Below are 113,321 nucleotides of genomic sequence, written 5' to 3'. Positions count from 1 at the left end.
TACGTTACGGCAGTGGCCAATGGGCATACTTGTCTTGTATTAAAGATGGGGCAACCAGACAAATTCTTGCTCATAATGTATCTGCTTCGCTGGAGTTACCCATCGTTGAAATTACACTAAAGAAGCTTATGGAGAACGAGCGAAGCCAAATCAACTCTGAAACTATATTCCATTCCGATCAGGGAATGCATTATACTCATCCAAGGTTTCAGAAACAAGTCAAGGAAGCCGGTTTAAAGCAATCCATGTCTCGAAAAGGTAATTGTTGGGATAATGCTTCTATGGAATCGTTCTTTGGTCATATGAAGGACGAGATTGAATATAACCATTGTAAAACCATAGAAGAACTTCGGAATTTGATTGCAGATTATATGGACAACTACAATTCATCAAGATATCAGTGGACATTAAAAAAGATGACCCCTGACCAGTTCAGGGACCATCTCCTTGCTGCTTAGTTCTTTTTATTAAAATGTCTACGAAACGGGTTACAGTTCAGTTTACGGGTCTCCTTTCTATTAGTTTCGTACCAATTATAATGATCGATTTATTGCGCAACATCATACGAAACGGGAAGTAAATCATCTTAGAGAGGTGAAAAATGAAAGGAAATTCATATTACTGGCGCAAACTCCACTCGCTACTCGGGGTAATTCCTCTCGGAGGTTTTATTCTTGTGCACGTATCGATCAACTTTCAAGCGTTTGAACGCGGACCAGAAGGGTTCGCTAACTATGTGCATTTGATCAACAGTCTGCCGCTTAAGCCGTTGCTTGAGATTTTTGGGATATACCTACCGATTTTGTTTCACGGCATTTATGGACTGTACATGGCCTATCAGTCCAATCTGAACTCCAGACAATACACGTACGGCCGTAACTGGGCGTTCACTCTGCAACGCATTACTGGGGTTCTTACGTTTATCTTCGTTTTCTGGCATTTTTTTAATACTCGTCTTCAAGTTTACTTGGGTAATATTACGCATGAGGAGCTTGGTTCGACGATGCATCAAATTGCTATAAATTCAGTGCTTTTTATCATTTACGTCATCGGCGTATTGTCGGCAGTATTCCATTTCAGCAATGGCCTCTGGGCATTCCTGATCAGTTGGGGCATTACGATTTCACCACGCTCACAAAAAATTTCTTCTTATATTTGTATGGGTGTATTTGTACTTATTTCCTTGCTGTTCTTTCTTTCGCTCGTTGCTTTTACTGGAGATGAATTCAAAATATGAGTAAGGAAGCCATCACCAGAACTTTTCAAAAAATGATGGAATTCAGCAACGCTGAGAAGTTAAGTGCAATTGAAGAGAAGAGTCTCGATCTTGTTCACATCAGGGCGTCGCAAATGAATGGGTGCGGACCTTTGACTCTACCACGGGGTAAACGAGCTCGTTTTCAGGAGGATGATTGGAAATCCCGCATCACGATAGAACATTTACTTGCAATGTCGGCCGGAATTCGGAGAGTGGAATTATTTCGCCCCTATGGTCTTTCACTGTTACGCAACCTCCCCGAACAACCTAAGCAACTGCATTACCAATCATTACGACAGTTTCGTTAGTTGCGTATTGGTAGCGCTTCTGATGGTTCTTTTGCTTTGCATGGATGTTGCAGGACTAGATTCATTTATCGAAACTAATTAATAAGAATACGGTTTGGCATGTTGAGGGTGCTTCGTAGGTTATAATAAGATTATAAGATATCAAGAGAGAAATTGAGGTGAGAAGCTTGGACCGACTTTATGATATGTTACACTTTAACTCGGAGTTTGTAGAGAAGAAGGAATTTGAAAAATATAAAGCATCTAGATTCAAAGATAGAAAGATGGTTGTTATAACTTGTATGGACTCAAGGCTTACCGACCTTCTTCCCCGAGCATTAAATATAAAAGATGGCAATTCCAAAATCATTAAAGATGCTGGAGCGATTGTTTTGCATCCATTTGGCAGTGTTATGCGTAGCGTTATTGTCGCTGTATATGAATTAAATGCCGATGAAGTGTTTGTGGTCGGACATCATGATTGCGGGATGAGCTGTATTGACCCTCGCGAAACCATTAATAAAATGAAGGAGAACGGCATATCTTCCGAAACTATCGACACCCTCGAAAGTTCCGGAATTAATTTGCAACAGTGGCTACACGGTTTTGATAGTGTTGAAGATTCCGTCAAAGGAAGCGTGCAAACTGTCAAGAAACATCCCCTCCTGCCAAAAAAAATTCCAGTTCACGGCCTTGTAATCGACCCGGAAACAGGAAAGTTGGATTTAATAGTTGACGGTTATAAACAGAAGGAATCGTAGGGAAAGCTGATTTGAATGAAGCCTTCCTGGATCACGAAACGTTATTCTGGGGAATACTGAGCTATCGAGAAACTATAGCTCACTGAAGAATACATGGACAGGCACATTAATGAAACAGGGGAACGTGAAATGATTAAAGAGTTAGTGGAAGAAAAAGAATGGCTCGAAGGCTTTCCAGTAATGTATGAATTACGAACCCATCTAAGCCAAAGTACATATCTTGATTTTCTTCGTAATATGAGGGAAGAAGGATATAGAATGTTTGCTTTATATGATAATGACCAAATAGTTGCATTAGCCGGAATAAGCATACTCACGAATTTTTATTTTGGGAAGCATGTATTCGTTTATGACATAGTCACCAAATCTTCAGAGCAATCTAAGGGTTATGGTAAAGAACTACTTGCACATATCCATTATTACGCTAAGGAAAATGGTTGTGGAATTGTGGCTTTGGGATCGGGGTTATCCAATATCGATGCCCATAGGTTCTATGAAACAAAGATGGGTTATGAAAAGCTTGCTTACTCATTTATCAAAGTTCTTTAATCACAAGTTGTATACAGGATATCACTTGGGGCAGTTAATTGACCGGATTCAAAGGTTAACAGACCAACGATTTCAGGTTGTTCATAATGAAATAAATGGGAAAAACTAGAAAGAAATTAATGTTAAAAAGTACTAATGTCATTTGAGTTAGGGGGAAACTAGTGTTATAGATAGGGGCTTGGTTTTACTGATCCAGTAAACAAGCCTCTTTTTTGTGCCATTTATATTTACAACAATATGTGAAAACGACCTTTTATAATACAGATGACGCCAAGTATGATTTACAACTAAGCGAAAGACGGCTAAAGTCGTTATATGCATAGGGATATGTCGTCAAAACGGTAGCGAAGACATCTAGGAATCCGATATGATTACGATGGCATACTAATGAATAAAGTCGGACTGCTGAGAGGATTCTTGGCAGTCCTTTTAGACTTCCAGAAGGGAGAGACATTGGATGGGACTGCGGTTTCCGCATATATCATGGAATTCCATTCGGTTCAAGCTGGTAGCCGGGCTGCTCTTTGTGACAGTTCCTCTCATCACGCTGCTGATCTACAATAATTTCTACAGCATTCATGTCGTACACAATCAGGTGGCGTCGTCAATTAAAAGTTTAATCACTTTGTATCAGGGGCAAATCGATACCCAACTGCAGGATGCGGATCGAAATTTGATCAGCATGGTGACTTCCGATTATAGTGTCCGTTCCATGAATACTCCTAATTCAGAGGACGAATATCAGCTGGCTAAACATAGCGTTTCGGATAAACTGTCTAACGATATTGTTCTGTATAAATCGGTCGATGCTTTTTTTGTGTATTCACAGTCAAGGCAGGATTTGTTGGACGTTTTTAAAGCATCAGTTACATTTCAAGAGAGGGATCATGTCGAGCAATATTTACATCGTTTGCTGAGCCAACGTCCTAATCTCGCTGAGATCCGCAGCAGCAGCTGGTTCGTTCAGAAAATCGGACAAGACTATTACATGTTGCGCGTCATTCAATCGGGTGATCTCTATATCGGGGCATGGGTCAACGCTAAGACGCTGCTCATACCGTTGAATCTAATTAATTTGGGCACCGAAGGGAGCGCTCTTTTTGTAACAAATCAAGGGGAGCTGATGGTCAGCACCAATCCATTACCAGATGAGAATATCGATTTCACGAAAAACTTTCAGCAGTTTTATATGTCGGGAAGCAAGAATAACTTGCTAATTGTCGGGGAGCCCTCGCAAAAAGGTGACTTTAACCTGGTAGCGGTTATTCCGGATAAACAAATTTTACAGAATTTGCCTAGTTTGACGCGTATCATAGAGGTAATTTCACTTGCCTCTATTGTGCTTATACCGATAAGTCTTTTTTTTCTCCGCCACATTCTGCTCGTTCCGCTTAAACGGATGATTGCAGTTATGAGAAGGATCAATGATGGAAACGTGAACGTTCGAATCGAGCCTTATCCGGCCTCTGATGAGTTTCTATTGGTCAATCAAACCTTTAACCGCATGATGTCGCAAATCGAAGAGTTGAAAATCAATGTGTACGAAGAACAGCTTAGCAAGCACCAAGCGGAGCTTCAGCACTTGCAGCTGCAGATTAACCCGCATTTTTTCATGAATTCTTTGAACATCCTGTTTAATCTGGCTCAAGTGAAAAACTACGAATTAATTCAGGAAATGACGTTATGTCTTGTCCAGTATTTCAGATTCATGTTTCGAAGTAATTTGACGTTCGTTACGTTGCGGGAAGAATTGCAGCATGTCCGAAACTATATCCGGATTCAGGAGCTCCGGTTTCCAAACAGCTTAACTTGTACGATCGATTCACCCGATTTCCTGGAAAATATCCCGATCCCCCCCTTGGTGATTCAAACCTTTTTGGAAAATTCCATCAAGCACAGTGTCACGCTGGAGGAACCCGTGGATATTTCCGTTGCCATCGATTTGATGGAAACCGGACTGGAGCCCTATATCGAAATCATCATTCGCGATACTGGCAAAGGATTTTTGGAGGATGTATTAGCCGAGATTCGTTCTGGAAACCGCGTGGTCGACGAACAAGGCGAGCATATTGGTATATGGAACGTTCGTAAGCGATTGCAACTGTTATATGGAGAGCATGCGGCCATATCCTGTTACAATGGTTTCCCTAGCGGCGCTGTTATAGAAATCAAGCTTCCATATCAATCGGAAAGATAGGAAAGGGGTTCCCTAGTATGCTTCAATTATTGATTGTAGATGATGAAATTCATGCTGTTGAAGGAGTCCGGTCGGGAGTCGAGTGGCAGAAGCTTGGTATAACCGCAGTATTCTCGGCTTTTACCGTAAAACAAGCGAAAGAGCTGTTCGAAAATGAGCGAATCGATATTATGCTCTGCGATATCGAGATGCCGCAAGTATCGGGACTGGAACTGGCGGAATGGGTTATGGAACGATATCCGAGCACGGCGATGATTTTCTTGACCTGTCATGCTGATTTCAAATATGCCCAACAAGCTCTCCAGTTAGGGAGTCTGGACTACATTCTTAAGCCGATTCCTTTCGATGAGTTGGAAAAAACGATCCTCAAAGCGGTCGAGAAAATCAATAAAGAATCGGAATTAGCCCAATTCAGCCAATATGGCCAATTCTGGTTCCAACATCAACCAATGCTGATTGAGCGGTTCTGGCTGGATATCATCAACCAGACGATACCGCCCAGAGCAGAGTCGGTAAGTCGAGCCGCGGCGGATCGCAACATTCCTTATGCCGAAAAAATGACATTTGTCCCGGTGCTAATTAGCATGCAGAGATGGCACAAGCATGTGACGATGCGCGAAGAGAAGATATTGGAATATGCTCTAACAAATACGGCTGAGGAAATCATTCTGGGGAACAAAAAAAACGGACAAATTATAACGTTAAACAGCGGAAGATTGCTAGCTATCTTATCTGCCGAAAGTTATTCCGACATCGAGCTGTTGTTGAAACAATCTTGCGAACGTTACATTGACGCCTGCAGGAAGTATTTTTACTGCGATCTTTCCTGTTATATTGGTGAAAAAGTACACGGTCACGAAATGTTTGAGGTGGTAAAACGACTTGGTGAAAATGAGAAAAACAACGTGGCCTATAACAATAAGATTTTCCTGCTTTCCGGGGATCAATTACAACCTGTTATTAGACAGCTCCCCGACATGAGCACGTGGTCTATTATGCTGAAGGAGGGGGAGTTCGCTAAAGTATTGGAAGAAGCAACCTCTTTTTTGGATCTATTGTTGCGGCAGAATGGCTTGGATGCAAACCTGCTCCGTCAATTTTACCAGGATTTTCAGCAAGCGATGTATTATATGCTCCAGATGAAAGGTATTCAAGCTCACCAATTGTTTAGCGATACCATCTCGCTGGAGTTTTCCGCAAACGCGACCCGCTCAGTAACCGATCTGATCGCATGGATGAATCACGTTGTAAGCAAAGCGATGGAGTATGTGAACACAGTTGAACAATCCTTCAGTGTTGTCCAAAGAGTTATTAGTTACATTAAGCAGCATATTGCAGAAGACTTGTCGAGGGAAGAGATTGCGAATCACGTGTTTTTGAATCCGGACTATTTGACCCGGATCTTTAAAAAGGAAACGGGCATGGCCGTATCGGATTATCTGTTTCACGAACGGCTCAAGCTTGCCCAGGAACTGCTCGCGAAAACCGATATGCCGGTCAGCGCCGTGGCATCGCATATCGGGTATGCGAATTTCTCCCATTTCTCCAGGATGTTCAAGAAGCATACCAACCTGAATCCGATTGAATACCGCCAACTGCACCAACCAGTTCAAAGTGAAAGGTAGTCGGCAAATGCACAGCGAAAAGTCGTGAGCGGAGCAGAGCCGAATCTGCAGCAAAAGTAAAATAAAGATATGCTTGCTGAAGATTTCGAGTATCGCAAACAGTTTCAGTAGGCAAACGCCAAATAGTAAATGGGGGAGTACTATGAAGAAGAGATTCATGTCGGCAAGCGCACTCATTATAGGGTCTATGCTTGTTCTATCCGCTTGCAGCAACAATAGTGGAGATACGGCGCCAGCAGCCGGGGATAAAACGGCAAAGCCGGAGGAAAAACCGACGGAACTGACTGTTGCTTACCCGATTTTCGGTGCAGTGCCTAAGGAGTTGTCCTTGGTGCAGGATTCCATTAATCAAATCGCACAGAAGAAGATCAATGCTACTGTGAAATTGACGCCGATCAGCATGGGGAACTGGGAGCAACAAGTTAACCTGATGCTGAGCAGCAGCGAAAAGCTGGATTTAATGTTTGTATCAGGCACCGGCTACAGCAGCTATGTTTCAAAAGGTCAAATTGTTGCCCTTAGCAAACTGCTCGAACAGCATGGCCAAGGGATTTCAAAAGCGATGGATTCGTCCTATCTCAATGCAGCCAAAATTGCTGGATCCATCTACGCTATTCCTACCATCCGCGACTTTGCCTCTTATAATGGTCTGACAATGCGGAAGGATTTGGTCGATAAGTATCAAATTGATGTCAGTAAAATTCGTACGCTAGACGATGTGGAGGCCACATTGAAAATGATCAAGGAGAAAGAGCCGGATGTGACGCCGCTGATTCCAGGCAGTATCGGCAGAACGATGCTCGATTCGTACCGTACGTTTGACATGCTGGGGGATTCACTTGGTGTTCTTCCGAATTTTGATAATAATCTCAAAGTAGCCAATTTGTACGAAACGGATGAATATGCTCAGTTTATTAAAAAGATGAGAAAATGGTACACATCTGGCTTGATTCTGAAAGATGCCGCAACGAATAAAACTTCTCAGTTTGATTTGATCAAGTCGAACCGCGGATTTGCCTATTTCTCCAATATGAAGCCAGGGTTTGAACAGCAAGAAACGAAGAGCAGCGGTGTGCCTATGGTTACGGCAAGCTTGCTTCAGCCTGTTTCTACAACTACGAACGTCACAGGTGTCATGTGGGGGATACCAATTAACTCCAAAACACCGGGAAAAGCGATGGATTTCCTGAACCTTATGTATGCTGACAAAGATATCGTCAACCTGTTCGATTGGGGTATAGAAGGGAAACACTATGTCAAATCGGATAACGTCATCGACTACCCTCAAGGCGTTGACGCCAAAACCTCGGGCTACAGCCTGAATATGGGATATATGTTCGGTAATCAATTCCTATCCCATGTATTTAAGGGTGACGATCCAAAAATTTGGGAGAAGATGGATCAATTCAACAAATCCGCATTAAAGTCGAAGGCGCTGGGCTTTACGTTCGATGCAAATCCGGTCAAGGCTGAATATGCCGCGGTAACCAACGTGGTTACGCAGTACAAGCTTCCTCTTGAGACTGGGAGTGTCGATCCGGACAAAATCTTGCCAGAGTTTATCTCCAAGCTGAAATCCGCCGGAATTGACAAAATAATTGCAGAGAAGCAAAAACAGCTCGACGAATGGGCGAAAAGCAGTAAATAATTCTTTTCGACTCCTATTCATTTGCCCCGGTCAACATCTCAGTTGACCGGGGAATTTTTTGACAGGGATCGAGTCATCTCAATCGACACCGAAAGGGGTAATTATATGCTAAATATCATGCCATTAAACGATCAATGGACATTCACGAAAAAGAATAATCCCACCTACGTACTTGAGTCCATACAAGACGGCGAGTCTGTCACACTGCCTCATTCCTGGAACGATACCGATGGTCAAGGCGGTAGCGAACAGTACTATCGGGGGCAGTGCTGGTATCAGCGGATTGTGGACATTTCCCAAGAGGATTTGACAAAATACATCTACTTGGAAATCGGAGCCGCTGGGAATATGGGTCATGTTTATGTAAATGGCAGCTTGGCCGGGGACAGCCGGTGCGGATATGCCATGTTTAGAGTCCCTTTAACCCCTTACTTGAAAGAGGGAGAAAATCTTATCGCCATTATGGTTGATAACAGCTACGACAATACGGTGTTCCCTCTAATGGCGGACTTCACCTTCTATGGCGGTTTGTACAGGGAAGTGAAGCTACTTATCATGGACGATATTCATTTTGACGTCATGGACAACGGACGGGATGGTGTCTATTTGACGCAGCAGAAAATTACCCCAGAAACGTTTGAATTGGCCGTCCATGGTCAAATCGTGAATGAATCCTCTGTCTCCAAAGAGGGAGTCCTTAAGATACTGCTCAAGGATGAAGCAGGAAGAACAGTCATGGAGGCAAACTCAGAGCTTGTTCTTGAAAATGAAGCAAAATTCAGTATAAGAAGCGAAATTGCAGATCCGATTCTTTGGGACGGCGTAGATCAACCCTATCTTTATACGGTAGAGGTATCCGTCGTCATTGAGGGACAAGTCTGCGATTCTCGGCATGTCGCGATAGGATTTAGGACGGTTGAAGCAACGACGGAACAAGGCTTGCTCTTGAATGGCAAACCAGTCAAGATAAACGGCGTATGCCGTCATCAGGACTTCGCCGGTGTAGGCAATGCTATTACGAAAATGCATATGGATGAAGATATGGCCTTGATCCGGGAAATCGGAGCGAACAGCCTTCGTCTTGCCCATTACCAGCATGATGACTATTTTTACAGCTTATGCGACCGTTACGGACTGTTGGTATGGGCAGAAATTCCATTTATCAGCATTCCTTCCACCAAGGACCCGGAAAATCATAATGCGGAAGAACAGCTGGAAAAGCTTATTAAGCAGGCCTATAATCATTGTTCTATCTATTGTTGGGGTGTCCAAAATGAGATTACAATTGCCGTAGAGACGGAGCAAACCTATAAGACTATCAGAAAACTGGAGGCTCTGGCCAAAAAGTTTGACCCTAGTCGCTTAACAGTTCAAGCTAATATTAACGGTGTCGAGAATGAAAGTATTATAAATAGCTTTACTGACCTGATCGGATACAATTTATACTACGGCTGGTATTATGGTGAAATCAAAGACTTGCAAGATCGCCTTGATGAGTTTCATCAAGCTCAACCTAAAATCCCTGTATTCGTATCCGAATATGGGGTAGATACGAATCCCAAGTACCATTCTTATACGCCTGGGGTCCAAGATTATACGGAGGAATACCAGCTGTTATTTCATCACAATGCCTTGGAAACCTTCGATAAGCGATCGTTTGTAGTAGGCGGTTATGTATGGAACATGTTTGATTTCGGCAGCGCAAACAGAAATGAAGGCGGTGAAACAGGAAAGAACTTGAAGGGACTTGTTACCATTGACCGGAAACTCAAGAAGGACGCCTTTTATCTTTATAAAGCTAACTGGTCTAAGGTTCCTTTCGTTCATTTAGCCGGCCGACGATTTGTGAATAGGCACCAAGAGCTCAATGATATTGTGATCCTGTCTAATTTGCACGATGTTAAAGTTTATTTAAATCATACCCTTCTTACCGAAATTAAGAGCGGCGCACCGATGAAAATCATAAAGGATGTTCCATTGATCGCAGGGGAGAATGATGTAAAAGTCGAAGCTGCGGATGAATTTGGCGTCATCCATACGGATGAGATTGTGCTTCATCATGCAGCGGAAATAGACCAAAGTTATATCCATGTTAAACCGGAAAAAGCAAAAAATGTCGTCAACTGGTTCGAAAAATTTGATCTATCCAATGCTGAGCCTATCGAATTGAAAGATGGATACTATTCTACATTTGACACGATTGAAGACCTCTATAGCAATGAAGAGGCGAAAGCGGTATATCTTAAATACTTTGGAGATATGGCCAATAATCCGTTCTTTGAGGTGATGAGAGGGGTTATGTCCATTCAGAAAATGTCCCAACTGGTGCAATTTAATATTGTCCCGGAATTGTTGGCAGTCATTAACAAAGAACTGAATGCGATAAAAAAATGATTACTGTATTGTCCCTGTCAACTTTGCCTGTTGACAGGGACAATTTTGTGAATCAAAGGTGGAAGGCTAGTCGGCAAAGTGCAAACCAGAAGTCGTAGAAACGGTAGTGGGACGAACAGGATTTCATTACTATGAGAGTACAGCAAGATACCATACACCGCGATAGAAATGGAAAGGGGAACTTTCGGAATGACAAAACGTACGCATAGCAATGCCAGGAAGAGAATTTGGAAATACAGCCCGCTCTATCTAATGATGCTTCCGGGAATTGCATACTTGATCATCAATAATTATTTACCAATGTTCGGTCTCACGATTGCTTTCAAGGACATCAATTTTGCTAAAGGAATATGGGGGTCTGATTGGGTTGGTTTTCAGAATTTCAAGTTTCTGTTCCAAACATCTGACGCTTACATGATTACCCGCAATACGATTCTTTATAACGCAGCTTTTATTGTGATCGGCCTCGTCGTTGCAGTTGGCTTCGCCATTCTGCTGAACGAAATCAAGAGCAAGTTTGCGTCCCGTCTGTATCAAAGCATTATCATTCTACCATTTCTGATTTCGATGGTATTGGTCAGTTATCTCGTATTTTCGATGCTGAGCATCGAGAGCGGATTCATGAATAAGACGCTCCTGCCGGCGCTGGGCATCGAGCCGATTTCTTGGTACAACGAGCCGAAATACTGGCCGGCTATTCTGACCTTGGTCCATACCTGGAAGGGTGCAGGGTACGCATGTATCATTTACCTGGCTGCAATCATCGGCATTGATCCGGAATATTACGAAGCGGCGAAGCTGGACGGGGCATCTAAGTGGCAGCAAATTCGTACGATTACGATACCGCTGATCACTCCCGTAATCATCATGCTGACGCTCCTGGCGATCGGGCGCATTTTCTACTCAGACTTCGGCCTGTTCTATCAAGTCCCGATGAATGCAGGAGCCCTCTTCAGTACTACGAACGTCATCGATACGTACGTGTTCCGCGGTCTATTGCAGCTTGGTAACATCGGCATGTCATCAGCCGCTGGCTTCTATCAATCGATAGTCGGATTCGTGCTCGTTATCGTTTCCAACTATGTTGTTCGAAAAGTCAACAAAGAGAACGCACTGTTCTAAGGGGGATATACATGAATAATGAAAATCGTGTTTGGCAGTGGGCCGCACATCTTGTGATGATCTTGTTTTCACTCAGTTGCCTGCTTCCGTTTGTTCTTTTGACAATGTCGTCCATAACGGACGAAAAGACAATCCTGCAGAATGGGTATTCTTTTTTTCCAAAACAGTTTAGTTTAAACGCATACGAATATTTGTGGCAGCAATCATCGCTCGTTTTTAACGCTTACGGGATTACAATTCTCATAACCATAATAGGGACAACGGTAAGTCTATTAATCACATCGCTGCTCGCTTATCCTTTATCGCGTCGCGATTTGCCGGGCGGAACATTCTTCGCCTTTCTGCTGTTTTTCACTTTGTTGTTCAATGGCGGCCTTGTTCCAACGTACTTGATTTATACACAACTATTCCATATCAAGAATACGCTGTGGGCGTTGATTGTTCCGGGACTTTTAATGAATGGCTTTAACGTGCTCCTCATGCGAACGTTCTTTATGACGACAATTCCGGTTCCGGTATTGGAATCGGCCAGCATCGACGGTGCAAGCGAATTTAAAATGTATTACAAAATTGTACTCCCCCTCTCGCTGCCGATTCTGGCCACCGTCGGCTTGTTTCAGGGATTGGCTTACTGGAATGACTGGAATAACGGATTAATTTATGTTACCAACCCCAAATTGTTCAGTCTACAGAACGTACTCAACCGGATTATGAGCGACATCCAGTTCTTGGCTAGTAACAGCGAGATCGGCTCGCAAGCTGGGGAGAGCATTGCACAGCTACCGAGCGAAACATTCCGCATGGCGATTGCTGTGATTGCCGTGATCCCGGTTCTGATCGCATATCCGTTCTTCCAGAAATACTTCGTCAAAGGCATGACCATTGGTGCTGTTAAAGGTTGATTTCATTACATTAGGAGGGTAACTATGAAAAGAAATATTCAAGAATTGATTTCACAAATGACTTTGGAAGAGAAAGCCTCTCTCTGCTCGGGGCTTGACTTTTGGCATACGAAAGGGATTGAGCGGCTCGGCATTCCGTCCGTCATGATGACGGATGGGCCTCATGGACTTCGTAAGCAGCGCGCGTCGGCAGATAATTTGGGACTGTTCGATAGCGTTCCTGCTACGTGCTTCCCATCTGCAGCGGGGCTTGCTTCTTCGTGGGATCGTGAGCTGATCGGCAAGGTCGGTGTAGCGCTAGGGGAAGAGTGTCAGGCTGAAGACGTCGCCATTTTGCTTGGCCCCGGCGCCAATATCAAGAGATCGCCGCTCTGCGGGCGCAATTTCGAATATTTTTCGGAGGATCCGTATTTGTCATCTGAAATGGCTGCTGCTCATATTCAAGGGGTACAGAGCCAAGGCGTGGGCACGTCGCTAAAGCATTTCGCGGTAAATAATCAGGAACACCGTCGGATGACGACTAATGCGGTCGTCGACGAGCGAACGCTGAGGGAGATTTATTTGGCCAGCTTCGAAGGAGCAGTTAAGAAAGGTCAGCCGTGGACGGTCATGTGCGCCTATAACCAACTTAACGGCGAGTACTGTGCGGAAAATGAGCGTCTGCTTACGGACATTTTGAAAGACGAATGGGGACATGAGGGGTTTGTCGTTTCCGACTGGGGCGCAGTGAACGAGCGTGCAGACGGTTTGGCTACAGGTCTTGAGCTGGAAATGCCATCAAGTAACGGCGCCGGTGACCGTAAAATCGTCGAAGCGGTGAAAAGCGGCAGGCTGTCAGAGAAAAAGCTTGATGCGGCTGTTGAACGGATACTGAACATCGTCTTCAAGGCGATCGACAGCAAGAAATCGGAAGCTTCCTATGATCCGGAGGCGCATCATATTCTAGCACGGGAAGTTGCGCGTGAAAGCATGGTTCTGCTGAAAAACGATGATGGCATCTTGCCATTGCCGAAGTCCGGCAAGATTGCCGTCATCGGGCAACTTGCCAAGCAGCCGAGATATCAAGGCGGAGGTAGCTCGCATATTAAGCCAACCAAGCTCGAGGATATCAGCGAGGAGCTTGCCAAATCGGCGGGAAGCGGTGCGGAGATTGCGTATTCCCAGGGCTATGAGTTGAACGGAGACCAAACGAATCCACAGCTTTTGAAGGAAGCGATCAAGCTTGCAGAAGATGCATCGGTCGTTATACTCTTCGTCGGATTGCCGGAACGTTATGAATCTGAAGGGTTCGACCGTGAACATATGAATCTACCAGTCAATCAATCGGAGCTGATCGAAGCGGTGACGGCAGTGCAGAAACGGACCGTGCTCGTGCTAAGCAATGGAGCTCCGGTGGAAATGCCTTGGATCGGCGGCGTAAAGGCTGTGCTCGAGGCTTACTTGGGAGGACAAGCGCTGGGTGGAGCGATTGCGGATCTGCTGTTCGGTGATGCCAATCCTTGCGGTAAGCTGGCCGAGACGTTCCCTGTTCAGTTGAGCGACAATTCGTCTTATTTGAATTTCCCGGGTGATGGAGACCTTGTGGAATATAAGGAAGGGATCTACGTAGGTTACCGCTATTATGACAAGAAAAAGCTTCGGCCACTGTTCCCATTTGGTCACGGGCTTAGCTATACAACTTTTGAATACAGCGGACTTGTGCTGGACAAAGATGAGATGGACGACACCGATACGGTCAACGTCTCGGTCAATATAAAAAATACCGGCAGCAGAGTTGGTAAAGAGACCGTGCAGCTTTATGTGCGGGATGTGCATAGCAGCGTGTCCCGCCCGGAGAAGGAACTGAAAGGATTCGTCAAAGTAGCGCTTAAGCCTGGAGAAGAGAAAACCGTCACCTTTAGGCTTGACAAGAGATCCTTTGCTTATTTCAACGTCGAAATGAATAATTGGCATGTTGAGACAGGCGAGTTCGAGATTCTGGTCGGAAAATCTTCAGCGGATATCGTACTTAAGAGGACAATGCGAGTGAATTCGACAATAACGATAGCGAAGACGTATACCCGAAATTCAACAGTCGGCGATCTGATGGAGAATCCGCAAGCTGCTTCAATCGTAGGGGATTTGCTGAAGCATTCGCCGTTCGGCTCTTCTAACCAAGAAGGGGAAGGGATGTCAGAACTGATGGCCGCATTCCTGAAATATTTGCCGATTCGCGGTTTAGTTGCATTTAGCGGAGGCGGACTTACGGATGAGTCTCTTGATTCATTGCTCGAGCGGCTGAATCAGGCAAACTTCATACCAAATGTGGTGAAATAGTAGGTTGTAGACAGATATTTGTAAGAAGTACTTCAAAACACATTTGTCAACCAACAGTGCAAGCATCGCGACTTTCGGATGAACAGGACAATAAAGTCTTGAAGTAAAAAGGCGTTCACTTAATGTAGTGAATGCCTCTTTTTATATGGGGGCCGGCTGGCAGCACCTTCAGCGAAGGAAGTAAAACAAGCCATGCCAACCGTTGAAAAAGACTTTCACAATTCTATGACGATATGGCGAGAGGCTTGCGTTATTTTGTCGCTTAAAGTCGGAATGAGCGATTGAAGCAGCGGTATAGGACACTCTTCTCCGGCATATATTTCAAACGACGATACCACAGGGGGGGGCTAACATGATGAGAATATACATCGCTCACGATGGAGATACGCTGCGGACAATCGCACAAAAAACAAATTCCTCGTTAGAAGCGATTGTATCTTTAAATCCGGCAATAACCGGCTCCAATGAGAATTTGGCCGGCTTGCAAGTCCGTCTCCCTTCATCCGAGGCGTCAGACAAACCGAAGATCAATTTGCCTATGTGCCCTCCATTCCCAATCCAAGCATCTCCGAATGCGGAATGGATACCGCTGACCTCGCTTGAGGACATGCAGAGAACGGAATACGATGTTCTCATCGTAGGTACGGGAGCCGGCGGCGGTGCCGCGCTCTGGAGGCTGATCCAGCAAATGGGCGCAAATGGAAAAAAGATCGGTGTCCTTGAACGCGGCGATCTTGCCGTTCCGACACATGCGAGAAATATCGCGACCATGGATGGATTACGGTTGAATCAATACAAGCAGAAATTGTCTACGTTCATACCCGGCTACGTTTCGGCGCAGGTTTATGCTTTCGGCGGCAGAACCTTGTTCTGGGGGACAACAAGCCCGCGAATGTCCGTTTCCGAGCTTGCGAAATGGCCAGTTCCAATAGAAGAAATGAACAATTACTATACCATTGCGGAGAAGGTCATGAACGTAACTGGAAATTTCACCAAAAGTGCGTTATTGACACAGATGCTATTGAACCGGCTGCAGAGCAACGGATTTTCCGATGCAATAGACGAACCGATGGCCGTCAATCTTGAGCCCGTCAATCAGAATGGAGTCATAAATTCCAACCCGTTTTTCAGCTCTATCTTATTTTTTGCTCAGGCTTTAAACGCTCCCTTTGATTTGGCGGTTAACGCCCGGGTTGTCAAGGTGCTGACGGAACAAAACCGGGCTGTTGGCGTTCAGGCGGTAACTCCGGACAAACGATCGTATGTCGTTAAGGCCAAGCATATCGTATTGGCGGCAAGCACGTTCGGCACGTCACAAATTTTATTAAATTCGGACCTTAAAGGGCACGCAATCGGCCATTATTTTACGAATCATTCCCGGGTGGATGGAATTGGAATAATAAACCGCCAGGAATTTCCGGAGGTGCTGGGACCGCTTCATATTTTGATGCCGGGTAAGAAGGAGCGTCCTTATCAAATACAAATCTTCGGACCCGGAAGCTTCTCCTGGGACCAATATCAAGTGCAGCCACTTCAGCGGGAGTGGTGGTGTATTTTTGCCGCTTCGGGCGAGGTAGAATCCAGATACGAGAATCATGTATTTCTAGACCCTGAAGATCGCGACCAAGACGGCATTCCCAAGCTCAAATTGCAGTTCTCTTACAGTGAAAGAGATGGATCCGTCATCGAACAAATGGCAGAGGGTATAAAGAGAGCGGCCTCTGCGATGCAAATACCGCTGGTTCCTGGCGGCGGCCATTCCCTTTGCCTGTCGCCTCCCGGTACAGACTCTCATGAAATGGGGACCTGCCGGATGGGGGAGAATCCTTATACATCCGGCACCAACCTTTATGGTCAAATCCACGGAATAAAGGGACTTTATGTGGCGGACGGCAGCGTCATTCCGACAAGCGGAACCGCCAATATTACACTGACAATTGTGGCGCTAGCCATCCGTACTACCGATGCGATTATTCGGCTGCTGAAGTAACGTCTGAAAGCAGTGTTCCTTTACCCTATGATAATGAGACGAAACAAATACAAGACTACTTGCCTTCTAGTGAAAGGCGGGTAGTCTTGTTTATTCTGATTTGCTTATATTGGCTAGAGAAAATAGCGATGCTTTTCAAATGTTTGTAAATTTGTAATACCACACAAATGTTCGTGTTTGAAGGGATAGAAACACAAATCGCCAGGGAGTAAGGATTCTGGTGATTTGTGGATTACCCGTGTGTACCTACAGGTTTTCGGGCTCAACGAAGTGGACAAGTGGCCGCCAAAAAGAGAATGTAGGTCGATCGCCTTTCGCCTGATTGTGAGGAAAGATGAGGGCGATCAAGCTTGGGTCAATATGGTTTGATTATGAAACAAGGCATCAAAGTAGCCATTTTGACGACCAACCGTAGATATCCGTAATAATCGGCCCCACGTCTTTTCCTTTTTCCGTCAATTCATATTCTACTCTGGGCGGAACTTCGGGATAAATCGTCCGGGTGACCATGCCAGCGGCTTCAAGCTCTTTTAACCGCTCCGAGAGTAGACGGCCGCTGACCTCTGTATCTCCTTCAAGTTGACAGAAACGTTTCGGTCCGGAAAGCAGCTGAAGCAAAATGGTAATTGTCCATTTTTTCCCTAATATATCCATTGCTTGAGTAACGATGCATTTCCTAGGTTCTTGCATAACGGATCATCCCTCTAATTTGATTAAGTTTAATATTATTATTATACCACAATTAATTACTTGTAATAACTAAGTTACTATTGTATATTTAGGTTATTAAAAGTAACTATTGGAATCGAGATCAAGTTTTTATAAAACCAGTACTTACTTTATGGAATATCATTACAAATAATTGTTAACGAAGGAGAGGACAGTATTACTATGAACAAAGGGTTAATCATTGCAGGCAGGGCAGTTCTTGTGGTCGTGGGATTGTTCTTTATGATGAACGGTTATTTCAAGGTATCGGGAGCCGAGCAGGCGGTTACCATGTTTCGAGGCTACGAATATGCCGATTGGTTCCGCGTATTCATCGGCATCATTGAGCTTGCCGGAGGACTCGCTTTGATGTTCCGGAAAACCTTCTTCTATGCCTCCGCTTTGTTGGCGGTCGTTCTGGTCGGCGCGGCAGGGACACATATCACACACGGCGAAATGGCCATGCTCCCGATGCCTCTTGTGCTGATTGTTATCCTGGCCATCGCTTTTGTAAGGAGAAGGTCGCTGCAACAGGCTTCCGCCCGGCAATAAATCAGGAGGTGTTCACTCATATGGTTCCAGCTTTATTTATCGGTCACGGTTCGCCTATGCTGGGCGTGCAAACAAATGACTATTCGCGGTTCCTTGGGGAATTGGGCCAACGCTTCAAGCCTAAGGCGATTGTGATTTTCAGCGCCCACTGGGAAAGCGAGACGCTCACGCTGACGTACACGGATGGCATTCTCGATACGATCTATGACTTTTACGGGTTTCCGGATGAGTTGTATCAGGTGAAATATCCGGCAAAGGGCTCTGTCGCAATTGCGGAAATCCTAGAGGATCGCTTCAAGCACAATGGCATTCAAACGAAAAGAGAACAAAAGAGAGGCCTGGATCATGGTTCTTGGGTAGCCTTGAAGCACATGTATCCGAACGCCGATATCCCTGTCGTTCAATTGTCCGTACACCCTTTTTTGACGCCAAAGGAACAATATCGTATTGGCAGGGTGCTGCAAGGGCTTGGAGCTGAAAATATTTTAGTCGTCGGAAGCGGGCATACGGTGCATAATCTGCGCTGGCTTTTCCTGAATGCATCGGAGCCGAAAGCCGAAGCGGTGCAATTTGACGACTGGATCATTGATAAGGTGAAAGAGCGGGATATCGATTCACTGGATCGCTATACAGAGCTCGCCCCGCACGCGCGGCTGGCGGTTCCCAGGCCGGAGCACTTTGTACCGCTCTTCCTTGCCATGGGCAGCGGAGACGAGGATAAAGCTCCGGTCGTCCTTCATCGATCGTATGAGGTTGGCACCTTTAGTAATTTGTGCTTCGAATTTTGATTGCGGGGGCTCTTGCCTCCAAACTGGTTACATGAGGAGCTGGAACTATGCTAATGACGAAAATGCTAGACCCGGGGGTCGTTTCTCTTCTGCAAGGAAAAGTACAATTAATCGAAACCGGCGAGGGAGCCATCTATCTTGCCGGACCCATTAAATTGCCGATTAACCTGATGGGGGAAACCGTTCAGTTCAACTGGTATTGCTGGCTGAATTCCCGTGAGGCGACGGACGATATTGAGCTCATGATCGCCAAGCTGTCAGAAGGCAATTTGGCGGAATTTCAACAATCGAGCGTATTAGTTTACGGGGATTTTCAAAATGCCGACAGCGCCTTGATTCGGTTTCACTCCATCTGCCATACCGGCGATATTTTCGGCAGCAAGCGTTGCGATTGCGGCTACCAGCTGGAGCAATCACTGAAGCATATTGCCGAGCACGGCTCTGGCGCGCTATTTTATTTGGCCAATCATGAAGGTAGAGGTATTGGCCTCTTCAGTAAAGCCCTCGCCTATATACTTCAGGAAAACGGGTACGATACTGTCGATGCGAACCTGAAGCTTGGATTCATGGATGACGCTAGGGATTACAGCGATGCTATTCAGGTATTGAAATCCCTTCGGTCAAAACCAGTCACGCTGATTACGAATAACCCGCGGAAACTCGAAGCACTCTCGAAAGCCGGATTGGACGTAAATGAACGGGTTCAACTTTGGGGGGACGTGTCTGAGTACAACGAAAAATATTTGAAGACGAAGATTGACCGTGCCGGTCACTTACAATGAAGGCGATTATCCGTTTTTCGGGTACTTTTATAATGGAAATGGAACGGCTTTAACAACAGTTATTTGTGAAATATTTATTGTCGATACGAAAGGAAATGAACGAATATGAAACCTGATTATCAAGCATTATTCGAGGAATTGACTTTGAGAAGCGGTGTCAAGCTAAAAAATCGTCTAACGATGGCGCCGATGACGACTATGTCCGCGAATCCGGACGATAGCGTCTCGGATGCGGAAATCCGTTACTATGCCAGAAGGTCCGGGGGAGTCGGCATGGTCATCACTGCATGCGCTTATGTCTCTTTGAACGGCAAGGGGTTTCCGGGTGAAATTTCCGTGCATGACGACACATTCATTCCAGGCTTGAAACGTCTTGCGGCGGCCATTAAGGAAAAAGGCGCGAAGGCTGTGCTGCAAATTTTTCACGGCGGCCGGATGTGCCCGGCAGAATTCGTGCCTGACGGCGAAGTTGTAAGCGCGAGCGTGGTTCCTCCCGCTGAAGGCTTAGGTCTCGGGACTATGAAAGCGCCAAGGCCGCTTTCGAATGAAGAGATCGAAGGGATCATCCGGGATTTTGGCGAAGCGACGAGAAGAGCCGTCGAAGCCGGCTTCGATGGGGTCGAGATTCACGGAGCCAACGGCTATTTGCTTCAACAATTTTTCTCGCCGTATACAAACCACCGCGAAGACCGCTGGGGAGGGAACGTGGAGAATCGATTACGTTTCCCGATGGCGATTCTGGACGAAGTCAAGCGGACGGTTCATGCGCATGCCGTGGCGCCGTTCCTTGTCGGATACCGCTTTTCCCCGGAAGAGCCGGAAACGCCGGGCATTACGATGGCGGAAACGAACGCGCTAATCGATGCGCTGGCGGATAAAGGGCTGGATTACCTTCACGTTTCCCTGAACGATTTCTGGTCGGCTCCGAGACGCGGGACGGAGGATACCCGTTCTCGAATGGAAATCATACAGGAACGAGTAGGTGCTAAAGTCCCCGTCATGGGTGTCGGCGCCATTCGAACCCCCGAAGAAGCCGCAAAGGCGTTGCAAACGGGTGTATCGCTTATTGCGATTGGCCGCGAGCTTGTCGTAGATCCGGACTGGTCGGAAAAAACGCTGGAAGGACGGGAAGCCGAAATCGCAACGACGCTGACGAGAGATGATCAACAAAAGCTGGTCGTTCCCGACCCGATGTGGCAAACGATCCTGCATGTTCCCGGCTGGTTTCCCCTCGCTGAATAAACCCGTTTCAGCTACTGCAAAGACGGCAGGTTTATAATAAAACCTACAACTTGAGGGGAGCATACCTGAAGGTGTCGCCCAAACAGAAGAAGTTTCATGAGGAAGACAGATTCGTACGATTTTCCGAAGCATTTAGTTACTGTATTTAGAGTGAAATAAGTACAAAATGAAAGAGGCTATCACGGTTCAACCCGCGGATAGCCTCTGTTTTGTTTCGCTAATTTTGATTGACGATCCTGACACCGAAGATTCTGCCGGCGGATTTACCTTGGACTGAAGCAAACTTCACTTCCACCTTCCGTTTTCCTTCCGTCAAGACGATCGGAATATCGTAGTAAACCTCGAAAAGTTGATCCGGCTTATCTGCCTGCAGCTGCTGGTTCGCGATCACCGTTTCATCGATCAGAATCGCAAATTCCCGTTCGTATTGAATTCCATTAAAGTCAAGCTCTTTATCACTGCCAAAATAAGTGATCTGCAAATACATCGGCTTATTCGGCTCCACGGCCATTTCATAGCTGAAGAAGCCCTCGCCAATACATTCGCGCCAGCCTCTGCTCGCGCCGTAGAAATATCCGGAGTTCGAATTCTCCGTTCGGAGCTTATGCTCGACCTCCGGCTGCTGTTCGTTTGGCTGAACGAAGTCGACCGTAATCGCTCTAAGTCTATCAATCTCTTCCTTTTCCTTGTCCCTGTAGGTCTTGTAGGATTCCTCATCCATCAATTTCCAATATAACGTGTAACGCTGATGGTGCAGCTCATAATACGGGATTAGGGTCACCTTGACATTGCCCGGTTGTCCCACCGCATCGGTTTCAAATGTCAACGGTGAGCCTTCCACCGGTTTGATCCATTGCTTGACGTCTTCCTTGGCAGCGACGAGGGTAGGGACCTCGATGAGCGGATGGTGATGCAGCTTCATATGGTCATCAAGAATGTCGGTTTCCGGAAAATTCTCAGTTCCGAGTGCTCCTGAGAGCGCAATGGGACCGTACCTAAACCCGACTTTGCAGGGATCGTCCTTGGAAGTATAGACGTGAAGCTCCATCGGAAGCGCAATCTCAATGACATCGCCGGCGGTCCATGCCCGTTCAATGGATAAATAGCCGCTCTCGGATCGGGAATACGTTTCCTTGCCGTTCACGACAGCCGTGACTGCTCCCGATACCCAATAAGGAATGCGGATGTGGAGCGTTACGACAGACTTGTCGGCTTCTTCAAAAATAAGCTTCGTGCGGTCCGTCCGCGGAAAATCGGTCTCCTGCCTGAGCTTGATATGCTTGTCCTCAAGCCGGATTTCAGAAGCGATGAACAGATTCACGTACAATTCGTCCTGCTCCCGGTAATAAATCTGTCTTGTATAACGAGCGGGATTCTCCATCCCAGTGCCGGTACAGCACCAGAAGGATTGATCCGGCGTGCAGTACACCTTGAAATGTCCAGGCTCCGTGGCTATAAAATAGGTTTTCATCCCGCTATCCGGATCTTGGGAGGCCAATATGTGATTGTACAGTGCATTCTCATAGAAATCCATATATTCGGCATCGTGGGACCAACGGAATAAATGCTCGCTAAGCTTTAACATGTTATAAGTGTTGCACGTTTCCAGCGTCTCGACACCGAGTTTCTCCGAATTGACCGGTCCGAAATGTTCGTTGTTGCTGTTGCCGCCAATGATGTAAGAACGGTTTCTCGTGACTTCGTTCCAGAAGAAAAGCGCCATTTTTTTATAAGTTTCATCCCCGGTAATCTCGTAAAGCTTGGCTGCCCCGATCACCTTCGGAATTTGCGTGTTGGCGTGTTTGCCCTCAAGCTCATCCACTCCTCTGGCCAGTGGCTCAAGGATAGCCTGATGGCAGAACCGGATCGCAAGCTCCAAATAGTCCTTGTTGCCTGTTATGAGATAGAGATCGGCCATCGCTTCGTTCATGCCGCCGTGCTCGCAGATGAGCATCCGTTGGAATTGCTCGTCATTCAGCTTGTCCGTGCCCTTCTTCGCCCAGTCTGACAGCTTGATCACAACCTCAAGGGCTTTCCCGTTCCCGGCCAGAAGATAAGCATCGATTAGTCCCGCATAGATCTTGTGGATACTGTACCATGGTACCCACTGACCCCCAAGACTGAAGTGTGCGACTTCAAAATCTCCCGCAAACGTCTTATCGAAGCACTCACGGGGAAAACCGCTGACATAGCCGTCCGGATCGTAGGACTGGATATGAGCAAGTTCATTTACCGCATATTCAAGCTTTTCCAGCAGCTTCCCGTCTCGAGTAACTGCATACATCGCGGAAACGGCCGACAGCCAGTGCCCAATGGAATGACCGGAAATTCCCCTGGATTCCCAACCTCCATAGCGCGGCTTCTTCGGGGTTTGGGAAACGGCTTCATAGCAAGGTGAAACAAGCCTGTCGATATCCAGATAAAGCAGATACTCGTTCCCCTTCTCCTGCGATGCTTTATATATTCCATCCAGCAGATTTACGTTTAGCATTGTTTTCATTATTTATGCCTCCTTCATATTGATTCCTGTTTCTGCAACCAGCTTGATTACGGCATCATACACTCTTCAGATTACCTTCAAACGACCGGGTTGGTAAATGGCAAAACGATCGAATTAGTGTAAAAAAGTCAGATCTATGTTAACAGTGTATTTCGTAACAACAGGCTTGTTATCGTGTAAATACCTTGTTATCATTAAAACAAGTGCACCACATTCAGGTGTCAAAAGGTAAGAAAAGCAACTATCGGGGCCTATGCGAAGAAGGGGCCCGGCTTTAGAAGTAGCTTTTCATGCCAATGGTGGTGATCAACCTTTGATGGTTCATACTTTTCAAGTAGAGAAGCCGCTGCAGCTGGTCATGACGGGTAAGTTCGTTGCTCCCTCCCCCGATTGGATGCACATGAGAAGAATGCTGATAGATTACGAGCTTTTCGTGCAGACCAAGGGGATTTTGTATATCGCGGATGAGCAGGAGATGCATGTCTTGCACGAAGGCGATTATATGCTCATGCCTCCTGGGATCAAGCAGTACGGCTATCGTGCATCGGACTGCAGTTTTTATTGGCTTCATTTTATGACAGAACAACAGGCGATCATGTCACAATTGGAAGAAGCTTATGAATGCCCCTCCGAATCCATCGCGATTCCAAGCAAGGGCACATTAAGCAACGCGGATAAGATCATTGTCATGATGAAACAACTGCAAGATTCGATTCGAAGTTATCAAGACCCGACGCTGAATAACTATTTGGTAACGAGTATTCTGTGCGAGCTAAGCAATCAAACTTTTAGAACCAGGAAAGCCTCTCAGCCAAAGTTGAAACAGCAGCAGCTATATAACGACATTGTTGACTACATCAAGTGGAACCGTGGTGAACAGCTTAAGACGTCACATATTGCGGAGCACTTCGGCTACAATGCTAAATATTTATCGCACCTTTTTTCCAAGATTGCCGGGGTACCGCTCAAACGGTATATTTTGCAGCAGAAGATTGAAGCCGCGTCCTTCCTGTTAACCGACACGAATATGACTGTCAATGAAATCGCGTTGCAGCTCGGTTTTCATGACAGCCAGCATTTCATGAAATTGTTCAAGCAGATGACGAATCTTACGCCGACCGGCTTCCGCAATGCAACTGCCAATCGATTATTGTTCTATAAGTGACCCTCCAGGGATGTAAACGGACAATAAACAAAAGCCAGTCTAACACATTAGTTTTGTGTTTTGACTGGCTTTTTATTTGATTACAGCACATAAATTATGCATAAATATGCATGCATGATTTATACGGTTGGACAAGAAAACGGCAGCGGGAATATCGCCGAGGCCGGCAACTGTTCCCTGTTTCTATAAAGTATCCGCTTGGATCTTTCCCGCCAGCAGCACTCTTGATTATTAAAAGAGTACATTAATCCAATATTTCCGGATGAGACCATTGAGAAGGTGTTAGCTTACCCGCGCTAGAACCAGCATCGACTGTGATTGCTGAACCACTAATGTAACGAGCCAAATCAGAGGCTAAAAATAATGCTAAATGTGCAACTTCCTTTGGATCGCCTAGTCTTCCATTCGGAGATAGTAACTTTGCGTATTGTTGAATAACTTCTTCAGGTGCATTCCCCCAAATTGAAGTCTTGATGGTCCCCGGACAAATTGCATTGACGGTAATGTTGTGAGGTGCATAATCGAGTGCCGCACTCTTTGTAAGACCTACAACGCCATGCTTGGCCGAAGTATAAATAGCCATAGAACTATTGCCTAACAAGCCAGCTAAAGAGGCAACATTGATTACGAATCCTGCTGATGCTTTAGACTTAAGAATCGCTTCGATTCCAAACTTCATACCCAGGAATACGCCTTTTAGGTCAATAGACGTTAACTTATCAAATTCGGATGTTGAATATTCATGAGTTGGCCTATTATCAGCGCTAATACCCGCATTATTTACAATACCGTCTAAACGGCCATAAGCTTCGACTGCAAAGTCAACCATTCCTCTTACTTCTTCTTCCTTGCTGACATCCGTCTTAAAGAAAGACGCCTCTCCACCTCTAGATTTAATTTCTTCAACTACCCTAGAGCCCTTTTCAGTATTGATATCGGACACAATGACCTTCATACCATTTTCCGCATAACACATCGCAATTGCCTTACCAAGACCATCGGAAGCGCCTGTAACAATTGCGACTTTGTCTTTTACACTAGAGAAATCTGTCATTTATAAATCCTCCTTATTAGATGTGAATGCATGAATCTGGGTATGGCTAAGGCTACTTGCTCTTATCTTAAGGTACTCCGTATTCCCTCTCTAACGTTTAAACGACTTTATTATAGTACTTGAACGACTTGAAGAGGCCTCTTCTTTGCCTCCTCGCGCATAACGGCGCAAAAAGTCGTTTGAACGTTATGGATGAGTCGTTTGATTGTTAGTTGTCCATGAGGCGTCGCTATAAAATGGAGTGGCAGCTAATAACCGAAGTTGAGGAGGAGTAGGCATGGCACATTTTCCAGAAGGTTTTTTATGGGGGGCATCCACTGCAGCGCATCAGGTGGAAGGCAATAATAGGAATTCTGATTTTTGGCTGATGGAAAACTTGGAGGGCTCGGTGTTCAAGGAACCGTCAGGCGACGCAGTAGACCATTATAACCGTTTTAAGAGTGATATTACTGAGATAGCTAATATGGGATTGAATTCCTATAGGTTCTCCATTGAATGGGCTCGAATCGAGTCGGAGGAGGGGCAATTCGAAGCGTCAGAAATTGAACATTATCGGGAAGTTCTACTTGCGTGTAGAGAAAATAATATAACTCCGATTGTGACTCTCCATCATTTCAGCTCTCCGCAATGGCTCATTCGGCTAGGAGGTTGGGAGTCGGCGGATACGCCTGCCCGATTTGCACGATATTGTACACATGTCATGCGTGAATTAGGCGAATTGATGCCATATGTATGTACGATTAATGAAGCGAATATCTCCATTGGAATCAAAAAAATCATAAAGCGTCACGAAGCCCAAGCGGGGGCACCAGGTGCACAGGTTGGCATGAATATGGACATGATGTCTCAAATGCAAAAATATTTTGGGGAGCTGAGCAAGGCTTTTGGTTTGCCTCCAACCGAGGTTCACTCGTTTCTGGCTCCACGCACGGATGAGGGCTTGGCCATCATTTTTCAAGCGCATATGGAAGCGAAAGCTGCAATTCGGCAGATTAGTCCGCATACACAAGTCGGAATCACCCTATCGCTATACGACATCCAGAGTACTCCTGGGGGAGAAGAGAAGGCGGCTTATGCAATGCAGGAGGAGTTCCTTCAATTCCTTCCTTATTTGAAGGACGATGATTTCTTCGGGTTGCAAAACTATACGCGGATGGTATATGGGCCTAATGGCATTCTGCCCGTGCCGGAAAGCGCAGAGACGACACAAATGGGGAACGAATTTTATCCGGAGGCGCTTGGAGCTGTTGTCCGATATGTTAGCGAGCATCTGAAAGTACCAATTATGATTACTGAAAATGGAATCGCAACGGATGATGATACACGTCGTGTTGCTTTTATCGATCGCGCCTTGAAAGGTGTCCATGATTGTATGGCGGACGGATTGCAGGTTTTGGGCTATATGCATTGGTCCTTGATGGATAATTTTGAGTGGCAGCTTGGGTTCTCTAAACGTTTTGGACTCATTGAGGTGGACCGTACGACTCAAGAGCGAACCGTTAAGCCTAGCGGCATTCATCTAGGAAACATCGCTAGAGAAAATGCGATCTAAGAAGAGGAGGAGGGAAAGATGGGTATGAAACTGCAAAATAAAGTAGCCATTGTAACAGGAGCTGCCTCAGGTGTTGGCAAAGCGATTGCGGAACTGTATGCGGAGGAAGGCGCCAAGGTCGTGGTAGCGGACCTGAATGAGGCCGCCATCTCAGCGGTTGTCGATGGTATTAACCAAAACGGAGGCACGGCCATCGGCGTTGCCGTAAACGTTATGAAGGAAGATGACATCCAAGTCATGGTAGACAAGGCTTCAGAAGCATTCGGAAGTGTCGATATTCTCGTGAACAATGCCGGGATCATGGACGGCTTCCGTTTGATCGAAACCATTGAAGATGATTTGTGGGAGCGGGTCCTCGCGATCAATTTGACCGGTCCCATGCGTGCCATTCGCAAGGCGCTTCCGTTCATGTTGAGGCAAGGAGCGGGCGTAATTGTAAATATTGCTTCGGCCGCTGGCATAACCGGAGGCAAAGGCGGGGTTGCTTACACCTCTTCGAAGCACGGTCTTGTGGGACTGACTAAGAATGTAGGCTATATGTACGCAAAATCCGGCATTCGTTGCAATGCGATCGCCCCAGGCGGCGTTAGAACAAGCATCATGAATTCGATGGGCAACATCGACATGGGGGGCATACAGGTGTTTCAGGAAGGAGCGGCAACGCAGCGACGCGACGCGGTCGACCCGATTGAGATTGCTGCTGTCGCTCTTTTCCTTGCATCCGAAGATTCAAGGTTTGTTAATGGGACCGTAATTGCGGCCGATGGCGGTTGGACGGCATATTAAGACAAACAAAGGACTGAGCGGGAGCGTGCCCGATCAGTCCTTTTCTTTCGTGCGAGAAGTCGTTTTAACGTTAATGGGAAGTCGTTTGATTGTTAGATAGACGAGAACATATCCATTATGATCAAGGTAAGACATTTGAGTATAAAACGGAAAGGAAGGGATTTTCAGATGGAAAAAGCCGTATCGGCGACTGTACCGCGGGTGGGAATCCAGTACAAGAAAAAGGAGAATCGGTACCGTAAATATTTGCCACTTCTGACCATGATGGCCCCAGGACTTCTTTACCTGTTGTTTAATAACTATCTCCCGATGCTCGGGATCGTAATTGCCTTCAAAAAAATAAATTTTGCTAAAGGCATTCTTGAGAGTGACTGGATTGGATTTAAAAACTTTGAGTATCTCTTTAAGACATCGGACGCTTTTATCATTACCCGAAATACGATTCTTTACAACCTATTGTTTATTGTTCTTGGAACCTTTTTGTCCTTTGCCTGTGCAATCTTGTTGAACGAGATCAAAAACAAAGTATTGCTTAAGTTTTATCAAAGCGTGATCACGTTGCCGCATCTGATTTCCATGGTCATTGTCAGCTATTTGGTATATGCCCTCCTAAGTGCGGATACGGGATTCATGAACCACACGGTACTCCCTTGGTTTGGAATAAAAGACGGCATTTCTTGGTACACTGAAGAAAAATATTGGCCTTGGATTCTAACGTTGGTTCACTTCTGGAAAAGTGTTGGTTATTCGAGCATTGTCTTCTTTGCTGCATTGCTTGGAATTGACGAAGAGTATTATGAAGCTGCGAGACTCGATGGCGCAAGCCGATTGCAGCAGATCCGCCATATTACCTTGCCGATTCTAACACCAGTCATCATCATGTTGACGCTGCTCAGTATCGGAAGAATTTTCTACTCAGATTTCGGCTTATTTTATCAGGTTCCTATGAATTCAGGAGCATTATTTAACACAACGGCTACGATCGATACGTATGTATTTAAAGGATTAACGGGCAATGGTGATATTGGCTTGTCCACAGCAGCAGGTGTATATCAATCTATCGTTGGATTTGTACTTGTTATGCTTGCCAACTATATGGTGCGACTATACAACAAAGATAACGCATTGTTCTAAGGAGGTAGACACACATGAAAAATGAAAGCAGAGGCTTGACGTGGTTCAGCCATATTATGATGTTCTTATTCACAGTCATTTGTATTCTCCCGTTCATACTGCTTGTTTCCGCTTCGTTAACGGATCAGAATGATATTATTGCACACGGTTATTCGTTCATCCCCCATACGTTTAGTACGGCTGCGTATGAATATTTGTACGAAAGAGGGGGGGATATCGCCCGTGCTTACGGAGTGACAGTCTTCGTTACGGTAGTCGGAACGGTATTAGGGGTAGCTATGACGGCGCTTCTGGCTTACCCGTTATCCAGAAGTGTGACCCCGCATCGCAATTTGATTATGTTTATCGTCTTCTTCACCATGTTATTCAATGGAGGATTGGTTCCCTCCTACTTGGTGTATACACAAATCTTCCATATTAAGAATACGATTTGGTCCTTGATTGTACCAGGGCTCCTGATGAACGGATTTTACATTATGTTGATGAGAACCTTCTTTCAGACGACGATTCCAGGTGCATTAATTGAATCCGCACAAATAGACGGAGCCGGAGAATACAGGACCTTTTGGTCAATCGTGCTTCCGCTGTCAACCCCCATATTGGCGACGATTGGTCTCTTTGAATGTATCATGTACTGGAATGATTGGCAGCTAGGCATGATCTATATTACCAACCCCAAACTTTTCAGTATACAAAATCTGCTTAATCGAATCATGCAGGATATTCAATTCATAACTACCAATATGACGAACAATACAGGCGATGCTATGCAACAAATGCCTACAGATGCTGTAAAAATGGCCATTGCAGTCATTGGGGTCCTCCCGATCTTGGTGGCGTACCCATTCTTCCAAAAATACTTTATTAAAGGAATTATGATTGGTGCTGTAAAAGGATAAAGCAAGCACTGACTGGATTTCTCCATATACGCAACGCCACAACTGACTTATTACGGTTGTGGCGTTGTCAGTTGTTATAAGCTTATGATAGATTTGAAATTTAAATTTAGATAACAAGAGGAGCCGAAACGACATGAATACTCCCGTATGGTACTGGAGACGAGCCCCATTGCGAGTCAAGTTAATCGTCAGCGTGCTTATAATGACGATGCCGCTGGTGGGGATGCTCTTATACAACAACTATTATGCGATTCATGTCGTTCGCGGTCAGGTTGCGGATTCCTATAAGAATATGTTGAACCTGTACACGAATCAAAGCGATTCCCAATTAGACGACATCGACTCTTATATGAGTACGGTGGCTGGTACCGGTTATGATTTGTTATCGCTTAGCCAGGCGGCAACGGATGGAGAGTATTACAGCTCTAAAATATATTTGTTTAACAAGTTAAGTAATGATATTAACTTATACGATCCGATAAGTTCTTTTTTTGTATATACGGCTCACAGGCAAGATTTTTTAAACATTTCTAAGAATGACCCTTCTGCCATTAAGGAAAAAGAGATTATTGAACATTATATGATTGATTATATTCATTCTGAGCAATTTTCGATGGGGAGTTCCTCTAAGGTTTGGAAATATGTCCGGATTAACCAAGATAATTACTTCATTGACATCGTGCGTTCGGGGGACACCTATCTTGGAGCTTTGATTAGTACTGATGAATTAGTAAAGCCCCTTCGTTCTCTTCAAATTGGAGAAGAGGGAGAGGTCTTATTAGCCAATATGCAAGGCGAACCTATTTCCGATTCAAAACTAGTAAGCGAATATGGGATTGACCTGCAACAGAAAGTAAACGAATATTATATTTCAGGCACTAAAAAGAAATTTCTTGTAGTTGGAGCTCCTTCTCATCGAGGGGACTTCAGTTTAATTGCATTGATACCCGATCAATATATTTTGGCCAAGCTGCCGTATCTTCAGTCCATCATTTGGTTCATCACCATCGCCGCGTTCCTCTTTATCCCCATCGGGCTCTATTCCATGAGGCAATCCATTTTGGTGCCCTTATATCGGTTGCTGCGCACCATGAAGAAGGTCCGGGAAGGAGACTGGAGCAGCAGGGTTGAGCTGAGCAATACTTCGGGGGAATTTCAACTGATGGGTGGGGCTTTTAATGCCATGATGTCCGAGGTGGAACGGCTCCGCATTAACGTCTACGAGGAGCAGCTGAATAAGCAAAAGGAGGAGTTGCAGCGGCTGCAGCTGCAGGTCAATCCTCATTTTTTCTTGAATACCCTTTATATTATTTATAATCTGGCCAAGATTAAGAATTATGAATTGATCTTGGAAATGGCGATGTCTTTAAGTGAATATTTCCGATATATGTTCAGAAGCAATACTTCTTTCGTACCGCTCAAAAATGAACTTGAACATACTCAGAATTATTTGAAGATCCAGCATATGCGATTTCCGAAAAAACTGAAGTGGACGGTCCATTCGCCGGATTATTTATCGGATGTCCCGATTCCTCCGCTAGTCATTCAATCTTTTGTCGAGAATTCAATTAAACATGCCGTCACATGGCCTCTGACCATTGACGTACAGATTGAATTTCTGATTGAAGAGCGCGGCTCCAGAATGAAAATAAGCATCAGAGATACAGGAGTTGGATTTAAGAGCGACGTGCTTGAAAAGCTGCAGGCAGGCGTAAGTGTGGAGAATGAACGGGGCGAATACACCGGGATCTGGAATGTGGAACGGCGATTACGTTTAATGTACGGTCAAGCCGCGTCCATTCAATATGATAACGATAAAGAAGCTCGCGGCGCGATAATCGATATTATTATTCCGACAAATCCGGGATTGGAGGGAAACCGATGAATTATCATCTGCTCATTGTAGACGACGAGGAACTCGCTATCGAAGGAGTGAAATCGGACATTGATGTGCAAAAGTTGGGCATCACCAAATTGCTTAATGCCATCGATATCCGAGAAGCCAAAGACTTGTTCGTAAGAGAAAAGATTGACATTCTGCTGTGCGATATTGAAATGCCTAACGGCAGCGGCTTTGATCTGCTTTCTTGGGTGAAAGAGTACTCTCCGAACACGGCGACGATCTTTTTTACCAGTCATGCCGATTTTAAATATGCCAAAGAAGCGTTGCAGTTAGGGGGTATTGATTACTTGCTCAAGCCTGTCCGAGCGGTCGATTTGGAAAACGCCATCCGCAAGGCACAGGCCGTTATAGATAGAAACAGTGAATTTAAAAGAAACAGCCAGTCCCATCAATTATGGCTCAAGCATCATTCCTTTATCATCGAACGGTTCTGGGTAGAACTGATTAACCATTCCATACCCAGCCAGCCGGCCGCGATCCGAGATCAAGTAGAACTCCATCATATTCCGATTTCCGAGGAATCGGTTTTTCTTCCCATTCTTATTTCGGTCCAGAGATGGAAAAAAGGGTTAAACCGAAGAGATGAGAAAATCCTGGAGTACGCTCTTAAAAATTCAGCTGAAGAAATCCTGATCGGCGATCGAGCTAACGGAATATGCTTTCAAGTGGATTGGGGAAAGCTTTTGATCATATTGGTCGCAAATCGAGGGACGAGTTGGGAGTATGAACCCCTTAGCAGGGCATGCCAACAATATATCGATTCTTGCAACGAATATTTTTACTGTGATCTCTCCTGTTATTTTGGACAATCCGTGGAAGCCTATCAGATGACAGAAATGGTTGCGGAATTACGGAGACGTGATCGAAACAATGTTGCCTTCGTGAATCAAGTCTTTCTTCAGCTTGATGGTGAGAACACGATTCCTCCTGCAAAGTTGCCCACATTGGGAGTAGTTGCGTCTCTTATGAAAACAGGCACTACGGATACAGTCATTCATGAAGTGGAATCGATTTTAGAGAGCCTAGTCAGTGGTCAAGGTATAGATGCCAAATTGTTGCATCAATTCAATCAAAATTTTACACAATTGGTGTTTTCATTTCTTAATTTGAGAGGCATTGAAGCCAATCAATTATTCGGAGATGAAGAGTCAAGACGCATTTCGGAGACGGCCGTGCGGTCCATAACGGACATGATGGCCTGGGTTCGTCATTCCGTGAGCAAAGCGATGAACCAAGCGGAAGAGGTTAAAGAGACAGAAAAGATTGTCCAGGTCGTCAAAATCTTTATCTCTCAAAACATAGATCAGGATATGACTCGCGAGATGATCGCGGACCAAGTTTTCCTGAATCCGGATTACTTAACGAGAATGTTCAAGAAAGAAACGGGCCATAACTTATTTGATTATATTGTTCTGGAAAAAGTCAAGGTGGCGAAGGAGTTATTGTCCCAGACGGACCGCTCGATAGGAGCCATCGCTTCTACTTTGGGCTATACCAATTTTTCGTATTTTACAAAGATGTTTAAAAAACATGTGGGGATCGGGCCATTGGAGTATAGAAGTCAATTCAGTAACATTCAATAAGTCGTTTTAACACTAATCTGAAGTCGTTTGAGTGATAGTCGGTACACGAAGAAGAACGATATGATGAAGGTGTAAATCCAAACAACTTATTGGGGGGCATACGATGAATAATAAAGCTAAACTAGCCACATTGTCGCTTGTTTCGGTTATGGTAACAGGGATGATTGCCGGGTGTTCGTCTTCGAAGAATGAAGGAGGCAATGGTTCTACTGCTGCTCCAGCTTCCAGCGCAAGCGCAAGTTCGAACAATGCAACGAAAGATCCGTATGAAATCGCAATTGCCATGCCGGCATTCGGAGCAGTTCCTAAGGATATGCAAGCCGTGCAAGATGAGATTAGCAAAATAACGAAAGCTAAAATCAACGCAACGGTAAAAATCATGCCCATCAGCATCGGGGCCTGGTCGCAACAAATGAATTTGATGACTTCTGGCCGTGAGAAGCTGGATCTGTTCTTTGAATTTGGTGCGGGGTATAGCCCGGATGTGGCGACTGGAAAAATAGTCGCGATCGACAATCTGTTGGACAAGTATGGTGAAGGCATCAAAAAACAGATCGATCCCGCCTATCTAAACAGCGTTAAAATTGAAGGGAAAACCTATGGCGTGCCTGTCTATAAGGATTACACGACTGGGGTTCCCGGGGTTCTTATGCGGAAAGATTTAGTGGAAAAGTACAAAATTAATGTAGCATCGATCAAGACGATTGATGACCTGGATCAAGTGTACAAGACAATTAAGGATAATGAGCCTACTATCGCTCCGCTCGGAGCCGGGTTATCCATGCCGTCGGATGTATATGTTTGGTATGATAAACTGGGGGACCGTTTGGGAGTTTTGCCTGGGTATGACAATGGTCTAAAGGTCGTGAACTTGTTTGAGACCAAAGAGTATGAAGATTATTTGAACAAGGTCCATAGTTGGGCTAAGGCGGGATATCTCAACAAGGATGCCGCTACAACGCAAGCTAACGGCTCGGATTTATTGAAAGCAGACAAGGCATTTTCTTATTTCATCGGCCTTAGACCTGGTAACTTGGAATCGGAAATCCGAGCGAATGGCAAAGAGCTCGTTTTTGCACCATTAATGCCTAATATTTATTCGACTACCTCCAATGCGCAAGGGGGGTTGTGGACCATATCCGCTAACACTACTAACCCTGAACGCGTCATGATGCTCATGAATCTGATGTACACGGATAAGGATCTTGCCAATTTGTTCATTTACGGCATTGAAGGGAAGCACTATGTGAAGGTGTCGGAGAATGCGATCGATTACCCGCCAGGCACCGATTCGAAGACGGTTGGATATTCGATTCAAAGTTGGATATATACGAATCCATCCCTCGCATATCTGATGAAGTCAGACTTACAGGAAATGTGGAAATTGACGGCACAAGCCAATCAAAAAGCAATCAAATCGAAAGCGCTCGGCTTCACATTCAATTCGGAGCCGGTCAAAAATGAGGTTATTGCTCTTAAAAATGTAACAGATCAGTATGCCAAGGGGTTGGAGTCAGGAACACTCGACCCGGCCGATAAGTTACCTGACTTCAGAGCCAAACTGAAAGCCGCGGGTATCGATAAGGTCATTGCGGAAAAACAGAAGCAACTTGACGCTTGGGCGGCTGCCAACAAAAAATAGGAAAGATCAAAACCGGGTTCCATTTTTTAATGGGCCTGGTTTTTTTATTCGGATATTTGATTCCAGATGGGAAGTCGTTACAACGGCATAGATAAGTCGTTTGAGTGTTAGTGTGCTCTTTAGATTGAGCTTATGATGATTGTAAATCCTTTAGTTTTTGAGAAGGGACAACTGTGCTTAGAGAAAATGGTAAACGAGCACGGGATACGGATTGATCGGAGTGCTAAACGAAAGGAAGGAAGAAAAAAATGGCTGAATCAACTATTCAATATTCAAACCCGGTAATCCCGGGCTTCCATCCCGACCCGAGTGTTTGTCGGGTAGGTTCAGATTTTTATCTGGTTACAAGTACGTTTGAATATTTTCCAGGTGTCCCGGTCTTCCATAGCCGTGATCTCGTTCACTGGAAGCAAATCGGACATTGCCTAACCCGCCAAAGCCAACTGGATCTAGAAGGCTGCAGAAGCTCAATGGGCATTTATGCGCCAACCATTCGCTTCCATAATGGCCGTTTCTATATGATTACGACGAATGTTAAAATGTTTCGCAATTTCTACGTTTGGGCGGAAAAGCCGGAGGGGCCATGGTCCGAGCCGATTTGGCCGGAATGGCCGAGTGTTGATCCATCTCTATTTTTTGATGAAGATGGGCGCGTCTATATTACAGGAACCGGCGGATTCTTTGGGGACGAGCCGAAGGGGATATATCAAGCCGAAATCGACCTGGAGTCCGGAAAACTGTTATCTGAACGACGTCTCATCTGGCAAGGCACGGGTGGTAAATCGGCGGAAGGCCCGCACCTGTATCGGATTAACGGGAAGTATTTTTTGATGATTGCAGAGGGAGGGACCGAGTACGGTCACATGGTTACGATCGCAAGGAGCGATTCGCCATACGGACCATTCGAAAGCAATCCTGACAATCCGATCCTGACTCACCGGAGTTCGGGCAGTTCCATCCAGGCAACGGGCCATGCGGATCTCGTCCAACTGGAGGATGGGAGCTGGTGGGCCGTTTTCCTGGGGATTCGTCCAGTATCCGTACCTTTCAGCGGGCGGCACCATCATTTAGGACGCGAGACGTTCCTAGCTCCGGTTACCTGGTCCGCGGACGGATGGCCGGTGATCGGGGATGGCGGCAAGATTGCGGAGAACATGGATGCAGGAACGCTTCCGCTTGTAGCCGATGAGTCACCTTCGACGGACGTTGATGATTTTAATTCGAACCGGCTGCAATTGGAGTGGAACTTCTTAAGAAATCCGCGGGACGAGGACTGGTCTCTGGAAGAAAGACCGGGCTGGTTGACCCTTCGCGGCTCAGCCGTAACCTTGAATGATACCGGTTCTCCGGCATTTGTCGGGCGGAGACAGCAGCATTTTCGATGCAGCGTTTCTACGCTAATGTCATTTGAACCCGTACATGAAGGCGAAGAAGCTGGGCTTACGGTCTATATGAATGAGCGGTTCCATTATGAAATAGCGCTTACCTGTGGAGCAGAAGGACGCCGCCAAGTGATTCTTCGCAGGCGAATCGGGTCGCTCTGGAAAGTGGAGCTGGAAGAAGAGTTTGAAGGCTCAGACATCATCTTCGGTTTGGAAGCGGAGCCAGCTAAATACTCGTTCTATTACTCTACCCCGAATGGGGAGCGTAAACCCTTTGGATCCGGCGAGTGCTCATTGCTCTCGACTGAAGTGGCCGGTGGTTTTACGGGTGTGTACTTTGGGCTGTACGCAACAGGGAACGGCAAATCGTGTACGGTTCCCGCATCGTTCGATTGGTTTCAATATACGCCTACTATGTGACGTGGCACATGAACTGCGTAAAAGATCGATTCCGGACTTTAATTATCAATCTTAGCTTTGGGAGGTTACCAAAATGTTGAAAGTAGTATCATTGCGAACGGAGTATCTGGAAAATCCCTTGGGATTGGATACGCAAAAGCCTCGTCTAGGTTGGAAACTTCGGAGTGATGGCAGAGACGTCATACAAACCGCATATCAAGTTCAAGGATCTGCAAACGAGAGCTTCACTAACATGATTTGGGACAGCGGCAAGGTTGAGATGGACAAATCGCAGGGCATTCTGTATGAGGGTCCGGAATTAAAATCGCTTGAACGGATCTATTGGCGAGTTAAAGTTTGGAGTAATCATGAAGGGGAGTCATCCTTCAGCGATCCCGTTTTCTTTGAAACTGGATTGCTGAACGCTTCGGATTGGAAGGCCCGTTGGATTGAACCGGAGAAAGAAGTGGACATTCACGCCTACAAGCCGGCTCCTTATATCCGGAAGGAATTCACCGTAAAGAAGGGCCTCAAATCGGCCAGAGCTTGCCTGACATCGAAGGGGTTGTACAGCTTTTATCTGAATGGAAGCGAGGGCACGGACCATCTGTTCACGCCCGGTTTCACTTCTTATTACAAACGCCTGCAATACCAAGTTTACGATGTAACGCCATTCTTGCAAGAAGGCTTCAATGCGCTAGGTGTCATTCTCGGGGACGGTTGGTGGAGAGGGGCTACGGGTGGAGCAAGTTTAAAGAACAATTTTGGCTATAAAGTAGCTTTTCTGGGGCAACTCGTGTTGGACTACGAAGATGGAAGCCGCGAGATCATCGGCAGTGACGACTCCTTTAAGACTTCCCGTGGGCCTTTGCTTAAATCGGACATGAAAGCTGGAGATCTTTATGATGCCAGAATCAACATAGAGGGATGGAATCAACCTTCCTATGACGATTCCTCCTGGGAGCCTGCCCAGCTCACAGCCGATGGATTCGACAACTTGATTGCTACTCGGAGTGTCGCGGTAAGAGAGAAAGAAAGATTTACGCCAAAAGTAATACGAACGCCAAATGGCGAAACGATTCTTGATTTGGGTCAAAACATCGCAGGTTGGGTAGAAATGAAGGTTCAAGGCGACGAAGGGACTGAGATTGTTCTAATCCATGGGGAAGCCTTAGATAAGCACGGAAACTTCACTCTACAAAATCTGGCGGATCATGGAACGCTGGAGGATTTCCAAGAGATCCGTTACATTACGGCTGGTAACGGTGAAGAGCGCTACCGTCCGCGGTTTTCGATCTTCGGCTTTCGCTACGTACTCGTTAAGAATTATCCAGGAGAGATTATACCCGAGAATTTTACTGCTGTGGCGGTGTATTCCGACTTGGACGAGACGGGGGATTTCACCTGTTCGAATCCATTAATTACCCAGTTGGTATCTAACTCCAAATGGAGCCAGAAGGGAAACTTTATGGAGGTGCCTACCGATTGCCCAACCCGGGAAAGAGCCGGATGGACAGGGGACGCACAAGTATTCTCTAGAACGGCGTCGGATTTCATGAACGTGTACCCTTTCTTTGAAAAGTGGATGGCCGACGTTGCGGCGGAACAATTCGCTGACGGTTCGGTCGGCAGTACAGTGCCAACCGTTATTGGGCATCACAGCATAGAGGAATGGGAAAGATTCATGGAGCAAAATAACAACCCAATGGTGGCCATGCGCAGGCCGAAACCTGGTACAGCCAGTATCCTTGACGGTTCTTCAGGCTGGGGCGATGCGGCTGTTATCATTCCATGGACGATGTATCTTTGTTATGGAGACAAGACTATTTTAGAGAAGCAGTTTGATTCAGCGAAGGCATGGGTCGATTACATGGCTGCCTGTGCGAAGAATGCGAATGAGCTATACCAAGATTCGCCTGCTTATCAACAATATACGGACGGGGAACTTGACGCTGATTACATCTGGGATACAAGGTTCCATTGGGGGGAGTGGCTTGAAACTGACACTGAGTTTGCTGATCTCATGGCAGTTTTGAGCAAAACCAAAGGAAACCATCCGGATGTATCAACCGCCTACTATGCCTATTCCACCCGATTGTTGGCTGAAATGGCATCTGTGCTGGGGAAGGCTGAGGAAGAAGCCAAGTACCAAGCACGTTATGAGAAAATTAGACGCGTATATAATCAATATTTTATTAAGGATGACGGCTATATATTGGAAGGCAGGCAGGCACCTAATGTCCGTACGTTAGCATTCGACTTGGCGTATGAAGATAAGAAACAAGCTATCGCCGACAGGCTGGCCCAGATGGTTGTAGAACAGGATTATCACTTGAATACTGGTTTCCTATCGACACCTTTCATCCTTCAGGTGTTGGCGGATTACGGACATGCGGATATCGCTTTCCGGTTGTTGGAGCAGGATACGTGTCCTTCGTGGCTGTATGCCGTTAGCAACGGTGCGACGACCATTTGGGAGAGTTGGAAAGGAATTAAGCCAGATGGCGAATTGTCAGGATCTCTGAATCACTATTCGTATGGCGCTGTTTGCGACTTCCTCTTCGCGGGTGTAACGGGAATTCGTCCCGTTTGGGAGACCCCTGGTTACAAGCACTTTATGTTGAAGCCAACAGTTGGAGGTACGCTCACGCAGGCGTCTGCAACGTATGAATCCCTCTATGGAACCATTAAATCGAGCTGGGAAAAAATGAATCAGGGCGTAACCTATCGTTTTGAGGTGCCGGTGAATACGACGGCGACGATCATGATTTCAGGCAATCAAGATGATCTTAAGGTAGTATCGGGCGAATTCCCGGATGCACGATATGAAGATGGACGAATTGTATGTAATGCGGGAAGCGGAGAATATCAATTTACAATTTTGGCAGGGAGAGTGGCTACACAATGAGAAGATGTATTGAGATAAATGATGCTTGGCGATTTATTCGGCAGAACGAAGAACAAGCTGAAAGTGAATTGTACGATGATAATCATTGGCATACTGTGAATATTCCCCATACATGGAACGCGATCGATGGAGCAAATGGCTATGAATATTATCAAGGTGCGTGTTGGTACAGAAAGGCTTTTACGGTTGAGCCATCATACGAGGGAAGTAGAGTGTTTATCGAGTTCAATGGATCTAACAGTATTACTGATGTATACGTAAATGGTCAGCATATGGGGCAGCACAAAGGCGGGTACTCCACCTTCAGGTTTGACATTACAGACGTCGTTAAACATGGAGCTGAAAATGTACTTGCGGTAAAAGTTGACAATACGGTTGTGGATGACGTTTATCCTCAGAAAGCGGACTTTACCTTCTACGGGGGGATTTACCGCGATGTGAAAATGGTTGTTACGTCATCTGTTCATTTTGATTTGATGGATTATGGTTCACAGGGCATATATATTGTTCAGGAAGAGGTATCTAAGGAAAGAGCCCAACTGAGCATTAGAACAAGACTTGTAAATGACAGTAATGAAGAGAAAAAAATTAGACTTTGGGCAGATATTTTCGATGCTGATAATCAAATTGTAACCTATGCCTCTAAGGAAGTTATACTGGCTGCAGGAGAAACCAAGACAGAAGAGCTGCCTTGCGTCATTGACAATCCAACACTATGGCATGGTAGAAAAAATCCGTATATGTACAGTGCCAACATTTCAATGATTAGCTTTAATGACACGATCGATGAATTATCGATTCCTTTTGGAGTAAGATACTTTCATGTTGATCCTGAAAAGGGTTTCTTCTTAAACGGCGAGCATCTGCCTTTGCATGGTGTATCCAGACACCAAGATAGAAAGGATATGGGCTGGGCCATTACGGAACAAGAGCAAGTCGAAGATATGGCATACATTCAAGAAATCGGAGCATCTTCCATTCGGTTAGCCCATTATCAGCACAGCCAATATTTTTATGATTTGTGTGACAAAGAAGGTATGGTGGTATGGGCTGAAATCCCCTTCATTTCGGTTATGTCGCAGAACGAATTGGAAGGGATCAATGCAAAACAGCAGATGGTAGAATTGATCAGACAGAACTATAATCATCCTTCCATCGTATTCTGGGGGATACAAAACGAAATTCAAATCGGTGGTGAACGACCGGAGGTCAGAAGACTCGTTAGAGAGTTACATGATTTGACGAAAAAAGAAGACCCGACTCGGCTAACGACGATGGCCAATGTTTTATTCGTCAATGAGGAAGATGAATATAACCGTATGACGGATGTAATTGGTTACAATAAATATTATGGTTGGTATCACGGTAAGACTGAGGATTTTGCGCCTTGGCTTGATAAGTTTCACAGCATTAACCCCGATGTGCCGTTGTGTATATCCGAATACGGGGCAGAAGGTATTGTCCAATACCACAGTACGGATCCAAAGGTAAAAGATTACACGGAAGAATATCACGCCCTGTTCCATGAGAAGGTTTGGAAGACCTTCGAGGAGAGACCTTTCCTTTGGGCTACTTATGTATGGAACATGTTTGATTTCGGAGCGAATATCAGAGATGAAGGTGGAGTCAAAGGAAGAAACAACAAGGGACTTGTCTCCTATGACAGAAAGATCAAGAAGGATGCCTTCTATATGTATAAGGCTCATTGGTCTAATGATAAATTTGTTCATATCACGAGTAAGCGCCATGTTGATAGAGCAGAGAACAGCATTCATGTTAAGGTGTATTCAAACTGCAAAGAAGTAACGCTATACGTAAATGGAAATGAATTTCAATCTAAAACAAATGATGATAAAGTCTTCATCTTCGAAAATGTATCCCTGGCTGAGGGCATGAATGAAATACGTGCAGTGGCTACTGAAGATAATGCTCAATACGTAGATATTGCAAAATTTAATAAGGTGGATGAACCGAATCCAAGTTATGAAGCCCCAGTAGAGGAAAAAGGCGGCGAAGTTACGAACTGGTTCCAAATGCCTGATTTGGATGGAGAAGAGATCGAGGAATTACAGTTTACGGACGATGTTTACTCCAGTCGTTGCACGTTTAAAGAACTTTTTGAGAATGAGGATGCGGAAGCGGTCTTAAATAAATATTTAGGAGAAAGTTTTAGAGCGCAACCAACGTATGGCATGACGCAAGGATTTAAGATCGATATGTTGGCGGAAATGGCGCCCGAGCACTTCACTGAAAAGCTGTTATATGCACTAAATAGAGAACTGACAAAAATCAAAAAAAACAAGTAATACTGATTTGCTGATTTAAACTTCCATTAAGAGTAACGAAAAAAGTCGGTAATTCCGGCTTTTTTTGCATTTTCTCCAAAGTAAGGTGCAAAGATGCTCACGATGGCTGAACCAATCGCCGAGCGGCCGGGTATCGGGATTCTATAAGCTTATCGCGCAAATTGTATTTATGAGTATAATGAGGATATATCTTTCCCAGACTTTACAGCGTATATAGTCATATATGATTTTCCATGGTTTGCGCCACTTAAATTAATCAATAATGAACGAAAGGGGCAAGAGAGATGGCAGTACAATCAAGATGGATGCCAATGATCGCATTGTTAACTGCAGGCGTACTGTTTGCCCTAACAGCGGCAGGATGTACAAGAGCTGGTTCGGGTAGTAGTGACACTGCAGCTGGAAATGCTTTTGGGAGTGAACAGAAAAAGGAAGTTAAGACCGTTAACATTCTAATGTTTAGCGATTATGGGAGAATGCCTGGGCCAGACGATAAGCAGATCAAATATGTTACTGAGAAGACAGGTATTGCAGTCAAAACAGAAACGCTGCCTTGGAATGGCGGTACTACCTTTACGAAAGGATTAAACGTTAAGATCGCAGCGAATGAACTTCCGGATTTGTTTTTGCCTTACGGGGTTGAAGATACGCTGCTAAAGCAAGGTACTTTGCTTGCCTTGGATGATCTGTTGCCAAAGTATGCGCCTACCTTGTGGAATGCAATTCCTCAGGATGTATGGGATAGCGTACGAGCCAACTCTCCAGATGGAAAAATCTATTTCATACCTAGAGTCAATTTGTTTCCAAGGTACAGTTCACTGATTCGCAAAGATTGGTTAGACAAGGTAAACATGAAGGTTCCGACAACGAAGGACGAATATGTTGCCGTCCTTAAGGCATTCCGCGATCAAGATCCCAATGGCAACGGCATCAAGGACGAGTTTCCGACAAGCGGTCGGGAACTGGGCCGTTGGATGGATGACTTGTTCTTGATGTATGGTACTGCAGTGGTAGAAGGCTACCCGGTGTGGGATTTATACAACAATGATCTTACATATTCGGCTGTAACGCCGAACATGAAAGAAGCCATTAAATTTGCCAGCGAACTTTACAAAGAAAAGTTGCTGGATAATGAAACTTTCTTGAATAAAGAACCAACATGGAAAGCAAAGATCCAGCAAGACAAGGTCGGAAACTGGTACCATGTTCCGAATGCGCTCAATCAAAACTTCTACGAGAATTTGTCTAAAGTTAATCCGAATGCCTATATTGTCGGTATGGCAGTGCCAAAGGTAGAAGGGTTTAATGGCTTTACTCCGATGCCGCGAATCAATAATTTGGAGTGGGCCATTCCCAAATCATCCAAAAACGCTGTGGAAGCAATGAAGCTTCTGGAGTTTTACGCGAAACCTGAGAATCGTGATTTTGCAACTTTTGGGATTGAAGGCGAGCATTATGAAGTGAAGGATGGCAAGAAAAAACGGTTACCATTAAGTCCGGACCAGACTTACTTATTCGATTTATTCCCGGTTACGACAACGGAGCAGATAACCAAAACGCTTAAGGATCAATATGAACCTAAGGTAGCTCAGATGATGATTGACGCGATGATGGTTGGGGAAAAAGACGGTAAGACGATCGCTGGCGATGGAATTCCTGTTTCGATCTATGACGGCTTCCCGGATATCAAATCGCACAAGCTTTATCAAGAATATATGTCGAAAATTATAGTCGGTGATTGGCCGATTGAAAAATTTGATGAATTCGTACAAAAATGGAAAAGCAGTGGCGGAGACGAAGTGACGAAGCGAGCGCGCGAGTGGTTTGCAAAGAAGAAATAAGGGGAAAGCAAAGCATGAATATATATAAGTTCAAAGCGAAATTGATTTATTCAAATATCAAGACGAGATTAATTCTCATACTTACACTCGTCATTTGCTTGGCTATCGCTATAGTAGGAATTGTAATGTATAGTCTTGCTAAATATTCGCTTCTAGAGGAGATCAAGATTCCACACCAGCAGGTGCTGACATTCGTCCGGGATGATGTTGACAGGAAAATGGCCGATATCATTACAACTTCTATTTATGCGGTCCTCGACCCGCTGACCATTGATTTTTTGCGTTATGACAATCATAGAAGTATGGATACCATACTTGGGGTCGTATCAATGCTAGATACGTTGACTCAAAATAGTTCGATAATAGACAGTATCTATATCTATGATGAGAAAAATCGGCATGTTGTTGGCAGTTCGCCTTATGGTTTTAATTCCAGTATTGAAACATTCGGTGACAAAAGCTGGCTTTCTCTATTAACTCTAGCCGAGAAAGACACAAATAATTTGACATTCGTTAAAAGAATGAAGGACCAGGGCGAAGTTATAAGATTAATTAGAAGAATATACGAAGATAATAAAATAACAGGCTATCTGGTGATAAACCTTAAATCTTCAAAGTTATTTTCCCAAATGATTCCTGCTGAATCCAATAGGAATGAAGCAATTCGGATCATTCAAGACTCGAAAGGAGAAACTTTGTTTTCGGTTGGCGAAATCAATAAAGAGATTTCGAATCCTAGCCGATATTTTATAACCAAGATGACCTCCATATCAACGCAATGGAATTACATTTATGCAGTACCCCAAGAGCAAATTTTTGGGAAATTGAAATGGATTCGAACCATGACTTTCTTGGTGTCCGCTGTTACCATGTTGATTGGAATGATAATCATCTTCCAAATTAACCGTATCACGTTTAGACCCATTGAACGAATTATCAAAATGGTTCAGAACCATCGGAATGAGGCAATGGAGGTTGACTTGGCTCAATTGGAATCCTATGTCGGCAGGCTGCTTACTCAACTTACTTTCTTGCACGGCAGCAACAAAGAATTAAAAGCCAAATTTCTTCAGGATATGGTTTACGGAAGGCTAAGCCGCAAGGAATTTGATCGGAAGTGGCGATTGTTATATTCGGAATGGCGCTCCGACCTGCCCGTTTACGCAGTTATTGTCTCAGTGGATGCTTATTACAATTGGCTGAATGCCTACAAACAAGATGACCAGCTAGTGCTTAAGTTTGCGGTGGGCAATATTTTCGAGGAAATTCTTGGCGAGAGTTATAGAGTGCAGTTTGAAGATTTGACTCAGGACCGCAGTGCTCTCATTGTACAACCCCTGTCCTCAGATATCGAATTGCAAGTGCTGTATGATAAACTTCTTTACGCGATCGAAGTCACGAACCAGCTGTTAAAAATGCCGGTATCTGTCGGTGTTGGCGAACCGCTTCATCCTATCAACAGCAATCTAAGCATTCGCTACAAGCAAGTAGAAGGTTTGCTGATGGACCGCTTGTATGCCGGCTATAAGAAACTCCATGTCCCGGAGCAAGCCTTACAATACTCAGAAACGTCGGGCATTGGCTCTAAAAACGAAACAATCCATGAGATCGTGCAAGGAATTAGAGAAGGCAAAACGGAATATGTAAGCGGCGTCTTAGAGAAAATACGAATCGATTGGGAAACGGCTATGACAAAGCCTCCATACGTTTTTCGTTGGTATTCTAATCTAATTAAGGAAATGATAACAGAATTCAGAGACCAGGAAGATGAACAATTTCAGGAAATGATGGAATCATTGGATTCTCTTCAAACATTGTCATTTGCGGATTTGCATCAAATGGCTTGGGAGGAAGCCACGAAATTGGCAGAAGAGGTGAAGAAAAGAAAGCCAACGAAACATGATAACTACTTGAGGAAAATGATTGATTATATTCAAGAGAATTACCCGGAAAATATCGGCGTAGCTCAAGTAGCTGAGGCAGGAGGCATTAGTATGTCCCAGGCGAATAGTATCTTTAAACAAGAGACCGGAAATGCTATATATGATTATATAACGCATGTACGAATTGAGAAGGCGGAAGAATTACTCAAGAATACGAATTTGAAGGTAATCGAGATTTCGGAGAAAGTCGGATACGCGAGCGAAAACAGCTTTATTCGTAATTTTAAAAAAATCAAAGGGGTTACACCTGGCAAATTTAAAGAGTAAAAAGATTCAAATAAGAAGCGGAGAAGCCGAAAAAGCTCTCCGCTTCTTATTTTTTTATACACAAATCCAACAATTCATCCCTATATCCGCCTCTTTTACGGTAGTTTGCTGGATTCAGTGGTGGAATGTACAACTTCAATGTTGAGTCAACATACAGATACCCGTATTCTTGAGTCAAATCGAAGTGGAGGAGTCAGGTGGAGCTGAAGCCAATCACATTATCTAACAATTAAGAAGCAGATACAGGAGGGGAATAAATTGAAAGTAGTTGCATCTCATCGAATGAAGGTGTTTTGGCCGCTGTATATCATGGCCATACCGGGTATAGTTTTTCTCATCATTTTTAAGTACATTCCGCTTGCGGGTTCCGTTATCGCTTTTCAAAACTATTCTGTATTTAAAGGGTTTCTTGATAGCCCTTGGGTGGGCTTCAAAAATTTCGAAACCTTGTTCCATTATCCAGATTTCATCAGGGTATTTAGTAATACGCTGGTACTTGGCTTTCTGCGAATTGTGATCGTATTTCCAATCCCCGTTCTGTTGGCGCTCATGATCAATGAAATTCGGAAATCGGCCCTGAAGAAAGGGATTCAAACGGCTCTATATGTGCCACATTTTCTATCATGGGTCATCGTATCTGGCATTGTATTTGATATGTTTTCACTAAGCGGATTGTTTAACGTCGTGATCGGGTGGTTTCACCATGATCCTACCTTGGTTATGCAGGAAAGTTCCTATTTTCGTATTGTTTATGTGTTTACTTCTATCTGGAAAGATGCGGGGTGGGGAACTGTTGTTTATATGGCAGCCATCAGTTCAATTGACCCTCAGTTGTACGAATCAGCGATGATCGACGGAGCATCTCGGTTCAAGCAAATCCGGCACATTACATTTCCGCTGCTGCTGCCTACCGTACTGGTTTTGCTATTACTCGAAATCGGTAATTTCTTGGATTTGGGCTTTGACCAAGTATTCAATCTACAGACGCCAATGACGTATAGCGTAGGGGATATCTTAGATACGTACGTATTCCGGACAGGCATTCAGCAAGCGCAGTATAGCTTCGCGACAGCCGTCGGTTTATTCCAATCGTTAATTGGATTTATTCTGGTATTCACTTTCAATAAGTTGTCAAGAAAAGTTTCAGACGGGGGGTTATGGTAAGTATGCTTGAATCCAGAGGGGAAAAATTATTCGGTTCAGTTGTTACTGTCATCCTCCTGCTTGTATCCTTTATCGCGATTATTCCGCTGCTTTCCGTACTCTCGACCTCATTCAGTTCTAAACGGATGGTGGATATGAATCTGGTCACAATTTGGCCGAAGGAATTTACGTTGGCTTCCTGGGATTTTATGATGTATCGTCCCGACCTATGGAAGTCGTTCTTCTTGACGCTGGGCTCAACGGTGATTGGTACAATTCTGGCGCTGCTTGTCACGGCCCTTCTTGCTTACCCGCTGTCGAAAACGGAGTTTCGCTGGGGCCTCGTCATTATGATCGGTGTCGTGATTGCGATGATCTTCAAGGCGCCCATTGTTCCTTATTTTCTGACAGTACGAGGTATCGGGCTTTACAATAACCCATTAGTGTTAATCGTACCTCATATTCTAAATCCATTTAATTTGATCATTATGCGCACATTCTTCAAACAGTTTTCCAAGGAGTTGGAGGAAGCCGCATTTATAGAGGGCTGCGGATATTTCCGAATGCTGTTCCAATTTGTACTTCCGCTTTCCAAGGCTGTGCTAGCCACTTTGGCCTTATTCTACGGTGTTGTGTTATGGAACCAGTTCCAGCATCCGCTGATGTTCTTGCAGGACACGAATCTATTCCCGCTGCAAATCAAGATTCGGCAATTCATCACTGATGATAACATCTTGGTTACGGGAGCCGTCTCTACAGCTAATTTAGCGTATAATGAGCGCACACTCCGGGCGACAACCGTTATTTTTGCCATGATTCCTGTTGTGGCGGTATATCCCTTCTTGCAAAAATACTTCGTTAAAGGGGCTATGCTCGGTTCTGTGAAAGGGTAATCTCACATTGGTTTTACGGCTCTTTGAGTCTTAGAACATATTTGATTTCAAAAATTAGGGGGAAACAAGGAATGGTCATCAAAAAGCTTGGGGTACTTGCAGCAGTCAGTGCTATTGCTTTTACAGTAGTGACAGGCTGTACTAGCAAAACGAATTCTTCCGAAGGTGCAAGTTCTTCATCGGCTGCGCCGAACCAAGGGGCATCTTCGAAAGCGGAAGAAAATGTTGATATTGAAGTTTGGGGAACCAACATCGGCTATAAACCGATCACCAAAGGCAGCAAACTGTATGAATTGTACAAGGAGAAGTTGGGTGTGGGCGTCATCAATCCGTATGTGGAATGGAACGGAGGCACCAACTACTTAAACCAGTTGAACCTGAAGATCGCATCCGGCGAATTACCTGATTTGTTTCTGCCTTATCAGGGCATAGAAAATAACTTGGCCAAAAACGGCGCTATCGCCGATCTGACCGACCTGCTGCCCAAATATGCGCCGAACTTATTGCAAGCTATTCCGAAGGAAGTTTGGGATATCGTCAAGGCCAACGACCCTACCGGTCAGGGGAGAATCTATTATATCCCCGGTATGGTGGACTACGGAAGATACGGCGGCATGATCCGTCAGGATTGGCTAGACAAGCTGGGTTTGCCGATGCCGAAGACGCAGGAGGATTACGTAAAAGTTCTGGAAGCATTCCGGGACAAGGATCCCAATGGCAACGGACAGAAGGATGAGCTTCCAACTGGCGGCCGTCAAGAGGCTCGCTGGATGGATCATCTGTTTGCCATGTACGGTGTAGCCATGTTCGAAGGTTATCCGGATTGGGACATATATGACGGCAAGCTAACTTATTCCGCGGTAACACCTAATATGAAAGCCTCCTTGGAGTTCATCGCCAAGCTGTATAAAGACGGATTAATAGATAAGGAAACGCTTCTGAACGACAAAGCCAAGTGGGACGGCAAGGTTGGGGCCAACAAAGCCGGTAACTACTTCCATTGGGTAGAGCAACTCCCTCTTTATTTGGATAGTTTGCAAAAGAACAGCGGTGTGAAGGGCCAATTCTCTACACTCCCTATACAGGAAGTCCCAGGCTACAAGGGCTTCTATACCTGGAAGAGGATGACGCCTCCGGCATGGGTCGTCAAGAACAACAAAGACCAGACGAAGCTGATGGCCACCTTGAAGCTGCTGAACAACATGTACGACAAGAAAAATTGGAAGGATCTGTATCTTGGCGTGGAAGGCATGCACTATACGATGAAGGACGGCAAAGCCGTCAAACTTCCGGATGACAAGAGCAGCCAGGAGAACCTAATTCTTAATCCAGCTTCAGGTCTAGCGACACTTGATTTTACAACCGATCTCCTCAAGAGTACTGCATCGGCAGACACGATGTGGGAGATTGACCAGACCGTCCGCAATATGCAGGAAGCACAAAAATATGCTAAGACCATTGCTGGAGATGGTATGCCGGCCAGCGTCTATGAAGGTTTCCCAGATATCCAAAATCGCACACTCTATATTGAGTACGCGAGTAAAATCATTACTGGCCAATACCCAATCAGCAAGTTCGATGAATTCGTAGAGAAATGGAATAAATCGGGCGGCGGAGAGGTTACGAAACGCGCGCAAGAATGGTATGCCAAAGTGAAAAAATAAATGTTGAACGTTAATATCCGCTCGGCTTCTTTCGGAAGTCGAGCGGATATTTCAATCCAAGCTTAGGTATCGAATGATCGAAACTGAGCTGAAATAGGGGGCTACAATGAGTAATCGCATTAAGGAAGTACTTGAGGGTCAAGAACAAAATTATATCCTACCTTTTCTTTGGCAGCATGGTGAGGAAGAACAGGTGATACGTGAAGAGATTGCCCGTGTTCATGAAGCTGGCATCGGAGCCGTTTGCATCGAAGCTCGTCCTCATCCTGATTTTCTAGGACCGAAATGGTGGACGGATATGGACATTATTATGGATGAAGCTCGGAATCGCGGCATGAAGGTATGGCTTCTCGATGACGATCATTTTCCGACTGGTCATGCGGCGGGGAAAGTAAAGGAGGCTCCGGAAGAGCTTCATCGCAAGTTTTTGGGTGAACGTTATATCGATACCATCGGTCCTGCTCAAGGAACGTCTCTACTTCTGGATACCTTGCTGATGCGTGGGCTTAGGCCGACCATCTCACAGCCCGAAAAAGCGAGTGGAAAGAATAAACTAATCTCCGTTGTCGCGGTCCGCCGACATCCATCTAATGGAACATTACTAAGTGATTGTATCGACATCACTGATCTTGTGAATGACGGTATTCTGTATTGGGATATCCCTGAAGGGTATTGGCGCGTATTTATTATTTCAGAAAATAAGGATGGCGGCAGCCAGCAGCAGGATGATTATTTGAACCCGCTAGATCGGGATTCCGTTCGTATTCTGCTCGATACAGTGTATGAGGCTGTGTATGAGCGCTACAAGTCCGACTTCGGAAAGACATTTGCCGGGTTCTTCTCAGATGAGCCTGGATTTTATAATGATAAGACAACTTTTGACTTCAATTCAAAACCTGGAAAACAAGGAGTGCCGCTTCCATGGAGCAGTGAAATGCTGGCCTTGCTTGAGCAGGCATTGGGTGAGGACTACCGTAAGCACCTCTATCTTCTCTGGCAGGATGGGGGAGAACAGTCCAATATCGTACGGTATGCCTATATGAATATTGTCAGCAAGCTTTACGCGGACAACTTTTGCAGTCAAATCGGAGAGTGGTGCAGAAACCGCGGGGTAGCATACATCGGACATGTCCTCGAAGACAACAACGTGCACGCAAGGCTTGGCTCTGGCGCCGGACACTTCTTCCGTTCCCTATGGGGACAAGACATGTCGGGCCTCGATGTGGTATTGTGGCAGATCGTCCCCGGTTTCGATGAGTTGTCTTATAGCAAGCCGGGAGGGGATACGGATAGCGAATTTTTCCACTATGGCCTCGGTAAGCTTGGTGTATCGCTTGGACATATCGATCCGAAGAAACAAGGCCGGACGATGTGTGAAGTGTATGGGGCTTATGGCTGGGCAGAAGGCTTGAAGCTAATGAAATGGCTCACAGACCACATGTTAGTTCGCGGCGTCAATTATTTTGTCCCGCATGCCTTTACCCAGAAAGCTTTTCCGGATCCGGATTGTCCGCCGCATATGTATGCGGGCGGGAAAAATCCGCAATACCGCTATTACAAGCATTTAAATCAATATATGAATCGGATCAGTCACCTGATTTCTGGCGGAAGACACGTGGCGTCTGCGGGCGTCGTGTATCACGCTGAGGCCGAATGGTCCGGGGAAGCGATGTATTTTCATAAGCCCGTGAAGCAATTGATGCAGCATCAGATCGACTGCGATGTGCTTCCAATCGATATTCTTCTGGATGCAGCAAGCGTGATAAACAATAAGCTGCATGTCAATAATGAAGATTTCCAGTGCCTTATCGTACCCTATACAGAAGCGATTCCGGCAGCGATGATTCGGCGTTTGGTGGCGTTTTCCGAACAAGGGCTAGCCGTTCGCTTTGTCGGAGGGCTGCCGACACGATCGAGCGAGGGCACCGAAGTTTCCGCCGAACTAGCTTGCCTTGCCGAACACCGGAATGTGAAGGTTGTTGCTTTAGACGATCTGGCGCAAGAACTGATTGCAGACGGACATTATGAGATAAGCGTTGACGCACACGAACCGTATCTTCGAAACTACCACTATGTTCATGACGGTTTGGATGTTTATATGTTCTTTAACGAACATTCGCATCAAACCATTCGTAGGAAAATTGCATTGCCTGTTCAAGGTGATGTATATGCCTATGATGCATTCTTGAATCGGTTGACTAGTTTACATGTAACTCGGGAGAACGGTGCGAATGTGGTGGAGGTTGTTCTTCATCCGTATGAGTCCATCGTATTGCTTCATGGTACTGCCCTTGAAGGTTATGATGCGTTGTCATCGTATATTGCTGGGTCGGAACTTGAACTGAAAGGCGAATGGATCGTATCCACTTCTGAGGCTGAACATTATCCACATTTTAAAGAATGGGGAGGACTGGCTAATTTAACGAATATGAGTAGGCCTGATTATTTGCCTCGATTTACAGGCACCTTCCGTTATGAGACGGAGTTTGAATGGAATGAATCTACAGACCAGGCTCTTTTAGACTTGGGTGAGGTCTATGAAACCGCACAAGTATGGATAAACGGTGAGGAAGCAGGAGTGCGCATCTGTCCGCCTTACCGCGTTGAGATCAATGGCCTGATCAATAAGGGTAAAAACAAGTTAGTTGTCGAAGTTACGAATACGCTGGTGAAAGAACAACCCGATTTCTTGTCGGCATTTGCGCAGCAAGAACCGAGTGGGCTCCTTGGACCCGTACGAGTGATCCGATTATGATACCTACAGGATTGGAGTAGAAAACGATGAAGACACGCAAAGGGCACGACTGGAGAACGGATCAATTTCGTCTTGGTGCATGCTATTATCCGGAACAATGGCCGGAGCGTTTGTGGGAGGACGATTACCGGCGGATGAAAGAGATCGGCTTTTCGATCGTACGTTTGGCGGAGTTTGCTTGGTCGATTTTTGAACCGGAGGAAGGACGGTTCGAGTTCGACTTGTTTGACCGTGCAATTGACCTCGCACATAAACAAGATATTCTCGTCATTCTGGGAACGCCGACTGCGACCCCGCCTGCTTGGCTAACAGCCAAGTATCCGGAGGTGTTGAACGCAAAGCAGGACGGCACTGTGCTCCATCATGGTCAGCGCCGGCATTACAATTATAATGCTCCGATTTATCGTCAACTTAGTGCACGGATCGTCACACAGATGGCGGAGCACTATAACGATCATCCAGCGGTGATCGGTTGGCAGATCGATAATGAACTCAACTGTGAGGTTAATTCCTTTTATGCTGAGGCTGATCACGAAGCATTCCGGACGTGGTTGCAAGAGAAATACAATAATCTCCACGCTTTGAATCAAGCATGGGGCACTGTGTTCTGGAATCAAACCTATACGGAATGGGCGCAGGTTTATTTGACCAGGCCGACACCAAGCAATTCGCCAAATCCGCATCAAGCGCTTGACGAGAAGCGCTTTTTCTCACACAGTGCTATCAGCTTTGCTAAGCTGCAAGCGGACATCCTGCGGGAGAAGGCACCTAATCAATGGGTCACTACGAACGGCATGTTCGGTCATTTGGACAGCCACAGGATGATGGACGAAACGTTGGATGTGTTCGCTTACGACTCGTATCCGAACTTCAGCACCATTTTACCGGATAAAGGTGAACGGCCGCTCTTGGACCGCAAATGGAGTCTGAACCTTAGCGCAGCACGAGACATTTCTCCGAATTTTATTGTAATGGAGCAACAAGCCGGTCCTGGTGGTTGGGTTAACCGGATCGAAATGCCTTCACCCAAACCGGGACAGATGCGCCTTTGGACGTATCAATCCATTGCGCACGGAGCCGATATGTTGCTTTATTTTCGTTGGAGGACTGCGACGAGTGGAACGGAAATTTATTGGCATGGTATTAACGATTACCATAACCGACCAAATCGTCGTGTTGAGGAAGCACGAAGTATTGGTGGAGAATTGAAAGAAATCGGCAGCCTGTTGCTGGGTTCAACGTTTAAAGCTGATATAGCGATACTGAAGGACTACGACAACGAGTGGGACGGTGAGCTGGATGTTTGGCACGGTCCGCTTTCCGGGAAAAGCATTCTCGGGTGGTACAAGGCGTTACAGCGCCACCATATCCCGGTTGACACCAAGTACGTGCGCTCTTCGACGACTGTGAACGATTTGTCTAAGTACCGAGTGTTGATTTATCCGCATCCGGCCATTATGCCGGAGTCAACAGCGGAGCTGCTGAAGCGGTACGTCGAGGGTGGGGGGAAACTTGTGTTAGGCTGTAGGAGCGGCTATAAAGATGTTACAGGGCAATGTTACATGCAGCCGTTTCCAGGACCGCTTGCCGACTTATGCGGTATCGAGGTGGAAGACTTTACGCTAATCGGTCCGATGCAGCAAGCACCGGACATATGTTGGCAGAATGGTGTCGTTCATCGGGGGGATTCTTTCGTAGATATCCTTCGTGCCACGTCGGATAACGCTGAGGTTCTCGCCTCGTATAAATCGGATTATTATGAGGGAAAGCCAGCTCTCGTAAGGTGCTCTTACAATGAAGGGTTAGTGTATTACTACGGAAGCTCCTTCACTGAAGATGCGGCAGGTGCACTTATTAACGAGTTATCGCTTCTATCTCCGGCCGAGGAATGGGCAGAGTTGCCTGAGGATGTAGAACTGGCGATTCGTACGCATGAAGGTAAACAAGAAAGTTATGCTTTTTTACTGAACTACGCTCATGAAGAAAGAAAGGTTACCTTTTTGAATCCTCAACATAATCTGCTCACAGATTCTATTATGCAAGGTTCCATCATGATGCAGCCTTACGATGTATATGTAATCAAACTCTAATGATAAAGGGGAGCAGCCTGCCAACGGCTGCTCCCGATCTTTTCCAAGTGTAATACTTAGGCGAACAGAAGAGGCTATGAATATGATAGAGATATAGGAGATTTCAGATGAATACCATTGTGAATCCAATATTACGCGGCTTTAACCCCGATCCCTCCATCATTCGTGTCGGTGATGATTATTATTTGGCGACATCCACCTTTGAGTGGTTTCCCGGCATCCAGATTCACCATTCCAGAGATTTAGTTAACTGGAGGCTCCTGACCCATCCATTAAATCGAACCTCTCAGCTAGATATGCTAGGAAATGTGAATTCGGGCGGAGTCTGGGCGCCTTGTTTAAGTTATGATAACGGAATATTTTATTTGATCTACACAGATGTGAAGTCTCGAAAAGGGGCTTTCAAGGATACCCATAATTATTTGGTAACCGCAACGAACATTCATGGGCCGTGGGCGGAACCAGTGTATTTAAACAGCAGCGGATTCGATCCTTCTTTGTTCCATGACGACAACGGTCGCAAATGGCTGCTCAACATGGTCTGGGATTTCCGCAAGGGGCGAAATAAGTTCGGCGGCATTGTGATTCAAGAATACTCGGTCGATGAAAATAAAGTAATTGGCCCTGTGTCCACTATCTTCCAAGGGACGGAACTCGGGTTCACGGAAGGTCCGCATTTATACAAACGGAATGGCTACTACTATTTGATGACAGCGGAAGGCGGGACGAAATACGAGCATGCCGTCACGATGGCACGTTCAGCCTCCATACTTGGTCCGTACGAGATAGATCCCAATAACCCGATGTTGACAAGCTATGGAGCACCGGATTTACTTCTTCAGAAGGCGGGCCACGGTTCCTTGGTCGAAACTCAAACCGGAGAATGGTATTTGGCTCATCTATGCGCGAGACCTACTGAAGAGCATTATTGTACGTTGGGGAGGGAGACGGCTCTTCAAAAATGTATCTGGGATGTTAATGGCTGGTTGCGATTGGATGGAGGAGGAAATCGTCCATTGGTGGAAGTAAAAGCTCCCCAACTTCCGGTTTACCCATTTGAAGCAGAAGCGGAGAAGGATGATTTTGATGAGCCCCAGCTAGGTTTGCAGTGGAACACCCTTCGGATTCCGCCCAACCCAAGTTGGCTCTCCTTGCAGGAACGAAAAGGGTATTTGCGCCTGCGGGGGATGGAGTCGCTGAGCTCATGGCATCGACAAAGTCTCGTGGCGCGCAGACAGCAGTCGTTTACGTTCGAGGCCGAAACCCAACTTGAATTTGAGCCGGAGCATTTTCAGCAAATGGCTGGCTTAATCCTTTATTACGATACGGACGATTATGTATATTTGCGGATTACGCGGGAGGAAAAATCGGGCAAGGTTCTTGGGATCATCCAGACAGTTCAAGGACAATATGACGAGCTGCTTGAGGACGAAGTGTCGATTCCCGAAGCTGTTCCAATAAGGCTAAAAGCGACAATTAATCGGGAAAAGCTGCAATTTGCTTACGCTATTGAGGGACCAAATTGGCATGCGGTAGGCCCTGAAATTAATATCCGCCATCTTTCGGATGATGCCGCGTTTCCACTGCGCTTTACAGGCACCTTCGTTGGCCTATGCGTTCAAGACTTGAGTGGCGCCCGATTACATGCAGATTTTGACTATTTTATTTATAGAGAATTAGATTAATCTTTATTGCAGATGGGTATAGTCAAAAGAGATTTTTGAAGTAATAGTGATGTATAGAAGTCAAACACTGAGTATTGAGGCTCAATATATGAAATAGGATCAGCTACTAAGGGAGCTGTTCATTTGTTTTATTAAACTGTAGGGCAACAGAGCTTGGTGGTAACCAGAAATGTTGTTAGATGAGAAGATAACTATATAAATGGCTGTCCTCTACACAATATGGAGGTCAATATGAGATACAGAAACTTACCAGACACGGAGTTAATGCCATCCGTCATTTGCCTCGGCACATCGAATTTCGGCGAAGCCGTGAGCAGCGAAACTTCCTTTGAACTGATGGACCGTTTTTTGGACAGGGGAGGAAATTTTCTCGATACGGCCAAAGTATACTCCGATTGGGTGCCAGGCGAGCGAAGCCGCAGCGAAAAGCTTATCGGGCAATGGTTGAGGTCGCGCAATAACCGCAGCCGTATCGTTCTCGCCACCAAAGGGGCACACCCTGAATTGGAGACGATGCATATGCCACGCTTAAGCACGGAAGACATTAATTACGACGTGGAACAGAGCCTCCGCCATTTGCAAACGGATTATATCGATCTGTACTGGCTGCATCGGGATGACCCTCAACGGCCGGTCGAAGACATTATCGATACGATGAATACGTTGGTGCAACAGGGGAAAATCCGATATTTCGGATGCTCGAATTGGCGGTCGGAACGAATGGAAGCCGCACAGCAATATTCGGTAAGCAAAGGAATGCAAGGGTTTGCCGCCAGCCAAACCAAATGGAGCCTTGCTTCGTATTCTCCCGGAAGCGATCCCACTACGGTGACGTTGGATGAAAATGAGCTTGCCTATCACGAACGTACGGGGATGCCTGCGATCCCTTATAATTCACAGGCATCCGGTTTTTTCAGCGGCCGATACAAAAGCGAAATGCTACTTGAGCCAAGTCCTGAAAATAAAAACGTATGGAAGATTTGTAATGAGAAAAATTTGCATAAACTGAAGTGTGTCGAATCGATCGCTCAACGGCTGGATCTTACGATGACCCAGGTATCTCTCGGTTACTTACTTGCGCATCCGTTTCCTGTCTTTCCGATTTCCGGCTGCAAAAATAGCAGACAACTGGAGGATTCGTGTGCCGCAGGCGACGTTCTGCTTGACGATCAGGCCTTTGCTGAGATGAGAGGTATCAATTAAAAAAAAACGAGGCAACCGTGGACTGATCGGCCGCCTCGTTTTGCTATAGGGAAGGCCATGTATTTTCATACAAAGTATCAGGAAATACGGATAACGATGCGATTCAGCACCGTCGTCATATGCTCGGTCGTGATCGACCAATGTGAGGCAGTCCAGTACTTCTCTTTATTTTTGATGCAGATGATTTGCATGCGTGCTTGACACCAAGATCTTCGGCGATTTGGTTCGATACCGGACGGGATTCGATTACCTCTTTCCAATTCATGTGGGTCACCTCCCTCCCAACGTACTCTAAAAGCGTAGGAATGCCGGTATTTTATCTAATTTGAACTTGGTGAACTTACGGACTCTTGCAATTGCCCTGACTCCCGGCGCCGCCGACTCATGAATACCAAGGACAATGCAATTACCGTGAGGATAATCCCAAGCACTCGAAATCCTTCGAAGCTGAAAGTACCTCCCATTACGATGCCTATCAACAATGATGAGAGAATGGTTCCCAGGTATCTTGATGTATTAAATATTCCGGATGCTACACCTATAATTTCTTTTGGAGAACTTTTGAACATGGCCGCTTGCATACCGACATTGTTCAACCCGTTGCTAATACCGAATGCAGCTAAAGCCAAACATACACTGATAACCGGTGAAGTTTGATTCAATGTCACGATCCACACTGACCCCAATGTCATCAGTATTCCGGACACGAGCAATGCCGGCCTGGGTCCTGATTTATCGATCCATCGGCCTGCTATTGGAGAAGTAACGAGCGAGCACAAGCCTAAGCTTAGCATGAGAATCCCTGTATGGAACTCGCTGACATGACGTACCGTTTGCAAGTAGGACGGGAGCCCGAAAAAGAGCGAGTAATAAAGTACGTTAACGAGCATGAATTCGACATTAACCCAAGTCATCGCAGGATATTTGGCGAATGTGCGCAAAGGAATAAAGGGTGACTTCGCTTTTAACTCATGTCGTACGAAAGCCACAAGTAGCACGAGGCCTATCAGCCCGACAATAACATTGCTTAATGAGATTTGCCCAGATGCTTTTGCTGATAGTAATCCAACGAGCAGGGCAACCAGACCCACTGTGAATAGCAGGATCCCTGAAACATCAATCAAATCAAACCATTTACGAAAGGACATGCCCAGTGCAACGGATGATGACGGTTCGTCCTTAGGGATATGCCTCCAAGATAATAGAAAGCTCACCACCACGAACGGAATATTGACGAAAAAGATAGCAGGCCAGCCCCACCAGTGAATGATGACCCCGCCAATAAAGGGTCCAATCGCTGCCGCTCCGGATAGGAATATGGACAAAACAGACAGCGCAGTCGCTTGTTTCTCCGTAATATGAATTCGCACAATGGCCATTCCAACTGCAACCATCATGCTTGTTCCGATGGATTGCACAATGCGGAACACGATGAGCCACCCAAAATTTGGCGATAGTGGAGCTAATAATGATGCAACGAAGGCTACAACAAGCCCGGTAAGAAATATCTTCCTGCGACCGAATAAATCGCTGGCCTTTCCCATGACGGGTTGAGCGATGCTACTTGCAATGTAGAAAGAAAAAATAATCCAGGAAACACCTGTAAAGTCAAGTTGGAACACATTTTGCAGCCTTGGAATAGCAACAGAAACCATCGAAGAATTTAATGGGTTCAATAGTATCCCAAGGCCAACGGAAATCATCAACCACCTGCTGCGAGCATTCATTTTTGGTCACCCCCAAAGTGTATTGATGTCATCGTACTTGAAATCGGTTATTTATTCCAACGCATTTTATGTTATGATTTCATTGACTTGAAGGAATGAATGGAGGGTGCGAAGTGGAACTTCTTCAACTGCAATATTTTCTCGCGGTAGCTCGATTGGAACATGTGACCGAAGCTGCACGAAGTCTGCACGTTACGCAATCGTCACTAAGCAAGACGATTCAACGCTTGGAGGAGGATTTAGGGGTCCCTCTATTCGATCGAATAGGGAGGAAGCTGCGATTGAATGAGTTCGGAAGCAGATTCCTTCGCCGTGCAGAAAGGGCCTTGTTTGAATTGGAACAGGGGAAGCAGGAGATTAGCGATTTATCCAGTCCAGAACATGGCATACTTGAATTGGCGGTGACCACCGCAAGCACGTTACCAAATATCCTTCGAGAGTTTCGGAAAAAGTGGCCCGATATCCAATTTCATGTGCAAATGCTGACCACGCAGGAAATGGTTACGCTTCTTGATAGAGGAGAGGTCGATTTCTGCTTGTCCTCACCTCCTATACAAGGGGAGGACATTGAATGTCAAATCGTGTTCATCGACTCGATCCTTGTTGCTGTTCCAAAGGGGCATCGGTTGGCTGACCGAAGTAGCGTATCCTTGACAGAACTCAGGGATGAATGGTTTGTCGGTGTAAAGAGAGGCTATGGTACTCGCGATCTAGTGGACTCTATATGCAAATCGGTTGGATTTGTACCTAAATATGTGTATGAGGGAGATGAACCTGCAAGGCTATTGACTCTTGTGGAAGCAGAAATTGGCATTGCTTTCATACCAAGTACGGCAAGGTATTCACATGAACATATCAAATATCTCCAAGTAGAAAATCGCGAATTGGTTCGGGAAATAGCTTTATTATGGCACAGGAGTCGGTACATATCGCGGGCTGCAATGGAATTCCGTGAGGTAGTTGTACGATATTTTGGGTCGATATCCAAACTGACAATTTAGTCATGCTGCACCACTAAAACAACGATTAATGCAAAAGAATCAATCCTTCGGCAGGTGCTGAAGGGCTTTTTGTTTTGTTCAATATGGCATTCCGCTATGGGAGCTAAAATTGTTCAAAGCTTCGAATGAACAAGCGCAGAAACTGCTTGATGATCGCCTTGAACATTTCCATAATCGGTACTGTTTTATGTGGCTTATAATCAAGTAGGTTTACTTTCTGAATCCGTTTGTGCAAATCATCATCTAAGCCTCTACGTCCCTCAATCCACATGGCACGTTTTCCATCCGGATGCCAGGACATCGGTGAGTGATAAAACCAATTCTCATCTGTCGAAAGTTGTATGCCTTGATATCCGGGTTCGTTCATAGAACGATCAATGTCAATTAATACAGGGCCAATGTCACCGCTTCGGAAAGTGCGTACGCCAGCTGAAAAAAATACAGAATGCCATTAATCCCTGCACCGGCATAAGCGGTTCTAGGCAGGATTCCGAATATGGCCGTGATGAGGTCGGCGGAATAATATGGTGTATCCGCTTGCAAAACTATATAATTTGGAAAAATATTACTCAATGGGACGTTTTTAAGTTCTATCAATGTCATTTTTAAGGTAAACTAGAAGCCCTTCCAGCCGCCTCTTCTTATGAATGATTTTTTGAAAATCCCCAACATTGCCCTTGTAAAAACTTAAAAATGACCCTTTGAGTTATGAGCTTCCGCCAAGTATAGTATCTTGTAATCGCATACATGTATTGCTAAAGCTACTTCGGTAGCGTTGATGCACCACGGCATGTACAATGATATGTAATGTCGTTAAACCGAGGAAGGTTGTACATGGGACACAACAAATGGATCCAAAATGCCATTACCAAGATAAAAAATATGAAGCTCCAAAGCAAATTTATGGCAGGCTACCTCATTGCGTGCGCGTTTCCGTTACTGGTGGTTAGCAGCATCATCTACAGTCAATCGGCAGCCGGATTGGAGGACTCATCACAGGAGTTCGCTGCCCTGTACACGTCTCAGATCGAGAATTCCTTAAATGAACTCATGAAAGAATATGACAAAGTAACCAAGTCCGTACTCGTCGATAATGATCTTATTTCCAAAGTTGGAGAAGGACCAAATATGTCCATGAATGAGTACATCCTTCAGAAGTTATCGGTCCAGCGAGTACTGATGCGGGTCGCTTTGCTCAAGTCTGAAATTAATAATGTCATGCTGATCAGTCGGGATAATAGCGTCTATCAATATACGAATACAAGCAGCACGGTGAATGAGAGCGCCTTGTTGTCTCAAACATGGTACAAACAAGCACGCAGCTCGGGGGATACTTTGTTCATCACGGGTTTGCATGACCGATCTTACTACGAGGATAAAGGCCAGGGGGCTTTAGTTACGGTGGGCCGGGTATTACTCAGCTCCGAAGGGGCATTTGCAGGGGTGCTTCTCATCGACCTGGATCCGTTCACACTGATGGAGTTAAACCATGAGTTTGTCTTGACGCGGGACAAATATGGCATGAGTGTAATCATCTCTAAGCTTTCAGGCGAAACCGTCTATCATTCGGATGCCGCCAGCGGTCGAGTGCCCTGGATGCAAGTGCTGGAAGCGGGAAATGATTATACCAAAGACGTGAGCAATAGTGACCGAATCGTCATTTCAGGGAGTACCCAATTGGGAAATCTGGTGATTAAAACGGAGATTCCCCGTGAGAAATTGCTGCATAAGATTACTAGGATTAAGCTCGTTACGATCATTTTAATTATTTTAGGCTTTATCATCACGACATTGATTTCCTTCGCATTAAGCTTAAGGATTACCAAGCCAATTAAAGCGCTGCGCCGCAGTATGAAGCATGCGGAAACGGGGCAATACTTGCCAATCGAAAGTATTCAGGTCAATGATGAGATCGGAAGCTTGGTTCATAGCTACAACAAAATGATTGTCGTTATTCGAACACTTATTGAAGACGTTTACATCGCGGAAATCAAACAACGGAAAGCCAAGTTCCTTGCCCTACAGAATCAGATTAACCCCCACATGCTATACAATACGTTAGAATCGATCCGGATGAAGGCGCTGGTGAAGGAGGAAGAAGAGATCGCCGGTATGATCAAGATTTTGGCGAGAATGTTCCGATTGACCTTAGGCAAAGATGGCAGACAGCATTCGATCAAGCACGAAATCGATTATACCGTTAATTATTTGCAACTTCAGAATATACGTTTTGACGATAGTTTTCGGCTCGACGTCCGAATGCCTGAAGAGATGCAGCAGTGCAGCATTATTCCTCTTGTCTTTCAACCTATTGTGGAGAACAGCATCATTCATGGCTTTAAAGGCTATGAAGGAAGCATGCATATCATAATTGAGGGCACGTGGACGGCGGACGGCGGGATTCTGATTCGAATTATGGATGATGGCATTGGTATATCTACCGACAAGCAGGAAGAACTGCGTACTGTTCTAGAGGATGCGGTGTCGGACAAATATAAACTGGAGGAGACGGACAAATCGGAAGGTGAAGGATTAGGTCTGAAAAATATTGCAGAACGCATCACCTTGCATTACGGGGACATGTATAAATTAACAGTTCGTTCGGGCGATGTTAAAGGAATGACGGTTGAGATTCTCATCCCCAAATACTAAGAGATGGTTGTAGTCAGACAGTCTGGAAGGGGAGGTGCCTGGGATGAAAGTAGTTGTGGTCGATGACGAGAAAGGGATTGTAGACGGTCTCCAAAAAATGATAGGACGCTATATCCCGGAATGTGAGATTGCCGGAGTGGCCTACAACGGCTTAGAAGGAGCTAAACTGATTCAAGAGCGTCAGCCGGATATTGTCATTACGGATATACGGATGCCTCAGGCAGACGGGCTGGATATGATCCAGATGCTGAAGGAGAACGGCTGCCAGGCCAAATTTATTATTTTGAGCGGGTATGCGGACTTCGAATATGCGCGGCGAGGCATGCAGTTGGGGGTTAAATTCTACCTCAATAAACCAGTGGAAGAAGAGGAACTTCGTGATTGTGTCTGTAAGGTCATGGACGTGATACGAGAGGAACGAGCTAAGCTCCAAGAGGTGGACGAGCTGAAACAAGAAGTGAATAGCCGTATGATGGAAAGCGCTTTACGGGACATCATTGAAGGAGGCAGTGACCAAACGGTACATGCGGAAGAGCTGCTCCAGACCGCTCGTATTCCGATGGATCGTACGCATTTTGTGTGTGCTTTACTAGAATTTGAAAGCAGTCTGGGCGAGTTGATGGAAAGTGGCCTTGATCCTGTATTTCGCCACATAGATCGCACGTTGGGGGAGTATCGAGGGGTATTTCGCTTCCGATATCTAGGCGCTCAAGTGGCGGTCGTTGCTACACATGATAGAGCGATCAAGTATGGGGATTTCGTCCGTGCCATTCAGCGGCTCAAAGATACCCTATTTCGCGAGTTGAAACTATCCGTCACAGTCGGGATCGGTACAGTGAAGGATAATGCCGCGGGAATCAGCGTTTCCTTTGAAGAAGCTCGCCACTCACTCAGCTACAAAATTATTAAAGGCGCGGGTGTCGTCATTGCATATCCGGATATCATGACCCTGTCAGGTAAGCGGCAAGCCGTTCCGGAAGAGATGATTAACAAACTGGAAGCCAGCCTTGATAACATGGATGAAGAGGCTTGTGTGGGCACGATTCGTGAGATCTTTCAGTGGCTGGAGAAGGAGAGAGAGTTGAACCCGGTTGACCTCCAACTGCAGTGCTTAAGCATTCTTTTGTCCAGTGCTCGAAAACTTTCCATGGAGCAGGTGCAGCAAAATGACTTTTTGGGACGCCATCTCCTTATCCTAGATGGGCTCTCGCGGTATCGGACATTGGAGCGTATGGAGACTTGGATGCTTCAAATGATTAAGGGGATTATCGCTTTTAAATTGGCGCATAATATCTCGAAGAAAAAGGATGTAATTGCCGAGATCAAGGACTACGTGTCGAAGCACTACGCCGAATCGATAAGCTTAGCGGAGCTGTCCGCCCGTTTCTTTATCAATCCTTATTATTTGAGCCAGCTCTTCAAACAGAAGACGGGAGATACCTATCTGACCTTTCTCGCCCAGACGCGGATCAACAAGTCCAAAGAATTGTTGGAGAAGACAGATTTAAAGGTGTATGAGATCTGCCAAATGGTTGGATATTCTGATACGCAATACTTTGCCAGGCTGTTCGAAAAACTAACGGGCTGCAAGCCTAGTGAATATCGCAAGAATCCCCCAAGTGTTTAACCGTGAGAAGTCCTTTCGCCGTTTCTAAGGTGGAAGGACTTTTGTCATATCTATAAAATGACCCTGTCGAAACTTAAAAACGTCCCTTTGAGCGACAGCCCCTCGGAGAGTACACTACTTGTAAGCGAATACAACAACTAGACGCGGGGGGAGTTAAATTGAGAGGAAGCTATGTTCAACAAATGAAGGTGTTCTGGCCGCTTTATGTGATGGCCATTCCAGGTATTATTTTTCTCATCATTTTCAAGTACATTCCGTTATTAGGCTCGGTGATCGCCTTTAAGGATTATTCGGTGTTCAAAGGGTTTATCGATAGTCCGTGGGTTGGCTTTAAGCATTTTGAGAAGCTTCTCGATTATCCGGATTTCGTCCGTGTGTTTGGAAATACGTTGATACTAGGGTTTCTGAAAATCGTACTGGTTTTTCCGATTCCGATTCTGCTGGCGCTGATGATTAACGAAATTCGAAAATCTGCGCTAAAGAAAGGTATTCAGACCGCGCTGTTCATCCCTCACTTTTTATCGTGGGTCATCGTGTCCGGCATTGTGTTTGACGTCTTCTCCTTAAGCGGATTGTTCAACGTAGTCGTGGGATGGTTCGGGCATGAGCCAATTTTGGCCATGCAAGACAGCGCTTACTTCCGACCGGTCTATGTGCTGACTGCCATTTGGCGGGATGCTGGGTGGGGAACCGTCGTGTATATGGCCGCGATCAGCGCCATCGACCCGCAGTTATATGAATCGGCCATGATGGACGGTGCATCTCGATTCAAGCAGATTCGTCATATTACGTTTCCACTGCTTCTGCCTACGGTACTGGTTCTGTTTTTACTGGAAATCGGAAACTTCTTGGACTTGGGTTTCGATCAAGTGTTCAATCTCTTGACACCAATGACATACAGCGTAGGGGATATCCTCGATACGTATGTGTTCCGAACAGGTATCCAACAGGCACAATATAGCTTTGCTACCGCAGTTGGTTTGTTCCAGTCGGTTATCGGTTTTATTCTGGTCTATATCTTTAATCGGTTGTCGAAAAAAGTTTCAGATGGGGGGGTGTGGTAGATATGTTTGAATCCAGAGGAGAAAAAGCTTTCGTAGCAGGCATCACGACCCTTCTTCTGCTGTTATCGTTCATAGCGATTGTGCCGCTGCTGTCCGTACTCTCCATTTCTTTTAGTTCAAAAAGTGCTGTTGTGCAAAACCTGGTGTCTATCTGGCCGAAGGAGTTCACATTGGATTCTTGGGGCTATATTATTGACCGTCCTGATTTGTGGAAGTCATTCTTCCTCACACTAGGTTCAACCGTGATTGGTACGGCTTTGGCTCTATTCATTACAGCCTTGCTCGCTTATCCGCTTTCGAAGCCGGAGTTCCGCTGGGGCTCCGTGATCATGGTTGGTGTGGTCATCGCGATGATTTTCAAGGCTCCGATCATTCCTTATTTCCTTACTGTACGAGGAATTGGCTTGTATGATAATCCGTTGATTTTGATCGTTCCTCATATTCTGAACCCATTTAATCTGATCATCATGAGGAGCTTTTTCAAGGAGTTCTCAAAGGAACTCGAGGAAGCGGCTTTGATCGAAGGCTGCGGTTACTTTCGAATGCTATTCCAATTCGTCCTTCCGTTGTCCAAGGCAGTTCTTGCTACACTAGCACTATTCTACGCGGTGGTCATTTGGAACCAGTTTCAGACGCCATTATTATTTCTCCAAAATACGGACTGGTTCCCGTTACAGATGAAGATCCGCCAGTTTATCACGGATGATAATATTATTATGCCGGGTACTGCTTCAATGGTTGAGTTTAATTTTAACGAACGAACGTTAAGGTCGGCAACCGTTATCTTCGCCATCATTCCGATCATTGCTGTTTATCCGTTCTTGCAAAGGTATTTCGTCAAAGGAGCCATGATCGGCTCTGTTAAAGGGTAATTTCGTTCTGGTTTTAAGGCATAATGAGCCTAAAACATATAATGTCGATTTCAAGGGGGAAACATGGCATGGCTATCAAAAAATTAGGAGTACTAGCACTAACAGGTGCACTTGCGGCAACAGTCTTCACAGGCTGCAGCAGCAATACGGACAAATCCGCTGCTTCTCCATCTCCTGCTCCAGGACAGAGCGCTGCTCCTAAGGTAGAGGAAATCGTTGATCTTGAAGTGTGGAATACCAATACGGGCTTTAAACCGATTACCAAGGGTAGCAAGTTATATGATTTTTATAAGGAAAAGCTTGGCGTTGGCGTCATTCAACCGTATGTGGAATGGAACGGAGGCACCAACTACCTGAACCAGTTGAATCTGAAGATTGCTGCAAATGAAATGCCAGACTTGTTCACACCTCTGCAGGGCATCGAAGACAGCTTAGCTAAAAACGGTGCAATCGTCGATTTGACGGACCTATTGCCGAAGTACGCACCGAATGTCATGCAGGTCATTCCGAAGGAAGTATGGGACGTGGTCAAAGCGAACGATCCTACCGGACAAGGGAAAATTTATTATATTCCTGGTGTGCTGGACTATGGCAGAGAAGCTGGTTTGATTCGTAAAGATTGGCTCGACAAGTTGGGGCTGCAAATGCCGAAGACACAAGAGGATTACGTGAAGGTTCTTGAGGCTTTCCGGGATAAGGATCCGAACGGCAACGGGCAAAAGGATGAGATCCCAACCGGCGGCCGGGAGGCAGCAGCTTGGATGGATCATTTATTCGCGATGTACGGTGTAGCCATGTTCGAAGGCAAGCCAGATTGGGATGTGTACGATGGCAAGCTGACTTACTCTGCGGTTACCCCAAATATGAAAGCTTCTTTGGAGTTCATCGCCAAGCTGTATAAAGACGGATTAATGGATAAGGAATCACTCTTGAACAATAAGGCGAAGTGGGAAGGTAAGAATGACTCTAACCTCGTCGGGAATTACTTCCACTGGGAAGAGACAGTCTTCGAGCGCTTAGAAAATATTAATAAAAATAAAGGCGTGAAAGGTGATTACTCCGTCCTTCCTATTCCAGAGGTTCCAGGCTTCAAAGGCTTCTATACCTTGAAGAAGATGCAGCCCCCGGTCTGGGTTGTGAAGAATAACAAGGATCAGAAGAAGCTCATGGCGACTTTGAAGTTGTTGAACAACATGTATGACAAGAAGAATTGGAATACACTTTTCCTTGGTGTAGAGGGCATGCACTATGCGATGAAGGACGGTAAAGCAACTAAGCTTCCGGAAGACAAAAGTACACAAGAGAATCTTGCCATTAACCCATATCTTTTTGTAGCTACCGCAGATTTCTCAGCAGAGCTATATAAAAACACGTCGTCGGAGGATAGAAAATGGGCCGTGGATCAAGGTATCCGTAATATCACGGAAGCTCAGAAATACGTCAAAACCATTGCTGGTGACGGTATGCCAACAAGTGTCTATGATGGCTTCGCCGACATCAACAATCGTACGCTATATGTGGAATATGCAACTAAGATTATTCTTGGGCAGTATCCGATCAGCAAATTCGATGAATTCGTAGACAAGTGGTATAAATCAGGCGGTGAAGAGGTCACAAAGCGTGCCAGAGATTGGTATGCGAAGGTGAAGAAATAGTCTGCCAGTAATTGCAGTGAAAAGGAAGGGAGCTGCTGGGTCAACAAGCGGCTCCCTTCTCTTATGTAGCAGAGAGATTTATCACTATTATAGAGGTGAATAAAATGATTTATGTAGGAACAAATTACCATCCCCATGATTGGCCACGCGAACGATGGCCGGTGGATATCCAATTGATGAAGGAGTCGGGATTCAATCTCGTACGTCTCGGGCATCTATGCTGGGACAGCTTCGAACCTTCGGAGGGCAACTACAATTTCGCATGGTTCGATGAGGTCATGGACCTATTCGCAGAAGCAGGGTTCAAAGTGGTTCTCGATATTGCAACTCGTCCAGCACCGACTTGGCTGCACAAAAAATATCCGGTCATCCAGCTCGCCGACCGGAATCGGAGTCCGCTCTTGGCGGTGCACCGTTATATGGAAGATGTAGGAAACCCTGTATTTCAAGAATACGCATACCGATTTGCCGAGACGTTGACCAAGCGGTATGCGGGACATTCGGCTCTACATGCTTTCGGTTTGTGCAATGAGGTAGGCAGCGGCATCCCGACATTCTCGGAAGAAGCGTGCCAGAGATATAGGCAGTGGTTGAAGGACAAGTACGGCAGCGTGGAGGAATTGAATATTGCCTGGGCTGCACAAAGATGGTCACGTAAGCTTAACAGCTTCGAGGATGCGGAGTTTCCGGTTGCTGGGGATATAAACGGAGCACCAGAAAGAATGCTGGATATGCGGAGGTTCTTTTCCGACGAGCAGTTAACCTATCTTCAAGGCTTAAGTGATATTGTTCGGAAGTATGCTCCAGATGCACGGGAAACGACGAACCACTGGGGAGAAAATCCTGTGCTCGGTTTCGACTATTTGAAAGCCTACAACCAAATCTTTGATTTGCCGGGAATCGGCTTCTATCCAGGAGTTAATCCAGAAGACCGCAATGCGTTGTTCGGCGCTTGTCTTACAATGATCCACCGAATTAGTGAAAAAGATGAGCCGATTTGGTGTCTGGAATTCCAAACGGGTTCCTTCGGTGCCTATGCGCCTCCGAAAGGTGTTCTTCGCATGTATGCGTATTTATCCTTGTTATTCCGCTCGGAAGCGATATGCGCTTGGACATGGAGATCGATGTTGGGCGGAGAAGAACAGTATCTATTTGGGCTGCTGGATCATGACGGTCTGCCTGGAAGAAAATTGGATGAATTCCGTCAATTCGCACATGAAATGGAGAAGCTGAAATCGATCGGATTGCCTTATCTGCCAAAGCCTGAAATTGCGCTTGCTTATTCCTTTGAATCGTTTAAAGTGTCCGAAAATCAAAAAGGATATTACAAAACGACGTATCTCGAGCAAATGATGCAGACGTTTCTAGCGCTTGGCGAGGATAATGTGGACTGTAACATCGTTAACCTGCGCCATATCGAGAAGGATTATAAGCTTTTGCTAGTTCCTGGCCACTGTATCATGGACGAGGCTTCTGCTCAGACGATCAGAGCATTTGTTGAAAAAGGCGGAACGGTCATTATGACAGCTTATTCAGCCAAAGTGGATGAGCACAACACGGTATTCGGCACGACGATGCCTGGCAGGCTTAGCGATGTGTTCGGTATTCGCGCTAACGCGTTCGAACGCCCAGTCTATCATTATTCCGATTCGAATGAAGGTGGACTTCAAAAGCAGAAAATGAATATTCGGCGTGAAACACCGAAAATTAAGATACATGATCGCATTTTAGATTTTCCAATGGATTACTACGAAATTATTGAGCCTTCTACGGCGGAAGTTTTAGCTACATTCACCAATCTGGAGGGTGAGTTGCCCGCGGTTAGCGTCAATACCTACGGAAAAGGGAAAGCGGTCTATGTAGCTGTGCCTGCTCAAATTGATCTTATGCAAGCATTATTGAACCAGATCTACGCAGAACTCTATATTAAAAAAGGTCCGGAAACACCGCGCGGCGTAACCGCACGGGATGTCGGCGACAGTGTCCTGTATGTAAATACGACATCTTCGGAGCAATATATATCCCTTCCCGTATCGGGAGAGAGCATGATATCGGGACGCATGTACGAGACCACTCTGCAGTTGGATCCGTATGGGGTGGAAGTCATTGTGAGGAAGGATACGAACGATGGCGCATAAAGGGCGAGACTGGAGAACGGAGCAATTTCGTCTAGGCGTATGCTACTACCCGGAGCAATGGCCGGAAAATCTATGGGAAGAAGATTACAGACGAATGAAGGAGCTCGGCTTCTCAGTCGTCCGTGTGGCCGAATTCGCTTGGTCGATCTTCGAACCGGAGGAGGGGCGTTTCGAGTTTGATCTGTTCGATAGGGCGATCGATCTCGCGCACCAATACGGCTTGCTTGTCATAATGAGCACGCCGACCGCAACCCCGCCAGCCTGGCTGACAGCCAAGTACCCGGAGGTATTAAATGCTAAACAGGACGGAACCGTGTACCAACATGGTCAACGCCGTCATTTCAACTATAATGCACCGATCTATCGCGAGCTTTGTGCGCGGATCGTAACGCAGATGGCAGAACATTACAAAGACCATCCTGCCGTCGTTGGCTGGCAGATCGATAATGAACTGAATTGTGAGGTTAACAGTTTTTATTCAAAAGCAGATCACGATGCATTCAGAGTCTGGCTGCAGGAGAAGTACGGTAATTTGCACGCCTTGAATCAGGCATGGGGCGCGGTGTTTTGGAATCAGACCTATAGCGATTGGTCACAGGTTCATTTGACCAGACCGACACCCAGCAATTCGCCGAACCCGCATCAAGCGCTCGATGAGAAGCGATTCTTCTCGGATAGTGTCATCTCCTATGCGAAGCTTCAATCGGATATTCTGCGAGAGAAAGCGCCGAACCAATGGGTCACGACGAACGGCATGTTCGGTCACTTGGACAGCCATCAAATGATGGACGATACGTTGGATGTGTTCGCTTACGACTCCTATCCGAACTTCAGCACCATCTTGCCTGATAAAGGCGACCGGCCGCTGCTGGACCGCAAGTGGAGCCTGAATCTCAGTGCGGCCCGTGATGTTTCATCCAATTTCATCGTCATGGAGCAGCAGGCTGGTCCGGGCGGTTGGGTGAACCGGATCGAGATGCCATCGCCGAAGCCAGGCCAGATGCGGCTCTGGACGTATCAATCCATTGCACACGGCGCGGACATGCTGCTCTATTTTCGCTGGCGGACGGCGACCATGGGAACGGAGATTTACTGGCATGGTCTAAACGATTACCATAACCGGCCGAATCGCCGCATCGAGGAGGCCGGCCGTATCGGCGGCGAGCTAAAGCGCATCGGAGGGCAGTTGCTAGGCTCCACGTATCAAGCAGAGGTCGCCATCCTGAAGGATTACGACAATGAATGGGACGGAGAATTGGATGTTTGGCACGGACCATTGACGGGTAAAAGCATTAGCGGATGGTTCAAGGCATTGCAGCGCCGCCATATCCCAGCGGACACGAAGTATATCCGTTCTTCTACAAAGCTGGAGGATTTGGCCAACTACCGTGTACTCATCTATCCGCATCCGGCCATTATGCCGGAGTCAACTGCTGAGCTACTGAAAAGCTACGTCGAAAGCGGAGGGACGCTCATTCTCGGTTGCAGAAGCGGCTATAAGGATGTGACGGGCCAGTGTTATATGCAGCCGTTCCCAGGACCGCTTGCCGACTTGTGCGGTATCGAGGTGGAGGACTTTACGCTGATTGGGCCGGTGCAGCAGGCACCTGATTTACATTGGGAAGGTGGCAAAATCCTTCAGGGAGATGCGTTCGTAGACATTCTGCGCGTCACGTCGGACAGCGCTGAAGTTTTGGCTTCGTATGCCTCTGATTATTATGCGGGCAAACCGGCTCTTGTACGGAACATGCGGGGTAAAGGGATCGCCTATTACTACGGCAGTGCCTTTACCGAAGAAGCGGCAGGTGCACTGATAGACGTTATGGGCTTGATATCCCCGGCAGCGAAATGGGCTGAGCTGCCTGAAGACGTAGAGCTGGCAATTCGCGCGAATGAAAGTACAGATAAACGATATGCATTTCTGCTGAATTATGCTCACGAAGAGCGGTTGGTCACCTTCCTAATCCCGCGACGTGATCTGCTCACAGACGCTGTCCTCCACGGAGTATTCGTGATGAAGCCTTTCGAGGTATGCGTTATCGAGCTCTAACGATCCTATTTTAGCGACAAGGGATGTGAAAAGATGGATAAAATCAATCGAGAAGAATTAGTGCGACGCCACAACCCCGTTGTCAGGGGTTTTGACAAATTTGCCTCACTAACGGTGGGAAACGGGAATTACGCCTTCACCGTTGATGCAACCGGTCTGCAGTCATTTCCCGAGCTCTACGAGAATGGAGGAGTTGAGCTTGGTCATCAGTCCAATTGGGGCTGGCACACGTCTCCCAATCCACTGGGCTACGATGTGGAGAATTTTCCGAAAACTTACTATAACACGTTTAATGGGAGATCAGTCGGATTTCCCTATATGCCGCGCGAAGAGACCAGCGAGGAATACAGATGGCTGCGGATGAACCCCCACCGCCTGCATTTGGGAGCGGTTCAATTTCACCTTACACTACCTTCAGGCGAACCGGTAGTGCCAGAGAACTTACAGGAGATCGAACAAACACTGGACCTGTGGACAGGTGTGATCTCCAGCAGCTTCTCTTTATCCGGCGAAACTGCCTCTGTACTGACTTGCTGCCATCCGAATGAAGATACTCTAGCGATCCGGGTAAAATCTAGTCTCTTGTCGTCAGGTCAGCTAAGACTGGCCTTGCGCTTTCCCTATGGGTCAGCATCCTTCGGCGGGTCAGGTGCAGTTTGGGACCGTCCGGAAGCACACCGGACTGAGATCGTGGCATCAACAGACCACTCTGTCCGTTTAAGACGATCGTTGGATGAGGATGGCTATTTTGTCACCGCCGGGTGGTCAAATGGCACACTCGAATGCGATTCATCGGCCCCTCATCTCTTAACGCTTACTTCAGAGATTGACGAGGTAGAGTTTGTGATTCGTTACTCTAAAGAGGAACTGGCAGCTACACTTCCTGATTTCGAGGATGTCTTATCACGTTCTAAGAATCATTGGCCTGTTTTTTGGAACATCGGTGGGGCTGTAGAACTGGCCGGGAGTCAGGACGTTCGCGCCAGTGAGCTTGAACGGCGGATTGTGCTTTCGCAATATTTGACCGCCGTGCAGTCGTCCGGATCGCTTCCGCCTCAGGAGACGGGCTTGACGATGAACAGCTGGGCCGGTAAATTCCATCTCGAGATGCATTGGTGGCATTCCGTGCATTTTGCGCTATGGAACCGTCCTGAGCTGTTGGAGAATAACTTGGGCTGGTATCATACAATTCTCCACAAAGCGCAGGAGTTGGCTCATTCTCAAGGGTATGAGGGAGCTCGCTGGCCAAAGTGCGTAACGGAGGAGGGCATCAATGCGCCCTGCTTTATCGAGCCGTTTCTCATTTGGCAGCAGCCGCACCCGATCTACTTTGCTGAATTACTTTACTCTGTACGAAACAACCGTGATACGCTGGAAAGATATCAAGATATCGTATTCCAAAGTGCGGAGTTTATGGCTTCCTTTGCAGAATGGGATGACGAGGGTAAGCGTTATGTTTTGGGACCACCGCTTGCACCAGCGCAAGAGATCTATGATCAGGCCGTTACGATGAATCCGACCTTTGAGCTTGCTTACTGGGCTTTCGGCTTATACACGGCGATCCGTTGGAGGGAAAGGCTCGGCTTAACACGTGTAGAAAAATGGGATCGCGTGCTGGAACACCTGTCTCCGCTTCCCGTATCCGACGGTCTGTATGTAGCAGCCGAAACGGCTCCCGATACGTTCAGCAGCTTGGCTGGAATCGACGACCATCCGACGATGCTTGCTCCGTTTGGCATCTTGCCCGGTTTGATGACAGATACGGAAACCATGCGGCGAACACTGAAGGAAGTCATCCGAGTCTGGCATTGGAAGGATACGTGGGGCTGGGACTATCCGATGATGGCGATGACGGCAGCAAGGCTTGGAGAAGGCGAGCTTGCCGTCGATCTTCTCCTGATCGATCAGACGAAGAATACCTATTTGCCGAACGGCCATAACTTTCAGACCAGCAGGCTGCCGATCTATCTGCCCGGCAATGGTGGCTTATTGACGGCTGTTGCCATGATGGCAGGCGGTTGGTTGGGGGAGGACGATACGGCCGCACCAGGATTTCCACAGGATGGGACATGGACGGTCCGCTGCGAGGGAATTAATAAAATGCTTTAAGTTAGAATTTCAGATCTAACAGGTTATGGTCCTTTAACCGCAATTTACGAAACTTGGTCAAGGAACTCGGTTCAATCACTGCTTCTTCAGGCGAATGTAACTAAGTAAGCTTGGTATAGGAAAACTCAAAAAACGGAGAACGCGTCGTATACGCGGCTCCGTTTTTTAGTGATTTCAGTCTTTTGTCATTTTAGGTGCTATGATCCGGCAGCAATGAGCTGACAATCAAAGATAACGTCTGCTTATATACCGTATAGGCTGCTTGTACATCTCCCAAGTGCCCACCCATGTACAGATGAATAGCGCCGTGGAGCGAGGCCCAGCATATACGCACAACAGATTCGGCATCATAATGGGCTGGAATCAGTCCTTGCTCTTGCGCTTTGCTAATCGCCATTACAAATTGCCTCATGGCTGTTAAAGTGCCATGCATGCTTTCTTCATCCGGTTTGAAATCGGCAAAGGCTCCTCCGAACATCAACTTATAATAACCGGAGTAATGCTGCCCGAATTGCCAAAAGGCTTCGCCTAAATTCAGTAAGTGCTGTACGGGATCATTCGTCTGCGGCGTCCCCTCGAACTCGTTAGCGAGAAGCTTACAACCTTCCAAGTACAACTGCTGTGCCAAACCCTCTTTATTGACAAACAAGCTATAAATAATTTTTGTAGAGCAATCCATTTCCTGGGCTACTCTACGTACCGTAACGGCTTCCGGGCCCTCTTCTTGCAAGAGCGTTGCCGCCACATCAACAACCAGCTTGCGGAGATTTTCATTATTTTGCAAGCGAGCTTCTTTGTAGGTTTTCAATATTCGTGTGTTCGTATTGGAAGGGATATTTTGGTCGCTCATACTCATCACCTTAGGTTATCGTGTTTTTGTCAGGAAACAAAGTTTCTGACTCTCTTACCAGAAATTCTAAACAGTTGTTAGAGAGATGTCAATGAGACCGAGAATGTGGGAAAAGCGCATGTTGACTTTCCCAAAAAGGCAGGTTACAATGAATCTCAAATGAAACACTGTTACCTAAAAGGTATGTCGATTCTTAACTTCCCTTGGGAATTGGGGAGTACTTCTGACTAACTGGTAACATTGTTTCTAAATTATAACGTAGTAACTAAAAGGAGAGTAGAGTTATGACAATTCAAGGGAAATGGGCGCTTGTCACGGGAGCTTCTTCCGGTATTGGAGAGCAATTCGCTAGACAACTGGCCAAACAAGGCAGCCACTTGGTACTCGTGGCTAGATCAACGAGTAAGCTTGAGAGCCTGGCAGATGAGCTTAGAAAGAAGTATGGCATCAAAGCCGAGGTTATCTCTATGGATCTGTCGAAAGAGGGCGCACCCAGCGAGTTATATCGGCAATGTGAACTTTTGAAAGTGGATATCGAACTGCTAATCAATAATGCAGGCTTTGCTACACATGGTTTGTTCGAGCAAGTGTCAGGTGAGCGTCAACATGAAGAAGTTATGCTCAATGTCGCTGCTGTTGTAGATATGACGCACTTGTTCTTGCCAAACATGTTGCGCAAAAACTCAGGAGCAGTTATTAATGTGGCTTCAACCGCCGGATTTCAACCGCTTCCCTTTATGGCAGTATATGGGGCGACGAAAGCTTTCGTCCTGTCGTTTACGCAAGCGTTATGGTGGGAAAACCGCGACCGCGGTATCAAATTCTTCGCACTTTGTCCCGGTTCGACGGACACCAGCTTCTTTAATGTTGTAGGAACGGAAGAAGCCTCTGTCGGAAAGAAAGATACGCCGGAAAGAGTCGTAGAGGTTGCACTTCGTGCGTTAAAGGAAGGGAAAATATACGTCGTTCCGGGTGTGCAGAATTATATCGGGGCGCAGTTATCGCGATTCATGACACGCAAGCAAGGTCTTCGACTTGTTGGAGGCATGCTTCGTCCACGCGGAGGATCCGGCAATAATAATAATTATAAGAATACAAGTAATCAATCTGATCTTGCAGGGAGGACAATTCGATGAAAGCAATACAACTGACAAATGGCTTCGGCTTTGAGGAACTGACCTTGGTGGAACACGACATACCAACGCCGGGTCCGCAGGAGGTGCTGATCCGCATGAGGGCAGCTTCTCTTAATTACCGGGATCTAGTGATCCTCAACGGATTAATGCCGATTGAAATCAAATTCCCCTTCATTCCATTATCAGACGGAGCGGGAGAAATTGTAGCCGTTGGCCAAGGAGTAACAAGGTTTCAGGTCGGACACCGAGTAGCGGGTAATTTGCAACAGCGATTTATTGCCGGCAACCCAAGACCGGGGGTATTAGAAGACAGTCTGGGAGGTCCGCTGAACGGAGTAGCGGCTGAGTACGTCGTTCTACATGAAGACGGAATCGTCCATATTCCCGATCACCTCTCTTATGAGGAGGCCTCCACCTTGCCGATAGCAGCATTGACCGCATGGAGCATGCTAATCGAATACGGTGGTTTGCAAGCGGGGGATACCGTGCTGCTGCAAGGAACAGGCGGGGTTTCTATCTTCGGGCTTCAATTCGCTCTTATGGCTGGAGCACGAGCCATCATCACATCGAGCAGCAACGCCAAGCTGGAACGAGCAAAAGCTCTCGGCGCATGGCAAACGATCAACTATTCGGAAGTTCCCGATTGGGATAAGGCAGCGTTAGAACTGACTGGCGGCGTCGATCACGTTCTGGATGTTGGAGGAGCGGCTACGATGGTAAAATCCATAAATGCGCTTCGCATTGGAGGGACCTTGAGTATGGTCGGGTTCTTATCGGGCTTGACCATTCCGGATTACGATGTCACCGGCATCTTGCAGAAAGCCGCAACGATTCGCGGCAGTCAAGTCGGGAACCGGGATCACTTTGAAAAGATGAATCGAGCAATTGCCCATCATCGTTTACATCCCGTCATCGACCGTGTATTCCCTTTGGAGCGAATTAGAGAAGCATACGCGCTCATAGCTGAAGGAAAGCAATATTTCGGTAAAATCGTAGTCCAAATTTAAAATCTCACTTACATGCTGTAGGAGGCGCCATAGAATGTCCAAAACACCAGTTCGCTCCGTTAAATTAATTGAAGGAGTGAATCAACCTAAAGGCTCACCACGTATATTACGCAGATTGGGGCTGTCGCTGCTTGCGGTGCTCCTCCTTGGAGTCATCGTTTTCTTGCTTATTCCTTCACCCATCGCACCAGTAAAATGGTTAGCGCCGACGGCTCCCTCTTTTCAGGAAGCGGGACCTTGGAAACAGAACAACAAACTTAGCGCTGCTCAGCTAATCACAGATGCCCCCCAATTTCCGGAATTCATTACATTCGATAAAGATGGTCAACTATATACAGGAGATTCGGACGGGAAGATTTATAAGGTTCCTTTCGATGCAGAGGGCAATCCGCAAAAGGCCCTGATGTTTGCAAATACGAAGGGAACGCCCAATGGGCTTAAATTCGACGCCAAAGGCGATTTGATCGTTACGGATATCAAGAGGGGACTGCTGTCTATAAACCCATCCGGGAGTATAGAAGTATTGGCCGATCAAGTGGACGGCAAGCCGATCTATTTAGCTAACGAGCTTGATATTGCCCGGGACGGATCCATTTATTTTTCCGATACCTCGAATTATGGACGCGTGACATTCAGAGAAATTGCCGAGAACAAACCGCATGGACGTTTGCTGAAGTACGATCCAATGACCAAACAGACAACAGTTCTGCTGGAAGGCCTCTATTTTGCGAACGGGGTTGCCTTGTCTGCGGATGAAGATTTTGTGCTTGTGGCGGAATCCTATCATTATCAGTTGACTAGGTACTGGCTTAAGGGACCAAAGAAGGGGACATCTGATATTTTCGTGGACAATCTCGCAGGCTTTCCAGACAATATTACACGTGATGAGAAAGGCCATTTCTGGGTCGGGATCTTCACGACTCGCATTTCTTTTGTAGATCAGATGCATCGCAGCCCGTGGTTGGCCGGTATTATGGCCAAATTTCCGGAGTCGCTGCTTAGCGGTGCAAGCGCACCAGCGAAGCATGGGCTTGCTGTGGAGCTCAGTTCGCAAGGGCAGCTTATTGAAAGCTGGCACGATCCGGAAGGCTCACTGTATGGTGTAACTACGGCTGCGAGCCATAACGGATATTTATATATAGGAACGGCGCCTGGAGGTAGCCGAGGTGTCCGTCGCGTGCTTCTAACCAAATGATGTTGGAATGGGAGAGTGCGAAAAATCCGCTCGACGGAGGAACGGTGAAATATTACGCTGGAGGCACCTATCAGGAGAAAACGCAGAACACGGGCTTGACGGAGACGGTTGTATTTCAGTAGTACAAATCGAAACTTTTATTTGAATCTTGAAACAATAGCCCGCATCCAATTGGATGCGGGCTGCAACGTTTGCGCTGAGGTAGTTGGAGTCGTCAAGTTCATGCGACACTTCTACCCCTTCGGTTCTTTATTCCGATAATGCTGAGGTGCGACACCTGCGATCTTTTTAAACATCCTGCTGAAGTAAAAAGGATCTGGATAGCCGACTTCATCGGCAATTTCCTGAACACTTTTAGCTGTATTGCGCAGCAAGTGTTTGGCACGTTGGGTTCTTAGCTGATGGATGTAGTTGTGGATGTTCGTTCCCGTATATTTTTTAAACACCTGACACAGATATTCGTATTTTCGATCCAGTATCCGCTCTAGCGTTTCTTTGGAAATGTCCGACTCATAAAAATTGTTCAAATGGTTGACTAGCTCGCGGAATGTGAGGTAAGAAGTGGGGAAAGCCGTGTCCAAATGGCTTTGCTTTAGAAAATTATTCGCCATAAGCCGGAGTATTTCGCCAAGCAATAGGGTGGCATGAAATCGAAAATAGCCCTGCGGTTGTTTCATAGTCTCCACTAGCTCTTCAAACAAGCCGAGAAGCTTATAACGCTCTAAGGAACGAAACTGACGTGGCACGACAAGTAAATCCTCATGAAGGATTTCTGTGGTTCTAAGCTCCGTCCGTTCGGCATGGACAATATTAAGCTCGGATGCCCGATCCAGTACGAATTCATTAAGGCTGGGATCACAGGAAAATTGCACCCAAAAAAATTGGCCCTGTCGTTCATTGAGATTCCATCCGGAATGTGTCTCCCAAGGCATCATAAGCAGTGACTCGCCAGCTTGCAAGGTCATACGCGTTTCGTCAGTCTGCAAATGCACCGTTCCGTCGGCAATGACGATTAGCTCGTAATAGGGATTGTGATGCTGGCCGAAGAAATGGCGGTTATTCGCATCAAAAAGGTCCGCCTATTTGACGTCCAGCGTGGATAATCGAGAAAGAGAGTAGTGCATGGCATGACATCCCCCGATGTTTTTTCTTTTGAAAACAAAACTATGTACATGGCACTATGAAGGAACGGCTCCTATACTAAAGTCATCACCATTATATCAAACAACGGAGGTTTTCACATTGCATACAAGTATTTTGAATGAACAAGAATACTATCGCATCGTATACGGGGGATGGCTGGGGAAAAATATCGGGGGGACGCTTGGGGCACCAGTCGAAGGTAAGAAAGAGCTGCTTGAATTGACCTTTTATCCGGAGCTGCCGGACGGTCCACTAGAGAACGATGACTTGGATCTGCAATTGGTGTGGCTGCACGCCTTAGAGCAATATGGTTCGGGATTGACTGCCCGCGAGCTTGGGCAAGAATGGTTGGAGCATATCTTTTTCCCGTTTGATGAATATGGTTATGCCCTGACGAATCTCCGTAGAGGTCTTCTCCCGCCGGTTGCCGGTTGGTTCAACAATCCATTCAATAACTGTATGGGCTCACCAATTCGTTCCGAAATTTGGGCAATGGTGGCACCTGGAGCGCCGAAAACTGCGGCTCACTATGCGTATCGTGATGCGATTGTAGACCATGCCGGAGGGGAAGGGGTCTATGGTGAGATGTTTTTTACTGCTTTGGAAAGCGCTATTTTCTTTGAGAAAGACCGGTCTCGGTTGATCGAGATTGGAATGAACTATATTCCTGAGAATTGCCGCACCGCCAAAGCGCTGAAAGATCTGCTCCGTTGGCATCAGGAAGGGAAGAGCTGGACAGAAACGCGTATGCTCATTCTGGAGCACCATGGCAGCGACAACTTTACAGATGCTCCGCAAAATATTGCATTTACGATCCTCGGATGGTTGTATGGTGAAGATTTTGAAGACGCCATATTGAAAGCCGTCAACTGCGGTTACGATACGGATTGTACCGCAGCAACGCTGGGTGCGATATTGGGAATGCTGCTTGGACCGGAAGGCTTGCCTGACAAATGGGTGAAGCCGGTTGGTGACCGAGTCGTTGTCAGTCCTCCAATCAAAGGATTCCCAGCACCTAAGAACTTGGATGAGCTGACCCGCCGCACGATCCGCATGGGCAAACAGATTCTTGCCGCTTGGGATACGGGGATTTTGGTGCATCCCGACCTTCCTACTTCTTGGAACCGATCGGTGGCTGAGGGAGAAGCGGATGAAACGATAAGGGAGCTTTGGGAGAGAAAGGTAACGTCCAATCTTTACTTGCTGCCGCAGGGAACGCAAAGCTGTCCGGAAGCCGAGTTAGAAATCGATTTCGGACTTGATGGCCCAGCCATCGGAGCGAGTCAAAGGAAGGCACTGCAGTTTACACTGACGAACCGTTCACTTACTCCATTGTATGGAAACATTGCATTGGAGCTGCCTTCAGGATGGGAGGGACCGAAAACGCTTGAGATTAGCCTGCTGCCAAACGAATCCTTCCGGTGGGATACGGAAATTCTGGCTGGAGCGGTTGAAGCTGCATGGCATGAGCTAGCTTTTCGCTGGACGCGAACTCATGACCATGCGGTATGGGCCGTTCAGAAAGTACCTTTCACATTAGTCAGCTCATCCAAATGGATCGTCTGGGGACCAGAAAGCAGCGTGGGAAAAGAGATTTATGTCCCAGGGAATCGAGTGGAATGGGAGAAGGTTCTTGGGTTAAATTCTGTTGGTTTGATGGCAGACGGTATGTACCGGGCACAAACGATACTCACCAACCCGATCGAACGCAAGCTTCGACTCATTGCAGCTGCGAATAGTCCCGTTACGCTGAAGTTGAACGGACAGATTGTGATTGCGTGCAAAGAAACGTTGGAATTCATGCCGGCGTATCATCGTGCCCCTGATCAACAATCGGTGGAGTTAACTTTATCAGCCGGAACTCATTTAATGGAAGTGGAAGCTTTCAGAGATGGCTCTCCTCTTGAGGTGTATATCTTGCCGGTTGCACTTAAAGACACAACATCACCTGGTCCTTACTATTACTACACGGATATACTGTTGGGGTGAAGTATGAGAATCGATGCGCATCAGCATTATTGGCAAACAGCGCGTGGAGACTACGGTTGGCTGACTCCGGAACAGGGAATTTTATATGCGGACTATATGCCGGAGCAGCTGCATGAAATTCTGGCAGGTTATGGCTTCGAACGTACGATTGTCGTGCAAGCTGCGCCCACGCTGGAAGAGACTGAATTCATGCTGTCACTATATGAAAAGTATGACAGCATTGCCGGGGTGGTCGGCTGGCTGGATCTGAGTTCGCCGGAGTTTGGGGAGCAATATGCCAAATTCCGCAAGCACAAAGGCTTTGTCGGTTTTCGACCGATGCTGCAGAACTTTCTTTGTAATTTATTTTCATAAGAGAAACCAGCAAACCTTTGAGCTTGAGGTTGCTGGTTTTTTGTGTGTTTTATTGCGCAAGCCATTCTTGATATCACCTAAATATGAGGAGTGAAAGCCTCTAGGATGCCTATAAAAGTTGTAAAGAAATTGAAAGTCAGTACACGAGCATTTTGAAATCTTTCTATGAATGGGATCGCTTACAATAGCCGTACCAAATATAAGGAAGATAATGGAGGGCGTATGAGGAAGAAATTTGTATTCATTTCCGCCGGATCGGCAGCAGTGGTGCTCGTTGGAGTCGGATTGGCATTCATGCTGACGAAACCGCAAGTCAAAGAAGTATCGAATTCTGGTATGACGATTAACTACAACAGTATTCCCAATTATTACACAGAAAAATTTCGTCCGCAGTATCATTTATCCCCTGTATCGGGCAACATGAGCGATCCGAATGGGATGGTCTATTTTGAGGGTGAATATCACCAGTTCTATCAAAATAGTGGTCAATGGGGGCATGCTGTAAGTAAAGATCTGATTCATTGGGAGCACCTTCCTGTTGCGATTACTCGCGACTCTCTGGGTGACATTTGGTCCGGCAGCACGGTTGTAGACGAGAAGGATACGAGTGGATTTTTTGGCGGAAAGTCAGGTTTGGTAGCGATATTCACCCATTTTAAAAACGGCCCCCTGTCGCAGTCGCAGAGCATTGCCTACAGTTCGGATAAGGGAAGGACTTGGACCAAATATGCGGGCAATCCGGTTATTCCGAATCCGGGTCTGAAGGATTTCAGAGACCCGAAAGTACGTTGGTACGAGCCGACCCACTCTTGGGTGATGATCGTTTCCGTAGATAACCGAGTACGCTTCTATACGTCACCAGATCTGAAAAGTTGGGAGATGACAGGCGAATTCGGTCAGGATCAAGGTTCTCATGCAGCAGTCTGGGAGTGTCCTGATTTATTCGAGCTGCCTGTTGAAGGTACCAACAAGAAAAAGTGGGTACTTACCGTCAGCATAGGCAGCAACGACTCGACAAAGGGTTCAACCGCTCAATATTTCGTCGGTTCCTTCGACGGAAAAACATTCAAGAACGACAATAAGCCATCAGATGCGCTGTGGACGGATTACGGTAAGGATTTCTACGCTGCGGTATCCTATTCGGATATTCCGCTTGAAGACGGACGCAGAATCTGGGTGGGGTGGATGTCCAATTGGCGCTATCCGTTCGCCATGCCTACCGGTCAATGGAAGGGCAATATGTCCATCAACCGTGAGCTGAAGCTTAGAGATATTCCAGGACAGGGCTTGCGCATGGTCCAATTGCCGGTCAAAGAACTAGATGCTTTACGAGGCAAGCCGACGATCGTATCGAAGAAGCAATTGACACCAGGAGCGGGTAATCCATTTGCGGGAATGAAGGGCACTTCCTACGAGCTGGATAGTGAAATTACCGTGCAAATGGATGCTGCTTTCAATTTGAAGCTAAGAAAGGGAAGTAAGCAGGAGACCGTTATTCACTATGATGCCAAAACCTCACAGCTTTCATTAGACCGGGCGGAATCCGGGATTACCTCGTTCGAGAAAGGATTCGCGGAGAAAATGTCGGCTCCGTTTCCGTTGAAGGACAACAAGATCAAGCTTCGTATCTATGTAGACGAATCCAGCGTTGAAGTGTTTGCTGGCGATGGCGAGGCCGTGATTTCTTCGATCATTTTCCCTGATCCTACAAGCAATGGTCTGGAACTGGAGGCGACCGACGGTACGATCATCTTGAATCATGCTGATGTGTATCCGCTGCGGACGATATGGCGCGATGAAGATCCGAACGGCCGGAAGCCGCTGCGGATTGCATTTAACAAAGGCATACTTAATCTTCCTGTTGGAGGCACAGAGCAAATCGAAGCATCAGTTATACCGTTAAGTTCCCTGCAGACATTGAAGTGGGAGTCCAGCGATACTTCAGTTGCAACAGTGAAAGCCACATCAGCTGGTGCTGAGGTAACTGGCGTGAAAGATGGGGACGCCGAGATCAAAGCAATCAGTCAGGATGGCAGCGTAGTGTCAAGCATCAATGTGTATGTCACCCATAAAGCCAAACCTTAGAATATTGCAAATGATAAACTGAGCATTTTGAAATTAGTCTAAGGCCTTTTTTGATATATTCGAAATGCAAACGCTTTCCATAAAGAAATCAAGATGTCGCATTCATGGGGGTCTACGGTGAATAGAAGATGGATTGGATTTACGGTTATTATCACAATGGCGTTGCTGCTGGTTCCAACTGCTGCGATTCTTTCCTATGCGGAGCAAGCGCCAACGTCAGCGAAAACATATGCCTACACGGATGCTCCAAGACCGGAGGGAGGGATTCTCATTTCTGCGAAGGACTATCTGAAGGACAGCGGAGCCGCAGTTCGTATTCTTCCTGAATGGAAGGGTCGCAAGGACGTACTGGAATGGAAGGAAGGCGGTGCCGCTGCATGGGAATTCTCGGTGCCTGAGGACAATACATTCGAGTTAATGGCAGGTTATTTCCCAATTGAAGGCAGTGGTCAAGACGTGGAATTTCAAATGACGCTTGATGGCAAAACGCTTACGTCGAATGATACGCCTCTGAAGCTGAGTCGTGCATGGCGTGATGAGGAGGGACCGCTGAAAACCAATAACGGCAACGACCTGCGGCCCAAGCAAACGGAAGCCGGCATTTGGCTGAATACGAAGATTGAGAATCCAGATAACCTTGCCGCAGCGCCATTGCAGCTTGATTTGAAGGCGGGGAAGCATCTACTGCGACTTGAAAGCACAAGAGAAGGCGCTGTGCTCGACTACATGGCGCTGCAAAAGGTGCAAATGCCCCAAACCTATGAACAATACCGTGCTAGTCAAGGCGCTGAGGCGGTCAACACTCAGTCTTTACATGAAATTACCGCCACCATTCAAGCGGAGCAAACCTATTTGAAATCGGAATCAAGCATATTCCCGACAACCGATCGCACGAGCCCGCTGACAACGCCTTATCATCCGACCAAACTTAAAATGAACACGGTTGGCGGAGAGGGTTGGGACATGACGGGCCAATGGGTTTCATGGAAGGTGGATGTTCCTGAAGATGGATGGTACAAAATCGGTCTGCGGTACCATCAGCAGAAGCTGAAAGGAGCGTTCGTCTCCCGGAACATTTACCTTGACGGTTCCATTCCTTTCCGTGAAATGGAGAACGTCCGGTTCCCTTATCTGTTGGATTGGGCAGTGAAGGAGTTAGGCGAAGAGACCGGTAAGCCCTACTTATTCCATCTGACGAAAGGCGTTCATGAACTCAAGATGGAAGTGACGCTCGGTGATTTGGCTCCATCGCTGACTAAGGTCCAGAACATCGTCTACGAGCTAAACAGTTTGTATCGCAAAATATTGATGATTACTGGCGGAAAGCCTGATGCTTACCGGGATTACGAGCTTCAAAAAAGCATTCCTGATTTATTGCCTACTTTGGAAGCGCTACAAAAAGAAATGAAGTTGCAGTCCGATTTGCTCGAGAAGCTAACTGGGCAGCAAAATTCGGGTTCCCGGGCATTGAAAGTGCTGCTGAGTCAAATGGCGAGCTTTCAGGATCGTCCGGATCAGATTCCGGTCCGACTTGAAAGTTTGAAGAACAATTCGACGGCGTTGGCCGACTGGATGCTGGAAGTGAGATATCAGCCGCTAGAGCTGGATTACCTCTATGCAGCCGGGGCAGACGCTGAGCGGCCTAAGGCTGAGGCTACCCTGTTGCAAAAAAGCATCCATGAAATCAGAGCATTCGCAGGATCATTCTTTGAAAATTATGACAACATCGGTCAAGACGAGAGTGGCAGCAGCGATCACACGATTAATGTATGGGTCGGTCTTGGCAGAGATCAAGCGTATGTTGTCAAGCGACTGATCGATGAATCTTTTACACCAGAAACAGGTATACACGTTAATTTGAATCTGGTCAAAAAATCGCTGGTCGTTGCGACGATGGCCAATCAAGGACCTGACATCAACTTGTTCACCAGAAGGGGCGAAGCGATGGATTTGGCCATCCGCGGGGCGTTAAGTCCGCTGGATACGCTCACTGGCTTCAATGATGTCCAAAAACAATACATGAGGGCAGCATTTGTGCCTTATGAATACCAGGGACACACCTATGCAATTCCCGATGAGCAGGATTTCTTCATGATGTTTTACCGCAAGGATATATTGAAAGATCTCGGTCTGAACCCGCCTCAAACCTGGGAGGAACTGCTAAAGATCGCTCCAAAGCTGCAAAATAACAATCTGCAGGTCGGACTTCCCTATGAGAACCTGGATGCTCAGCAGCTCAAGGACCGTGGTATTGGCATGTTGAATCTGTTCCCCAGCTTACTGATGCAAAATGGGGTTAGCGTATACAACGCAGCGCACGACGGAACCAATTTTGATCAACCTGCAGCCTACCAAGCTTTCAAGCAATGGACGGATTTCTATAAGCTTTACAATTATCCGCTCTACAAGAATGATTTCTTCCGATTCCGAACCGGAGAAATGCCGCTGCTCGTCTCTTCTTACAAGCTGTATAACCAGCTCAAGGTAGCGGCCCCGGAAATAGCGGGCCAGTGGAAAATGATGGAGATTCCAGGTATGAAGCAGCCAGATGGCACCATTAAGCATACGTCCGGAGCGACTGGAACGTCAGGTATCATACTCAAAACTGCCAAGGATCAAGAAGCGGCGTGGGCCTTCATGAAGTGGTGGAACAGAGCGGACATTCAAGGCAGCTTCTCCAGGGAACTGGAGAATGAAACCGGGATGTTCGAGCGCAGAACACCAGCCAATCAGGAAGCCTTGCGCTTAACGAACTGGAGTACGAAGGAGCAGGCTCTACTATCCGAACAATGGAAGCAAGTCGAAGAAATTCCCGAACTGCCCGGAAGTTACTTTACTTCACGCAATATTGACAACGCATTCCGAAGAGTCATTTTGGAGTGGGAGAATGAGCGGGAAAGCCTCTACTATTGGAATAAACAAATCAATGAAGAAATTAAACGTAAGCGTTTCGAGTTTGGAGTGAAATCATGAAGATGAACCTGACGACGACTTTTAAGAAACATAGAGAAAGCTATCTGCTGATGTTGCCGTATATGATCTTTTTCATCTTGTTCACGATTCTTCCTGTTATTCTGTCGATGGCTCTTGGCTTCACTTACTTCAATATGATTGAACCTCCGAGATTTATTGGATGGTACAACTACATTCGGATGTTTCTGGACGACGATGTCTTCATCATTGCTGTAAAAAATACACTCTTATTCGCTTTTGTTACCGGACCTATCGGCTATTTTCTTAGTTTCCTGGTGGCTTGGATGATCAATGACATGTCCAGAACAATGAGATCTGTTGCCACGACAATTTTCTATTTGCCAGCTATTGCTGGTGCCTCTGTGTATCCGATGTGGTTTCTGATCTTTAGTCCTGATGAGTATGGGTATGTGAACTCGTTCTTGATTAAATATGGGTTTATCAACGACCCGATCGCTTGGCTCCTGGATCCTAAGTATATGATAGCGGTGCTTATGTTTATTCAGCTGTGGATGAGTCTTGGGATCAGCTTCCTTGCTTTCATAGCTGGATTGCAGACGATCGATAGAAGCTTGTACGAAGCTGGCATGATGGACGGAATCAAGAATCGATTTCAAGAGCTTTGGTATATTACGCTTCCGTCCATGATCCCGCAGCTTGTGTTCGGTGTCGTGATGCAGATTATTACGGCATTCAGCGTCGGGGACGTGTCGATTAATTTAGCCGGGTTTCCAAGTACGGAATATAAAGCAGAGACGATGGTTACCCACCTGATGGATTACGGTTCCATCCGTTACGAAATGGGCTATGCATCGGCTATCGCTGTCGTCCTGTTCCTTATGATGGTGCTTTCAAACCGGCTTGCTACGAAATTGCTGGGTAAAGTGGGCACGTAACAACAATGATTGAAAGGAGGATCTACATTGGTGATCAATTTAAAAAGTAAAACAGGCGACAAGGCGCGCCGTTCCATGATTGGCAACATGATGGTGTATGGATTGATCGGCTTGCTTGCTTGCGTCTCGATGCTCCCATTGGTCTATGCACTGGTCAACTCGTTGAAGCCGATTGATGAGCTGCTGCAATTTCCGCCTCGATTCATCGTTGTGAGACCGACGCTCGACAGCTATAAGGATTTGTTTCAGCTCGTCTCCAGCTTATGGGTACCATTATCCCGATACATGTTTAATACATTGTTCGTGACAATGCTGGGAACATTAGGCCATGTGTTGTTCGCATCAATGGCTGCTTATCCGCTGGCTAAGCACGGTTTTCCCGGAAAAAAGCCGCTGTTTGCGGCCATTGTCATGGCGTTAATGTTCGTTCCTTCCGTTACGTTTATGCCGCTTTTTATTCTTATGACGAAGTTGAACTTGGTGAATACGTACTGGGCTTTAATCTTTCCTTGGGTGGGGTCATCACTGGGGCTCTTCCTAATGAAGCAGTTTATTGAACAGATTCCTGATCAAATCCTGGAAGCTGCGCGCATCGATGGCTCGAGCGAGTTTCGGACTTTTTTTACGATTATTCTGCCGAATGCTTTGCCGGCCATTATGACCGTGATCCTCTTCCAGTTTAACCAAATGTGGAACTACACGCAGTCTGATCTCGTTTTTAGCGAATCGCTGAAGATGGTGCGAACGGCTTTTGAACAAATTGCCCAAGAGAATTCGATTGTGAGAATGGGACCGGGTTCTGCTGCTACAGTCATGCTCATGCTGCCGCCGATTTTGTTATTCGTATTGCTCCAGCGCAAAGTTGTGGAAACCATGACGTTCGCCGGGATCAAATGACAGGAGGAGCTATGAAAATGAGGAACTTTATAGCCGCAGTTGCTGCATGTCTCTTACTAGCTCTGAATCCTGTCCGAACCTATGCGGAAGGTCCTTATCAAGCTTATGTTTACGATGAGTGGGACCATGCAAAAGCTGCGCCCAACAGCTATTTGCCTAGTGGCGTGTACTCGGGTCTTGACAGCGGCGTCGGTTCTTTCAATGATCCGCAGGATTTATTTGTAGACAGCAAAGGATTCGTCTACGTTGCTGATACAGGCAACAACAGGATTGTAAAACTGAATGATCAGTTTCAGAAGGTGGACATTATCGACAAGCTGATGTGGAACGGAAAGGAGACCGCCTTGTCTGGTCCTAGCGGTATATTCATGGGGGCAGACGGTCTCCTCGTTATTGCTGATAAAGGGAATGGGCGGGTACTTCTTGTTAATAGCAGCAAACAGGTACAGCTCGTGATTGAGAAACCAAGTCATCCGCTGATCCCCAAGGAGTTCAAGTTCAAACCTATCAAGGTTTCGGCTGATGAAGCAGGGCGCATCTATGTGTTGTCAGAGGGACAATTCTTTGGGCTCATGCAATTCGACAGCACGGGACAATTTACTGGATATTTTGGAAGTAACAAAGTGGAGGTCACACCGGCGGTTGTTCTGGAAAAGTTCTGGAAAAGCATGTTGACGAAGGACCAAAGGGACTCCATGGCCAAATTGCTGCCGATTGAATACTCGAACATGGACCTTGGACCCGATGGATTCGTTTACACGACGACGATTGTCTCTGAGAATTCAAGGGAAGAGATCAAGAAGTTAAACCCACTCGGCAACAATGTATTGGTAGGGAAAAAGGGAGCGCTGGATTTTGGAGATAAGGAAATTCCCATGAAGAAATCCGTTAAGCAGGATACAGCTTTCGTTGATCTTGCGGTCGATCGCGATGGCATCATTGCTGGTCTGGACCGGACTCGCGGTCGTGTCTTCGAATATGATCAGGATGGCAATCTCCTTGCGGTATTTGGCGCGCTCGGGAACCAGCAAGGGACGTTTCTTCAACCAAATGCCGTCGCTTTTCTGAACGATTCCATTCTGGTGCTGGATTCCGGCAAACGAAACATCACTCAATTCGCCTTGACTGAATACGGCCGTCAGGTTCGTAAGGCGGTCATTCTCTACAACCAGGGTCTGTACGAAGAAGCAGCGAGCATCTGGCGAAATGTAGCGAAGCGGAATATGCACAGCGATATAGCTAATGTTGGGATTGCCAAATCATTAGAAAAGAATGGTGATTACGAGAGCGCGCTTTATTACTATAAGCAGGGAGCCGACAGAGCGGGATTTTCCAATAACTTTTCACAAATGCGCATCGCAGCGGTACGTATGAATTTGCCGCTTGTGATGTCTCTCCTCGCTGCGTCAGTCGTTGGTTTGTATAGTTACCGAGCGTTCCGCTTGGTGTATACCCATAGAGGAAGGAGGAAGCGGATGTGAATATCGCGACCCTATATCGGCGAGGCATCAAGTTGAATCCCGCTAAGCAAGGAAGCAAATTGAATCCCTTTAACACTCTGTTTCATCCTTTCGATAGCTTCTACGCTGTCAAGGAAGAAGGAAAAGGTTCATTGTTTGCAGTCGCTGTGATCGTGCTTGTTTTCTTCCTCTCCTCCATATTTGAAAGGCAAAACACAGGTTACGCATTCAATATGAATAACCTGGATGAGCTGAATGTTTGGCTGGTTGCGTCCAAGACGATTGCGCTTTATGCACTGTGGGTGCTTAGTAACTGGGTGGTCGCAACCTGGATGGATGGAGAGGGGAAAGCCTCCCACATCATGATCGTCAGTGCTTATGCCATCATGCCTTATGTCATCTCGCTCATCGTCACTACTTTGCTTAGTAATATCATGCTGGTGGAAGAAGGCGTCTTTCTTCATTACATAACGGTTTTGGCGATTCTATGGAGCAGCGTGCTGATGTTGATTGGTCTGTTGACCGTTCATGATTACGGTTTTGTCAGAAACCTGCAATCGATTGCGCTTACGCTTGCTGCAATGGCAATCATTGTATTTTTGGTTATCTTATTCTACACCTTGTTTCAACAGGCATACGTCTTTGTGACGACAATCTATAACGAAGTCTTGTTCCGTCTTTAATCAAATGAATGAAGGCTGCTCAAAGATATTAGAGAGGAAGGGCACAGTATGAAATTAAGGTTATTGGTGACCGTCCTTACGGTTTGCGCTCTCGCCCTAACCTCTTCCCATACGCTATATGGCGAATCAAGCCTATCTAAGCAGACAGATCAGGAGTCTGCTCCGGTCGCTGAGCCATCCAGATCAGCTGTCACAGCGGGCTTCGTGCGTACAGCGCAGAATAGTAAGCTTGCACTCGACTTCAATTCGGAAACGGCTGAGGTTGCGGTAACCGATTTGTCCTCCGGCTTCGTCTGGCGAAGCAATCCGGAGGATCGGGCTAATGACACGATGGCCAAGGGTGTTAAAAAGATGGATCTCAATGCCCAGTTGCTGGTCGACTACATCGATCAGCTTAATAAACCATTTCAGCTTAACAGCTTTGTCGGGAGTGTTCAGGAGAAAACCTTCACCTGGAAGCAAATTCAGGGGGGGGTTGAAGTTATCTACGATTTTAAGAAAGCAGGACTCTCGATCCCATTACGGTATACACTGCGAGATGATGCTTTGGTAGCGACGATTGACACGGAACGAATAGAGCAGCGGGATAAGTTTCGTATTGTGAATCTCAGTTTGCTACCTTTCTTCGGTGCAGGCAGCCTAAAGGATAACGGGTATTTGTTCGTACCTGACGGCAGCGGAGCATTAATTAACTTTAATAATAACAAGACCTTATACAAGAGCTACAACGAGCGTGTATACGGTAGAGACCAGGCACTCTCCACGACCGAGCAGACGAATGTAAAAGAAGATATCCGCCTGCCCGTATTCGGTCTAAAGAATAAGGACAGCGCTTTTCTCGCCGTCATTCATCAAGGAGCTTACCAAGCCGGCATCACGGCTGAGGTCAGCGGTAAGAACAATCCATACAATTCGGTGTTCAGTTATTTAAATATGACGGAATTTGAAACCAATGTATTGATGGAAGGCAGTCCTAATGAGAAGCAGGTTGTTAGAGCTTCCGCATCGGATGCGGGACATCAGCCTTTGGAACTCAGATACTATTTCCTGAGCGGCGCCAAAGCGGATTACTCGGGCATGGCGGAACGCTATCGGAAGTATTTGGTGGAAGATCAAGGCGTGAAGCCAATGTCTTCAACAGATTTAAAGGGTATTAACCCACAGACGGATCAAATCCCATTGCTGGTGGATTTCCTGGGAGGCATCAAAAAACGCACTACCTTTCTTGGAATTCCTTACCAAACTGTAGAACCGCTTACCTCCTTTAACGACGTTCGCACCGCAGCCAATCAATTAAAGGATAACGGTATGGATAACCTGCATATCCGCTACGAAGGTTGGTTAAGCGGTGGCATGAAGGATAAAATTCCGGTGAGTGTGGACGCAGAGAGTAAGCTAGGCGGTAATCAGGGCTTCAAGTCTCTGCTAAAGGATTTGGAGCAGAAAAACATAGCTTTCTACCCTGCCATCGATCCTGTCTTTTATTACAAAGGTGGAAATGGGTTCTACAAATTCTTTGATGTTAGCAAAAGCATTACAAGGGCACCTGCGCTCATGTATAAGTACAGCACTAGCACTGGTGTGAAGAATACATCGGTGGAGCCTTGGTACCTGCTTAAGCCGGAATCCGTGAAGCAAGCGTTGGAACGATTCAGTGCTTCGGCAGCCAAAAATGGCGTGAAAAGAATTGCGATGCAAAGCATCGGTTCTACCCTATATTCAGACTTCAGACGCGACATGTTAGCCAAGAACAGCACCGGTCAACTGTGGAAGGAGGGGCTCCAAGCAGCATCTTCCCAAATAGGAGGAATTATGTTTGATCACGCGGATGCCTATGCATTCCCTTTCGCAGAAAGCGTAACCGATGTGCCACTGTCTGCAAGCGATTTTGACAGCGAAGACGGATCCATTCCTTTTTACAGCATGGCTGTCAGCGGGTTGATCCCAGCGTTCTCTGAGCCGATTAATTTGTCTAGCAATCCTGAACAATATGTACTCAAGCTGATCGAGACGGGTACCTATCCCTCGTACCGATTTATCGGCGAGGATGGCAACAAGCTGAAGGGCACAGACGATGACGACTTGTTCAGCGCAGAATTTCATCAATGGCAAGACGACGTACGCAAGCAATTCGAGCAAATCAACAAGGCACTCATGCCTGTCCGAGGGCAAGTGATTAGCCATCATGATCGAATAGCAAAAGGGGTATACCGCACGACATATGGGAACGGTAAGTCGGTTCTGATCAACTACACAGACAAATCAGTGACCGTTGGTCAGGATTATATAGAAGCGAATGGTTATTTACTGCAATAAGGAGGATACGTATGATCCGCAGTCTGAAAGCGATGCCTTATACGAGAAAAAAACAACTATACGGATTCCTATTCGTGCTCCCGTGGATCATTGGATTTATTGTCTTCTTTGCGGATCCTCTGCTGACATCTTTCAAGTATTCTTTTCAGAATCTGGAGATGACGCCAGAGGGACTGAAGGGTACCTTCATCGGACTCGACAATTTCCGGTATGCCATATTCAAGGATCCTGAATTTATCCGCAAAGCAGCAGACTCTTTTATCAATATCCTTTATGGCGTGCCGCTCATTCTCGTGTACAGCCTGTTCGTATCGGTGCTGCTGAAAAACAAATTTAGGGGAAGAGGTCTTATGCGAGCGATCTCTTTCCTCCCGGTTATTATCGCCTCCGGCGTATTGATGGAGATTCTGAAGGAAGACGTCTTCTCACAGGGAATACGGGGCAACGTACAAAGCGTCTATCTATTCGGCGGTGGAGGTATTAACGGGATACTGACAGAGCTTGGTCTAGGACCCAAGCTGATCGATGTCATTAATAACGTCATCAGCCGTATTTTCGATCTCACATGGCGTTCCGGTGTTCAGGTCCTGCTATTTCTAGCTGGTCTTCATGCGATTCCAGGACATTTGTATGAAGCATCCTCCATCGAAGGAGCGAGATCATGGGAGCAATTCTGGAAAATTACGCTGCCAATGCTGACACCCATGATGCTCCTCAATGTGGTGTATACCATCATTGATACATTCACGGATTACGGCAACGCGGTTGTGTTGATGATATACAATACCGCATTTTCTCAGGTCCGTTTTGGCTACAGCAGTGCTCTTGCCTGGTTATATTGTCTGGGAATTGCCATTTTTCTTGGTATTGTCTATACGCTGCTAAAGAAAAGAATTATTTATTTAGAGGATTAAACGGAAAGCGGTGAACGAACTTGAGTTTACGGAATTATGTACCTAGGACGAAACAATTGCGCAAGCTGACGGTTGCATTCCTGCGTTTCGCCGTCTTGGCTTTGCTTGCCTATCAGCTTCTTTACCCACTGCTTTATATGCTCAGCATGTCGCTGAGAGTGCCAGCAGAATCAATGGATCCCAGTGTCATCTGGATACCTAAGACACTTACGCTCAGCAACTTTAAAGATACGCTGCGAGTCATGGATTTCTGGGGCGCATTTAAGAACAGTTTATTCATTGGAGGCGGAAGCGGTCTGCTGGATGTGCTGGCCTGTGCATTCGTGGCGTACGGCTTCGCCCGATTTCAGTTTCCTTTCTCTAACTTCTTGTTCTCCCTAGTGCTGCTGACATTGATTGTACCGGTTCAAACCATCATTCTCCCTTTGTATGCAGATATGAAATATTTCGATGCTTTCGGAATCATGAAGCTGCTGCATGCGGTAACAGGAGGCCCTGAGCATGTTAGCTTGGTAGGCAATTATTTTGCCTTCTACTTACCTTCCATGTTCGGCATGGGGCTTCGCTCTGGCCTATACATCTTTATTTTTCGGCAGTTTTTCAAAGGGATGCCCGTTGAACTGGAAGATGCTGCTTATGTGGACGGGTATGGTCCTTTCAAAACCTTCTTCCGCATCATGCTGCCGAACGCCAAAAATGCCATTATTACGGTCTTTCTGTTCTCCTTCGTCTGGCACTGGAACGAATTTTACTTATCCAATCTTTTTCTTGGCAATTTGAAAAAGAATTTCGCGATCGCTCTATCTTCGCTACGGGTTGATCTACAATCCGTCGTTAATGTGCAGACGATCAGCGATCCGCTTGTGATTATGACCCGCATTCAAGCCGGTGCGCTGCTCTCTATTTTACCGCTGATTGTTCTGTTCTTGATCACGCAGAAGTATTTTACTGACAGTATTGAGCATGTAGGTATTAAGTAAGTCAGAGGGAAAAAGCCGTATGAAAGGTGGCGATGCTTAGCAGGCTACGACATTAATCGGTTGTGTGAAGTTGGTTGTGAATGTTTTTCAAGGGTGTCATTACATTTTATTAGGAGGTTTTTATCAATGAAGAAAACTCACAAATCTAAAGCGGTTGCATTCATGAGCGTATCCGTGCTGGCTATGATGGCAACGGGTTGCGGGGAAGCAAGCACCCCGGCAAGTAAAGAAACATCTGCTCCTGCCGCAAGCGCAGCTGCTCCTAACACACCTGCTGCAAGCAAGGCGCCTAAAGACGGCAATATTACGATCTTGTATCACACAACGAAGGAAAAATATGCAGAAGACAAGAAAAATAATCCGAATGCTTATGATGCCGTATGGGAAACTATTCCGCAATTCGAGAAAGCTTACGGTGGTAAAGTTACAGTTGTTGCCGTTCCTTGGGGTGATCAGAAATCAACATTAATCTCCATGGTTAACGCCGGCGATCGTGTGGATGTGGCGCAAGCCAATGACCAGAATTTCCCGGTATATCCGCTTAAAAAAATTGTGCAGCCGATCAATAAATATATTGATTTGAGCGGACCCACATGGAATAAGGCTGTAACTAAAACATTTACTTTCGGTGGAAATCCTTATGCGGCTGGGGCTACAGCGGCTCCAATTGTGATCTACTATAACAAGACCATGTTCAAGAACAACGGTGTAAAAACGCCGACTGAATATTTGAATGAAGGCAACTGGACATGGGAAACATTCCGTAAAGTGGCCAAAGATTTAACGGTAGATACGAACGGTGACAACAAGCCTGATCAATTTGGCTTTGGCTGGTGGGATGCTGGCTATCCTCTTTTCGTTGGCTCCAACGGCAAGACGCTGCTTAACTTTAGTGATGACGGCAAAATCTCAACCAATTACGATTCCGATAACGTAAAAGAAGCTATCCAATTCACACAAGATGCGCTTCTCAAGGATAAATTCGTCGATAAAGACAAAGAAGGCGACTATTTCATCGGTGAATTCAAGAACGGCAAACTGGCAATGACCGCAGAGTATGGTTTGTCAGGCTTCACGGCTTTCAAAAGCGACTATGAGCTTGACTTCGTTCCAGTTCCTACAGGACCAAAAGGTACGAAGGATGTAGGACCAGGCGGATTGTCCGGGTGGGCAATTCCAACGGCCTCCAAAAATCCAGAAGGCGCAGCGGCTTTCATTACGATGGCGGCAGAAAATGAACTGAAAGTAGCGACAGATGCGAATGTAAAAGCCTACGGCAAAGATAAGGTTGACCAAATCAACAAATTGGTAGACAAAATTTTGTTCACGCCGATCGGTGTGGAAAAATACTGGGACGCTAATGGAGCTGTACTGACAGGCATTAAAGATGGTTCTCCGGTAGGGACTTTCTCCGCCAATGCGAAGAACATTTTAGAAGAAGGTATTAAGATAACACTTACACAGTAATAGATTCACGATGAAGAATGGGAATGGTCTCCTTTTAGACGAAGGCAGCAGCCTGAAATGCGTTTATTTGAGGCCATTCCCTTTTAAATTAGGTAAATATATGAATTAAGGGAGAGAAATGATGTCTGAAATAACTTTCAAAAGAAAATTACGAGGAGATGAGTAGAAATGAAATTAGGGTTGAAATGGATGATGAGTATATGCTTAACGCTTATTGTTGCAACTACATCAACGCTAGGCGTTACGACAGCTTACGCTTCAAGCTTTAACTCGAATATGTCGGGCTATACGCCTATATCTGGTAACTGGTCTATTCAGTCAGGTAGTGGAATAAAGGGAGTAAGCGCAGCGAATACGAATGCATTTGCCATGTCGACGACGACAGCAGGAACTAATTTTGTTTATGAGGCTGATGTGACGGTAGACAGCGCCTCTGCATTCGGCGTAGGTTCTATTGTCTTCCGAGCCAGCGAAGACGGTACCAAAGGGTACGTGGTCAGCGTTGATCCGAATCTCGATCGTGTAAGGCTTTTCGACTATGCGACCGGCTCCGATGTGGGGACACCGTATGCGACAACCATTCAGACAGGAACTGCTTATCATCTGAAGATCATAGCTGACGGACCTCAAATCAAAGTATATCTAGGCAGCGTGCTGGCCATTTCGGTTAGTGACACGAAGTATGCCACTGGGAACCTGGGCTACCATGTGTACAACGGAACGGCTTACTTCCAGAATGCCTATCAGTATGAAACGACGACGAATGTAACAGGCTGGAATGTGGCATCAGGCACATGGTCGTCTACGACGCAAGGCTGGAGAGGGACGGGTGCCAGCGGGCAAAATGCGTATGCGGTTTCATCTACGAGCTCAGATAATTTTACGTATGAAGCGGATGTGCTTATTGAAGACACATACGCGGTGTCTACGCTGCTTTTCCGTGCGAATTCCAGTGCAACACAGGGATACGGCCTGCAGATGGATCCGAATCTGGACAGACTCCGTCTGTTCAATATCAGCGGTGATGTAACGCTCGGTACGCAACCAGTAACCCTGGATACCGGCAAAGTTTATCATATAACGGTGAAAGCTGAAGGCCCTGTGATCAAGGTTTATTTGCAAACGAATTACTTGCAGGCGGATGGCTATGATCCGATCATGACGGTTACGAATTCGGTTTATTCGTCAGGCTATGTCGGGCTGAATGTCTTTAACGGCAGCGCGAAGTTCCAGAAAATTCTGATCAGCGACATGAATACGAATTTAGCTGGATGGACGACACTTAATGGAAGCTGGACTCCGCATCTGGACGGCGTGAAAGCTGTAAGCACCGGGGCGGCTGACACGTTCCGAATTGCAGCGAACACCGCTTCCGATTTCGTGCTTGAAGGCGATTTGAAAGTGGATGCCGGTTCGCCTTTCGCAACAGCAGGGCTTCTGTTCCGCACAAATGCAAGCGCTTCCAGTGGTTATGTACTCAACATTGATCCTAACCAGGATCAAATCCGCTTATTCAAAGCGGGCAGCGGAACGACAATTGCGACATCAGCGCGTTCAATCGATACCGGTAAAACGTACCATGTTGAGATTACCGCAAGCGGTTCATCCATCAAAGTTTATGTGGACGGATATGCGACCTTGGCGATCAATGCCACTGACAGCAGCTATTCGAGCGGACAAATTGGTCTGAATACGTACAATGGAACGGCTTACTTTCAGAATGTGACTTTGACCGATTTAAGCACATATTCGAATGAAATGTACCGTCCTGGGTTTCATTATACACAGGAAGCCAGCAAAGCTAGTGATCCGAATGGACTCGTCTATTACGCAGGGGAATACCATCTGTTTCATCAAGACGAAGGTCGCTGGGGACATGCGGTAAGCACCGATCTTACACATTGGAAGCGTCTTCCAATTGCGCTCCCATTTAATGATTTAGGCAATGCCTGGTCAGGTTCGGCGGTCGTGGATACGAACAATGTGACAGGGTTGTTTGGCGGCAGCTCGGGTCTAGTTGCATTCTATACGAATTTTGACCCCGATAAAGTCGGAGGAAATCAGAAAATTAGTCTCGCCTACAGCACCGACAAAGGGAGAACTTGGCTGCAGTATTCAGGTAATCCGATTGTGCAAAATCCCGGCGGCGTGAACGGTGGATGGGACTTTCGTGACCCTAAGGTTGTTTGGGATAGCGACCACAATGAATGGGTAATGGTGGTATCCGGCGGGGACAATATCCGTTTCTACACGTCCACCAATCTGCTCACCTGGACATACACAAGTTCATTTGGTTTTGGCGCCTATTTGCACGGAGGTACATGGGAATGCCCTGATTTCTTCCAGCTTGGGGTAGATGCGGGGGCGACGAACAAGAAATGGGTCCTTGCCATTAGTACGGGTCCTGCGACGCAAACGAATGGATCCTCGTCTGAATATTTCGTAGGTTCCTTCGACGGCTCGACGTTTACCAGTGATAATTCGGCCAGCACCGTACTAAGAAGCGAATATGGCAAAGATATGTATGCCGCTGTGACCTTCTCGGACATTCCATCAAATGCCCGCCATATTGAGATCGGCTGGATGAGCAACTGGGATAACCCTTTCAGTGAACCTACGTTCCCGTTTCGCGGTCAATTATCGATCCCGCGTGAGCTTACACTGGTAACGTATCCGGAAGGCGTGCGGCTTGCCCAGAAACCAGTTACAGAAATGAATAATCTGCGCGGCACAGCCACTACATTTAACAACGTAACCGTAACACCGACGAGCGCGAATTTGTTGTCTGGCTTGTCCGGCAACGCTTACGAAATTGAGGCTGATTTCCTAATTCCTACATCGGGTGCAGCCTCTGAGTTCGGGCTTAGTCTTCGCGAGCTTGGCAGTCAAAAAACAGTTGTAGGTTATCAGCCGCCTGCTTCTAAAATGTTCGTGGACCGCGTGAATGCCGGCCGGACCGATTTCACAGCTAATTTTGCTTCGCGAAATGATGTAGTCGTCAGCCCAGTTAGCAATCATGTGAACATGCACATTTATGTGGATGAATCTTCTATTGAGGTATTCGGCAATGACGGCAAGGTCGTCTTCTCCGATATGATCTTACCTGATTCAGCCCGTGATGGCTTGAATTTCTATTCGACAGGCGGCAACGTGACAGTAGTCACCATGAATGTGTATCCGCTTGCCAATACATGGCGGACTGATCCGACAAGCGGAACCGTTCCACAAAAAGTGGTGATGGATAAACCCAAAATGGAAATCGGCGTTGGTTCGACACAGCAGCTTTACACGGCTGTATTGCCGCGTACCGCGACGAACAAGAATTTGACTTGGAGCAGCAGCAATACGTCAATTGCGACTGTATCCACTGTGGATGCACGCAGTGCCAATATAACCGGTGTCAGTCCTGGACGCGCCGTCATTACGGCAACGACACAGTCCGGTTCGATTATCGGTACTACGGTCGTCCAGGTTGGTCCTGCATTCAGCACGAATTTGGCAGGATGGACTTCGACCAACCAAGCGCAAAGGATTCCGACGGCTGATGGGATTGCAGGTTATTTTGATCTGGATAGCAACTATATGTCGACGGTAACAGGGAGTAACTTTACTTATGAAGCTGATATGAAGCTTGATGCTCAGGGCGGAGCGGGCTCTTTGATCTTCCGAGGCGATGCAAGCGGTTCGAATGGCTATTACTTCAATGTGGATCCGAGTCTGAAAACACTTCGTTTGCTTTACAAGCTAAACGGCAGCTTTACCAGTTCGCAAATTATTGCGGATGTACCGATGCTGCTGCAGCAAGGTAAAACCTATCACGTGAAAATTGTGACTAGTGGGACGAACATCAAAGTTTACTTTGACGGTAGTACGGCACCGGTTATCAATGTCAATGACACACATTTCAACAGTGGGAATTTCGGTCTCAATCTGTTTGGAGGCAGAGCTTATTATCAAAATGTGACCTGGTTTGCAGGTTAAGGTAGCTTCGAAAAAAATCACATGTGAGAATCAGAGGAAATCGAAATAATCACCGAGTGACTTTTGCTAGGATAAGGTTGTGTATGACATTTTAAGAGAAGCGGGTGCGTTGATATGAAAATCGGTTTTATTGGTTGTGGGGTCATTTCCAGTGCACATTTGGAAGGTCTTAAGAAATTAAGGGATGATAACAGGAAGACGTTTGAATTGAAGGCTGTTTGCGATTTGAAGCTTACTAGAGCGGAGGCTTTCGCCACTGAAGTGGAGAAGCAATTGGGGAAGCGACCCAATGTGTATACGGATTATCGCCACATGCTTGAGAAAGAACATCTGGATGCAGTCTCCGTATTACTTGATCATGATCTGCATCATACGGTGACAGAGGATTGTTTCGCATCCGGAGTCCACGTCCAAATGCAAAAGCCGCTTGCCATTTCTCCGTTGTTCGGTAGAAAAATGCTGGCTGATGCGAAAAAATATAACAAAGTGTTAACTCTAGCAGAACCCAGTGTATTGGGAGCTGGAAATGTTGCTATGGCCCGGGCTGTCAAAGACGGTTTGATTGGGGACGTATATATGATCATGGACTACGCAACAGTTACACTTGGACGAACGTTTTTTGCGGGTACCCCTTGGCGTCATTTGAAGGGCCGAGCAGGTGCCGGGTGGATAAATGACCATGGTGTTCATCGAACTCATTTTTTCACAGAAATCAATGGCCCAATCCAAGAAGTATTCGCCTACACACGAATTTTCGAGAAGGAATTAAGTAATGGTGAAAGCACGATTTATCCAACTGGAGAAGATACATCTGTTACTGTGTTCCGATTTGAGAATGGAGGTCTGGGTCATTGGATGTGCAGCACAGCTGCGCATGGAGAGAAAGCAGGAGGGGTCTGGGTCTATGGAAGCAAAGGTTGCTTACGACCCGGTCAATATGCGGCACTTGAAGATAGCCGTGTCGTTTCCTTATCAGAACTCATCAAGCATTATGCCTTTGATGTTGTAGAAGACCCCTTTGCCCATTCTTATGTGGAATTATGGGAGGCAATTGTGGATCAAAAGCAGCCCATCTCTAGCGCAGAGAGAGGTCTCGAAGCATTGAGTGTTGTATATGCTGCCTTGGAATCCGCAACGATAGGCCAACCAGTCCATGTCAAAGAGATCATTCTTGGAGAAAAACATGCTTATGAAGATTCAGTGATTAAAGAAATGCAGGAAAATCGCTGAACAGTAATTGCAAGGCTTCAATCATCTAAACGGATTAGGATGTAGGGAATATTAAAATATAGACTGCAATCACTCTTCCTTCTTAGGTGAATGCAGTCTTTTATTATTTGTGATTTTTGGACGATTTGAGGAGGAACGTACCGGCAGCTTAGAAAAACGAGCCTACCACAATTGGAAAACAAGTCTAACTTCAGATTTACGTAATTAAATTATAATATTTTCTGGTTGGGCTTGTATTTGTACGACAGCTTGACTAAAAAATCAAGAGATGACTTATTTTTGGTCAAAACGAAGTCCATATGTGGGATATAACATAACTCAGGAGCCTTGGTATCCCTATGTGGAGAAGAATTTGAAATCATCCTTTATATGCCTGTGAACGGTGTAAGTGTACAGCCGATTTACTTCAAAATTAGGAATGTTTAAACGATAGAGGCTCCCACGGGAGCCTCTATTTTTTAAACCAATACTACGATCGCATGGTCATGCAAATTAATTTGCAATTAACTGCCAAAGCTGGTTGGTACCCCCGTTATCGGTCCATTGCACGATAGAACCGCCGTCATTGACCGAACCTTGGTAGACATCCAACACCTTGCCGCTATTGCGGTTTACAATTTTATAATAATTGCCGGATGGTACTAATGACCACAGAAATTCATTTGAACCCTTATCATTCCATTGCAGGACAGTCGCACCGTCCGCGGTTGAAGACTGGGACACTGACAGTGCTTTGCCAGTTTTCACATTAAACAGTTTTTTGTACCCGCTTCCAGCATCTATAATCTGCCACTTTTCAGGACTAGTCCCATCATATGTCCATTGTATCGCAGTAGCCCCGTCTGCTGTATTGCCTCCGCCTATTGCCAATACTTTTCCACTTTTCACATTGACTAGTCTGTATGAACCTGTTGCAGACGGCGCGTACATGTCTGCATATGTGATGGAATTCTTATGACCGAAGTCTCCTCCACTCGGTATGAATAATCGGCCATTACTTAATTGCAAAATTTCGCGATTATAAGCAGCCCCGATCGGTGTCCCCATTGCTTCCCAAGTTCCCGTTCCATCATTATTGGTATTCATGTAAATATCCTTACTTGCATAGGAGTTCGCAACAATTCTTCCGTCACTTAATACTGTCACATATGGACTTCCTGAATTGCCGAGGAAGTAGGAAGTGGGGACGTTATTCCAACCTGTTTCAGCATTGGTATTGATCTTGTAAGCACATGGGTAAGCGCCATTACTTAGACCAACTTCGAATGTCATGATAAAGTTTCCATTAGACATTTTTGCAACAATCGGCATCCCCGGACGTGTAACAGAATCCGGCCAAACCACATCATCAACCACAGAGCTCCAATTCACACCGTCTGTCGTTGTCTGATGAACTAGTTTTTGCGCATGCGCTGGATCACGTTCATCCGAGTAATACACAATAAGTTTATTGTTTTCAACAAGTAACCAAGGTTCCCAGACGGGATCCGCACCGATTGCATTTGCACCGGCTGTCGTAATCAGGCTGACAAATGTCCATGTCCTTCCAAGATCAGTGCTTTTGTACATTTCCAATTTGGTTGCTGACAAATCACTCGGAGTTGCATCTCCAACAGCAATTAATGTACCTGCAGTCAAACTGCCTATGGTTTGAGGCATCTCGAACAGCTGCGGGCAATTCTGCATTCCCCAGCCAGACCCATCCACTGTATTGGAGACATCTCCCACTTTTGCCCAAGATTGTCCGTTATCTGTGCTTTCGAATATCGGGAATGTCGGTATACCAGTCGTTCTGTTTTCCCAGGTGGTATACATTTTCCCATTGTTGACCCCGCTGTGTGTGAACTGAACGGTTCTAGGGGATAATACACCGTAAGCTGGTGCATCACTGGGAGGTGTATACATCGTTGAAGGACCATAGGCACTGACGGATGACGTCATAGCACCTAACATTGCGAGGAATAGGAGTAACGTAACCACAGTTCGTTTTACATTTTTTTTCATGACGTTGCACTCTCCATTTTTCTGATTATTAAAGTTGGTTATCATACCCAGCCTTTCTCAAACATGTCACCTACTGTGCAAATTCATTCCCTCCTTAATTATTAGTTAAGCGCTTACAATAATAATGATAAGCTACTCTTGGTAATTGAAAAATGTAATCGCATGACTGAATGATAGAATCTTTTTACTTCAAACACACAAATCAGAGTCGGATTAGTCACCATAACATATGAATTCCAAAGTCGCTGTATATAGGGGCCCATCGCTTCTTTATATAATAAAGAATATAAAATTTTAGGGAGTCCGGGAGAATAATACTCCGGACTCCCTTACTTAATTGTCTTTATTAAACAGATATATAGAGATTGACCCAGGGTGTATTATTGGACTTGTACTAACTGCCATTGCTGGTCGAGCGAACCAGTGTCGCTCCATTGAACGACTTGGGCGCCGTCTTGCGTGGAACCTCCAAGAACAGACAGTAATTTGCCGCTATTGAGGTCTATGATCTTGTAATAGGAACCTGCCGGCACGAGTGTCCATTTTTGGTCGTTGCCGTTGTTCTCTACCCACTGCACGGCGTTTGCTCCGTCGGCAGTGCCTTTTGCCCAAATCGAGAGTGCCTGGCCGCTGTTCTTGTTAAGCAACGTCTTGTAACCGCTACCAACGTCAGTTACATGCCAAAGTTGATTGGCCCCACCGTTATCGGTCCATTGTATGACGTTGGCTCCGTCTTGCAGGTTGGCTTGGTTAACGTCCAGCACTTTTCCGCTTTTTCGGTTCACGAGTTTGTAATAGGAACCAACAGAGTAGCCTAAATCCTCATCTCCGTAAGTGATGGTATTCGGGGTTGTGTTCCAAAATCCATCAACCGACATAATGAGTACCCTGCCTGTAGCAGGAACGAATTGCAGCATGCGGCTGTAGCCCGCTGGCAAGTTGGTATGAACAGGTGTCCATGCTCCCACGCCATTGTTAGTGTTGATTCGAATATCTCCGGATCCGCCAGAGTTGTAAGCCAGTCTTCCGTTAGGCAACGATATGAGGAAAGGGTTTCCACCATTATCGATCGTTGTTCCAGCGTTTGTCGGATTCCACGATTCTGGGTCAGTGGTAACTTTGAAGTTGTTAGGTGTTCCGGATAAACCAACCATTTCATAGGTCATCATGTACTGACCGTTGGCCATTTTTACAACAGTAGCCATGCCGGGACGTAGAGCAGAATTCGTTAATGCCACGTCATCCACTACCGGTCCCCAGTTTAGGCCGTCCGTCGATGTTTGATGGACAAGCTTTTGGTCATGATTCACTTTATCCCGCTCGTCGGAGTAATAAACAATCAGTTTATTGTTCGCCACCAGCAGGTTCGGCTCCCAAACTGGCGTCGTTGCCTGACCAGAAATCCACTGGCCACCGCCCAAAGCGACCTCGCTGACATAAGTCCATGTCTGTCCATCATCATTGCTCTTGTACAATACAACCGCGGTTGCGGTCAAATCGGAAGGAGAAGCTATGCCGGCGAGCAGAATTGTTCCGGCCGGCATGTTGCCGATTGCCTGAGGCAATACATAGAAGAATGGGTTGGTCCAGTTGATCCACCCTTGTCTTGGACCCGTATACGGAACGGAAGAAGTCTGCGACCAGGTCTGGCCAATATTTGTGCTTGAGTAGATTGGAAAGTTCTGAGTTGTTGCCGGTTGGCTGTTGTCTTCGAAGCTTGCCAGCAATTTGCCGCTAGGCGTTACCACTGATTTCACATACGTGACGCAATAAGCTCTTGAGCAATTTCCTGACGGCGAATAAAGCGTCGAAGGCCCGTAAGCGCTTGCAGTTAGCGGCAAAACCAGACACAAACCTAACAGGGATGCCGCAACGGAAAGCATGGTTTTTCTTACTTTGTTCATCATTACTTATTTCCTCCTATACTTTCATAAAATGTGGTACGAGATTATGATAACGTTTTCGACATATTTCTTACATGTAAACGCTTTACTATTTTTTTGTAATCTTTTTACTATCTCTTGGTAAGTAACAATTTTTAATGAAATTGTAATCGAATCACATGCTCATCGTTCCGGGTAAACGGTTACAAGAAATTAGATTTTCTTCCACATATGATACAATAATTCTATTTGTTCGGGGGAACCATAGCGCTGATGTGATCTGTACATTCTGTCACAGGCGATCTCGAACAACAATGGCAATTGGTCAAAGTGCAATAAGCTGACTGAGGTAAAAAGATTCTATCTTTTAGTAAAGCGATTACATTTTTCGACAACCTAAAACATCGTATTATAGAGCATGTAAGCGGTTAACTAGATCGTAGGGAGGCAAAGTAAATGAAAAAGAAAATGTTCAGTAAGATGGCAAGTTTAAGTTTGGCTACTGTTCTCATGGTGACGACTGCCGCATGCGGAAGTACGAAAACGGATAGCGGGCAACCGGTAGTCTCAAATTCGCCTAAGACTACGGCCACTGCTGCGGCTGAGAAAATCAAGATTTCGATGTGGTCGCAGTTTTCCGATCCGAACTCCAAGGATGGTGGATTCATTGGCTTCTATAAAGCGTTGGATGCAACAAAGGCCAAGTTTCCTAATGTAGAAATCGAGCATACGGGGATCGGTGCAGAAGCCTATAAAACGAAGATCAAAACGGCTTCAGCAGCAAATGAATTGCCCGACATTTTCTTCTCATGGGGCGGAGGCTTCGCGCAGCCATTCGTTGCAGGAAATCGCATTTTACCGTTGCAGGATCTTGTAAAAGACGGAACTATAGACAAGCTGGTGCCAGGAACGACGGACAACTTCACATTCGACAATAAGCTTTACGGGCTTCCGACGAATATCGCAACCGCAAACCTTTATATCAATACTGAGCTGTTCCAAGCCGCAGGCGCTAAAGTTCCTACTACTTGGGAGGACCTGTTAGCTGACATTAATGCTCTAAAGGCCAAAAACATTACGCCTATCGCACTAGGGGCAAAAGACAGATGGCCAGCGATGTTCTGGAACTCCATTTTGGACATCCGCATGGGGGGAACAGCTGCCGTCAATGCAGCACTAAATAAGACAGGCTCCTTCGATACGCCGGAATTCCAGGCAGCCAGCCGCAAGTACAAAGAGCTGATTGACGCCAAGGCATTCGGGGAAAATTCGCTAGGAACTTCCTATGACGAGTCGATCAATATGTTCTTAACTGGCAAAGCCGCTATCTTGTACATGGGCGCTTGGGTGAACGGACAGATCAATGCACCGGATTCTGCGGTGAAAGGGAAGGTCGAAGTCGTGAAATTCCCGACGATTTCAGGTGGGAAAGGCAATGCCGATGAATGGCATGGCGGTTCCGGCGAAACTTTCTTTATTAATAAAGACGTAAAAAATAAAGATCGCGTGTTGGAAGTTTACAAGTATTTCATGGAGACGATGGCGAAGGAAGTCTACCTTGCTGGTTCCGGTTCCTCCGCATGGAAAGGCGATCTTGGCGACACTTCGAAGGTCGATCCGCTTGCTGTCAAAATTGGTCAACTCTCAGCGAAAGCGACAGGTTTCTCTTACTGGTGGGATCAGATGTTGTCTGGTAATGATACGGAGTCTATGTTCGGTTCACTGATGAAATTCACAGCTGGAAAGATATCGCCTGAGGACTTCAATAAAGAACTGCAAAGTAAAATCAATCCTGGCAAATAGAGACGAAAGATATCTAATCGAAGAAACTGGCGGAAAGCAAATTCCGCCAGTTTGATTAGGGGGAGGGAGAACCATGCAACAAGTGTTTGGCGATAAGAAAGCCATAGCCGTCTTCGTACTTCCTGCGCTAGTCTTGTTCATACTAGTAGGTTTTATCCCGATTGTTCAATCCGTTTATTACAGCATGTTGGATTGGAACGGAATCGGAAAAGGGAAATTTGTGGGATTGGCTTTGTATAAAGATCTGTTCGTTACCGATACGTACGATATGCAATTTCTTCACTCTGTTTGGAATACGGTTTATTTGGCTATTTTGTCAGTGGGCTTGCAAATCCCTTTCGCGTTCCTGCTTGCCCTAATTCTGGCCAGAGGCATTAAAGGGGAGAAGTTTTATCGGACGTTATTCTTTATCCCCGTCACGATTTCTTCCGCCGTCATCGGACTCATGTTCTTATCCATTTTGAACCCGAACTACGGTGTATTGAATGCCATATTGGCGCAAATAGGACTGGAAGGATGGAAGAACGATTGGCTTACGAATGATAAAACGGCTTTATCGAGCATCATGCTGCCTGCCGTGTGGCAGTGGGTTGGTTATTACATGCTTCTGATGTATGCGGCTATAAAAGGTATTTCCGAAGAAATGTTTGACGCTGCCAAAATCGATGGGGCGTCCAGATGGCGCACAACGGTTTCCATCGTGATTCCATTCATAACGCCAATTATCAAGGTTTGTATCGTTTTTGCCATTATTGGCTCGTTGAAATTTTTCGATTTGACTTTTATCATGACGAACGGCACCGCGGCACCGGCGACGGATGTACCCAGCACGCTGATGTACACAACGATCTTTAAGAGAAATATGTATGGGTATGGAAGTGCAATGGCCGTCTTTATGGTGGTGGAATGTCTTGTTATTTATATGGGGCTGCAGTGGTTGTTTCGAGTACGAGGAGAGGAGAATGGCAAGTGATACTGACTCGAAAATGGTTTAACATGAAGCTTGTTCTTCAACTCTTTCTCATCGTTTTCGCCATCATTCAATTTTATCCGCTGTTTTGGCTGGTCTTAACCTCATTCAAATCCAATCTTGAAATAACCGGAAGCAATGTGATGGGACTGCCGTCCACGTGGAGGTTTGAAAACTATAAATACGTGTTTGTTGGCTCCAAGCTTGGCAGGAATTTTTTGAACAGTTTATTATACACGGGAATTACAGTAATCGCCTCGGGGTTGTTAGCTTCGATGGTGTCGTACGCCGTTACCCGGATGAGATGGAAGTTTAGCAAAATCGTACTTGCCTTATTTATGTCCGGGCTAATGATTCCGGTACATGCTACCTTACTGCCTATATTTCTCATCTTAAAACAAACCCATTTGTTAAATACGCCATGGGCGTTGATAATCCCTTATACGGTGAACGCCATTCCTCCCGCTATGTTCATTATGATTGGATTTTTTACGAGCCTTCCTCGGGAATTGGAAGAAGCTAGTGTTGTCGATGGCTGTAATATATATCAAGTGTTTTTCAGGATTATGCTGCCTTTGATAAAACCAGCTCTCGTCTCGGTGTCCATCTTTACGTTTCTCGCCGCATGGAATGAATTGATGTTTGCGACTACGTTTATCAATAATACGAATCTCATGACGATAACCGTTGCCATTAATTCCTTACGGGGGGTGCATATGACAGAGTATGGTCCGATCGCAGCCGGCATGGTCATCGCGACCATTCCAACGATTGTTTTGTATGCCTTCTTAAGCGATCAGGTGCAAAAGAGTATCGTAGCGGGAGCGATTAAAGGTTAGCAGCGCTGCGTTCATGATATAATGAGTGGAGGAACTATAGGAAATGAGTAGATAGGACTACAATCAGACAGAAGGTGGTTTAGTGGTGAAATTCGCCAAAATAAGAACACAAATGATATCCTATTATATTCTTTTGCTATCTGTTTCTCTGCTGATCAGCGGTGTCTTGTATCAAAGATTCAACCGAAGTCTGGTCGACGTTAAGATTGCGGAAGTCTCCGAACAAAGCTTAAATGCGATTCAATCCAATATGAATTCCTTGTTCGATAACGCTTCAAAATATTCTCAAAGGGTCATTGCCAGCGGTACCGTTCAGGAGCTCCTGAAGACGGACTTCACGTACGATGGCTTCGTTGCTTCGAACCTTAGTATCCAAAAGGTTCTTAATGAGATTTTCCTCGCAGAGTCCAGCGTAGCCTCCGTCTATTTGTTCCGCAACGACGATTTATACTATTCTTTGGAATTTCAGAAGCTAGGACTTAATATACCAAGCATCAAATCAGCGTCCTGGTACCAGGACGCTGTAAGCAGAAACGGCGGTCCGATATGGCGGATCAATGCAGGCGGGATCCTGAAAACGCAGAATAAAGGGGAACAATATCTTTCTTTAATCCGTGTCGTGAACGATCTGAACACAGCCAAACAAATTGGCATGGTGATGATTAACATTCCGTTAACCCAAATCAAAAAACCCTATGAACATACCATTGATGGCAAGAAATATGATCTCATGGTGGATCGGGAAGACGCGCTTTTGATCGAGTTTGAGAATCCCGAGCTGCAGCAGTTTTCGAAATCAGCCGAATTTCAATCCCATGGTTCAGGAAGCTTTATCAAAACCATAGCGAATAATCGATACATCTTCGACAAGATGGAGGTAGGCGGTTGGCGTTATGTAACCGCATTCTCTATGAGCGACTGGCCGAATCCGTACAAGGCTGTGAATCGGGTTCTCATCCCGATCGTCGTTTTTAATTTTGTTTTTATCTTTTTCGGGTTTATTTGGATAACGAGGTCCATTATCCACCCGATATTAAGTTTATTAAAATCGATGAGAAAAGCGGAGACGGGCGATTATCAGGAAGTTCTTCTCTACCCGAATTCAAATGAAATTCGGCAGCTTCAAGATCGGTATAACCGTCTGCTTGCTACGATTCAACAATCGATGGAGCGCGAGAAAGAGGAGCAGACGCTTCGGCGAAAGCTTGAACTTCATATTCTTCATCAGCAAATTAAACCGCATTTTCTATACAATGCTTTGGAATCTGCGGGATACTTGTCGTTGGCTGGAGAAAGGGAAGAAACTTACCGCCTGATATCCGCGTTGGCCCAATATTACCGTTTGAGTTTAAGCAAAGGGAATGAAATTATTTCGCTGAAAGAAGAATTTGAAATTGCCAAGAACTATTTGACGATTCAGCATATCAGATATCCAGGCATGTTTACGGCTGTTTATGAATTTAGCGATGCGTTACATGATTATCCGGTTCCCAAGCTCACCATTCAGCCACTAGTGGAGAATGCGCTGTACCATGGCATCCGGCCAATGGGGCAGCAGGGGATGATTACCGTCTCGGCGGTTCCTTCAGGCAGATCGGTCATCTTGTCCATTAAAGATGATGGCATAGGCATCTCGGAAGAAAAGCTGGATTCCATGAAAGAGGAGCAGCTCATTCATAATGCTTCCAGCTTCGGGTTGCGCGGTACGATAACGAGACTTAGACTCTTTTACGGGGACGGCATGTCCTATTCGATTTATAGTTCGTCGGGAAATGGAACGTTAATCGAAATTGAAATACCCTACCTGGAGGATTCCCAATGGAAAAAGGAAAGATAACAGCCATTGCCGTAGATGACGAAGTCAATACAAGAAAGCTTCTACAAGTTCTCCTGGATTGGAACTCCCTTGGGATTGAATTTATAGGGGAGGCGGCTAACGGGAACGAAGCGTTGGATTTGATTGATGCTTTCAGGCCAAACATCGTGTTCACTGATATTAATATGCCCTATATGGATGGATTGGAGCTCGCGAAGCTTGTAAGGGAGAGGGATCCGTTCATTAAGGTTGTTATTCTGACCGCGTATCCGGAATTTGATTATGCGAAACAAAGTGTGAAGATCGGTGTCCATGATTTTTTGTTAAAGCCGATTCAACCTGACATATTGAAGAAACTGGCTGTTGATTTGAAACAGGCGATAGAAGAAGAAACAGTCCATTGGAATGAATACCGGCAAATAAAGACGGAGCTTCTGGAGAATACGCTTGAGTTGAAAGAAAAATTTCTCATGGACCTGCTAGTGGGCACCTCCTCAAATAGTGAGCAACTTGATCGGAGATTCGAATATTTTTTTGGAGAATCGTTTCGTTCATGCTGCTCCGTTGCCGTACTGGATTTTCAAAGCGAGCCTAACGGTGAAGAAGAGATAAGACTAAACCTCAGCATGGGCTGCAAAAGGATTGTAGAATTCTTGGTGCACGAGCGTGAGGAGATTCATGTGCTTCAAGACAACGGCGGACGAGTCGTCATGATAAGTTGGGAAAAGGCCATTGAATTAGAGTCGCTCGGGGAAAAGGCCATTCGTGCCATTAAGGATAAGCTGAACTGTCAAGCGACTGTCGGGGTAGGAAGCGTTTGCGACACCTTGCTTAGTGTGAAGAATAGCTACAAGGAAGCTATTGAAGCGCTGCGTTATGGCAAACTATTCGGCGGAGACCAAGTCATTTCGTTCGGAGAGGATATCCGACTTGTCAATTATTCGACAGACCTGAAACTATCGGATACGGAAGAAATTATTTTTTTTATTAAAACGGGGCTAAAAGATCAAGCCGTTAAATCCATTGATAAGTTGTTTCATTCATTAGGCGCCTCTGACGGAGCAACGAATGAACAAGTGTATTCGCTCGGTGTCCATTTCATTTCGATGCTTATTCTTGCCATGTCGGAGTTGGGCTTTACGAAGTTGCGTTCGAACTTGTTGAACGGAGCCTTCTATAATCGCATGTTCAGTTGCCGTTCGATTGGCGAATTGAGTCAATTATTGTCCAAATTGGCGGAAGATGCCGCGGATTATGTGCAGGGTACGAGAATGAAGAAAACGAACCAGATTGTTCACGATATCCTGTCCTATCTTACCGATGAATTTCGAAACTCCGACGTCTCTTTAGGCTCCGTTTCCCAAAAGTTCCACCTAAATTCAAGTTATTTAAGCAGAATTTTCAAGCAGGAAATGGGGCAGGGTTTCACTGATTTTTTGCTGAACCTTCGTATTGACGAAGCCGTTAAGCTCATGAACGAAACGGACTGGAAAGCATATCAGATCGCAGAGAAAGTAGGGATCAAGGATCCTTATTATTTCAGCCACCGATTCAAAAAAGTAACGGGAGTTTCCATTCAAGAATACAAGAGAACTTCACAGAAATAAATGAAAGGAACCGGCTTGACTGAACTGTAACCCGAAAGATAGACACTTTGAAAAAAAGTGCCCGTCTTTCGGGTTTTTGTGTTTTAATCTAATAACAACTACGAATGAGGTCATATTCATCATGTCTATA

General features: G+C 46.1%; 79 protein-coding genes and 2 pseudogenes. 69 read left to right on the top strand and 12 right to left on the bottom strand.

What is annotated here, in order from left to right:
• The 13 genes from AC58P7_RS25205 to AC58P7_RS25145 form a co-directional block, all read left to right on the top strand.
• Nucleotides 1-458: IS3 family transposase (locus AC58P7_RS25205; protein WP_497347844.1), on the top strand; the 458-nt coding region annotated here is incomplete at its 5' end.
• Nucleotides 459-601: 143 nt separating this feature from the next.
• Nucleotides 602-1,237: a succinate dehydrogenase cytochrome b558 subunit gene (locus AC58P7_RS25200; RefSeq protein WP_497347843.1), complete on the top strand. Its 636-nt coding sequence runs from the start codon at nt 602-604 to the stop codon at nt 1,235-1,237.
• Nucleotides 1,234-1,566, top strand: a complete 333-nt coding sequence (locus AC58P7_RS25195) for a hypothetical protein (RefSeq protein ID WP_497347841.1) — start codon at nt 1,234-1,236, stop codon at nt 1,564-1,566. The genes AC58P7_RS25200 and AC58P7_RS25195 overlap by 4 nt, the downstream gene beginning before the upstream one ends.
• A gap of 167 nt (nt 1,567-1,733) precedes the next feature.
• Nucleotides 1,734-2,306: a beta-class carbonic anhydrase gene (locus tag AC58P7_RS25190; protein WP_497347839.1), complete on the top strand. Its 573-nt coding sequence runs from the start codon at nt 1,734-1,736 to the stop codon at nt 2,304-2,306.
• Between the two features lie 129 nt (nt 2,307-2,435).
• Entirely contained in the window at nt 2,436-2,855 is a 420-nt protein-coding gene (locus AC58P7_RS25185) for a GNAT family N-acetyltransferase (RefSeq protein WP_497347837.1), read from the top strand.
• Between the two features lie 457 nt (nt 2,856-3,312).
• Nucleotides 3,313-5,052 (top strand): sensor histidine kinase, encoded by a 1,740-nt coding sequence (locus AC58P7_RS25180; RefSeq protein ID WP_497347835.1) that lies wholly within the window; start codon nt 3,313-3,315, stop codon nt 5,050-5,052.
• Between the two features lie 17 nt (nt 5,053-5,069).
• On the top strand, nt 5,070-6,677 hold the full coding sequence (locus AC58P7_RS25175; protein ID WP_497347834.1) for a response regulator: 1,608 nt from the start codon (nt 5,070-5,072) through the stop codon (nt 6,675-6,677).
• Between the two features lie 142 nt (nt 6,678-6,819).
• The gene (locus AC58P7_RS25170) at nt 6,820-8,325 is read left to right on the top strand and encodes an ABC transporter substrate-binding protein (RefSeq protein ID WP_497347832.1); all 1,506 of its coding nucleotides are present in this window, start codon (nt 6,820-6,822) and stop codon (nt 8,323-8,325) included.
• A 117-nt stretch (nt 8,326-8,442) separates the two neighbouring features.
• On the top strand, nt 8,443-10,719 hold the full coding sequence (locus AC58P7_RS25165; protein ID WP_497347830.1) for a glycoside hydrolase family 2 protein: 2,277 nt from the start codon (nt 8,443-8,445) through the stop codon (nt 10,717-10,719).
• Between the two features lie 189 nt (nt 10,720-10,908).
• The gene (locus tag AC58P7_RS25160) at nt 10,909-11,841 is read left to right on the top strand and encodes an ABC transporter permease (protein ID WP_497347828.1); all 933 of its coding nucleotides are present in this window, start codon (nt 10,909-10,911) and stop codon (nt 11,839-11,841) included.
• Between the two features lie 11 nt (nt 11,842-11,852).
• Nucleotides 11,853-12,743 (top strand): carbohydrate ABC transporter permease, encoded by an 891-nt coding sequence (locus AC58P7_RS25155; protein ID WP_497347826.1) that lies wholly within the window; start codon nt 11,853-11,855, stop codon nt 12,741-12,743.
• Between the two features lie 24 nt (nt 12,744-12,767).
• A complete protein-coding gene (locus AC58P7_RS25150; RefSeq protein WP_497347824.1) occupies nt 12,768-15,059 on the top strand; it encodes a beta-glucosidase in 2,292 nt (763 codons plus the stop codon).
• A gap of 352 nt (nt 15,060-15,411) precedes the next feature.
• Complete coding sequence (locus AC58P7_RS25145; protein ID WP_497347822.1) at nt 15,412-17,049, top strand: GMC oxidoreductase; 1,638 nt, start codon at nt 15,412-15,414, stop codon at nt 17,047-17,049.
• 384 nt (nt 17,050-17,433) lie between these two features.
• Here AC58P7_RS25145 and AC58P7_RS25140 read toward each other — a convergent pair whose 3' ends face one another.
• On the bottom strand, nt 17,434-17,739 hold the full coding sequence (locus AC58P7_RS25140) for a winged helix-turn-helix transcriptional regulator (protein WP_497347820.1): 306 nt from the start codon (nt 17,737-17,739) through the stop codon (nt 17,434-17,436).
• 201 nt (nt 17,740-17,940) lie between these two features.
• Here AC58P7_RS25140 and AC58P7_RS25135 point away from each other — a divergent pair, with 201 nt between their 5' ends.
• The 4 genes from AC58P7_RS25135 (at nt 17,941) to AC58P7_RS25120 (ending at nt 21,121) form a co-directional block, all read left to right on the top strand.
• Nucleotides 17,941-18,309 carry a DoxX family protein gene (locus tag AC58P7_RS25135; RefSeq protein ID WP_497347818.1) on the top strand — a complete coding sequence of 123 codons (369 nt, stop codon included), beginning with the start codon at nt 17,941-17,943 and terminating at the stop codon, nt 18,307-18,309.
• A 20-nt stretch (nt 18,310-18,329) separates the two neighbouring features.
• The gene (locus tag AC58P7_RS25130) at nt 18,330-19,097 is read left to right on the top strand and encodes a DODA-type extradiol aromatic ring-opening family dioxygenase (RefSeq protein WP_497347816.1); all 768 of its coding nucleotides are present in this window, start codon (nt 18,330-18,332) and stop codon (nt 19,095-19,097) included.
• Nucleotides 19,098-19,144: 47 nt separating this feature from the next.
• Nucleotides 19,145-19,879 (top strand): GTP cyclohydrolase II, encoded by a 735-nt coding sequence (locus AC58P7_RS25125; protein WP_497347814.1) that lies wholly within the window; start codon nt 19,145-19,147, stop codon nt 19,877-19,879.
• A gap of 105 nt (nt 19,880-19,984) precedes the next feature.
• A complete protein-coding gene (locus tag AC58P7_RS25120) occupies nt 19,985-21,121 on the top strand; it encodes an NADH-dependent flavin oxidoreductase (protein WP_497347812.1) in 1,137 nt (378 codons plus the stop codon).
• A 217-nt stretch (nt 21,122-21,338) separates the two neighbouring features.
• On the opposite strand, the gene AC58P7_RS25115 is transcribed toward AC58P7_RS25120, so the two are convergent.
• Complete coding sequence (locus AC58P7_RS25115; protein WP_497347856.1) at nt 21,339-23,612, bottom strand: beta-L-arabinofuranosidase domain-containing protein; 2,274 nt, start codon at nt 23,610-23,612, stop codon at nt 21,339-21,341.
• Between the two features lie 325 nt (nt 23,613-23,937).
• On the opposite strand from AC58P7_RS25115, the gene AC58P7_RS25110 reads away from it, so the two are divergent.
• Nucleotides 23,938-24,786 (top strand): AraC family transcriptional regulator, encoded by an 849-nt coding sequence (locus AC58P7_RS25110; RefSeq protein ID WP_497347810.1) that lies wholly within the window; start codon nt 23,938-23,940, stop codon nt 24,784-24,786.
• 244 nt (nt 24,787-25,030) lie between these two features.
• On the opposite strand, the gene AC58P7_RS25105 is transcribed toward AC58P7_RS25110, so the two are convergent.
• Complete coding sequence (locus AC58P7_RS25105; RefSeq protein ID WP_497347808.1) at nt 25,031-25,840, bottom strand: SDR family NAD(P)-dependent oxidoreductase; 810 nt, start codon at nt 25,838-25,840, stop codon at nt 25,031-25,033.
• 277 nt (nt 25,841-26,117) lie between these two features.
• Here AC58P7_RS25105 and AC58P7_RS25100 point away from each other — a divergent pair, with 277 nt between their 5' ends.
• The 19 genes from AC58P7_RS25100 (at nt 26,118) to AC58P7_RS25010 (ending at nt 57,818) form a co-directional block, all read left to right on the top strand.
• Nucleotides 26,118-27,392 carry a glycoside hydrolase family 1 protein gene (locus AC58P7_RS25100; protein ID WP_497347806.1) on the top strand — a complete coding sequence of 425 codons (1,275 nt, stop codon included), beginning with the start codon at nt 26,118-26,120 and terminating at the stop codon, nt 27,390-27,392.
• 24 nt (nt 27,393-27,416) lie between these two features.
• The gene (locus tag AC58P7_RS25095; RefSeq protein WP_497347854.1) at nt 27,417-28,178 is read left to right on the top strand and encodes an SDR family oxidoreductase; all 762 of its coding nucleotides are present in this window, start codon (nt 27,417-27,419) and stop codon (nt 28,176-28,178) included.
• Nucleotides 28,179-28,439: 261 nt separating this feature from the next.
• Nucleotides 28,440-29,312, top strand: a complete 873-nt coding sequence (locus AC58P7_RS25090; RefSeq protein WP_497347852.1) for an ABC transporter permease — start codon at nt 28,440-28,442, stop codon at nt 29,310-29,312.
• Between the two features lie 14 nt (nt 29,313-29,326).
• On the top strand, nt 29,327-30,211 hold the full coding sequence (locus AC58P7_RS25085; protein ID WP_497347804.1) for a carbohydrate ABC transporter permease: 885 nt from the start codon (nt 29,327-29,329) through the stop codon (nt 30,209-30,211).
• Between the two features lie 133 nt (nt 30,212-30,344).
• A complete protein-coding gene (locus tag AC58P7_RS25080) occupies nt 30,345-32,096 on the top strand; it encodes a sensor histidine kinase (protein WP_497347802.1) in 1,752 nt (583 codons plus the stop codon).
• On the top strand, nt 32,093-33,697 hold the full coding sequence (locus AC58P7_RS25075; RefSeq protein ID WP_497347800.1) for a response regulator transcription factor: 1,605 nt from the start codon (nt 32,093-32,095) through the stop codon (nt 33,695-33,697). Before AC58P7_RS25080 ends, AC58P7_RS25075 begins: the two co-directional genes overlap by 4 nt.
• A 103-nt stretch (nt 33,698-33,800) precedes the next feature.
• Nucleotides 33,801-35,339, top strand: a complete 1,539-nt coding sequence (locus AC58P7_RS25070) for an ABC transporter substrate-binding protein (protein ID WP_497347798.1) — start codon at nt 33,801-33,803, stop codon at nt 35,337-35,339.
• A 248-nt stretch (nt 35,340-35,587) separates the two neighbouring features.
• The gene (locus AC58P7_RS25065) at nt 35,588-37,141 is read left to right on the top strand and encodes a glycoside hydrolase family 43 protein (protein WP_497347796.1); all 1,554 of its coding nucleotides are present in this window, start codon (nt 35,588-35,590) and stop codon (nt 37,139-37,141) included.
• 73 nt (nt 37,142-37,214) lie between these two features.
• Nucleotides 37,215-40,028, top strand: coding sequence for a family 78 glycoside hydrolase catalytic domain (locus tag AC58P7_RS25060; protein ID WP_497347794.1), 2,814 nt, complete (start codon nt 37,215-37,217; stop codon nt 40,026-40,028).
• Nucleotides 40,025-42,334 (top strand): glycoside hydrolase family 2 protein, encoded by a 2,310-nt coding sequence (locus tag AC58P7_RS25055; RefSeq protein WP_497347792.1) that lies wholly within the window; start codon nt 40,025-40,027, stop codon nt 42,332-42,334. The genes AC58P7_RS25060 and AC58P7_RS25055 overlap by 4 nt, the downstream gene beginning before the upstream one ends.
• A 284-nt stretch (nt 42,335-42,618) precedes the next feature.
• Nucleotides 42,619-44,175: an extracellular solute-binding protein gene (locus AC58P7_RS25050; protein WP_497347790.1), complete on the top strand. Its 1,557-nt coding sequence runs from the start codon at nt 42,619-42,621 to the stop codon at nt 44,173-44,175.
• 14 nt (nt 44,176-44,189) lie between these two features.
• Nucleotides 44,190-46,385 (top strand): AraC family transcriptional regulator, encoded by a 2,196-nt coding sequence (locus AC58P7_RS25045; RefSeq protein ID WP_497347788.1) that lies wholly within the window; start codon nt 44,190-44,192, stop codon nt 46,383-46,385.
• Between the two features lie 258 nt (nt 46,386-46,643).
• The gene (locus AC58P7_RS25040) at nt 46,644-47,549 is read left to right on the top strand and encodes an ABC transporter permease (RefSeq protein WP_497347786.1); all 906 of its coding nucleotides are present in this window, start codon (nt 46,644-46,646) and stop codon (nt 47,547-47,549) included.
• 2 nt (nt 47,550-47,551) lie between these two features.
• On the top strand, nt 47,552-48,421 hold the full coding sequence (locus tag AC58P7_RS25035) for a carbohydrate ABC transporter permease (RefSeq protein WP_497347784.1): 870 nt from the start codon (nt 47,552-47,554) through the stop codon (nt 48,419-48,421).
• 71 nt (nt 48,422-48,492) lie between these two features.
• A complete protein-coding gene (locus tag AC58P7_RS25030) occupies nt 48,493-50,085 on the top strand; it encodes a type 2 periplasmic-binding domain-containing protein (protein WP_497347782.1) in 1,593 nt (530 codons plus the stop codon).
• Nucleotides 50,086-50,191: 106 nt separating this feature from the next.
• Entirely contained in the window at nt 50,192-52,840 is a 2,649-nt protein-coding gene (locus AC58P7_RS25025) for a glycosylhydrolase-like jelly roll fold domain-containing protein (RefSeq protein WP_497347780.1), read from the top strand.
• Nucleotides 52,841-52,866: 26 nt separating this feature from the next.
• Nucleotides 52,867-54,930, top strand: a complete 2,064-nt coding sequence (locus AC58P7_RS25020; protein WP_497347778.1) for a beta-galactosidase — start codon at nt 52,867-52,869, stop codon at nt 54,928-54,930.
• Nucleotides 54,931-55,037: 107 nt separating this feature from the next.
• Nucleotides 55,038-56,615 (top strand): glycoside hydrolase family 43 protein, encoded by a 1,578-nt coding sequence (locus AC58P7_RS25015; protein WP_497347776.1) that lies wholly within the window; start codon nt 55,038-55,040, stop codon nt 56,613-56,615.
• Nucleotides 56,616-56,846: 231 nt separating this feature from the next.
• On the top strand, nt 56,847-57,818 hold the full coding sequence (locus AC58P7_RS25010; protein ID WP_497347774.1) for an aldo/keto reductase: 972 nt from the start codon (nt 56,847-56,849) through the stop codon (nt 57,816-57,818).
• A 77-nt stretch (nt 57,819-57,895) separates the two neighbouring features.
• Here the strand turns inward: AC58P7_RS25010 and AC58P7_RS25005 are convergent.
• Both AC58P7_RS25005 and AC58P7_RS25000 read right to left on the bottom strand, forming a co-directional pair.
• Nucleotides 57,896-58,071: pseudogene (locus AC58P7_RS25005) on the bottom strand (monothiol bacilliredoxin BrxC family protein); the annotation flags it as partial.
• Between the two features lie 67 nt (nt 58,072-58,138).
• Nucleotides 58,139-59,545: an MFS transporter gene (locus AC58P7_RS25000; protein WP_497347772.1), complete on the bottom strand. Its 1,407-nt coding sequence runs from the start codon at nt 59,543-59,545 to the stop codon at nt 58,139-58,141.
• Nucleotides 59,546-59,658: 113 nt separating this feature from the next.
• Between AC58P7_RS25000 and AC58P7_RS24995 the strand changes: the two genes are divergently transcribed.
• Nucleotides 59,659-60,546, top strand: coding sequence for a LysR family transcriptional regulator (locus AC58P7_RS24995; RefSeq protein ID WP_497347770.1), 888 nt, complete (start codon nt 59,659-59,661; stop codon nt 60,544-60,546).
• A 103-nt stretch (nt 60,547-60,649) separates the two neighbouring features.
• On the opposite strand, the gene AC58P7_RS24990 is transcribed toward AC58P7_RS24995, so the two are convergent.
• Both AC58P7_RS24990 and AC58P7_RS24985 read right to left on the bottom strand, forming a co-directional pair.
• Entirely contained in the window at nt 60,650-60,913 is a 264-nt protein-coding gene (locus AC58P7_RS24990) for a hypothetical protein (RefSeq protein WP_497347768.1), read from the bottom strand.
• 17 nt (nt 60,914-60,930) lie between these two features.
• The gene (locus AC58P7_RS24985) at nt 60,931-61,149 is read right to left on the bottom strand and encodes a hypothetical protein (protein WP_497347766.1); all 219 of its coding nucleotides are present in this window, start codon (nt 61,147-61,149) and stop codon (nt 60,931-60,933) included.
• A 231-nt stretch (nt 61,150-61,380) separates the two neighbouring features.
• On the opposite strand from AC58P7_RS24985, the gene AC58P7_RS24980 reads away from it, so the two are divergent.
• The 8 genes from AC58P7_RS24980 (at nt 61,381) to AC58P7_RS24945 (ending at nt 74,713) form a co-directional block, all read left to right on the top strand.
• A complete protein-coding gene (locus tag AC58P7_RS24980; RefSeq protein WP_497347764.1) occupies nt 61,381-63,198 on the top strand; it encodes a sensor histidine kinase in 1,818 nt (605 codons plus the stop codon).
• A 43-nt stretch (nt 63,199-63,241) separates the two neighbouring features.
• Nucleotides 63,242-64,825 carry a response regulator gene (locus AC58P7_RS24975; RefSeq protein ID WP_497347762.1) on the top strand — a complete coding sequence of 528 codons (1,584 nt, stop codon included), beginning with the start codon at nt 63,242-63,244 and terminating at the stop codon, nt 64,823-64,825.
• Between the two features lie 182 nt (nt 64,826-65,007).
• The gene (locus AC58P7_RS24970) at nt 65,008-65,889 is read left to right on the top strand and encodes an ABC transporter permease (RefSeq protein WP_497347850.1); all 882 of its coding nucleotides are present in this window, start codon (nt 65,008-65,010) and stop codon (nt 65,887-65,889) included.
• Between the two features lie 2 nt (nt 65,890-65,891).
• Nucleotides 65,892-66,761 carry a carbohydrate ABC transporter permease gene (locus AC58P7_RS24965; RefSeq protein ID WP_497347760.1) on the top strand — a complete coding sequence of 290 codons (870 nt, stop codon included), beginning with the start codon at nt 65,892-65,894 and terminating at the stop codon, nt 66,759-66,761.
• A 68-nt stretch (nt 66,762-66,829) separates the two neighbouring features.
• The gene (locus AC58P7_RS24960) at nt 66,830-68,416 is read left to right on the top strand and encodes a type 2 periplasmic-binding domain-containing protein (RefSeq protein ID WP_497347758.1); all 1,587 of its coding nucleotides are present in this window, start codon (nt 66,830-66,832) and stop codon (nt 68,414-68,416) included.
• A gap of 104 nt (nt 68,417-68,520) precedes the next feature.
• Complete coding sequence (locus AC58P7_RS24955; protein ID WP_497347848.1) at nt 68,521-70,554, top strand: beta-galactosidase; 2,034 nt, start codon at nt 68,521-68,523, stop codon at nt 70,552-70,554.
• On the top strand, nt 70,544-72,604 hold the full coding sequence (locus AC58P7_RS24950) for a beta-galactosidase (RefSeq protein WP_497347756.1): 2,061 nt from the start codon (nt 70,544-70,546) through the stop codon (nt 72,602-72,604). The genes AC58P7_RS24955 and AC58P7_RS24950 overlap by 11 nt, the downstream gene beginning before the upstream one ends.
• A gap of 33 nt (nt 72,605-72,637) precedes the next feature.
• A complete protein-coding gene (locus tag AC58P7_RS24945) occupies nt 72,638-74,713 on the top strand; it encodes a glycoside hydrolase family 65 (protein WP_497347754.1) in 2,076 nt (691 codons plus the stop codon).
• A 190-nt stretch (nt 74,714-74,903) separates the two neighbouring features.
• On the opposite strand, the gene AC58P7_RS24940 is transcribed toward AC58P7_RS24945, so the two are convergent.
• Nucleotides 74,904-75,563: a TetR/AcrR family transcriptional regulator gene (locus tag AC58P7_RS24940; RefSeq protein ID WP_497347752.1), complete on the bottom strand. Its 660-nt coding sequence runs from the start codon at nt 75,561-75,563 to the stop codon at nt 74,904-74,906.
• 284 nt (nt 75,564-75,847) lie between these two features.
• Here AC58P7_RS24940 and AC58P7_RS24935 point away from each other — a divergent pair, with 284 nt between their 5' ends.
• Genes AC58P7_RS24935 through AC58P7_RS24920 form a run of 4 tightly spaced genes read left to right on the top strand, consistent with a single transcriptional unit; the run spans nt 75,848 to nt 79,023 of the window.
• Entirely contained in the window at nt 75,848-76,699 is an 852-nt protein-coding gene (locus tag AC58P7_RS24935; RefSeq protein WP_497347750.1) for an SDR family NAD(P)-dependent oxidoreductase, read from the top strand.
• Nucleotides 76,696-77,706, top strand: coding sequence for a zinc-dependent alcohol dehydrogenase family protein (locus AC58P7_RS24930; protein WP_497347748.1), 1,011 nt, complete (start codon nt 76,696-76,698; stop codon nt 77,704-77,706). Before AC58P7_RS24935 ends, AC58P7_RS24930 begins: the two co-directional genes overlap by 4 nt.
• Nucleotides 77,707-77,740: 34 nt before the next feature.
• Nucleotides 77,741-78,901: an SMP-30/gluconolactonase/LRE family protein gene (locus tag AC58P7_RS24925; protein WP_497347746.1), complete on the top strand. Its 1,161-nt coding sequence runs from the start codon at nt 77,741-77,743 to the stop codon at nt 78,899-78,901.
• Nucleotides 78,898-79,023, top strand: a complete 126-nt coding sequence (locus AC58P7_RS24920; protein ID WP_497347744.1) for a hypothetical protein — start codon at nt 78,898-78,900, stop codon at nt 79,021-79,023. The genes AC58P7_RS24925 and AC58P7_RS24920 overlap by 4 nt, the downstream gene beginning before the upstream one ends.
• A gap of 111 nt (nt 79,024-79,134) precedes the next feature.
• Here AC58P7_RS24920 and AC58P7_RS24915 read toward each other — a convergent pair whose 3' ends face one another.
• Nucleotides 79,135-79,773 carry a helix-turn-helix transcriptional regulator gene (locus AC58P7_RS24915; protein ID WP_497347846.1) on the bottom strand — a complete coding sequence of 213 codons (639 nt, stop codon included), beginning with the start codon at nt 79,771-79,773 and terminating at the stop codon, nt 79,135-79,137.
• A pseudogene (locus AC58P7_RS24910) lies at nt 79,768-79,947 on the bottom strand (cupin domain-containing protein); the annotation flags it as partial. The pseudogene AC58P7_RS24910 and the gene AC58P7_RS24915, both read right to left, overlap by 6 nt.
• Nucleotides 79,948-80,143: 196 nt before the next feature.
• Between AC58P7_RS24910 and AC58P7_RS24905 the strand changes: the two are divergent.
• The 14 genes from AC58P7_RS24905 (at nt 80,144) to AC58P7_RS24840 (ending at nt 102,269) form a co-directional block, all read left to right on the top strand.
• Nucleotides 80,144-82,033: an ADP-ribosylglycohydrolase family protein gene (locus AC58P7_RS24905; RefSeq protein ID WP_497347742.1), complete on the top strand. Its 1,890-nt coding sequence runs from the start codon at nt 80,144-80,146 to the stop codon at nt 82,031-82,033.
• 3 nt (nt 82,034-82,036) lie between these two features.
• Entirely contained in the window at nt 82,037-82,387 is a 351-nt protein-coding gene (locus AC58P7_RS24900) for an amidohydrolase family protein (RefSeq protein WP_497347740.1), read from the top strand.
• Nucleotides 82,388-82,609: 222 nt separating this feature from the next.
• Nucleotides 82,610-84,472, top strand: a complete 1,863-nt coding sequence (locus AC58P7_RS24895; protein ID WP_497347738.1) for a GH32 C-terminal domain-containing protein — start codon at nt 82,610-82,612, stop codon at nt 84,470-84,472.
• A gap of 117 nt (nt 84,473-84,589) precedes the next feature.
• On the top strand, nt 84,590-87,445 hold the full coding sequence (locus AC58P7_RS24890; RefSeq protein WP_497347737.1) for an extracellular solute-binding protein: 2,856 nt from the start codon (nt 84,590-84,592) through the stop codon (nt 87,443-87,445).
• Nucleotides 87,442-88,341 carry a carbohydrate ABC transporter permease gene (locus AC58P7_RS24885; RefSeq protein ID WP_497347735.1) on the top strand — a complete coding sequence of 300 codons (900 nt, stop codon included), beginning with the start codon at nt 87,442-87,444 and terminating at the stop codon, nt 88,339-88,341. Before AC58P7_RS24890 ends, AC58P7_RS24885 begins: the two co-directional genes overlap by 4 nt.
• Before the next feature lie 30 nt (nt 88,342-88,371).
• Nucleotides 88,372-89,238, top strand: coding sequence for a carbohydrate ABC transporter permease (locus AC58P7_RS24880; protein WP_497347733.1), 867 nt, complete (start codon nt 88,372-88,374; stop codon nt 89,236-89,238).
• A gap of 17 nt (nt 89,239-89,255) precedes the next feature.
• Nucleotides 89,256-90,719, top strand: coding sequence for a hypothetical protein (locus AC58P7_RS24875; protein WP_497347731.1), 1,464 nt, complete (start codon nt 89,256-89,258; stop codon nt 90,717-90,719).
• A complete protein-coding gene (locus tag AC58P7_RS24870) occupies nt 90,716-91,381 on the top strand; it encodes a Yip1 family protein (RefSeq protein WP_497347730.1) in 666 nt (221 codons plus the stop codon). The genes AC58P7_RS24875 and AC58P7_RS24870 overlap by 4 nt, the downstream gene beginning before the upstream one ends.
• A 48-nt stretch (nt 91,382-91,429) precedes the next feature.
• Nucleotides 91,430-93,697, top strand: a complete 2,268-nt coding sequence (locus AC58P7_RS24865; RefSeq protein ID WP_497347728.1) for a DUF5696 domain-containing protein — start codon at nt 91,430-91,432, stop codon at nt 93,695-93,697.
• Between the two features lie 11 nt (nt 93,698-93,708).
• A complete protein-coding gene (locus AC58P7_RS24860) occupies nt 93,709-94,611 on the top strand; it encodes a carbohydrate ABC transporter permease (RefSeq protein WP_497347726.1) in 903 nt (300 codons plus the stop codon).
• Nucleotides 94,612-94,631: 20 nt separating this feature from the next.
• Nucleotides 94,632-95,591: a carbohydrate ABC transporter permease gene (locus AC58P7_RS24855; RefSeq protein WP_497347724.1), complete on the top strand. Its 960-nt coding sequence runs from the start codon at nt 94,632-94,634 to the stop codon at nt 95,589-95,591.
• 126 nt (nt 95,592-95,717) lie between these two features.
• The gene (locus AC58P7_RS24850; protein ID WP_497347722.1) at nt 95,718-97,058 is read left to right on the top strand and encodes an ABC transporter substrate-binding protein; all 1,341 of its coding nucleotides are present in this window, start codon (nt 95,718-95,720) and stop codon (nt 97,056-97,058) included.
• Nucleotides 97,059-97,226: 168 nt separating this feature from the next.
• The gene (locus AC58P7_RS24845; protein WP_497347720.1) at nt 97,227-101,039 is read left to right on the top strand and encodes a 3-keto-alpha-glucoside-1,2-lyase-like domain-containing protein; all 3,813 of its coding nucleotides are present in this window, start codon (nt 97,227-97,229) and stop codon (nt 101,037-101,039) included.
• A gap of 114 nt (nt 101,040-101,153) precedes the next feature.
• Nucleotides 101,154-102,269, top strand: a complete 1,116-nt coding sequence (locus AC58P7_RS24840) for a Gfo/Idh/MocA family protein (protein ID WP_497347718.1) — start codon at nt 101,154-101,156, stop codon at nt 102,267-102,269.
• A gap of 492 nt (nt 102,270-102,761) precedes the next feature.
• On the opposite strand, the gene AC58P7_RS24835 is transcribed toward AC58P7_RS24840, so the two are convergent.
• Nucleotides 102,762-104,273: an RICIN domain-containing protein gene (locus AC58P7_RS24835; RefSeq protein WP_497347716.1), complete on the bottom strand. Its 1,512-nt coding sequence runs from the start codon at nt 104,271-104,273 to the stop codon at nt 102,762-102,764.
• Nucleotides 104,274-104,653: 380 nt separating this feature from the next.
• Complete coding sequence (locus AC58P7_RS24830; protein WP_497347714.1) at nt 104,654-106,180, bottom strand: RICIN domain-containing protein; 1,527 nt, start codon at nt 106,178-106,180, stop codon at nt 104,654-104,656.
• A 432-nt stretch (nt 106,181-106,612) separates the two neighbouring features.
• Between AC58P7_RS24830 and AC58P7_RS24825 the strand changes: the two genes are divergently transcribed.
• The 5 genes from AC58P7_RS24825 to AC58P7_RS24805 all read left to right on the top strand — a co-directional run bounded on the left by AC58P7_RS24825 (nt 106,613) and on the right by AC58P7_RS24805 (nt 113,191).
• Nucleotides 106,613-107,959 (top strand): extracellular solute-binding protein, encoded by a 1,347-nt coding sequence (locus AC58P7_RS24825; protein WP_497347712.1) that lies wholly within the window; start codon nt 106,613-106,615, stop codon nt 107,957-107,959.
• 73 nt (nt 107,960-108,032) lie between these two features.
• Entirely contained in the window at nt 108,033-108,932 is a 900-nt protein-coding gene (locus tag AC58P7_RS24820; protein ID WP_497347711.1) for a carbohydrate ABC transporter permease, read from the top strand.
• Nucleotides 108,929-109,768 carry a carbohydrate ABC transporter permease gene (locus AC58P7_RS24815; protein WP_497347709.1) on the top strand — a complete coding sequence of 280 codons (840 nt, stop codon included), beginning with the start codon at nt 108,929-108,931 and terminating at the stop codon, nt 109,766-109,768. The genes AC58P7_RS24820 and AC58P7_RS24815 overlap by 4 nt, the downstream gene beginning before the upstream one ends.
• An 85-nt stretch (nt 109,769-109,853) precedes the next feature.
• Nucleotides 109,854-111,605: a sensor histidine kinase gene (locus AC58P7_RS24810; protein ID WP_497347707.1), complete on the top strand. Its 1,752-nt coding sequence runs from the start codon at nt 109,854-109,856 to the stop codon at nt 111,603-111,605.
• Nucleotides 111,587-113,191: a response regulator gene (locus AC58P7_RS24805; protein WP_497347705.1), complete on the top strand. Its 1,605-nt coding sequence runs from the start codon at nt 111,587-111,589 to the stop codon at nt 113,189-113,191. The genes AC58P7_RS24810 and AC58P7_RS24805 overlap by 19 nt, the downstream gene beginning before the upstream one ends.
• Nucleotides 113,192-113,321 lie beyond the last annotated feature (130 nt).

The organism is Paenibacillus sp. J22FR5, assembly GCF_059691975.1.
This window is presented reverse-complemented; position numbering and strand designations above follow the sequence as displayed.

Bases quoted from the DNA above. Each gene is read 5' to 3' on its own strand.
- AC58P7_RS25015 (WP_497347776.1), top strand. From the start codon at position 55,038: ATGAATACCATTGTGAATCCAATATTACGCGGCTTTAACCCCGATCCC.
- AC58P7_RS24845 (WP_497347720.1), top strand. From the start codon at position 97,227: ATGAAATTAGGGTTGAAATGGATGATGAGTATATGCTTAACGCTTATT.
- AC58P7_RS25170 (WP_497347832.1), top strand. From the start codon at position 6,820: ATGAAGAAGAGATTCATGTCGGCAAGCGCACTCATTATAGGGTCTATG.
- AC58P7_RS25185 (WP_497347837.1), top strand. From the start codon at position 2,436: ATGATTAAAGAGTTAGTGGAAGAAAAAGAATGGCTCGAAGGCTTTCCA.
- AC58P7_RS25175 (WP_497347834.1), top strand. From the start codon at position 5,070: ATGCTTCAATTATTGATTGTAGATGATGAAATTCATGCTGTTGAAGGA.
- AC58P7_RS24820 (WP_497347711.1), top strand. From the start codon at position 108,033: ATGCAACAAGTGTTTGGCGATAAGAAAGCCATAGCCGTCTTCGTACTT.
- AC58P7_RS25195 (WP_497347841.1), top strand. From the start codon at position 1,234: ATGAGTAAGGAAGCCATCACCAGAACTTTTCAAAAAATGATGGAATTC.
- AC58P7_RS25065 (WP_497347796.1), top strand. From the start codon at position 35,588: ATGGCTGAATCAACTATTCAATATTCAAACCCGGTAATCCCGGGCTTC.
- AC58P7_RS24960 (WP_497347758.1), top strand. From the start codon at position 66,830: ATGGCTATCAAAAAATTAGGAGTACTAGCACTAACAGGTGCACTTGCG.
- AC58P7_RS25060 (WP_497347794.1), top strand. From the start codon at position 37,215: ATGTTGAAAGTAGTATCATTGCGAACGGAGTATCTGGAAAATCCCTTG.
- AC58P7_RS24835 (WP_497347716.1), bottom strand. From the start codon at position 104,273: ATGAAAAAAAATGTAAAACGAACTGTGGTTACGTTACTCCTATTCCTC.
- AC58P7_RS24980 (WP_497347764.1), top strand. From the start codon at position 61,381: ATGGGACACAACAAATGGATCCAAAATGCCATTACCAAGATAAAAAAT.
- AC58P7_RS25055 (WP_497347792.1), top strand. From the start codon at position 40,025: ATGAGAAGATGTATTGAGATAAATGATGCTTGGCGATTTATTCGGCAG.
- AC58P7_RS24940 (WP_497347752.1), bottom strand. From the start codon at position 75,563: ATGAGCGACCAAAATATCCCTTCCAATACGAACACACGAATATTGAAA.
- AC58P7_RS24965 (WP_497347760.1), top strand. From the start codon at position 65,892: ATGTTTGAATCCAGAGGAGAAAAAGCTTTCGTAGCAGGCATCACGACC.
- AC58P7_RS25105 (WP_497347808.1), bottom strand. From the start codon at position 25,840: ATGACAGATTTCTCTAGTGTAAAAGACAAAGTCGCAATTGTTACAGGC.
- AC58P7_RS24895 (WP_497347738.1), top strand. From the start codon at position 82,610: ATGAGGAAGAAATTTGTATTCATTTCCGCCGGATCGGCAGCAGTGGTG.
- AC58P7_RS24955 (WP_497347848.1), top strand. From the start codon at position 68,521: ATGATTTATGTAGGAACAAATTACCATCCCCATGATTGGCCACGCGAA.
- AC58P7_RS24805 (WP_497347705.1), top strand. From the start codon at position 111,587: ATGGAAAAAGGAAAGATAACAGCCATTGCCGTAGATGACGAAGTCAAT.
- AC58P7_RS25035 (WP_497347784.1), top strand. From the start codon at position 47,552: ATGCTTGAATCCAGAGGGGAAAAATTATTCGGTTCAGTTGTTACTGTC.
- AC58P7_RS25085 (WP_497347804.1), top strand. From the start codon at position 29,327: ATGAAAAATGAAAGCAGAGGCTTGACGTGGTTCAGCCATATTATGATG.
- AC58P7_RS25150 (WP_497347824.1), top strand. From the start codon at position 12,768: ATGAAAAGAAATATTCAAGAATTGATTTCACAAATGACTTTGGAAGAG.
- AC58P7_RS24970 (WP_497347850.1), top strand. From the start codon at position 65,008: ATGAAGGTGTTCTGGCCGCTTTATGTGATGGCCATTCCAGGTATTATT.
- AC58P7_RS25130 (WP_497347816.1), top strand. From the start codon at position 18,330: ATGGTTCCAGCTTTATTTATCGGTCACGGTTCGCCTATGCTGGGCGTG.
- AC58P7_RS24850 (WP_497347722.1), top strand. From the start codon at position 95,718: ATGAAGAAAACTCACAAATCTAAAGCGGTTGCATTCATGAGCGTATCC.
- AC58P7_RS25050 (WP_497347790.1), top strand. From the start codon at position 42,619: ATGGCAGTACAATCAAGATGGATGCCAATGATCGCATTGTTAACTGCA.
- AC58P7_RS25145 (WP_497347822.1), top strand. From the start codon at position 15,412: ATGATGAGAATATACATCGCTCACGATGGAGATACGCTGCGGACAATC.
- AC58P7_RS25045 (WP_497347788.1), top strand. From the start codon at position 44,190: ATGAATATATATAAGTTCAAAGCGAAATTGATTTATTCAAATATCAAG.
- AC58P7_RS25180 (WP_497347835.1), top strand. From the start codon at position 3,313: ATGGGACTGCGGTTTCCGCATATATCATGGAATTCCATTCGGTTCAAG.
- AC58P7_RS25030 (WP_497347782.1), top strand. From the start codon at position 48,493: ATGGTCATCAAAAAGCTTGGGGTACTTGCAGCAGTCAGTGCTATTGCT.
- AC58P7_RS25080 (WP_497347802.1), top strand. From the start codon at position 30,345: ATGAATACTCCCGTATGGTACTGGAGACGAGCCCCATTGCGAGTCAAG.
- AC58P7_RS24840 (WP_497347718.1), top strand. From the start codon at position 101,154: ATGAAAATCGGTTTTATTGGTTGTGGGGTCATTTCCAGTGCACATTTG.
- AC58P7_RS24930 (WP_497347748.1), top strand. From the start codon at position 76,696: ATGAAAGCAATACAACTGACAAATGGCTTCGGCTTTGAGGAACTGACC.
- AC58P7_RS25025 (WP_497347780.1), top strand. From the start codon at position 50,192: ATGAGTAATCGCATTAAGGAAGTACTTGAGGGTCAAGAACAAAATTAT.
- AC58P7_RS25125 (WP_497347814.1), top strand. From the start codon at position 19,145: ATGCTAATGACGAAAATGCTAGACCCGGGGGTCGTTTCTCTTCTGCAA.
- AC58P7_RS24875 (WP_497347731.1), top strand. From the start codon at position 89,256: ATGAGGAACTTTATAGCCGCAGTTGCTGCATGTCTCTTACTAGCTCTG.
- AC58P7_RS24945 (WP_497347754.1), top strand. From the start codon at position 72,638: ATGGATAAAATCAATCGAGAAGAATTAGTGCGACGCCACAACCCCGTT.
- AC58P7_RS24935 (WP_497347750.1), top strand. From the start codon at position 75,848: ATGACAATTCAAGGGAAATGGGCGCTTGTCACGGGAGCTTCTTCCGGT.
- AC58P7_RS24865 (WP_497347728.1), top strand. From the start codon at position 91,430: ATGAAATTAAGGTTATTGGTGACCGTCCTTACGGTTTGCGCTCTCGCC.
- AC58P7_RS25110 (WP_497347810.1), top strand. From the start codon at position 23,938: ATGGTTCATACTTTTCAAGTAGAGAAGCCGCTGCAGCTGGTCATGACG.
- AC58P7_RS24985 (WP_497347766.1), bottom strand. From the start codon at position 61,149: ATGACATTGATAGAACTTAAAAACGTCCCATTGAGTAATATTTTTCCA.
- AC58P7_RS24900 (WP_497347740.1), top strand. From the start codon at position 82,037: ATGAGAATCGATGCGCATCAGCATTATTGGCAAACAGCGCGTGGAGAC.
- AC58P7_RS25165 (WP_497347830.1), top strand. From the start codon at position 8,443: ATGCCATTAAACGATCAATGGACATTCACGAAAAAGAATAATCCCACC.
- AC58P7_RS25155 (WP_497347826.1), top strand. From the start codon at position 11,853: ATGAATAATGAAAATCGTGTTTGGCAGTGGGCCGCACATCTTGTGATG.
- AC58P7_RS25020 (WP_497347778.1), top strand. From the start codon at position 52,867: ATGAAGACACGCAAAGGGCACGACTGGAGAACGGATCAATTTCGTCTT.
- AC58P7_RS24860 (WP_497347726.1), top strand. From the start codon at position 93,709: ATGATCCGCAGTCTGAAAGCGATGCCTTATACGAGAAAAAAACAACTA.
- AC58P7_RS25115 (WP_497347856.1), bottom strand. From the start codon at position 23,612: ATGCTAAACGTAAATCTGCTGGATGGAATATATAAAGCATCGCAGGAG.
- AC58P7_RS25135 (WP_497347818.1), top strand. From the start codon at position 17,941: ATGAACAAAGGGTTAATCATTGCAGGCAGGGCAGTTCTTGTGGTCGTG.
- AC58P7_RS25120 (WP_497347812.1), top strand. From the start codon at position 19,985: ATGAAACCTGATTATCAAGCATTATTCGAGGAATTGACTTTGAGAAGC.
- AC58P7_RS25090 (WP_497347852.1), top strand. From the start codon at position 28,440: ATGATGGCCCCAGGACTTCTTTACCTGTTGTTTAATAACTATCTCCCG.
- AC58P7_RS24920 (WP_497347744.1), top strand. From the start codon at position 78,898: ATGATGTTGGAATGGGAGAGTGCGAAAAATCCGCTCGACGGAGGAACG.
- AC58P7_RS25075 (WP_497347800.1), top strand. From the start codon at position 32,093: ATGAATTATCATCTGCTCATTGTAGACGACGAGGAACTCGCTATCGAA.
- AC58P7_RS25095 (WP_497347854.1), top strand. From the start codon at position 27,417: ATGAAACTGCAAAATAAAGTAGCCATTGTAACAGGAGCTGCCTCAGGT.
- AC58P7_RS25070 (WP_497347798.1), top strand. From the start codon at position 33,801: ATGAATAATAAAGCTAAACTAGCCACATTGTCGCTTGTTTCGGTTATG.
- AC58P7_RS24885 (WP_497347735.1), top strand. From the start codon at position 87,442: ATGAAGATGAACCTGACGACGACTTTTAAGAAACATAGAGAAAGCTAT.
- AC58P7_RS24825 (WP_497347712.1), top strand. From the start codon at position 106,613: ATGAAAAAGAAAATGTTCAGTAAGATGGCAAGTTTAAGTTTGGCTACT.
- AC58P7_RS25200 (WP_497347843.1), top strand. From the start codon at position 602: ATGAAAGGAAATTCATATTACTGGCGCAAACTCCACTCGCTACTCGGG.
- AC58P7_RS24830 (WP_497347714.1), bottom strand. From the start codon at position 106,180: ATGATGAACAAAGTAAGAAAAACCATGCTTTCCGTTGCGGCATCCCTG.
- AC58P7_RS25140 (WP_497347820.1), bottom strand. From the start codon at position 17,739: ATGCAAGAACCTAGGAAATGCATCGTTACTCAAGCAATGGATATATTA.
- AC58P7_RS25010 (WP_497347774.1), top strand. From the start codon at position 56,847: ATGAGATACAGAAACTTACCAGACACGGAGTTAATGCCATCCGTCATT.
- AC58P7_RS24990 (WP_497347768.1), bottom strand. From the start codon at position 60,913: ATGAACGAACCCGGATATCAAGGCATACAACTTTCGACAGATGAGAAT.
- AC58P7_RS25100 (WP_497347806.1), top strand. From the start codon at position 26,118: ATGGCACATTTTCCAGAAGGTTTTTTATGGGGGGCATCCACTGCAGCG.
- AC58P7_RS25160 (WP_497347828.1), top strand. From the start codon at position 10,909: ATGACAAAACGTACGCATAGCAATGCCAGGAAGAGAATTTGGAAATAC.
- AC58P7_RS25000 (WP_497347772.1), bottom strand. From the start codon at position 59,545: ATGAATGCTCGCAGCAGGTGGTTGATGATTTCCGTTGGCCTTGGGATA.
- AC58P7_RS24950 (WP_497347756.1), top strand. From the start codon at position 70,544: ATGGCGCATAAAGGGCGAGACTGGAGAACGGAGCAATTTCGTCTAGGC.
- AC58P7_RS24925 (WP_497347746.1), top strand. From the start codon at position 77,741: ATGTCCAAAACACCAGTTCGCTCCGTTAAATTAATTGAAGGAGTGAAT.
- AC58P7_RS24975 (WP_497347762.1), top strand. From the start codon at position 63,242: ATGAAAGTAGTTGTGGTCGATGACGAGAAAGGGATTGTAGACGGTCTC.